A 115343-nucleotide genomic window follows, 5' to 3' on the forward strand; every position below is an offset into this window, starting at 1 on the left:
GGAGCAACTGGCGGCAGAATATCGGGTTTCTCTCGCGCTACGCGAGCGTCTATGCGATCGATTTGTTCAACATGGGTGAGTCGGAGCGGGTTCCGGGATTGGATGCGAGCCTGGAGGCCACTGCCGATCGGATTGTGGCGCTGATGGAGGCGCTGGGATTGGAGTCGGCTGACATTGCGGCTCACTCGCACGGTGGAGCGATTGCGATGATGCTGGCGGCACGGCATCCGGACCGGGTGCGGAAGCTGATCTTGTTTGCCCCGGCAAATCCGTTCTGTGATGCGGGGCGGCATTTGATCCGGTTCTACAACACACGGACAGGTCAGTGGTTTGCGCGGCGAATTCCGATGCTGCCAAGGATGCTGCACGCTACGGCGTTGGGGCGGATGTACGGCGATCCGGCGCGGGTAACCGAGGGAACGCTGGAGACCTACACGGATGGCATGATGATTCCGGGGACGGTGGAGCATGTGCTGCGGATCGTTGCCGGATGGTACGACGATATGAGGGCTCTGCGCGGGGAGTTGATCCATCTTGCTGGGAAGCCGGCGCTGTTTATCTGGGGAGATCGCGATCGCGCGGTGACGCTGCCTTCGGGCGAGCGGCTGCGGGCGATGATGCCGATGTCGAAGCTGATCGTGATGCGGGGAGCGGGGCATCTGCCGTTTGCGGAGATGGCGGATGAATGTAATACGGCTATGGTGGAGTGGCTGGTGGGTGCGGTTTAGCTTTTACATCCCACATCTCAGAGGCGAGATGTGGGGCACCCGATTATCGAGACGGAAAGATTCGAGGGGGCGCGCCGGGATTGAGGATCTGGCGGGTCCTTCGACTACGATCCTCGCGGTGAAGCTGCGAGAATCTCCGCTCAGGATGACACCTATTTTTCGGCAAGTTTATAAGTCTTGATGAGCCAGGAGTGCATGGCCTGTTTCATAGCTTCCAGCTTCGGGGCGGGCGAGATGGGGATTCCTTGGAAGAAGTGGTCTGCGCCTTCGATCCAGACGGTTTCGGTAGGTAGCGGCGACTTGAGCAGGACTTGCTCGATCTGCTCGCGCGGGGCGAAGGGGTCGTGGTCGCCGATGATGAAGAGCTTGGGCTCGACGCAGCGGGGGAGGAAGCCGTAGGTGTATTCGCGGCCTTCGGCGTTGACTGGGAGGCCTAGGCCGATGGTGCCTTTGACGCGGATGTCGCCGCAGCAGGCGCGGAGACCGATGTTTGCGCCGAAGGAGAATCCGGCGAAGAGGATGGGCTTGCGGAAGTTGAGTTCGAGCCATTCGAGGGCGGCGCGGACGTCGTTCTGCTCTCCGTGGCCGTCATCGTAGACGCCTTCGCTGAGTCCCGCGCCGCGGAAGTTGAAGCGCAGGACAGGCAGACCGAAGGACGAGAAGACCTTCATGGCGTTGTAGACGACCTTGTTGTGGAGAGTGCCTCCGCTGGGCGGATGGGGATGGCAGACGAGCGCTGTATAGGGGGCGTCGTCGCTGCCGGTGTTGAGGACGGCTTCGAGGCGGCCGGCGGGGCCGTAGAGGTCTTCGATGGCGCGGACGTGCGAGGTTGTGAAGGATGGCATCCCTGCTAGTTTACCGGGTGACGGTGACAAGGGTTGCGGGGCGTCGGGTATGCTGAAGGTCACATGGCAATCGATCCGATTCAACTGACTAAAGAGCTGGTTAATATTCATTCGACTACCTTCCATGAAGGTCTGGCGGGAGCGTTTCTGCATGACTTTCTGGAGAAAGAGAAGTATGCGGTGGAGCGGATGGCGGTGGCTCAGCCTGATCGCACGGTAACTCCGGGAGCGGGGGAAGGAGAACGGTTCAATGTGTATGCTGCGCTGCCGGGAGTGACTCCCGATGTGGTGCTGTCGACACATATGGATACGGTGCCACCGTTCTTCGGGTGCACGGAGGATGACGAATATTTGTATGGGCGCGGGACTTGCGATGCGAAGGGAATTATCGCGGCGCAGATCGCGGCGGCGGACCGGCTGCGTGAGGCGGGCGTGAAGGTTGGACTGCTATTCGTGGTGGGCGAGGAGCGGGATTCGGCGGGGGCCAAGGTTGCGAACCTGTCGCCGAAGGGGGCACGGTTTCTGATCAACGGCGAGCCTACGGACAACCGGTTGGCGCTGGCGTCGAAGGGCGCGCTGCGGGTGGAGCTGCGGGCGAAGGGGCGGATGGCGCACTCGGCTTACCCGGAGCTGGGCGAGTCGGCGATCGACAAGTTGGTGGGAGCACTGAACGACATTTTGGCGATGCCGCTGCCGGTCGAGCCGGAGATTGGGCCGTCGACGTTGAATATTGGGTTGATCGAGGGCGGACGTGCACCGAACGTGATCGCCGATAAGGCGGAGGCTCATCTTTTGATCCGGCTGGTCGGGCCATCCGAGGAGACGAAGGCGGCGATCGTGAAGACGGTGGGTGAGCGGGCGGAGGTGCGATTCACGCTGGAGTTGCCGTTTGTGCGTATGCGTAAGGTGAGCAATCTTCCGACGATGGTGGCGAAGTTTACGACGGACATTCCTGCACTGACGGCGTGGGGCGAGCCGTTTTTGCTGGGGCCGGGGTCGATCCATGTGGCGCATACGCCGGACGAGCGGATCGCGAAGAAGGAGTTGCTTGAGTGCGTCGATCTCTATTACGATCTTGCGACGAGCCTGGTGCATGGGCAAGAGTTGCGAAGCTAGTCTCTCCGTTGATACGGTTTTCTGTAGAAAAATGCAGAAAACAATTTATTTTCGGTGAGCGGTGCAACTTTTGCTTTCAGGTCGCGTCTGATGAGGTGTAGCAAAGAATAATCAGTCGAGGTTAGCAGTTCCCACGATTTCGGCTTCCCCTATCCGCAAAAAAACTCCCCCCAGTTAGAAGGGCCCCCAGAACACAGGGGGCCCTCACTCCTTAAGTCGTGATCTTCTCGTTAATTGCGGTAGCCAGCCTTATGTCGCGCTTGGTGATGCCACCGGTGTCGTGGGAGATGAGGGCGAGGCGGACCTGGTTGTAACGGATATCGATGTCGGGGTGATGGTTGGCGGACTCGGCGAGGGCGGCGACTTGATTGACGAAGGTCATGGCGGCGGCGAAGTCGGGGAAGGTGTAGTCGCGGATGAGTTTGCCTTCGGAGAGGTGCCAGCCGGGGAGGGTTTGGAGAGCGGTTTCGAGTTCGGTGGGGGTTAGTTTGGCCATTTGCTTCCTCATGGTGGAGACGAGCGGGTTGAACTTGGAGTTTTCCCACTCATCGCCAAGGACAACGGCGCGATGAATGGGGCGCGGTCACTCTATGGCGCACAAGTATTCCATGCTACTTGTTGGCTCGGATGGTTTCGCGCCGGGTGGCGGCCCAACCGGATTTTGTGACCTGGCGGGCGCGGCCGAAGGCGAGAGCGTCGCTGGGGACGTCGTCGGTGATGCAGCTTCCGGCGGCGACGTAGGCACCTTCGCCGACCGTGACGGGAGCGACCAAGGTTGAATCTGAGCCGATGAAGGAGTGGTCGCCGATGGTGGTGGTGTTCTTATGGACGCCGTCGTAGTTGCAGGTGATGACGCCCGCGCCGATATTGACCCCTGCGCCGATGATTGCGTCGCCGAGATAGGTGAGGTGATTTGCCTTTGATCCCGCGCCGAGGGTGATCTTCTTGGTCTCACAGAAGTTGCCGACATGAGCTGCGGGGCCGATGATGCTCTCCGGGCGGAGGTGAGCGTAGGGGCCTAGGATTGCGCCATCGCCGATGGTGGCGTGGTCGAGGATGCAGCCATTTCGAACCAGCACGCCTTCACCCAGTTCCGAAGAGTGGATGACGGAGTAGGAGCGGATGCGGCAGTCGGAGCCGACGCGGGTTGCGCCGAGGATCTGGACGTAGGGCTCGATGATGGTGTCGGGGGCGATCTGGACTTCGGCGTCGATGACGCAGGTGTCGGGGCGGAAGATGGTGACGCCTTCGGCCATGAGTCGGTGGGCGGTGGCGAGGCGCATGGCGGCGTCGAGGTGCATCATCTCGGCAATGGTGTTGGCGCCGAGGACTTCGTCGACGCTGCTGGCTTGGATGGCGACGACGCGCTGTTTGTCGGCGACCAGGAGGGCGGCTACGTCGGTGAGGTAGTACTCGCCGTGTGCGTTGTTGGTGGAGAGGAGATCGAGCTTCGCGAATAGAGCGGAGGTATTGAAGCAGTAGATGCCGGAGTTGATCTCGGGGGCGTTTTTCTGTTCGGGGGATAGAGACTTTTGTTCGACGATGGCGGTGACATCGGGGGCGTCAGGATTTGCGCGGATGACGCGGCCGTAGCCGGTGGGGTCGGAGGGAACAGCGGTGAGGATAGTCATTGAGGCGTGCTGCTCGGCGTGGAAGGTGGAGAGGGCTTGGAGGGTCTCGGGGCGGATGAGGGGAGCATCGCCGGAGAGGACGATGAGGTTTTGCGGGATGACATCGCCGGTAGCGGCGAAGTGGGCCTTGGCGATCTGGAGGGCGTGGCCGGTGCCGCGCTGCTCAGCTTGCAGGATGAAGTGGACGCCGGTGTGCGCGACGGCGTGGCGGACCTGGTCGGCCTCGTGGCCGATGACGCAGTAGATGCGGTTGGCGGGGACGAGGGACTTTGCGGCGGCGATGACGTGGAGAAGGAGAGAGCGACCGCTGATCTCATGCAGGACTTTGGGGCGCTTGCTCTTGAGGCGGGTGCCTTTGCCGGCTGCCATGATGACGATTGCGAGGTCTGAGGTTTCTAGTGGCAAGGTGTCTCCTGTCCTCACGATGATACGAGAGGACGGAGAGTGAATGGATGGAGGAAAACGGCGGAGCCTGTAGGCGCCGCCGTTCGATTGAAGAGGGGAAGTGAAATTTGTCAGGCCGATGCCGCTGGAACGAAGCCATCGCATCCGCTAATGGGGGAGACCTTGAGATGAATGGCGGCATTCTTGGGAAGACCACACGTTTCGAGGAAGGTCTCGTCGGCCTTCTTGGTGGAGAGGATGGTTACGAGCACATCGCTCTTGTGGTCTTCGCCGAAGTGTCCACATGCACCGCATTGTCCGTCGTGAATTGCCTGCATCTCAAGCCTCCTTTTGTTTGTTTGATTCTTGTTTTTTTCAAGTGTTGTGACTCTCCGCAGAGCGTCATGGTTGTCTATAAAACTGAAGATAAATGTTGCAAATCACCGCGTAAATTGCGACTAAATGAGTCGCAGACCGAATATGGAGCGACTTCTTTGGTCGTATATCCAGTAGTTCGTAATGGATACTTAGAACGCGTGGAAGTCTTCATCGTCCTCACGCGAGGACGATGAGAATGTTCGCCGATCGGTGGAGCGGCGGATGGATGAAGGGCTGGGAGTATCGCGTCGCCTGCGATCGGGGATGCGGCTGGTTGGGTATTGCGTGTCGATGGGCGTGACGCTTGCGTGGGCGCGGTTCGATCTGTCTGTTGAGTTGGAGAGGTCGGAGTACTCCTTGTCGATGCCGCCGACCATTGCGCCGAGGGCGCTGGCGATCTCGCGCATGGTCTGGGACTGGGACTTGAGCTGATTGGCGGCCGCTGCGCTTTGTTCGGCGTTCGAAGCGGTTGCCTGTGTCACGTGTTCCATCTGGAGGACGGCGCGGCTGACCTGGTCGATGCCGCGCGACTGATCGCGGCTGCCGGTATGGATCTCGTCGACGAGGATCTTTACGCGGGATGACTGGGTGGTTATGGATCGGATGGCCTCCGCTACTTCGTCGACGCTGGCCTTGCCGGCGAGGGAGCGGGCGATGGAGTCTTCGATGAGGGTGGCGGTGTCCTTGGCGGCCTGGGCGCTGCGTTGGGCGAGATTGCGGACCTCGTCGGCGACGACGGCGAAGCCCATGCCTGCTTCGCCGGCACGAGCGGCCTCTACAGCCGCGTTGAGGGCGAGGATGTTGGTCTGGAAGGCGATCTGATCGATGACCTTGATGATCTTGGAGATCTGGACGGAGGACGTTGCGATGCCCTCCATTGCGGAGAGCATCTGGGCGAGCGAACGGTTGCCCTCTGCGATGTGGTTCTGCGAGTCCGCGACGACGCCGGCGGTGGCCTGGGCGTTGTCGGTGTTGCTGCGGGCCATGGCGCTGATCTGCTCGGCGGCGACGGAGGTCTCTTCGATGGAGGCGGCCTGCTCGGAGGCGCCTTCGGCCAGGGAGAGGCTTGAGGATGAGACCTGGATAGCGGCGGCGGCGATCTGGGCTGCGCCGCGGCTTAGGTCGGTCGCGGTGTGGCGGAGGCTGCGGTTGATGTCGGCGACGATGAAGACGAGGACGACGCCAGCAACGCAGAAGAGGAAGAGCATGGCCCAGGTGAGCCAGCGAGCCTTTGACTCCTCGGCGTGGGCGAATTGGGACTCCTGCGGGGTGAGGCGGGTCTGGTGTTCGAGGAGGTCGTCAGCGAGCGATTTTGTGCGGCGGGCGAGTGGGACGAACTGTCCGGTGTAGAGGGTTAGCGGAGCGGTCGAGGCGGATTGGCTGATCTGGTTGTAGGCCTGTTCGTGGAGATGGCGAAGCTGCAGAGCGCCGGTGCTTAGCTCGGCCAGGGCCTGGTTGTCTTCGGGGGTGGAAAGGAGGGGTTCGAGCTTCTGCGAGAGCAGGGTGAGCTTGTCGGCTTCGGCGAGATAGGCGCGGTTGAAGGACTCCGTGGAGGCACGGTCTTTGAGCAAGGTATGGAGGTAAAGGCCACGCTCGATGGAGATGAGGTCGGTGACCTTGATGTCGATCTCGTCGGCGATGGCCTGTTTGACGGAGGTGGAGTAAACGACGCGTTCGACCGTGGCGCTGAGAGCGGCGTTATTGACGAGAGCGCCTAGTGCGATGAGCAGCGTGATGGCCATGACGGCTCCGAAGCTCAGGAAGAGCTTCCTGCCGATGGTCATTTTGCCGATGGTCATTCTGGGTAGGGGCATGTTGGCTGCGACGCGTGGCTCCAGTGGGGTTATCGGCTGAGCTGGAATGTTGCGTGAGCGCATGCGGAACGGCCTTCAGCGGGGTTCGCTGAAGGCCGTGTGAATCGCTGCCCATGTAGCAGTTACCAGGGCAGGGTGTCCTGCATGTGGAAGAAGCCGCCGGTGGGGCCGTCTTCCGGTAGAGTTGCGAGCCAGACGGAGGTCTTCGAGCCATCTTCAACGTTCATGGGAGCGGCATCGGTTCCCATATCGGTCTTGACCCAGCCGGGGTGCGCGGAGTTGACCTTGATCTTGGTGTCCTTAAGCGCGTGGGCGAGGTGGATGGAGTAGGAGTTCAGGGCAGTCTTCGACGTGTCGTAGGCGAAGCCCTTGGCCTCGTAGATGGGCGAGCCTTCGGTTGCATGGAGAGTAAGAGACCCGAGGATGCTGGAGAGGTTCACGATACGTCCGGCTTCGCTCTTCCGGATCAGAGGTAGCAAGGTTTGGGTCAGGGCGACGACGGCGAAGAAGTTGGTGTCGAAGGTCTTGTGAAGATTTTCTTCGGTGACTTTGAGGGTGGTGTTGGTGAAGATCTCGCCGTCGACCATGATGCCGGCGTTATTGATGAGAATGTCGAGGACGCCGTATTCCTTCTCGATGAAGGCGGCGATGGCGGCGTGGTCGGCACGGTCATCGACGTCGATCTTGACGGCGCGTACATCGAGGCCTTCGGCCTTTAGCGGGGCTGCGGCGGCTTCGCCCTTGGCGAGGTCGCGGGCTCCTAGGAGAACGGTGATGCCCTGGGCGGCGAGCTGGCGGCTGGTTTCGAGGCCGAGGCCTTTGTTTCCGCCGGTGACGAGGGCGATCTTCTTCGTGGTGCTCATGTGTAGTTCCTCCGTTGCGGGTGGTTCGCCTTATGGGATGAGGCAGGAGGCCAAACGTTCCGCATATCTCTGTGGAAGGGCACATTTTTTCATGGAGCCGTCAACAACGACGTGGACGGTGTGGCCTTCGCAGAGGAGCGTCTCATCGGCTGCGCGGATAATGCTATACCCGAACTTGATGACCGGGCCGCGCATGGCGGTTAGGCGGGTGCGGACGATGAGTTCATCGTCGTAGCGGGCGGGCGATCGATAGCGGGCGTTGGCTTCGACGACGGCGATGCCGCAGCCCTCTTCGCGTTCCATGTCTTTATAGCTGAGGCCGATCTGGCGCATGAGTTCGACGCGGCCGACCTCGAACCAGATGAGGTAGTTCGAGTGGTAGACGACGCCCATCTGGTCGGTCTCGGCGTAGCGGACGCGGATGCGGGTTTCGCTGGGTTGTTGGTGGCCGATGGTCATTGGACGCGGGCTCCGTACTTGCGGGCGATCTCGGAGGCGGCGTGCACGAGGGATTCGACGGGGCGCATGTCGTCTACTTCTGCACCCAGACTGCGGAGTTCTGTGAGGGCGATCTCGGTGGGGATCGTCAGAGCGAGGGTGTTGCCGAGAGCGACGGTTGAATCGAAGCCGCCCAGCGCGGTGGTGAAGCGGCGGCAGCCTGCTTCGTAGGCGGCGCGGATGCGGACGGATGCGTCCTGCGGTTGGGCGCGGAGGTGGAGGCCGATGTCGATCTCGTCGTGGACGGCGGAGACATCGGAGAAGAGATCGCTGATGAGTTTGGGTGTGGCTAGGCCTGCGGTATCGTCGAGCGTGATTTGCGTGACGCCGCCTTCGACGAGAAGATCGACGGCGTTGACGGCTTCCTCGATGCTCCAGGCATCGCCGAGCGGGTTGCCGAAGGCCATGGAGACGTTGGCGACTAGGTCGATGCCAGCTTTGTAGGCGAGGGTGCCAACCTCTTCGAGTAGGTCAAGAGCGTCTTCGAGCGAATGGTTTTGCTCGCGCTGCAGGAAGGCGGGCGAGAGCGAGTAGGGGAAGGCCAGAGTCTGGATGGAGCCGCTCTTGATGGCGCGCTCGGCGCCTTTGACATCCCATACGAGGCCGGTGATCTCAACGTCATCGGGTGGGTCGAGGTATTCAAGGACGAGTTCGGCGTCGGCCATCTGCGGGACGAGGGCGCGGCCGACGAAGCTTACGGCGTCGATGTACTTGAAGCCAGCGGCGATGAGGGTGCGGAGGTAGTCGGCCTTGATCTCGGCCGGCATGGGCTTGGGAAGATGCTGCCAGGCGAGGCGTGGGGATTCGATGATCTTTACTGCGGACACTCTTGGAGGCTCCTTATTTGACGCATCTTTTAGATTACGCGAAAGAGACGGTCAGGCAGAGAGTGTGAGGGTGAGGGTCTCGATGGGAGCGGCGGCGAAGAGGGTGGCGAGTTCGCTCGATGTAGTGAATGTCTTGCCGGGGACGTGGCGGGCGGGGAATTCGATGGTGATTTTTTCACTGCTGAGAGGGTAAGGCGTGAGGCGGAAGGCGCGGTCGCCGAGTGGGGTGACAGTGATCTCTTGATGGCCCGTTGATGTCAGCAATGGATGAATGAGGGTTGCGGATCCGGTGAAGTCGACGCAGGCGATGAGAGACATGTTGTCGCAGGCCTGGAGGAGGCGGAAGTGGTCTTCTACGGCCTCGTCGCTCGTGTCTTGTTTGGTGAAAGACGAGTCAGCGCGGATGGTGGCGAGGAGATCGGACTGGAGGTTGCGCTGGCTTTCGAGGAAGGCGTCGAGCAGCGGCAGTTGATCGGGGGAGATCGTGGAGCGATCGGCGCGTGCGGTGAGCAGGTTGTAGGTGTGTTTCGAGACGAGCAGCGCGGCGTAGGCATCTTTGGCGGCGACCTCGGCGACGGCGCGATCACGGACGTTGAGGTAGTCCTGGAGGTCGATCTCCTCGAAGGCGGAGTACTTGCCTACTAGTTCGACGGAGAAGGCTGAGGGCTTGCCTTGGCGGGTGATGGAGGGAGAGGCGTCGCGTTGGGCCCAGCCGTCGTCGTGGGAGTTGATGCCGAGTAGGACGTTGGTTCTCGGTTCAGGCGATGTGAAGAGGTCGTTGCCCCAGTGGGAGGCGATGGCTCCGGCGAGGTGAGCGTGATCGGGGTGCGTTACTAGCCAGTAGCCGGTGGGGGTTTCGAGACGAAGCATAGCGGCTTCCTTTGAAGTTTGTGGCGTTCCCACTCATCACGATGAGACTGCGATGAATGGGGCACAGAGTTGTAAAGCTATTCGACATCGGTGGAGCGGGCGGATTCGTGCCACTCGTGGAGGAAGTACCACTCGAGGCCCATGACGATGAAGAAGAAGGCGAAGCCCAAGGCGGAGGCGGCGAGAACCAAGGCGAAGAGGTACGGGGTCTCGGTTTGGGCGCTGGCGTACTGGATGGCGTAGCCGATGCCTCCCTGGCCTACGCGGGATGAGCCGGCGAAGAGTTCTCCAGTCAGGGCTCCGATGACGGCGATGCCAGAAGAGATGCGGATGCCGGTGAAGATGGACGGCAGGGCGTGGGGCATGCGGAGCTTGAAGAGGATTTGGCCCCGCGAGGCGTTGTGCATGAGGAAGAGGTCGACGAGGTTGCGGTCGATGCTGATGAGGCCGAGCGTGGTGTTCGCAATGATGGGCGCGAGGCAGATGATGAAGGTGATGAGTGTGACGGCGAAGAGGCCGGGGCCGATCCACATGATGATAAGCGGAGCGACGGCAATGATGGGGACCGTCTGCAGCAGGATGGTGTAGGGGTAGAACATCTTCCGGACCCATGGCGACTGCGCAAAGATGAGGGCGATACCGACGCCTGCGATGAGAGCGGTAAAGAGTCCGGCTGCTGCGGCGGCTGCTGAAAGACTGAGAGATGCGAGCAGTTCGGGATAGCGCGCTTCGATTGCTTTCAGCACGTCGAGGGGCGCGGGGAAGATGTAAGGCTTGAGGTTGAAGAGCCATACGATGCCCTGCCAGACGAGAAGGATTCCGGCGAGGATGATGAGGGCCTGGGCGATGGTGCGGAGGGTCTTCATGGGTGGGCCGCGCCCCCCGCATTTACGCTACTGGCGCTGACGCTTCGGAGGGCTCGGGAGATCTCAATGACGGTTTGCTCGTAGGCTGGCGTGGAGCGGGTCTCTTCGTTGCGCGGGAAGGGGAGGTCGATGGCGATGTCGTGGGCGACGCGGCCGGGGTGCGGGGCGAGGACGAGGATGCGGGTGGAGAGGAAGACGGCTTCTGCAACGGAATGAGTTACAAATAGCGAGGTCCAGCCTTGATCAGCACGGAGGCGGAGGAGGTCTTCGTTGATGCGGTCGCGGGTCATCTCGTCGAGGGCGGCGAAGGGCTCGTCGAGGAGAAGGACTTGCGGGCGGGTCGCGAGGGCGCGGGCGATCGATACACGCATCTTCATGCCGCCGGATAGTTGGCGGGGGTAGGAGTCGGCTACGTGGGTGAGGCCGACGAGGTGGAGGACTTCGTTGACCTTTTCTGTGCGGCGGTCGCGGGCCATGCCTTCGAGTTCGAGGCCGAGGACGATGTTTTGGCGGACGGTGCGCCAGGGCAGAAGGGTGGCGTCCTGGAAGATGAAGGAGACGATCTCGCGGGCATTGGCGGGGGTCATGCCGTCGACAGCGATGGTGCCGGAGGTGATGGGGCTTAGGCCGGCGACTAACTTCAGCAACGTCGATTTGCCGCAGCCTGACGGGCCGATAATGCTGACGAACTCTTTTTTTGCGATGTTGAGGGAGATGTCTTTGAGGATGGTCGTGCCGGTGCCGTAGCTCTTGGTGGCGGAGGCTATGGAGATGGCGGGGACGATGATGGTTTCGGTGGTCATGATGGCGTGGCGGCTAAGGGCAAGTGCAAATGCGGGGGTCTCTCCAATGCGCTTCGCTCCGGTCGAGATGACGCGTTCATAGGAAAAAGAATGAAGGTTTGCCCTTAGCGTACCTCAACTAACGATGGGCAGATGAAGAGCTGAGGGAAGTGCAGCGTTGTGGTGGAGGATGTGGGTAGAGCGCTTCCAGTGCCAGGAGTCGGCTTGCGCGGGCTTGATGGAGGTGTGGGGGTTACGGTCGTAGAGCGGGTAGCTGTTGCCGGAGATTTCGAGGCGAAGGCGCTCGCCGGGGGCGAAGACCCAGGATGTGGGTTCGAGGTCAAAGTGCCATTGGTGTGGGGTGTCGGGGGTGTAGTCGGCGAAGAGGTGGGAGCTGCGAGCGATGCCGATGCAGATGAAGTCCGCATCGCCGTTCGGGCGGACGCAGGTTAGTTTGGCGACGAGGTCGGCGTGCGGGGCGGAGGTGCTGGCGTGCAGGGTGACGCTGGGTGTGCCGAAGAGATGTAAAGGCGCGTCGAATGGGGCGGAGGTGTAGACGAGGACGTTGTTGCCTTGCTGGGCAGCTGCTTGGTTGACGCAGCCGCTGGCGGAGGCGATGCCGCCAGGAGCGATGACGGGGACCTCGGGGTCTACGGAGAGGATGTCGGAGGGTTCGTCGCTTGTGGGCGCTTCGGCGCTGAGGGTTCCGTTGCCCTTGCTGGAGTTGGAGCGGCCTTCGCTGTGAAGGGAGAGAGTGAGCGTGCTTTCGGTGGGCCACTCTTTCGCGTGGTGCCACTTGTTTTCGTTCAGGGCGAAGTGCTTGATCTTCGGTTCGGCGGCGAATTCGCCGGAGTCTTTGAGCCAGTGGTTGAACCAGCGGAGGAGGAGATCGTCGGTGTCGAGCAGAGCTTCGGGGCCGAAGTTCTGGGTGCCGATGCGGTTGCCCCACGGGATGTGGACCCAAGGGCCGGCAAGCAGGTACTGGTTGTCGCGGGCGTGGTCGGTGCCAGCTTGGTCGGTGAGAGCGCGGAAGCCGGCGATGGTGCCGTTGAGGTAGGTGTCGTACCAGCCGGAGACGTGGAGGGCGGGGATGGTGATCTTGTCGAGAGAGGTGGTGAGATCCATGCGCGACCAGAACTCACCGGGGGCGTTGTGTTCAATCCAGTCGACGACGTATTTGCTGAGGGCGTTCGCTTTGATTGCGGGATGGGCGGCGTAGGGCGTTTCGAGGAACTGTGCGGGAAGATTGGCCCAGGCGCGCTCGAGGCGCTCGCTGGCTTCGCGGAGATTGAGGCGGCGGGCGTCCTCCTTGAGCATCTGCAGGCCCCAGCCGAGGGTAGAGGCCAGGCGGAGCGCGCCATTGTTGTAGAACCAGCCGTGGAAGAGATCGGTCGCGGCCATGGCAGGTGAGATACAGAGGAGGCCTTCGGGTTGGGCGGCAGCGGCCAGGAGCTGCGTCATCCCTTGATACGAGAAGCCGTACATGCCGACTTTGCCGTTGGACTCGGGCAGGGTGCGGAGCCAGGCGATGGTCTCGGCACCGTCCTGCTTCTCATGCAGGAATGGGTAGAACACGCCTTCCGAGCCGCCGCGGCCGCGGACGTCCTGGATAACGACGTTGTAACCGTGGCTGGCGAACCATGCAGGGTGGGCGTAGACGACGGTGGAGGCGATGTCGCGGCCGTAGGGCTGGCGCATGAGGATGGTCGGGAGCGGGCCGGACGTGTTGGTTGGGGCGTAGTGGTCGGAGAGGAGGGTGACGCCGTCGGAGAGGACGCAGGGGATGGAGCGGCGGAGGGTCACGCCGTTGCCGAGATCGATTATTTTTGTTGGTTCGGTCATGGGATTCTCGCTTGGTTTGCAAACAAACAGGCAACGACGACAGCAGATTCCCTACGGGAATGACAAGCAAGAACAGACAAAGGCGAAATGCGGGGGTCTCTCCACTCCTTATCGCGATACGGCTGCGATGCTTCGGTCGAGATGACGCTTCTTCTTACAATAGCGCTTATGGTTTGTGGTGGTTTTCGTAGGCAAGCATCGCTTCCAGGCAGGCTGCGGCGGCGGTGGCGGCGGCTTCGATCCAACGCTCGCCCTTTTCGGCGGAGGAGGGGTTGGGGTCGCCCATGACGCCGGAGGGGGCGATGTCGCGGGTGAGCCAGGCGAAGGTGGCAGGGGCGAACTCGGGCTTGAGGACGGAGGTTTTGGTTACGTCGGCGATGTAATTGACGGTGTAGGCGCTCGTGTCGACGAGGGCGGGCGTGGCGGCCAGCAGGACGGAGGTCTCGTACTCGCCGGCGTGGAAGCCGTAGGCGCGTTCCTGTGGGGCGATGTCTTCGAACTTCGCGCCGCCGGAGGCTCCCATCTGGAAGGTGCGGAGGCCAAACTCGGCGCGGAGGTCGCGGGCCATCACGTCGTTCAACGCGGTGTTGCCACCGTGGGAGTTGTAGAGGACGAGCTTCTTGAAGCCGGCGGCATGGAGGCTTGCGCCGAGATCGCGGAGAACGGCCATGTAAGTCTGCGCGGAGAGCGCCATGGTGCCGGGGAAGCCGATGTGCTCGTTGCTCTTGCCGTAGCAGACGGGCGGGAGAGCGTAGACGGGGGCTTCGGCTGAGAGCTTGGCGAGGGCTTTGCCGAGGAGGACGTTGTTGATGAGGGTGTCGGTGGCGAGCGGGAGGTGGTGGCCGTGTTGCTCGATGGCTGCGGTTGGGAGGACTAGTAGAGTTTTTTCGCGGTCCAGGGCATCGACTTGCTTCCAGTTGAGGTAAGCGAATTGGCGAGAGTCGGGGATCCAGGTTTGCATTTGTTTTCCTTGCTGAGTTGAACTTGTTCTATCCCACCCATGCGATGAAGCCGCATGGATGGGGCACCCGGAGTGTTGCAAGGTCAGGCGGTGGTCGGCTCTTCGGATTGTGTGCGTTGAAAGGTGGTCATCTTGCCTGGGTTTAGAAGTCCCTTGGGGTCGTACTTGTACTTGGTCTGGAGTTGGACGTTGTCTTCGCGGTAGCGGCCGCCGCCTTCGACATTGTTGACGTGGGGGTTGGCTACGCTGACACCGATGCTGCGGCAGAAGTCGATCATCTCGTTGAGGCGTTCTTCGGTGGTGTAGCGGACGAGCGGGATAGAGCCGGGGATGATGGTGCCCGTGCCGGTCTTCATCCACTCGATGTGGAAGAGGATCTCGTCACCGAAGTTGGCTTTGAGTTGGGCGAACTGGTCGCGGACGGTGGCGGGGTTGAAGCCGCACTGGAGGTAGGTAAAGGCGCTGTCCTGCTTGATGGCCCAGAGGGTGGTGTGGTTCCAGGTGTAGTCGGAAAGCAGAGGCAGCGTGCGGAGGCCGGTGTACGGTGCGGCTAGGGTGATCTCGCCACCGGCTTCCACAGCGGCGGTTTGCAGGGCTTCCAGGTGGGCGGCGGCGATCATGAAGAAGATCAGGGATTTGCCGTCGCGGGTGACCTGCGCGATGGGCGAGAAGCAGGAGGGGATTGGCCACTCGAAGGTGGTGATGAGGCGCTTGGTCCAGGCTTCGGGGACGGCGATGGTTTCGCTGAAGGTGAAGGCTTCGTCGAAGGTGGGGAAGGCGACGACGCACTGGGCCCATTCGACAGCAGGGGTGAGGGCGAGCCAGATGCGGGTGATGATGCCGTTGGTGCCCCAGGAGTGCATGACGTCGTGGACGGCGGTGCCCTCGTGGAGGACGACGCGTGGTGTGGCTTCCATGGTGACGACCTCGATGGCGCGGACGGTCTGGAAGTCGCGGAGGCCGCCGTGGGCGATGGAGCCGATGCCGCCGGAGCCGCCGCCGAGGAAGCCGCCGACGGAGGCTTTGACGACGGTGCTGGGGTAGCAGCGGAGCTCGAAGCCCTGCTCGCGGGCGGCGGCTTCGAGGACGCCGAGGCGGACTCCGGGCTGGCAGATGACTACGCCGTCGGGGGTGATCTCTTCGATGGCGTCCATCTTGATAAGGTCGAGGACGACGCCTCCGTTCAGGGGGATCGCCTGGCCGTAGTTGCCGGTGCCTGCGCCTCTGGCTGTGACGGGGATCTCTTGCTGGTGGCAGTAGGTGAGGACCGCGATGATCTCTTCGACCGAGATGGGCTGGATGGCTACGTCGGCGGTCTTGTCTTCGAGCTGCTTTTTGAGGATGGGGGAGTACCAGTAGAAGTCGCGGGAGAGGCGCTGGACGGTCTGGGCGTTGGTGATGAGGCGTGATGGCTCGGAGAGGCAGGCGGTGAGGGCGGCGATGTCGGATTCAGATAGACGTGGTTCGGTCATGCCTTGCCTTTCTTTGCAGCCTTCTTCAGCGTACGCGGCCCGGACTTCCACTGCTCGAAGACCTTGAGCATGTTGGGGTGGGTGAAGAGGGCGTAGGCTTCATCGCGGAGGAGTGGGCCGTCGACGATGCAGGGCATGTCGCTGCGGGTAGAGACCTCGCGGGCGGGGATTTTGATCTGGTTGCAGTGGCGGTTGGCGTCGTCGATGGTTGCGCCGTAGACGACGCGGTCGAGGCCGGACCAGAGGATGTTTGCCATGCACATCGCGCAGGGCTCGCAGGTGGAGTACATGGTGTAGCCCTTGAGCGAACGGCCCTTGCCCTTCTTTGCAAGCTTCTTGCAGGCCTTGCGGACGGTGCGGAGCTCGGCGTGGGAGCTGGGGTCGTTCTCGGCGGCTACGGCGTTCAGGGCCTTTATCAGCGGCTTGCCGGTGGCGGTCTCGACGATGAGAGCGCCGAAAGGAACAGGTGTTTTCGTGGTCATGGACTTCATGGTGAAGCGGATGACGGAGGCGAGGTAGGTTTCGTCGGTAGGTATTGTTGTCATTGGCTTGGCTCAGTACACGGCTTCGGCTGAAAGGGGCGGACGGTATGGGTGGCGTTAGCAGTCAAGGGGTCCGTCGCTTCGCGAAGCAATGACGGCAAAAAGCTTATTGCGGCAGGTACTGGAGCGTGTAAGCCTTCGATGGCTCAATCGGTGTCGTGATGACCTTGAGGTCGAGCAGCTGGTTGTACATGGTGGCCCAGCGCTGGGTGGTGAACTTGCCGAGCATGTCGCCCGAGGCTAGCTTCGGGTCATCGGGGCCGTCGCCGGTGAGGAAGTGCTGGTCCTTCAGGGCCTGATAGCTGAAGGCCATCTGGCCTTGGCTCATGGCGGGGTTCAGCTTCGTGATCTCGGCGTTGGCGAGGGTGGGGTCGGCGAGGTAGTCGCGCCAGCCCTTGGTAGAGGCCCGGACGAACTTGGCGACGATGTCGGGGTGGTCGTGAAGGAAGCTCTCGGAGGTCTCGTAGACGCGGTACGGGGAGTAGCCGGAGTCGCCTATCGGGAGGGTGCGGACCTTGGCCCCGGCCTTCTCTGCGAAGTAAGGCTCAGAGGTGACGAAGCATTGTTGGATGTAGTTGGGGTCGGAGAGGAAGTTCGCGACGGAGAGGGTAGCGGGGATCTCGCGGGCGTTGTCGAGGTGGTACTTCTTGACCAGATATTGAAACCAGATGGAGCCGGGGAGAACCGCGATGGCGTGGCCGTTGAGGTCGGCGAAGGTCTTGACGGGTGAGTCGGAGTGGACCATGACGCACTGGGGGTCTCGCTGCATGGTGGCGGCGACGGCGACCAGAGGGAGACCCTTTGATACGGAGACCAGCGTCTTGTCGGAGGAGCTCATGCCGAAGTCGGCGTTGCCGCTGGCTACGAGCTGGTCAGCAACGATAGAGGGGCCACCGGGGTTGATGGTGACATCGAGGCCTTCCTGCTTGTAATAGCCCTTGAGGAGGGCAGTGTAGAAGCCGCCGTGCTCGGGCTGGGGGTACCAGTCGGTCTGCAAGGTGACGTGAAAGAGGCCGTTGGCGGGGGCGGGTTTCTTGCAGGACGTGAGAAGGAGGACGACTCCGGTGCAGAGCAGGATGAGTGAGGATGGAACCTTCCGCATCGTGGTGAGGGTCTCCTGGTGAGTGTGGGTGTGATTGCAGGATAGCAGCGTCAAAGAGCTGCCGCGAAGGCTAAGAGTTCCGCGTCTTTCAGGCGAGGCGCGCAGAGTTGCATGCCGGTGCCGAAGTGCTCACCGTGGGATGTAGCGAGAAGTTCGCCGGCGAGGGTGACCGTTGGCAGGCCGGCCATGCTGATGGGGCAGGTGTAGCGGAGGATGCGGGCGCGGGCTCCGCTCTGATCATCGCCGGCGACGAGGCGGCTGACCGGAGCGCAGGGGAGCAAAAGAAAGTCGAAGCGGGTGAAGAGTTCGTCAATGGTTGCGCGGAAGGCTTCGAGGCGCTGGTGGAGGGCTGCGAGTTGGGCTGGGGTGATGGTTTCGCCCCAGGTCAGGCGTTCCGCGATGGAGGGCTCAAACTCTGAGAAATGGCCCCGATGATATCTGGACGCTTCGCTGGCTTGGATAGTGGTGAAGATCTCTTTGCAGTCTTGCCACGTGGTGGTCTCGAAGGTCTCGATGGTGGCGCCGTGTTCGGTGAGGCGATGTTGCCATGCGGTGAAGGCGGCTAGGACATCGGGGTCGCAGTCGTAGAGGAAGTCGGCAGTAGGAATGCCGATTCGTGGGTTGCCAGGGGTAGGAACGCGCGCGATGGCGAAGACGGCTTCGCCAAGGAGCGGGGCGTCGCGGAGGTCATGGAAGAGGAGGCCCAGGGTGTCGAAGGACTCGGCAAGATGAGCGCCGCCTTGCCAGCAGATAGTTTCTGGAAAGAGGCCGAGGGAAGCGCGGTAACCAGCCAGGCCGCAGAGGGCGGCTGGGACGCGGACGGAACCGCCGGTGTCGGTGCCAATGGCGAACATCGCCGAGCCTTCCTGGACGCTGGCTACTGCGCCGGAGGAAGAACCGCCGGTGAGGAGCGACGGGTCGCGGGGCTGGAGGCAATCGCCGTACTCGGGGTTTTCGCCGGTGATGCCGTAGGCGAGGGGGTGGAGATGGGTCTTGCCGGTGATGACGGCACCGGCGGCGAGGAGACGGTCGACGATCCAGGCGTTGGTCAGAGCTGGCGGGTTGTGGGCTTCATAGAACTTTGAGCCGCAGGTGGCAACGGTGCCGATGATGTCGAAGCAGTCTTTTACCGAGACGGGGATGCCGTAGAGCGGCGGGCGGTCATCTGCTTCGGGAAACTTCGCGGGGAGGGCGAGGGCTTCACGAATAGCGAGGGCAGAGTCGCGGTGGAGATAGGTGTTGCCGTTGCCGGGGTGCTTGTCGGCGTTCTTCTGGGCTTCGATCATTACCGTTGCGGGATCGACCTCTCCCGAAGCTATGAGGGCGCGGAGGGCGGCGATAGGAGGGGCAGTATCAGGCATGTTCTTGATCCGGTGTAGTGACGTAGAGAAGGGTGATCCCCAGGATTACGACGAGACGGAAGGCTGGGTCCTGGCCGTTCCAGATCTTGGATTGCCACATGAGATACCACTCGCCGCCGACGGCGATGAAGCCGACGAACCAGAGAACGATGCCGAGGGTGAGCGCGGCGACGGCGGGGGATTTAGCGGCGTTGAAGGTTGCAGCGGGAAGCTTCAACGCACGGAGGAGGCTGATGCCGCCCCACCATGCGATGACGGTGGTGATGGACTCCCACAGGATGACGAAGTCGTATGCGACGTGGTGGAAGGCGGGCGAGTTGATCGCTCGCCACATGCCCTGATTGCCGGGGAAGGTGGTGTCCATCTGGAGGACGTGGCGGACGAACTGGAAGTTCGAGTCGTAGTCCGTGAAGTTATTGAAGACGACGAGCGAGCAGAAGAAGGCGACGCCAAGGACGAGGATGCACTTCGAGAGACGGACCGCCATCGATCTCCTAGAGAGCTGGTTGCTTGCGGGGCTTCGCGTAGAGCGACTCAGGGCGCGAAGGTCTGAAAGTAACGAGTCAGGGCTTTGAGTGTGGCTTGATCATACTTCAGATTGGGGGGCATCTTGGCGTCGGGTTTGAGGGACATGGGATCGTGGACCCAGGTGGCAAAGTAGTCGGGGCGGGACTTCGCGACTTCTGCAAGATGTTGCCAAGTGCGATGGGCCTTCGTGCCTCCGGTCTCGCCGGAGTTGTGGCAGCGAATGCAGTTCTGTTGCGCGATGCGAAAACCGTCGAGGACGGGTGAGCCGGGTGGGAGTTGAGCGGAGTTCGGTGGGGTGATGGAGGTGAAGAGTGAGGTGGAGGGCAATAGTTCGAGGCGAATGATCTCGGCAGGGTGTTGGGCACGCTCGTCTTGATTCAGGACCTGGAAGGAGGGAACGAAGTCCTGGTAGGCGATGAAGTACGGCATGGGATCGTAGGTGTGGTTCTTTCTCGCCCAGGCGTGGGGAGATAACCCGTCGATCGTGAGAACGAGGATGGGATGGTGATCGAGGATGGCCTGGCGGGGGAAGGGAGAGTTATAGCTATCCCGGCAGAGCGCGACTGCAGCGACCCTGGGATCGGACGGATAGATTGCGCGGATGAGAGTGTCAAGATCGACGCCTTTGAGGCGTGCGTGGGAGGTGGGCAGTTCGGGGAAGTTCTCATCCGCCTTGAGGATGGTTGTCTTTTGAGGAAGACCGGCGAGGAAGGCACGAGATAGGAAGATGTTGGATATCGTTTTGCCGCTTGAATCGAGGATAAAGACCTCGAGGTCGGACGGGGAGTGACGATGCGCTGCAGGGGTGGGCCGCCTGTTCTGCTGCCCTGCTGCGACCAGACCAACAGAGAGCGCGAAGATGAGGGCAGCCTGCCGAAGCATGAAAGCAGCCTATCGCGGAAAGCGCCGAAGTGCCTACGATGTTTATTTTTGAGCGTGATAGAGTACGGGGCTATGGAAGAAAAAGCAGGTATAGCTGTTGTCGGAGATGCGGAAGAGAGACTGGCTGCGGCGGGGATCGTATTGCCGGAACTGCCCGCCCCGGGCGGGAATTATCTCTCGGCAAAGACGGTGGGGAAGCTGGTCTATCTGGCTGGGGTGATTTCATCGGATGAAAGTGGAATTGTTACGGGGCAGGTTCTCGCTATCGAAGAAGGGTACCGCGCGGCGCGTCTTTGCGGCTTGACGCAGCTCGCGGTGTTGAAGCGGCATCTGGGATCTCTGAACGCGGTGAAGAGCGTGGTGAGCGTGAATGGATATGTGAACGCGCCGCAGGAGTTTGCGGATTCGCCGAAGGTTGTGAACGGATTTTCGGACCTGTTGGTAAAGGTATTTGGCGACGCGGGACGGCACGTGCGGGCGGCTGTGGGGGTGAACGCGTTGCCCAGGAATGCGATGGTGGAAGTGCAGATGGTGGTGGAGATCTTTTAGGAGCTGGGATGGCGGAGTTTGAGTTGGGGGCGGAGCCTACGCATTCGGTTTGGAATAAGGAACTGGAACCGAGGCTGGAAATTGAAAGTGGCGATACAGTTCACTTCGAGTGCCTGGATGCAAGCGGCGGACAGGTGAAACCGGGGGCGACGGTTCAGGACTTTCTTGGCATCGAACGCGACAGGATTCACGCGCTGACTGGGCCGGTGTATGTGAGGGGATCAGCGGCGGGGGATGTGCTCGAGGTTGAAGTGCTGGAGGTCAGGCACAAGGGTTGGGGATGGACGAGCACCATCGCGGGGCTGGGGTTTCTCGACGAGCGGTTTACTGAGCCGAGTTTGTTTCATTGGGATTTGGATGGCGAGGTGTCGCGGTCGCTGGCTCCGGCGGTGTTGCCGCTGCGGCCTTTTTGCGGCGTGATGGGAGTGGCTCCGGGCGAAGCTGGGGTGTTCAAGACGCGACCGCCGGGAACGTTTGGCGGGAACATGGATGTGCGGGATTTGGTGACGGGATCGACGTTGTATCTGCCGGTGTTCAATGCGGGGGCGTTGTTTTCTTGCGGAGACGCCCATGCGGCACAGGGCGATGGAGAGGTATGCATCAACGGGATCGAATGCCCGGCTGATGTGACACTGCGATTCAAGGTGCATAAGGGAAAGGCGCTGGCGGGGCCGGTGGTGGATGCTCCCTATGTCGCGGTAGACCCGCTGGGTCAGTGGACGGTGGTCGAGTCTTCGCCTGATGCGCTGGGAGCGGCGAAGGCGGCTACCTCACGGATGGTGGACCTGCTGGTAGAAGGGTGGGGTTTCTCGGAGTTGCATGCGTATTTGCTTTGCAGCGTGGCGATGGATCTACGGCTGGCGCAGGTAGTGAATCGGCCGATGGTGACGGTGGCGGCTTCGATTGGTAAGAGTATCTTGCCTGGGCGACGACTGTTTTAGCGACCGTAGCTGAAAGCTAGTGAGTGATGTGGTCAGGGAGCGGGGACGCAGGTCCTTAGACTGCGCCATTCGCGATGGAGCAGCGAATGGCGCCGCTCAGGATGAAGGATTATTCGTTTGAGAGATGGAGGGTTGGTGGCAATGGTGGTGAATGATCCAGCGGTGGTGGCGGAGTTGACGGTGCTCTATCCGAAGTATGAGGAGGCTTTGGTCTCGAATGATGTGGAGACGCTGACGGCGATGTTCTGGCACTCGCCGGAGGTGATGCGGTTTGGGGTGACGGAGAATCTTTACGGGTTTGAGGAGCTGGAGGCGTTTCGCAAGAGCCGGCCATCGGTGGGGCTGGCGCGGACGGTGAAGCGGTTGGATGTAGTGGCGTTTGGAAACGACTATGGGAGCATCACGCTTGAGTTTGATCGGGTGGCTGGGGATGGCCGAGTGATTCGAGGGCGGCAGAGCCAGGTTTGGGTGAGGTTCGAGGTGGGGTGGAGGATTGTCGCGGCGCATGTTTCGTTGTTGCCGTGACGTTTTACGTCCCACCCATCCGCGGTGAGACTGCGTATGGATGGGGCACCCGGGCGGTGGTGGCTCGGCTCAAAGCAAACGCAGATTCCCTTTGGGAATGACAGACGACTTAATCAGCGGCGGATGGCTCGCCGAATGGCTGGGAATTGGAGAAGGATGTACTGGTCGGTCATGCCGGCAATGTAGTCGGCGACGATGCGGGGCAGGCCCTCTTCGACTGATTCGTCGAAGTAGCTTTGGGGCAACTCTTCGGGGTTCTTGATCCAGAAGTTGAAGAGAGCGGTGACGACCTCTTCGGCCTTATTGTGCTCGTTTTCGAGGGCGTCGCAGGTGTAGAGGGTATCGTAGAGGTAGCGCTTTTCCTGGAGACGCTCGGACTCGGCCTGCTGGGAGAAGACGGCGAGGCGGCGGGGATGAAGGCGTATGTCTTCGAGGGACTTCGCGCCGATGGCCTCGGTGTTGCGGCGGGTGGTGGCGATGAGGTCGTCGGTGAGGGCGTGCTGCATGAGTTGAAGGGCTTCGTTGAAGAGGTACTTCTGCTCGACGCCTGCGTGCTGCGCGGCGACCTGCTTGTAGCAGCGGCTGAGGATGTGGACGTGGTCGCAGATGTGGTCGATCTCGAGGAGGCCGGACTCGACGCCGTCGTCGAGATCGGCGGTGAGATAGGCGATCTCGTCGGCGAGGTCAATGATCTGGGCTTCGAGCGGCGGCCGTTCGCCGAGCATATAGGGCTCAAGCAACGGGTGCTCGTTAGGCTTGTAGTCGCGGGAGTGCTTGATGATGCCTTCGCGGACGCCAAGGGTGAGGTTGAGGCCGCGATGGGCGGCGTAACGCTGCTCGAAGTGCTCACAGATGCGAAGGGCGTGGAGGTTGTGGTCGAAGCGGAGGCCGTGCTGCTGCAGGCACTTGTCGAGGGCGCGCTCGCCGGCGTGGCCGAAGGGCGGGTGGCCGATGTCGTGGACCAGGGCGAGGGTCTCGGCGAGGTCTTCGTTGAGGCCTAGGGCGCAGGCTACATCGCGGGCGATCTGGACAACTTCGATGGTGTGGGTGAGGCGGCTGCGGAAGTGGTCGCTGGCGCGGGAGGTGAAGACCTGGGTCTTGCCGGCAAGGCGACGAAAGGCACGGGCTTGTACGACGCGGTCGCGATCGCGCTGGAAAGGGGTGCGGTGCGCGCGTGCGGGGGCCGGATAGACGCGGGTGCTGAGAGGATCGTCGGCGTCGCCGCGGACGGCGGGGAGATGCGGGGTGTCAGTCATCGGGTAGCTGAATGCAGTTTAGTGCATGGGGCTGTCTGTGGGACTTGTGGACGGGGGGAAGAGAGTGGTTCGTGCACCGCACGAATGCCCACCTTAGCGACGATCAGGCTGTCGCGAAGATGGGGCACCCGGTATGTTGGTTCTGTTATTGCTTGGAGGTTGTGGTGTTGACCTTCGCCAGCTTGATCTTGGCTGCGTCGAGGTGGTGCTGGACCTTGGCGACATCGGCTGGGTCCGCGTCAGCAGGCAGCGAGTGAGCGTACTCGTTCATGGAGCGCTCCCACTGGGTGACGGCGAGTTTGAGCTTGCCGGTCTTCTCATACACCTGGCCGAGGTGGTCGTGGACGGTCGGGTCGGTGCTGCTGCGTTCGACGGCCTTCTGCAGGTTTTGCGAGGCTTCGGTGTATTGGCCGAGTTTGAAGTAAACCCAACCGAGCGAGTCGAGGAATGCGTAGTTCTGCGGATCAAGGTCGACGGCCTTCTTGATCTGGGCGAGGGCCTCGTTGAGCTTCACGCCGCGGTCGGCGTTCATGTAGCCGATGTAGTTGAGGACGGTGGCGTTCTGTGGATCGATGGCGAGGGCCTTGTGAAACTCGGACTCGGCTTCATCGTAGTTCTTCTGGCGGTCGGCGACGGTTCCACGGAGGAAGTGGATGTAGAGCTTCTCGCCGGAGGTCTTGGAGGTGGTTTCGGCTTTGTCGATCTCGGCGTTTGCGTCGGCGTAGCGCTTGAGGCGGAGATCGATCTGGGCGAGCGAGAGTTGGACGTCGCGGTCGTCGGAGGTGCCTTGGAGCTGCGTCTTGGCAAGGGCGAGGCCCTCGTCTACCTTGCCGGAGTCGGCTAGCTGGCCGGCGTACATGAGTTGGACCTGGCGATCTTTGGGCAGAGCCTTGGCAGCTTCGGCGGCAACTGCAGTTGCCTCGGTCCACTGGTGAACGTCGCGGTAGGCGTCGACTTCGCCCTGGTATCCGCGAGAGACGAAGTCTCCGCCGAGGGCGATGATCTGCTTATAGGCATCGACGGCCTGAGCGGTCTTGTTCTGCTCGCGGTAGATGATGCCGAGGCGATCGAGGAAGATGGCGCGGTTGGACTTGTCGCCGTCAGAGTACTTGCCGTCAGCCTGGGTGCCGGAGTCGATGAGGCCGGTGAGGACAGCGATGGCGTCGTCGTAGCGGCCGAGAGAGTCATCGATCAGGGCCTCGTTGTAGCTGAGCTCCTGGTTGTCCTTGGTGAGGGTCTTAGCCTTCTGCAGAGTGGCAAGGGCTTCTTCGTAGTGGCCCTGGCGGCGCTGGATGTCGGCGATGCGGATCTGCGACTGGGCGTCTGTGGGCTCGATGACAAGAACGGCCTTGAACTGGGCGAGGGCTTCGTCGAGCTTGCCGTCGTTCAGAAGGGCGTTGGCGTAGCCTCGTGTGCTGTCGACGTTGCCGGGGTCGGAATCGAGCGCGCGCTTGTAGGCTGCCGCGGCGTTTCCGTAGTCCTTGACCTGGTCGTAGCTGCCGCCGAGCGCGAGTTCCATGCGCGGGGTGCGATCTTCCGGCGGGACGGACTTGAGGACTTCGATCGTACGCTGAAAGTCACCTTGAACGCTGTAGAGGCGGGCGAGATTGAGGACGCTCTCTTCCGAGTTAGGGTCGATTTTTTCAGCGAGCTTGAATTGGGCCTCGGCCTTGGCGGAGTCATGATTGAGGCCGTAGAGCTGACCGAGAAGTAGGTGGTTCTCGACGTCATTGGGATCGAGCTTGGCGAGGGTCTCGTACTCTGTGAGGGCTAACTGGAGCATCTCGGCCGATTGCTGGTTCTGGGCGTCGCCAAGCGAGCGGAGGTAGACCTTGCCGAGGAGCTTGTGGGACTCGACGTCGTTAGGATTGCGGGAGATCTGGTCTTTTGCGGCCGTGACTGCTTCCCGGATGCGCCCGATCTTGAAGTAGAGGTCGGCGAGGCCGTTCTGGAGCATGGGGGAGTCGGGGTCGGCATTGAGGGCGAGCTTGTACTCTTCCACGGCTTGGGTGGCATAGTCGGGACGGCCCGCGTTGACGGCCATATCCTCGTAGATATGGGCCAGGCCATAGTGATAGTAGCTGGCACCGTGATCGACAGCCGGAGTCGCGGCTTTGGTGGCCACCTCTGGCGCATCGCTATGATGCTTCAGGGTTTGCGCGGGGAGGGAAAGGGTCGCGGCGCAGAGAGCGAGCGCGGGAAGAAAGCGGCGGCAGGAGATCAGAATGGCGTTCGAGGGGCGAAAGGTCATATGTTTTTTATCCGGTGCCGACGGGTTTAGAGAGTCATGAAAGTTCGGTGGAACGAGTGAAGCAGTGGAACCAGTGCTACAAGGTTAGACGTTCGGGTTCGTGAGTCGGATGCCGGGATCTGCGCGCGGTGTTCACGCGGATGTAATGGTGAGAATTATAGACGGAAGGGTTGGGGAGTTGGGGATTTTGGATGGGGTGAAGAGGCTCGAGGCCAACTGGAAAGACAAAAGCAGATCCTCCGACTTCGTCGAAGGATGACAAGGACGGGGTTGTGACTGGTCCCACTCATCGCGATGTAGCTGCGATGAATGGGGCACAGATTGTGGATGAATCGATCAGCCGTGGCGGAAGTGGCGGATGCCGGTGAAGACCATCGCGATGCCGAGCTTGTCGGCGGCTGCGATGACTTCGGTGTCGCGGACTGAGCCTCCGGGCTGGATGATGGCGGTTGCTCCGGCGTTGGCTACGACTTCAAGGCCGTCGGGGAAAGGGAAGAAGGCGTCTGAGGCGGCTACGGTTCCGGCGAGCGGGAGGGCTGCTTTCATCGCACCGAACTTTGCGGCGTCGACTCGGCTCATCTGGCCGGCACCGATGCCTACGGTCTGGCCGTGGCCTGCGTTGAAGCGGGCGTAGACGATGGCGTTCGATTTGACGTGTTTGCAGACGCTCCAGGAGAAGAGCAGTGCGCGCATCTCTTCGGGGGTTGGCGGGCGGCTGGTGACGGTCTTGAGGTCGGCTTCGGTGACGCGGTGGCGGTCGGCGTCCTGGATGAGGAGGCCACCCGAGACTTGTTTGATGATGCGTGGCGTGTGTGCCGAGGTGATGGCTACGAGGCGGAGGTTCTTCTTCGCGGCGAAGCGGGCGAGTGCGCCTTCGGTGAAGGACGGAGCCACGATGGCTTCGACGAAGAGCTTGGCGATCTCTTCTGCGGCGGCTTCGTCTACCTCGCGATTGATGCCGATGACGCCACCGAAGGCGGAGATGGGATCAGCTTCGAGCGCGCGGGTGTAGGCCTCTAGGACGGTCGCGCCGGTGGCTGCGCCGCAGGGGTTGGTGTGCTTGATGATGGCGACGGCGGCGTCGGCGGAGCCTTCAAACTCGCTGACGAGCTCCCAGCAGGCGTCGAGGTCGACGATGTTGTTGTAGCTAAGTTCCTTGCCCTGGAGCTGCTTGCCGGCGGCGACGCCCTTACCGCTGCCGTCGGTGTAGAGGGCGGCCTTCTGGTGCGGGTTCTCGCCGTAACGGAGGGTGTATGCAAGCGGCTCGATGATGCGGACAGTGGACGGCAGAGTCGCGTTGTCGAACTTCGCGGGCTCGCCTTCGCCGCCGGGTTCGACGATTGTCTCGAGGGTGCTTGCGATACCTGCGTCGTAGGCGGCGGTGGTGGCGAAGGCCTGCTTGGCGAGCCGCCAGCGCGTGGAGCGGCAGAGGCTGCCGTGGTGCTCGGTGAGTTCGGCGGCGAGGGCGGTGTAGTCTGCGACTGCCGTGACGACGGCGACATCCTCGAAGTTCTTGGCGGCGGAGCGGACCATGGATGGGCCGCCGATGTCGATGTTCTCGATGATGTCGGAGAAGGCGGCGTTGGGCTTCTGCGCGGTCTTTTCGAAGGCGTAGAGGTTTACGACGACCATGTCGATGGGCTCGATGGCGTGCTCGGCAACGGAGGCGAGGTGGGCCTCGTTGTGACGGATATGGAGGATGCCGCCGTGGACTTTGGGATGGAGGGTCTTGACGCGGCCGTCGAGCATCTCGGGGAAGCCGGTGAGGTCGCTGATATCGCGGACGGGGAGGCCGGCTTCCCGGAGGGCACGTGCGGTGCCGCCGGTGCTGACGAGATCGACGCCAAAGGTGGAGAGGGTGCGGGCAAATTCGATGAGGCCGGTCTTGTCGGTGACCGAGAGAAGGGCGCGGCGGACGGGGCGGAGGTCGCCAGAGAGCTCAGGAGCGGTGGTGGTGATGCATTCAATGTTCACGTGGATTAGTTTAGCGCTGGTGGAGGAAGACGGATGCCATCGTGGTTTCTATTTGGCGTTATAAAGCGCGGATCAATCGGATTAATTGGTGCTTTGAAGAAGGCACGATAGGGTTATCCAAATGAATCTCACAATCTATCCAGACTATCCAGACGTTCTAGATGCGCAACTCGTGGGTACATACTCATCGCTCGCGAAGGCTGGCGGGGGATATGTTTGGGACGAAGTTCTGGAATATCGAGTCTGGTGTCATCCTGAGCGTGGCGCGGTCGACCTTGCAGATGGAAGTGACTACTACCAGTCATTCGAAAGCTACGCCGAAGCGCTTGCATTTTCGCGGATTACAGAGGGCGCTGAGGCTCCACTCGCGCTCATTCGCCAGCTTGAGTACATTGAAGAGCGTGAGCCTGGCGATTTTCTTCACGTCAAGGAAGAACGTATTGCTGAATGGCCTGTAGAGTTCCTTTGTCGGCCCCGGCGGACGAAAGATACTATTCCAAGTTTCCTCTCGCCTAATGCGCCTCCAAACCGGCTGGACATACTTCGGGGGCTTGCGGAGTAGCACCTCGGTATCCAACGAAAGCGGAGACGACGCACGCAAACGCAGATTCCCTTCGGAATGACAAACAAGAAAAGGCGGTTAGGTGAGCAGGCCGCCGGTGAGGTCGGCTACCTTCTGGACGTTATTTTCGGAGCACCAGCGACGGAGATTTGTGGCTATGTTCTCTACGGCGCGGGGGTCGGCGTAGCTGGCGGTGCCTACCTGGACGGCGGTGGCTCCGGCCAGGAGGAACTCTACGGCGTCTTCGGCGCGGACGATGCCTCCCAGGCCGACGACCGGAATGCTGACTGCTTGTGAGGCCTCGTAGACCATGCGGAGGGCGATGGGTTTGATCGCAGGGCCGGAGAGGCCGGCGGTGAAGTTGGCGATGCGGGAGCGGCGGGTTTCGATGTCGATCGAGAGCGAGAGGAAGGTGTTGACGAGGGAGATGGCATCGGCACCGCCGTCGGCTGCGGCGCGGGCCATGGTGGCGATGCTGGTGACGTTCGGGGAGAGCTTGACCATGACCGGGCGAGCCGCGATGTACTTGCAGCGCGAGGTGAGTTCGAGGAGGAGATCGCGGTCGGTGCCGAAGACCATGCCGCCGTGGCTGGTGTTGGGGCAGCTGGCGTTGAGCTCGTAGAGGGCGATGTCCGGGGTGTCGTTGAGAACGCGGATGACTTCGATGCAGTCCTCGATGCGGAAGCCGAAGACGTTGGCGATGACAACCGCTCCCGGGATCTTGCGCAGGCGGGGCATCTTCTGTTCGACGAAGGCGCGGACGCCCATGTTCTGGAGGCCGATGGCGTTCATCATGCCGGCGGCCGTTTCGACGATGCGCGGGGTGGGGTTGCCCGGCATGGGCTCGCGGGAGAGTCCCTTGGTGACGAAGGCGCCGATGCGGGCGAGTGAGACGATCTCTTCGAACTCGACACCGTAACCGAAGGTGCCGCTGGCGGCGATGACAGGGTTGGCGAGCTCTACGCCGGCGAGGGTGACCCGCATGTCGGGGCCTCTGGTGGACTTGGGGGGCATGATTCGATTGTAGCTTTGCGAATGATCTCCCCACTGCCGGTCGAGTCAGAAGCGGAAGACGAGTCCAGTCGAAAGTGTGACGAAGGTGACGTTTGGGACATTGCTGTTCGGTCCATTCACGAATATGCCGCGTCCTACGCCAGCCTCGAGAACGCGGAAGTCGATAAGCGGGGCGATCCTGTGGTCGATGCCGGCAAGCACCTCATACGCGGCAAAGCCCTGGTGGTTCGTGCTTCCGGATGCGAGGCCGGTCGCTACGTCTGAGCGGGTATTGAGGTAGCCGCCTGAGACCTGGACATACGGTTTGTAGGAGATCGCAGGCAGTTTGGCTCCCAATTTCAGTCCGGCAAGGACGGTATCTGCACCCTGGGTTCCGGGTTGGGTCGACCCTCGCACATCTACTCCAAGTGACAATGGCCCGAGGGGCAGCAGCGTGAGTGTTGCCCCTCCGCCGACAGCATAGGCCCAATAGTTGCTGGTTTTGTATCCTCCAGCGGCGTTGTTCCCTGTGGCGATGCCCTGAATCCTTGTTGGAGAGAACGTGCCGTAGACGGCGATTTGTGCTGATGCGACAGCGGAAAGAGTCGAGAGGAACAGGAGCGAAGCGAGTACGGATATAGAGATGCGCAAGAGATATCCTTGGTCGAATTGCCAGCCTCAGCGGGCGGGAGATAAACAATTCCGGTTGGACGACGGCCAGCAGGAATTGGATAGGTCTCCTCTGTATGTTCTTAGTTTTATTTGCTGTCTTTGATGATCTGGGTGAGGATATGACCGACGCTGGAGGACGGAGCGTTGACGCCCAGAATGGCTGCGAAGGTGGCGGCGATGTCGACCGGGGCGACCTTGTTGCGGTAGTAGCCGGGGATGATGTCCGCTCCGTAGAAGCCTAGGGGGACGTGCCGGTCGTAGCTCCAGGGGGAGAAGTGGGTGGTCTGGATACCGTTGAGGTACTCCATCTGGTAGGCCGTGGGGAAGACGGTGACGTACCAGCCGCCGTGGTCGGTGTAGCTGTGCTGGATGAGGTGGCCGAACTCGGTGTCGGGGATCTTGCCAGCGGCGAGGTCAACGCGGGAGCGGACGAAGGCGAGGCGCGGGGCGGCGTCGATGCGGGTTTCGCTGTAGGCACGGCTGCCTTCGGGCGTCGTGGTGGGGTTATTGAGCGGCTGCGGGGGCGGGCCGACGGTGGCTATGGCGGCGGGGATGGCATCGACGACTGCGGCCTCGGCGTCAGCCTCGGTGATGTGGAGAGCTTCAAAGGCGCGGGGATCGAGGGCGAGGTTGGGTAGCTCGAGGGCTGAGAGGAAGAACTTCGTCTTTTTGGTTGTGGCGAAGTGCTTGTTCAGAGATTCGTTGATGGCATCGCTGAAGGCTTCTAGATCGAGCGATGCCGATTGCACACCGAGCTTCGCGGACTCGCGGACGATGGGAGCTACACCGTGGTCGGCGGTGAAGGCGACCAAGACGTTGGCGAGGCCAACCTTCTTGTCGAGGTCAGAGAAGAAGGTGTTGAGGTCGCGGTCGAGGGCGAGGACCATCTCTTTCTCGGCGTCGGAGTCCGGCCCAAGCTGGTGGCCGAGGATGTCGTTGGCGGAGAGAGAAACGGTGAGGACATCAGTAGTCGGGTGTTGGCCGAGTTGTTCGCCGTCGATGAGGGCTTCGGCGAAGGCAAGCTCGTAGCTGTTGGCGGCGGGGGTGCGGCCGACCATGGCGTAGAACTGCGTGGTGTCGTCGAGGCCGGCATCTTTCACCGCCTGGGCTACGCGTGGGCCCTTGTTGAACTTGGTGGCCCACTCGGGGAGCTGGGGCATGTAGTAGGTGGAGGTGACGAAGCGGCCGGTGGATTGATCGATCCAGAAAGCGGCGTTGGCGGTCTGGCCGGAAGGCAGGATGGCGGCGCGGTCTTTGAGCGAGACGCCGAAGAGCTTCGATTCGCCGTTGGTGGCGAGGCGGACTTCATCGCCGATGGTGGTCGCCTTCAGATTGAAGGGAGACGAGCCGACGCGGGGGGCTTTGGGGTCCACTGCGGGGAGTGGTGGGACGGGGAGGTCGTCGAAGGTGCCGGTGAGGCGGTAGCGTTCGTCTTCGACGGAGGAGATGGGGTGATCGGTGCTGCGGGAGAGGTCCCACCACTCGTTGGAGCCGATGCCGTGGCCGTCTGTGTAAGAGCCGGTGCCGATGGTGGCGTGGCCGGGAGCGGTCTTGAGGTTGGCGTAGTCGTAGTAGCAGGAGTTGAAGTAGGCACCCTTTTTGAGGAAGAGATTGAACCCGTTGGGCGTGGTGAAGCTGGTGCGGAAGCGGTCTAGGTAGTCGCCGCGGAACTGGTCGATGACGAGGATGACGGCGAGCTTCGGCTTGGCCTGATATGCCTGTGCGAGGGAGCGCGGGGATTCAGCGAGGGCCAGGGAGAGGCACAGGAGGGCGGCGACTTTCTTATGCATGTGGAGATGATAAACGGGGATTGTTGCTGCGGTGCGAACCGGTGAATTTGAGGAACGAAGCAACACCGCGTGCGAAGTAGGGTTCTAACGGAGTGGCATAGGATTGCCCGAAAGAGGATTTGAATGAATATGAGGAACGCACTATCAGCGGTCGCATTGACGGCGGGAATTCTGTTGAGTTCGAATGCAGTTCAGGCACAGTATCAGCAGGGACCTCCTCCTCCGCCTCCGGGCGCTTATGGGCCGGGTGGATGGGATGCGCCGCCCTCTGAGTGGGCGGATGATATTCATCGTCGCGGGTTTCATGACGGCATAGAAGGCGCACGCAAGGACTATGAGAATCATCGCAGGCCTGATGTGAATAATCGCGATGAGTTCCGGCATCCGAACGTGCCGCGTGGCGCGAGACGCGACTACAGAGACGGGTTTCGCCGTGGATATGATGTTGGAGTTCACCACATGATGGGCGGCGGCGGTCCTCGGTAACGGGGTTTTGTTGTTGAGGCGATAGCGGCCCCTTCCTAGCGGAGGGGTCATTTGCTTTGCTGGCAGTTAGAATGAAGAGCGATGATCGATCTGGGATTTGTACGGGCGAATTTGCCTTTAGTGGAAGAGAAGCTGCGTCAGCGCGGAGCCGATCCGGCTGCGTTGCTGGGTGATTTTGCGGAGATTGATCGCGAGCGGCGGGATGCTGTGACTCGCGTCGAAACGCTGAAGGCGCAGCGTAACAAGCTGACGGATGAGATCGCGGGAATGCGGCGTTCCGGAGGCGATGCAAGCGTGCTGATGGAGCAGACGAAGTCGCTGAAGGGCGAAGTTGAAGCCTTGGAGGCGACAGCTATAGCTGCCGACGAGAGGCTGCGCGATGTGCTCCAGACGCTGCCAAATCTTCCGCAGGATTCGGTCCCGGCAGGCAAGAGCGAGCACGACAACGTCGAAGTGAAGGTTTGGGGCGAGCGGACGGAGTTTCCATTTGCCGCGAAGCCACATTGGGAGCTGGGCGAGGCCCTAGGTATTTTGGACTTCAACCGTGCAGCGAAGATTGCCGGATCGCGCTTTGTGGTGCACTTTGGGCAGGGAGCGCGGTTGGAGCGGGCGCTGGCGAACTTCATGATCGACCTGCATACGCGGGAGCATGGGTACACCGAGGTACTGCCGCCGTTCATGGTGAACTCGAAGTCGCTTTTTGGGACGGGGCAGTTGCCGAAGTTTGCCGAGGACCTCTTTCATTGCGACGACAAGGGAGCGTACGAGCCGGGCAAGCTGCAGGAGAGCGATCACTGGCTGATCCCGACGGCTGAGGTTCCGGTAACAAATATCTTCCGCGACGAGACGCTGGACGAAGGGCAGCTGCCCATCTCTTTCTGCGCGTATACGCCGTGTTTCCGCAGCGAGGCGGGGTCATATGGCAAGGACGTTCGGGGGATGATTCGGCAGCACCAGTTCCAGAAGGTCGAGTTGGTAAAGTTTGTGCGTCCGGAGGACTCGGACGCCGAGCATGAGTTGTTGACGAGCCATGCAGAGACGGTGCTCGAGAAGCTAGGGCTGCCGTATCGTCGGATGTTGTTGTGCGCGGGCGATATGGGGTTTTCCGCAGCAAAGACCTATGACCTGGAAGTGTGGTTGCCGGGACAGCAGCTTTATCGCGAGATTAGTTCGTGCTCGAACTTCGAGGCGTTCCAGGCGAGGCGCGCGAATATCCGCTACAAGCCGACGGGCGCAAAGAAGAGTGAGTTGCTGCATACGTTGAACGGCAGCGGGCTGGCTGTTGGGCGGACGTATCTCGCGATCCTGGAGAACTATCAGCAGGCGGATGGGTCTATCAAGGTGCCGGAGGTTCTGGTGCCGTACATGAATGGCGACACCGTGATCGGCGTGCAGACGCACCTGCATAAGAAAGGGATGTCGGCGTAATGAAGCTTCTGAGTAGCTATTTCTGGTGGACGTATGAGCGCGGAAGTGTTCACTTCGACGTGATGGTGACGCTGATTTTGCTGTTCTTATTTGTGTCGCCGCACTATATCGACTACGGCGCTAGGCCGGTGGCGAATGTGCCGCTGCGCGATAGCGAGGTTCTGGTGAAAGAGGCTGGGACAAGCGGGCAGAAGAATCGGTTTATCTATGAGATTCGCGCGGGCGGCGGGAGTGGCTCGCCAAATGCATCTCAAACTGAAAGCGAGCGCGTTGCAGCAATCATGCGAACCGTCGAGCCGATCTCGGGCGAGGTGACTCTGGACCACTATGAGCCGGTGATGGATGGTAAGGGCAAGGTTGTGGCTTACGACGCCTGGGTGCTCCGGTAAGAGCAGGGTTGTAGGGAACTGGGAGTGGGGTGCAAGTCTTTATGCGAATTTTTGTGGCGGGTTGTTTGTTGGGATTGTCGATGGTGGCGGGAGCTCAGCAGCCGGGGTTGGATGCGGTACTGAAGCAGATGGACGCGGCGAGTGTGGGGTTTAAGTCGGCGCAGGCTGATTTTCGTCGGGACACGTTTACGAAGGTGATCAAGGAGACGAGTTCGCAGTGCGGGATGATCTACTTTGTGCGCAAAGGTGCTGCGACGGAGATGGGGTTGAAAGTGGCTCCTTCGGCAACTCAGGCTTGCGCGGGTGAGGCTTCGGCTACGGCGAATGGGACGCGGACGCTGGCCTATAAAGGCAGCGAGTTGCAGATCTATGAGCCTGGAACGAACCGGCTGACGGTGTTCCATACGGGCGCCAATCAGACGCAGGCCGAGAGTTTTTTGACGCTCGGGTTTGGCGGGAGCGGGACGGATCTTGCAAAGACGTGGAACATCACGGAGCAGGGAATGGAGACGATCAAAGACGGAGCGAAGCCCTATAACGTGGTGAAGTTGGACCTGGTGGCCAAGGACCCCAACAATCGGAATATGTTCTCGCACATCACGATATGGGTTGAGCCGACACTGGGGATCTCGTTGAAGCAGCAGTTTTTTTCGCCATCGGGGGATCTGTTTACGACGTTCTTCGAGCACATCCGGTACAACCAGAAGGTGAACGAGGGTGCGTTCGCGATCAAGACGAATAAGGATACGCAGGTGGATCGGCGGTAGGCTCTTGCGCCTTTGTGCCGGTCCCATTCATCGCGATGGTGCCGCGATGAATGGGCACAAGGCTGTAAGCGGCCAAACGCTTTGCTCAGGATGACGGTTTTGTTGGGGTAGGAAGAAAGAAGCGTCAGCTTGCGGCTGACGCTTCTTTGCGTTGGAAGAGGATGGCAGCGCAGAGGATGGTGATGGGAAAGAGTTCGAGGGTGTAGCGGTCTTCCGAGTTGTCGAGAGTCAGCAGCAACGCGCAGCGGAGAACTACGTAAGCCGCCATCGCCAGCGCAAGTGGGGCATGGTCGGCGAATGTGGGCGTGAAGGACTTCCAGCGTATAAAGCCGCAAACTCCGAGGATCATGTAAGCGAGATTGAGTAAGGCGTAAGCGATGGCGAAGGTCGATTCCTTGCGGTCTTCGTTCCATTGCCACCATTCGAGAGTGATGGCTGTGAGCTCAAGGCGTGGGCGGAAGAGCATGTTTGCTAAGCGTGCGATGGGGAGAACGATGTAGTAGCGGAGTGGGTGGCCGGAGATGCGTTCGGCGGCCAGGGTGTTGAAGCGTGCGTCGAGCGAAGGAGAGTCGCTGTCGGTGAGGTTGTAGTCGGCGAGGAGCCTAGCTGTCTCCGCGCGTTGGGCGGGGGAGTCGAAGGCGCGGGCGGGCAGGTCGGTGATCTTGATGTCGCTGCTGTCGTAGTTCCAGTAGACGTACTCGTTGCTTGCGAACTCGATGGCCCAGGTGCGGTACCAGCGTTGGAAGCCGAGGGGGACGTGTTCTCCAGGGTCGGTGGCAGAGCGTGGGGCCAGGGGCTGGACGACGTGGAAGGTGTGCCAGTTGCGTGCGGCCCAAGGTGCGAGTGGAAGGACGACGCAGAACGCAGCAACCAGGACCGGAAGGAGCCGAGCGGGAAGCGACGACGGCGTGTTGGCGCGGGAGCGTGCGGCGAGCCAGAGCATGGCCGGGACGATGGCGGCGGCGAGGAGGCCTTGTTCCGGACGGATGAGAATGGCGGCGGCGAGCGAGGCGGCGAGGAGCCAGAGCCAGAGGTTGTAGCGGAAGGTGGTCTCGCTCCAGCGGTGGAGGGTATAGAAGGAGGCGGCGATGAAGAAGAGGGTGAGCGTCTCGGTGAGGGCGGAGCCGACGTAGTTGGCGGTGAAGGGGCAGAGGACGGCGAGCCAGAGGGCGGCCATGCTGGATCGGATGCCGAAGAGGCGGCGGGCAAGATCGGCGACGAGGCAGCAGGTGGCGAGATCGATGAGGAGCTGGAGATAGAGGACGGCGTGGTAGTTCTCAACGCCGAAGATAAGGAAGCAGAGGGCGAGGAAGAGCGGATAGCCAGGGACGCGGATGAGGGTGGGGCGGGGTGGTTCTCCGTTGACGGTGAAGCCGAAGACGTGGTGCTGAAGGAGGTTTTTCGCGATGTCGCCGTAGAGGAGGGTATCGGTGGTGAGTTTTGGGGCCGTAATTATGAAGTAAAGGCGGAGTGCGATTCCTGTCGCGAGGGCGATCGTGACCCATACCCACAGTTTTGCTCTCGGTTGCGCCATCTCTCGCATCATACTGAAGATGCAATGCGTTGACTGGAGGATGAGGTGTCACTACGATTGGCTTCAGTGCTCCGTCCCCAAACGATATCTCGGTGTTTCTTCCCTTTAGCGAGTAGGCAGTCGTGAGCCAACAGGTTTTTTACGATCCACAAAGAAGACGCTGGAAGCGGCTGCGGCGCGTCCTGGACGTCGCGGCGCTGCTGGGGCTGGTCGTAGGCGTGATCTTCATTATCGGATTGCTGCGGGTGAAGCCGATGAAGGAGCTTCTGCTGCCAGCGACGCAGCACAACTATCGCGCTCTGGAGGCGAAGCCTGCGACCGCGAAGACGACGGCGCAGAAGCTGCGGCGTGCTCCGCACCGGAAGACTGACAAGGCCCCATCCGATATCACGTTGAACTCGGGTGAAGGTCTGCGCGCTGCGTACTACGTGGAGTGGGACCCTTCGAGCTACCCTTCGCTGAAGCAGCACATCAAGCAGATCGATCTGCTGTTCCCGGATTGGCTACACGTGGTGGGCACGGACGGAGACATCACGGCGAATACGATCGACAATACTGCGTTTTCGATTGTTGACCGGTCGGGGGTGCATGGAGTCGATCGCGAGAACAAGGTAGCGCGGGCGATCTCCGATGCCCATGAAGATACGGAAGTCTTTCCGCTGGTGAACAACTTTGATCCTAGGAAAGGAATGTTTGTTCCGCTGGTAGGCGACTTTTTGGAGAGCGATGCCTCGCGGGCGCGATTTGTAACTGAGATCGATACATTTCTGGCGAAGAACACTTTGTATCGGGGGATAGCGCTCGATCTGGAGGAGATTCCGACAGCGGCCCAGCCTGGATATCGTGCGCTGATCGAAGCGGTCTACAACGACTTCCATCGCCGGAATCTGAAGCTCTATATCAACACGCCGGTCAGCGATCCAGACTATGACCTGAAGTTCATGGCCGACCACTCGGACGGGTTGATGATCATGAACTATGACGAGCACCAGGTGGACAGCCAGCCGGGGCCGATTGCGTCGCAGGATTGGTTTATCGACAACCTGAAGAACGTCCTGAAGGTCGTGCCAAAAGAGAAGATCATCTGCTCGCTGGGCAGCTATGGCTACGACTGGACGACAGCGTTGCCGCCGCCCGGTCCGGCGAAGGTAGTGAAGGGAAAGAAGGTTGCGGAGTCGGCTCCAGCGAAGGTGCTGAATGCGACGGCGCTTTCCACGCAGGAGGCGTGGCAGGCAGCTTCGGACGCGGATGCGCAGGTGCAGTTCGATCCTGATGCAATGAATGCGCACTTCGCCTATGACGATGAGGACGCGAAGGTCCGGCACCAGGTCTGGTTTCTCGACGGCGTGACCGTATTGAACGAGATGCGCGCGGCGCGGGCCTTGGGCATCCAGACGATTGGTCTTTGGCGACTCGGCTCGGAAGACGATTCGCTGTGGAAGATATGGGACAAGCCGCAACGGGTTGATGCGTGGAAAGACCTGGGGCAGGTTGAGCCGGGATATGACGTTGACGACGAGGGCGAGGGCGACATCATGCGGGTCACCAGGAAGCCGCAGAGTGGCCAGCGCACGATGACGCTCGAAGATGACGACGAAGTCCCGATGGACCAGCGCAGCGTGGTGAACGAGCAGATGAAGTCGTATCCGCTGCCCTACACGGTGCAGTATGTCGGCTACAACAAGAAGAAGGTGGCGCTGTCGTTCGACGATGGGCCAGATCCGGAGTGGACTCCGAAGATTCTGGACGTGTTGAAGAAGTACAGCGTGTCGGGAACATTCTTCATGATTGGCGAGGAGGCGGAGAACAATGTTGGCGTGATGAAGCGGGTTTACCGCGAAGGCCACGAGATCGGGAACCACACGTTCACGCACCCGGACATCAGCGGCATATCAAGTGCGCAGGTGAAGCTGCAGGTAGTGGCGACGGAGCGGCTGTTTGCGGCGAAGCTTGGAGTGAACCCACTTTATTTCAGGCCTCCGTACTCGATCGACCAGGAGCCTGATACCAACGACCAGGCTGCTCCGGTGGAGCTGATCCAGAACCTCGGCTACGTAGTGGTGGGCAACAAGATCGATACGGATGATTGGGACGAGCATCCACGGAAGTCGCCGGAAGAGATTCGGGACAGCGTCTTCCGGCAAATCGATGCGATGGAGAAGAATCCGTGGGGTCGTGGTTCGGTCATCCTTCTGCATGATGGTGGAGGGGATCGTTCGGCAACGGTAGCGGCACTGCCGGTACTGATTGAAGCGCTGCAGGCGCGGGGATATCAGATTGTTCCCGTATCGCAGCTGGTCGGACAGACGCGCGAACAGGTAATGGTTCCCTTGATGGGATGGCGGCAGCGGTCGCTGGCATTTGCGGACTCTGTTGCGTTCTTCTTTATCTCGTTCTTCAACCACTTTGTTGTGGCCGTGTTTTTTGTCGGCGACATTTTGATGACGGGACGGCTGATCATTATCGGACTGTTTGCCATCATCGATCGGCTGCGCAAGCGGAAGAACTTTGCGCCGGATGACTACAATCCGCGCGTGGCGGTGCTGATTCCGGCTTACAACGAAGAGTTGGTCATCGTGCGGACGATCCGTTCTGTGATGATGTCGAACTACAAGAACATGCACATCATCGTGATCGACGATGGATCGAAGGACCGCACCAGCGAGGTGGCGCGGGCGGCGTATCCGAAGGAGATTGAGGCGGGTCGTCTGACGGTGTTGACCAAGCCGAACGGCGGCAAGGCTGATGCGTTGAACTACGCTCTGGACTACGTGGATGAGGATATTTATGTCGGCATTGATGCGGATGGCGTGATTGCGCATGACGCGATTACGCGGCTGGTGCCGCACTTTGCGAATCCGAAGATTGGAGCAGTCGCGGGAAATGCGAAGGTGGGCAATCGAGTGAATCTGTGGACTCGATGGCAGGCGCTGGAGTACATCACCAGCCAGAACTTTGAGCGGCGAGCGCTGGATCTGTTCGATGTGGTGATGGTGGTGCCGGGCGCGATTGGCGCTTGGCGGACGGAGGCGGTCAAAGCCGGGAATGGCTATCACACGAACACCGTGGCCGAGGATGCCGACCTGACGATGAACATCCTGGAGCAAGGCTACTCGGTGATCTACGAGGACCAGGCGTTGGCGTTTACCGAGGCGCCGGTGAATGCGGATGGGCTGATGCGGCAGAGGTTCCGGTGGTCGTTCGGAATTCTGCAGGCCATCTATAAACATAAAGGCGCGATTCGGAAACACCGGGCGATGGGGCTGTTTGCGCTGCCGAACATCTTGATCTTCCAGATTTTGCTGCCGCTGGTTTCGCCGTTGATCGACCTGATGTTTGTGGCGGGGATCTTCCACTATTTCATCGACCACTACTTTCATCCCGAATCAGCTTCGACAGCCAGCTTGTATAAGCTGATTGCGTTTTTTCTGACATTTACGGTAATCGATTTTGCGGCTTCGGCGGTCGCGTTCGCGCTGGAACGGAAACACCAGGCGAGCAAAGGGGATTGGTGGCTGCTGGTGCACATCTGGATACAGCGGTTCACGTACCGGCAGGTGTTTTCGCTGGTGTTGCTGAAGACGGTGAAGCGCGCTGTGGACGGGAAGCCGTTCAACTGGGACAAACTGGACAGGACGGCGAAGATGTCGGCGGAGACGGAGAAGCTGACTGCGGGGTGAGCTTCGTGCTGCGGGTGATGGGCGGGCCAGCGTAGAATCGAGGTATGGCCACTCTCACGATTCAGCCCGCCGTTGCTGAACTCTCTCCCTTTGCTACCGAGCTTTTCGTTGATTTCTCCGCGTCTGAGAACAAGATTGCTATGGAGGCCGCGCTGGCTTCTGTGTACGCGAAGCTGGGGCGCGAGTACGACATGGTGATCGGCGGTCAGCCGATCAAGACGACCGGAAAGATCGTTTCGGTTAATCCAGCGAATCCTTCGCAGGTCGTCGGCACGCATCAGCGGGCAGGAGCGGAGCATGTTGAGACTGCGATTGCTTCGGCGCATAGAGCGTTCGCTTCGTGGAGCAAGCGGCCAGTGAGCGAGCGAGTGCAGTTTCTGCTGCAGGCGGCGGAGCTGATTCGCGAGCGCAAGTTCGAGTTCTGCGCGTGGCTGACGTATGAAGTGGGAAAGAATTGGGCCGAGGCTGACGCCGATGTCGCCGAGTGCATTGACTTCCTGGAGTTTTACGCGCGTGAGGCGCTGCGGCTAAATGAGGCGAAGACGCCGATCCAGTATCCCGGCGAGAAGAACCAGTTGAAGTACATTCCGCTGGGCGTGGGCGCGGTGATTCCGCCGTGGAACTTCCCGTTTGCGATTATGGCGGGGATGACGGCGGCGGCGATTGTGACCGGAAATACCGTCATCCTGAAGCCTTCGGTCGATGCTTCGACGATCGCTGCGATCTTTTATGAGTTGCTGCAGGAGATTGGGTTGCCGGATGGCGTGGTGAACTTCTGTCCGGGCGAGGGGCCGGAGTTTGGCTCGGAGGTTGTGGCGCACCCTAAGACACGGTTTATCGCATTTACGGGCTCGAAGAAGGTTGGGCTTGAGATTCATGAAAGTGCCGCCAAGACGCGCGCCGGGCAGATCTGGATCAAGCGGACGGTGCTGGAGATGGGTGGTAAGGACTCGATTATCGTGGACCGCGATTGCGATATTGAGGCGGCGGTTGATGGGGTTGCGGCGAGTGCGTTCGGGTTCAATGGGCAGAAGTGCTCGGCGTGTTCGCGGGTGATTGTGGATGCGGCGATTTATGACGTCTTCTGCGACCGGCTGGTGGAGCGGGTCGAGGCGATCAAACAGGGCGATCCGGCGAAGAACTTCTATGCCGGACCGGTGATCAGCCCGCTCGCTTACAAGCGGGTGCTGGACTATATCGAGATTGGCAAGGGTGAAGGGCGGCTATTGACGGGCGGCGCGGCAGTCGAGACGGCTGAGAAGGGCTACTTTATCGCTCCGACGGTGATTGCGGATGTTTCGCCTACCGCACGGATTGCGCAGGAGGAGATCTTTGGGCCGGTGCTGGCGGTGATCAAGTCACAGAGCTTCGATGAGGCTCTGGAGATCGCGAACAACACCGAGTATGGGCTGACCGGGGCGGTGTACTCGAACTCGCGCGAGCATTTGGAGCGGGCGCGGGAGGAGTTCTTCGTCGGGAATCTATACTTCAACCGGAAATGCACGGGAGCTATGGTCGGGGCGCACCCGTTTGGTGGGTTCAATATGAGCGGAACGGACTCGAAGGCGGGTGGGCCGGACTATCTGCTGCTGTTTACGCAGGCGAAGTCGATTGCGGATAAGGTGACGGGCGTATAAAAGTCCCGCTGCGCGCGGGGCGGTCACTTCGTGACTTGTATAACGCTTTGCGTGGCCCGCCCGTTGGCGGGAGGGAGATTCTCTAGGCGGTCTTCTTACGGAGGAGTTCGCCTACCTTAGCGGCGGCTTCGGCAAGGTTGCGGTGGTGGATCGTGAAGAGTGCCAGCTCGAGACGGTCGGAGACGCCGGTCTTATCGTAGATGTTGCGCAGGTAGTTCTTGATCACCTGCTCCTTGGTGTTCAGCTGAGCGGCGATGTCCTTGTTTTTGCAGCCCTGGACGATTAGGGCGACTATCTGCATCTCCTTTGGGGTGAGGCGGTCGCGGACACGCTCGCCGACGCTATCCTGGGCGCGCATGGTAGTGACGCCGGAGTGGCGTACGCAGCGCAGGCCATGGGAGACGCGACGGATTGTGTCGATAAGATCCGGGCCGGCAATATTGCGGGAGATGACGCCGTCGAGGTTGGAGATGACGTGGTCGGGAAGTTCTTCGGCCTTCTCGGTGATGAGGATCACGCGGCTGGATAGCTGCTTGGTCTGGATAAGCAGAGCGGGGAGGTCGATGTTGAGCCCGGTCGATAGAAGGATCACTGCGCCACGGTTGGCTTCGACGGCTGCGAGCAGGCGAGCACCGTTGTCGCACTGTGCTACGATCCGCACATCGTCTTCCATGGCCAGCAGTCGGGCGGCACCCGCGCGAAAGATGGCCTGGTTGTCCCCAAGTATGATTCTATTCATAGATATATCTCTCCACGGCAGCTAGAACTCCGTCCTGCAAACACCTCATCGGCGTAAGCGGCAGACGGGGATTCAATGTATTCAATTCGTACAAGGTCGTTCAGCAAGTACGGTAACGTAAGTAACGGTACGTGACAAGGTAAATTAATGAACCCTGAGAGGTATTTAGGGTATCGAATGTGGTATTGGCGCGGCTGGCCAGCGGTGGCAAGCAGATAGCTGATACTGGTATTGGACCGGAGATAGAGAAAGCTTTTTCATGCCCAAACCAATTCTGTTTGCGATTGATGATGATGTGAGTGTGCTTGAGGCGGTTGTCCAGGACCTCAGGCGGCAGTACGGCCAGTTTTACCGGATCATCCGGGCGGCTTCGGGACAGGCGGCGCTTGATACCTGCACGCAACTGAAGGAGCGCAACGAGGTGGTTGCGTTGTTCCTTTCGGATCAGCGGATGCCGGGGATGACAGGTGTCGACCTCCTGCAGCAGGTGATCCCGATCTATCCCGATGCCAAGCGCGTGCTGCTGACGGCGTATGCGGATACAGAGGCCGCTATCCGTGCGATCAATGCGGCGAAGATCCACTATTACTTGAATAAACCGTGGGATCCGCCTGAAGAAAAGCTTTACCCGGTGCTGTCGGACCTGCTGGAATCCTGGAAGCAGGGATATAAGGCTCCATTTGAAGGCATTCGTGTGATTGGGCCGCGGTGGTCGCCTACCGACCATGCGGTGCGGGACTTTCTTTCCCGGAACAGAATTCCGTACATGTGGCTGAATCCACAGCAGAATCCCGAGGCGCTTGGTCTGCTGCGCGAAAAGGGTATCGACGACGCGAAGCTGCCAGTGATCCTGTTTGGGGACGGCACGGCGTTGGTGCAGCCGAGTACGACCGAGATCGCCTCGAAGGTTGGTCTGAGGACGCAGGCACAGCAGGAGTTTTACGACGTGGTCGTCGTGGGTGCCGGGCCGGCGGGGCTGGCTGCGGGGGTTTACGGAGCGTCCGAAGGACTGCGGACGTTGGTCGTCGAACCGGTCGCGCCGGGCGGACAGGCGGGTTCAAGTTCCAGAATTGAAAATTATCTGGGCTTTCCAGAGGGCCTGAGCGGCGAGGAGCTGGGCAAGCGGGCTTATCTTCAGGCCAATCGGCTGGGTGCGGAGTTCCTTACTCAGCGGGTCACCTGTATCCGGAATGAGGGGCAGTATCACATCGTGATGATGGAGGACGGCCGGGAGGTCACGTGCCACGTCTGCCTGATCTCTACGGGAGTTTCGTACTGCATGCTGGATATTCCGGGGGCAGATCGCTTCACGGGCGCGGGCGTCTACTATGGCGCAGCGCAGACCGAGGCACACGCCTGCAAGGATGAGATTGTGTACGTCATCGGCGGGGCGAACTCGGCGGGGCAGGCGGCGATGCACTTCTCCCGCTATGCGGCGACGGTACACCTGCTGGTGCGCGGCGACTCGCTGGAGAAAGGGATGTCGCGGTACCTGGTGGATCAGATTGAGTCGACCGAGAACATCATCGTTGAGACGAACACGGAGATTGTGGCTATGGGCGGCGGTGAACATCTGGAGTGCGTGACGCTGTTGACGCCCAAGGGTGAAGAGACGCGGCAGGCTTCGTCGGTCTTCATCTTTATAGGAGCGGCTCCGAAGACGGACTGGCTGCCCCGGGCGATCGCCGTCGACAACAAGGGATTTATTCTTGCGGGCCCCGATCTCAAGATTGCGGGGACACAATTTCCGCTGAAGGACCGCGATCCGTATCTGCTCGAGACGAGCGTTCCGGGAGTCTTTGTGGCGGGCGATGTGCGCCATGGGTCAGTAAAGCGATGCGCTTCCGCTGTGGGCGAGGGGTCGATTGCGATCCAGTTCGTGCATCAATATCTGGCAACGCTGTAGGGCAGGATCGTTTGTGGGATTGAGAGACGTTATGTGCGGGAGGAATATGCAAGGGTCGGTAGGGCAGTTGAATCAGGAGTCGACGCAAGGATGAACGAGATGTCCAGCTCGGAGGTCGGTAAGGTGGGGATCGAGCAACTCGATGTGTCCCCGGTTGGCGAGATGACGCCGAAATTGCTCAGTCTTCTACGCGGAGTCTCGATCTTCGAGTCGTTGAAGGACGAAGAGTTTGAGTGCATGACGGACGTCCAGCAGGTCCACATGGCTCCCGGCGATGTGATGATCCAGCAGGGCGAGTCGGTCAAACACTTTGTGATCCTGCTTGAGGGAAGGATCAGCATCTTCCACAAGACAGGCAAGCAGGAAGAGGTCGAGGTCGCTTCCTACAGTGCAGGTACTGCCTTTGGCGAGCTTCCGTTGCTGGCCAATCTTCCCGTGTCGGGAACTGTGCGTGCGATGCAGCCAAGCTATCTGCTGCTGCTGGATGAAGAGTCGTTCTGGGAGTTGATGACGAGCTGCCCACAGGTTCGCAAGGCAATTTTGCGGAACATGGCGCAGCGATTCACGAAGCATCAGACCATGACGCTGCAGCACGAGAAGATGGCGTCGCTGGGCACGATGGCAGCGGGGCTGATGCATGAGTTGAACAATCCGGGCACAGCGGCGAGACGGGCGGCCTCGCAGTTACGGCAGAACTTGCAGCGAATGCATGAGCTGAGCACGCGGTTGAGCCGGACGGAGTTGAGCGTAGAGCAAAAGGACTGCCTCTTTGATCTGCAAGGTCATGCGATGCAGGCGGAAAAGCCGATTCGGATGAACTCTCTCGAGCAAAGCGATGCCGAAGAGGAATTGGCGACGTGGATGGAAGAGGCGCACATTGAAAATGCGTGGAAGCTGGCTCCCACGTTAGTGTCGGTCGGAATCTCCGCGCCTGATTTGATGTGTGCGCGGCAGGAGTTTCAACCAGAGCTATTTTCCGACTGCCTGAGTTGGCTGGAAGCGCTGGTCTCGAGCATGCAGCTGGTAGGCATGATCGAGGAGAGCATCGGCCGTGTGACGGAGCTGGTCCATGCTGTGAAGTCGTATGCCTACGAGGGCAAGGGATCGAAGCAGTCGATCAATGTCAACGACAGCATCCATGCCACATTGGTGATTCTTGGGCACAAGATGCGCGAGAAGGAGATCGCTGTCGAGAAGAACTTCGACAACACACTTCCTCTGCTGCAGACGGAGCTATCCGGTTTGAACCAGGTGTGGACGAACATCCTGGATAATGCGATCGACGCGTTACAGCAGCACGGCAGGATTGAGCTGAAGACGTGGACCGAGGAGAGGTTTGGGGTTCCGTACATTCTCATCAGCATCGCCGATGACGGGGTGGGAATTCCTCTCGATATTCAGCCGCATATCTTCGATCTTTTTTATACGACGAAGGAAGTGGGTGTGGGCACGGGGCTGGGACTGGGCATCGTGAACAAGATCGTGGACCAGTATGGCGGGACGATCCGGTTTTCTTCGCAGCCGGGGCGGACGGAGTTTGTTGTGAGTCTGCCGAGCGTGAGGGTGAAGATCTAGGTCCTGCTTCACTCGATGAGATAAGAAAATCTGGGTTCTACCGCAACTTCTTTTTCTGCAACCTTTCTATTCGGAACGCGTTTTTACCGGAAGAAAGGCCGCTCCTGCAAAGGCTGGGTGTGGCAGAGGGATTATCCAGATGAAGTTTTCTAACGCGGGACGTTATTCAAAGGCACTCTTTTTGACGGTCGGTGCGGCATTGATGCTGGCGGTAACAGGCTGCTCATCGCACCACGGATACTATTACGCGGCAGCGCCTCCGCCCCCGCCGCCTATGGGATACGCACAGCGGCCCCCGCTGGTCGAGATCGCGCAGCGGAACGGACATATTGCGGGCAGAGACGATGGGGCTCGCGATGCTTATCGCGGTGGCGCTTATCAGCCGCAGCATGATCGGAACTTCCGCGCGACGCCAGGGTACGATCCTGCGCTGGGGCCTTTCGATGTGTACCGGCATAGCTACAGGGACAGCTATCTGCGTGGGTACGACGAGGGATTTCGCGGAGTTCGCTAACGGCTAGAGGGTGATGCTGTCGTCGGAGAGATGTTCGCGGAGGAGGCGCTGGGTGAGTTGGGTCAGCGCCTCGCCGGTCTTTGGAAGGACGAAGGCCGATGTTGTCTCGGACCAGTCGAGCTTGAAGCTGGTGGATTGGGCGGAGATCCAAATCTGACGCACGGGTGTGTTCGGGGTGAAGACGAACTTGCCGGTGCCGTCCTCGAAGAGGATGTTGAGGACGCCGTTGTTGTCCTCGGCTTCGAAGCCGCCTTCTTCCTCTGCGGCGATCAGGGACTGCTTGAGGGCTTCGAGGGCGGTATCGGAGGCACGGCGGAAGGTCGCTTCGTCGATCATGAGATCTAGTTTACGCGGAGGGTGTGGCCCTGTCCGGAGACAGAGGTTTGGTAGAGCATAGAGATGGCCGGAACTTTGGCGGATGGGCTGCGTATTGAGGTGAAAGGAGCTCAACCTATGAAGATCACCGGTGTCGTGTTTGCTATGTCCGCTGTGCTTGCCGTGAGTGTCGCCGCCCAGGCTCAGGATGGAGTGGCGTGGGAGAAGAGTTATCCCGTATCCAGTCAGGCGAAGCTGGTGTTCGAGACCGGGGACAGCGGATTGACGGTGCGATCCTGCGGGAGTTGTACGCAGGTACACGTGAAGGTGGTGTTGAAGAACAGGAGTCTTTCGGACTTCCTGTTGCAGGAGGGACAAAGCGGGAATGCGGTGAACTTTTCGTTCAAAGAGAAGCCGCATCTGCACGTGAGCTGGCATGGGTCGGAACGAAAGTCCGAGGTAGTGGTGGAGACTCCGTCCGAGGTGTCGTTGGACGCTCGAACTGAGGATGGCGGGCTGGTCGTGAGCGGACTGCATGGAGAGATGAATCTCCGGACGAGCGATGGCGGGCAGATGCTGGACCATCTGACGGGGGCGCTGAAGTTGCAGGCGAGCGATGGGCAGATTCGGATCAGGGACAGCTCGGGAACGCTGGAGGCTCGGTCCTCTGACGGAGGAATTGATATTGCCGGTTCCTACACGGCGATCCAGTTGCATAGCAGCGATGGTGGGATCAAGGCGGACCTGTCGCAAGGTGGAAACCTGAGCACCGAGTCTCGTGTGGAGAGCAGCGATGGCGGCGTGACCATGGTGCTTCCGAAGAACTTTGCGGCGGAGTTTGATATCCAGACGCGCGATGGCGGCCTGATGAGCACGCTGCCGCTGATGGTGGACGGGTATAACTCGAAGCATAGTTCCGGACATAACATCCACGGCAAGATGAATGGCGGCGGCGCTTTACTGACGATTCATACGAGTGATGGCGGGGTGCGGCTCAGCACTGCCAGCTAGTAAGCAACTTATTTGACGAGGTCGCGGAATTCTTACTTGAAAGTGCATACAGGGGCGGGGAGTTTTCCTCGCCCCTGTGCGTCTTGAGTCGGCGGAAAGCGTCTATTCTCTTTGAATGGCGATGCTTCGCACATTTCGAAAGATGCTGCGGAGCCGACGGTTCAAGGCTCGGCCGACGTTTGTCCTGGCGCATGACGAGCTTTACCGGTTGACGCAAGGTTTCTGCGAGGCGGACACTACTGCGGTGGCGATAAGGAGAGCGTCGACGCTCTTCGGGTTCATCTGGGGGACTGGCAGCGATCGGGCGTTCGTGGTGCGTCTGCTGCGCTGGATCCGAATGATGGAGCAGGACCGCGAGCTGAGCGCGGCATTCAGCAGAAGCTGGAACGCGATGCTGCTGGAACTGGACTCGGTGACACTGTTCGCTGAGGCAGGGCTGCCAGGGCACCATGCGCTGGTGAGGGAACTGGTTGGGCGAGTCTTTCAGAGGCTGCTCCCGTCGGCGCGTGAGGAGTCGGATACGGGACGCATCTTCGCGGATGTGTTCTCGACGCCGGAGGCAGTAGAGCGATTTGTCGGACAGCAAGGATTCGTCTTCGAGCGGCTGGTGCGGGTGTTGGCTCTATCGCCAGCGGCGGTGGTGCACCTGGAGGAAGATTTGCGGCAGGCGATGTGCCTGCTGGCGACGCGGGTCGCCGGACGCGGAGCTACCGCTGCGATACGGCAGCGAGGCAGCACGCGGCATGTGGAGGAGTCGCCGTTCTACCTGCTGATCTTTGCTACGGAGCGAATGATGCGCGCCGAGGGCACGCTCGAACGGCGGGAAGAGTTTGGGATGTTGCAGGGGGCGATCGCGGCCTGCATCGGAGAGCTGGACCAGATTCATCTGCATATGGAAGATGCGGGCGTGAGTTCCGCGCTGGTGTACGACCTGCGCAGCATTGAGGGCAGCCTCGTGCGGATGGATATGCTGGCGGCGGTGTATACCGGCGCAAGCGCTAGGGTCCACTCGCCGCTGCGGGAGTTGATGAACACGCTGGTGCGCGGACGGCTGGACGATATGCGGCTGAGGCTGCTGATTGGCCAGAACGTGAATATGCTGGCGCGCAAGACGGTGGAGCGGACGGGGCAGGGCGGCGAGCACTACATTGCGCACTCCGACGGAGCGTACTGGCGGATGTGGCGCGCGGCTGCCGGTGGCGGGTTGCTGACGGTGTTTACCGCAGCGGTGAAGATGCGGCTGATCGAGAGCCATTTTCCTCTGGCGATAGAAGGGTTCTTTATTGGGACCGACTACGCGGTGAGCTTCATCTTGCTGCAGATCTTCGGGCTCGCGCTGGCGACCAAGCAGCCGTCTATGACTGCGGCTACACTGGCGGGGATCATTCGCGAGAACCGGGGCGTGGCGCGGTTCAGCAAGATCTCGGAGTTTGCCGCGGATATCTCCAGGACGCAACTGGCGGCGGCGTTTTCGAATGTGATCGCAGTGTGTGTCGGTGCTGTTGCCTTTGAACGCCTGTGGGACTGGATGTTCAAAGCGCATTACCTGGCGGAGGAGAGCGCTCATCACGTCACGACTACGCTACATCCGTTCACTTCGGGGACAGCGATCTTCGCAGCGTTTACGGGCGTGTTGTTGTGGATGGCTGCGGTGATCGGGGGATGGTTCGAGAACTTCGCCGTCTATCACCGGGTGCCGGAAGCTGTCGCGCAGCACCCGCTGGGACAGAGGTTTGGGACGCGGAAGATGAAGCTTGCGGCGGATTGGCTGGAGCGGAACCTGGCCAGTTGGAGCACGAGTATTGTGCTGGGTTACCTGCTGGGATTTTCGCCCGTGGTGGCCAGGTTCTTCGGGATTCCGCTGGATGTTCGACACGTCACGTTGAGTACGGGGACGCTGGCGCTAGCGGCGGCTCGGTTTGGGACAAGTTCTTTCGGGCATGGGTGGCTTTGGTATGCGATTGCGGGGATCGGGATCACCTTTGTGCTGAACCTTGGCGTGAGCTTCTCGATTGCGTCACTGGTGGCTTTGCGTGCGTATGAAGTTCCGCGTGAGGAGCAGTGGCAGATTGTGAAGTTCCTGGCGCGGGAGGTGCTGGATGCGCCGCTGTCCTTCGTGTTCCCGGTGCGGGAAGAGGTGCTTTCGATCGCGCCTGTGGTGGATGAAGAGGTCGAGGAGACGGTTCCGGCGGAACATTGATGCGGGCTTCGGGGATAAGTGTCAGCGTGGAACGAAACGCAGATCCTCTTCGGGGATGACAAACAAAGTGCTCAAGAAGAGGGTGTTTGTTCCGAGACCAGCGACTTCGCTGCGATGGCTTCCTCGCGCTTGATGCGGACCTCGCGGATGGCGATGAGGATGAGGCCAGCGAAGGTGAGGATGAGCGTCGCTGCAGCGTAGAGGCCCCGGAGCTGGGTGATCTCGCCGTAGAGGAGTGCCAGCGCGATGAAGACGAAGACGATGTGAGCGCAGAAGACTTCAAGCGAGGCCTTGCCAAGGGTGAGGAAGGGCTCGACGAGGACGATGCGCTTGACCGGCTTGCGGAACCAGTAGATGAGGATCGAGAAGCCGATGAGGTTCAACATGCGGGGGGCGGCGAGCTGCCACTTGTCGAGTTGTGGGCTGAGGGCCTGCTCGGTGAGGTGCGGGCCTAGCCAGCCGTGCCGGACGCCCAGGAAGAAGAGGCAGATGGCGGCAGCGATTGGGTAGGCATAGCTGGGAAGATGGCGGAAGGGCAAGCCACCTTTGGGGGGAGGATCGGCGGAGCGGGCACCGATCCACATGCCGAGCAGCCATATGAGCTGCCAGGAAAAGAGGTTGAAGGCTCCGGTTTGCTGGAGCGGGATTTGCAGGTGAGTGACGCGCACGACGAGGTCATGGACCCAGTGGCGAAGACCGAACTGTGCGAGGAACCAGACGAAGGTGCTGAGGGCAAGGAGAGGCTTCCAACCTCGGCGGGCCGCGAAGGCGAGAACATAGGGAGAGAGCAGAAGGAAGATGACGTACATCGGGAGGATGTCTAGCAGGGGCGGGCAGTAGATCAGGAGCAGTGAACCAACGATTGCAGTGACCGGATGGGCGAGATAGAAGTCGAGCAGATTGCTGAGCGCTGCGCGATGCGTCGTGACGGCGAAGGCCGCTGCGATGGTGAAGGCGAGCGCAAGAAGAATGACGTGATATCCGTAGATTTTGAGAGCGCGTTTCCAGAGCTTCGCGCGGAGAGCGGCTTCGTCTTCGGCGGCTTTGCGTATGTAGAGTCGAGCGACTAGCAGCGCGGAGAGGAAGACGAAGCCCTCTGCGGAGGAGACGAAGCCGAAGGGCTGGTTGACGAAGTCGCTGAAGTGGGTGGGGAGATGGGTGAGCGTCATCCAGACGAGAAAGAGGCCGCGCAGGGCATCGATCTCGGGCTTGCGCTCGAGTTTGGGGAGGGTGGCGAGTGCTTTGAGGATGGGTCGCGGCATTCAGACCATAGGATGCCATGGTGAGGTTCGGCAGGGCTGGGTGATACTTGTTACGACAGGATTACGGGAGTTGAGTGTTGATGGATCCGAAGTTCGAGACGGTGCGGATCTCCGTGGCGTTGATCGTGAAGAACGAAGAGGCAAACCTCGCGCGAACGCTGGAGAGCATACGGTGGGCGGATGAGATGGTGGTGGTCGATTCGGGATCGACGGATGGATCGGTCGAGATTGCGCGGGCGATGGGAGCGCGGGTGATCGAGCAGGAGTGGCTGGGGTTCGCTGCGCAGAAGAACTTTGCTATCTCGCAATGCGGCGGGGAGTGGGTGTTGTCGCTCGACGCGGACGAAGCGGTGGATGAGGAGCTTCGCGGGGAGATTGCGCGGGTTGTTTCGGGGCCGGATGGATGCCAGGCGCTTTATGTAAACCGGAAGAACTATTTTCTGGGGCGGTGGATACGTCATGCGGGATTTTATCCTGACGCGAAGCTACGGCTGTTTCGTAAGGGAGTGGTGTGGTTTGAGGAGCGGGCGGTTCACGAGAGCATGAAGTTCGACGGGCCGACGGAGAAGCTCAAGGGGAATCTGCTGCACTATGCCTATCCGACGCTTGAGAGCTACTTCGAGCACATGAACCGGTATAGCTCGTTGGGCGCTAGCGAGGCTGCGAAGAATGGGCGTAGGGCGGGGTTGATCGCCGATGTGGTGCTTCGGCCGGCGCTTACGTTTGTTTATAACTACGGGATCCGGCTCGGTTTTCTGGATGGGCGAGAGGGGCTTCTGCTGAACCTGTTCCACGCGTTCTATGTCAGCTCGAAGTATGCGAAGCTTTGGGCACTCGGGGCTGGGCGGACTGGAAGAGAAAGACCGTGAAGATGGTGATCAGGGGCTCGAGCGGGTGGCGGAAGCGCGCCTGGACTGTGACGGCGTAGTAGATGACCGGCTGGATGAGGAAGATGGCGGCGAAGAGCCATGACCCGGCGATGCGGCGCTGGAGCGAGAGCAGAAGGCCCAGGATTCCGGTGACGCTGAGGAAGCCGAAGTTGATCTCGCGGGTGTATTCGACTAACTGAGACTTCTCGAATGGGTGGGGAACGCTGGCCCAGAAGAAGTAGATGCGCTGGATGGTCCAGCGGACGATGCGTTCGGGGTGCCGGCGCATGTTTACCTTGGCGGCGGCGGTCTGCTCTTTCATGTAAGCGACTTCGCCGAGAGTTTTGTAGCGGATGAATTCGGGGTGGGTCTCGGCGAGTGGGACGGTGGTGCCTCAGGGGAAGCCGCCGTTTTCTTCGAGAGTGGATTGGTAGAGTTCCGCGCCCAGGTTGCCGCGGGTGGGGATGAAGGCGTGGAAGACTTGAAAGTTGCGATAGACCCACGGAGCGAGGCAGAGGGAGAAGATGATTCCCGCGAAGACGGCTTTTGAGGCTGCCTGGACGGAGGAGTTGAAACTGGAGCGCGAGCCCCAAAGCATCCATATGCCACAGGCCGGGAGGACAATCAGCAGCGAGGGGTTGGTGAGGGCGATGAGCCCCCAGAGGAAGCCAAAGAACCCCCATCGGAATGCGGTTTGTGGGTTAGATTGACCGGCAGGTTCGCCGATGGAGCGAACGCGGAGAGCGATGACTAGTGTCCAGGAGAAAAGGAAGGTGGTGAGGGACATGTCCCAGACCCAGTGGACGGCGTACTGCATGGCAGCGGGATAGAGCGCCCAGAGCCAGGCCGACCAGAGAGCGATTCTGCGGCCGAGGCCGGCGGCGTCGTAGCAGCGGAAGGCGATCTCGTAGACCGCGAGGGCGGTGGCAGCGGAGAAGACGCTATCGATGGCGAAGACCATCCAGGCGGAGAGCGGGGTGTAGACGCCGAAGAGCTTGAAGATGGCGGCGATAAGAAGAGGGAAGAGCGGAGGGATCCAGGTGGTAGGGCCGGTGTGGCCGAGGAAAGGGTCGGCGTAGCCATAGCCAGTGACGAGAGCGCGGGCGATGCGGCCTGCCTCCCATCCGAACTGGAAGTGATCCAGAAGAAGGCGGATGCGATAGGTGTGCGCGATCGTGATGTAGAGGAGGCGGACGGCGAGGCCGACCCAAAAGATGCGGAGCGGAGCATGGGAGCCGGTTCCGGGGTGGGTGAAGAAGGGCTTCAGGCGGGAGAACATTCTGTATCGATTGTAGTTCGCTGGCTGATTACCTAAGCGCGAAGAGCCTCCCCAGGGTTGAGGAGGCTCTTCGCGTTGGGCGGTCGGGTTGAACTAGGGCCCGACAGAACCGTTGCCCGGGGTGATGGTAGTAGCACCACTTCCGCGTGTCAGAGTCACGCCGAGCACAGTTCCGACGACCACGACGCCACCACCGATGGCCCAGTACTTCTTGGGGATCTTGGCGAGACGTCCTGGGGTCTTGGTGCCAATCGAACCAGAATTTGGGTTGGGCTGCTCCGGGGAGACGGAGGAAGAAGAGCTTCCACCGGGAGCTGTCCCGGCGATGTTGCTCTGGTGAATGATGGCCGTCGCGACCAGGGCGCCGAGCGTGGCTGACACGGTGATGGTGTACTTGCCGGGGGTCTTGTTCGGCAGCAATCCATGAGCGACTCCGCGCCCGTCGGGACCGGTGGTGACTGAGAGCGTATTGCTAATTCCAGAGAAGGAGCCGCTTGCGCCCTGAGGGCCACCGTTAATAGTGAAGAGAAGTAGCGCGCCGGCAACGGGTTTGTGGTTCTCGTCCTCTACCTGGACGATCGGCTCGCGGGCTGTGCGTTCCCTGATGCTGTTGAGTGCATCTTCGCCATCGAGGATGGTGATGTGCAGCGACATGGGCGTTGCCGCGACGGACTGGCCCACTGCCGAGGCCTGGGCGACGAGCGCAGGTGCTGGACCGATGGCGAGGATAAGGGCTAAGGCGAGGAACTGGCGAACGGAACCGGCGAGCCGAGAGAGAGAGAGTCTGTTCATCATTTTTGAGGTCACTTTGGAAGTCATTGAGAGTTCACTTCTGGTGAGGCGCCCTGAGTATTGGTCAGGACGACTGACACCTGACCGACGACATTCGCGTCGGAGCTGAGATTGAAAACCTGGGTATAGGTGCAAGTGGAACCATATTGAAGAGAAGCTTCAGAGGTGTACCAGGATGCGTAGAGCCCTTGTGCATCGATGGCAACGTCCTCAGTTGTGATCTTTCCTCCAGCGACCGGGGTGAAGTGGAACTTCGCTCCGGCGATCTCGCGAGTATTGGAGAATCCTCTTACTGTGACGGTGAGCGTGTTTCCGTTACCAGTGAAGTTGACTGAGGTGATACCGGGTGCGGCTAGGCCGGCCTGAATCGTAAGAGGCTTGAGCGAAGCGGGGGTTATGTCGACTCCGCCAGCCATGAGCGTCGTAGAGACTTCGAGCGTCCCGGCGACAGTTCCAGCTTGAATTTGAATGGGGTCGATTGAGGTTGTTCCGGCAGTTATGTTGTCTACAAAGATGCGTCCGCCTTCGGCGAACTGGACAGAGGGGTCGTCTGGAAGCCCGGTCGCCGGGGTGAAGGCGACAGTAAAGGTCGCGGTAACGTCAACAGGGTAGGCGCTGCTTAGTTTGAAGTTGAGGGTTATCTGCGATCCCGGCGCGATGGAGGTGGGACCGCTGAAGTCGACCGCAGCGGCGGGTGCGATCACGCTGATGCCAAGCGAAGGTGTGGTGAGAGCTAGAGACGGATCGAAGACGGCGACTTCTATGTTGTGGACTTTGAGGAAGTCCTTGGCTGGGATAACGGCGGACAGTGCCGTGCCGCTGACGTAAGTTGTTGCGACTGAGGAGCCATCCATCAGGACCACCGCCGAGGATAGGAAGCCCGAGCCCGTGAGCGTAATCGTTTTGGCGGAGTCGCCGAGAACGGCTGAGGAGCTGGAGAGGCTGCTCAGCGAGAAGGCTACGACATCGATCGTTACGTTGGCTGTGACAGTCGCATAGTCGATCGAATTCGTCGGGGTGAACGTGACGGTCAGGGTATGGGTGCCGGGGGACAAGATCGTCCCGGCTGCCGGCTTGTAGATCGGCGTGCCGGAGATAGGTGTGCCATCACTGGCCGTAAAGGCGGCGTTCAGTTGGGTTGGCGAGAGAGCTGTTCCGGCGACGATTGGAGGAGGCGTGGCCCAGGTGATGACGGGAGTGAGCTTGAAGATGGTGAGGTCGGTGGTGACGCTGCCGCACTCGATGTTGAAGGTTCCCGGAGTACGAGCCTGGATGACGTGAAGGCCGGCCGGGAAGGTTGCGGCAGGAAGTGTGGCAGTCGCGGTTCCGGAGGTGATGTAGTCGCGGAACTGGTAGGAGATGGTTCCTGTGGACGATGGGTCGGAGGCGGTAATAGCCAGAAGGTCGGCGAAGGTATCGACGTTCTCGTCCGAGGCAGAGAGGAGGGTTGTGCCGGAGACCGAAGTTGTGGAGATGCTTGGGTAGTCAACGGTGAGGGCACCCTTGCCATCTCCGTTTAGGAGGTGGCTGGTTGCGCCATCGTCGACAACGAGATCGAGCAGGTTATCGCCGTTGAAGTCACCGCTCACCGCCTGTTTCAACGCTGGAACATTGGTGACGATGGGCGTGCCTGAGAAGGCGATACTGGTCGTGCTCTGATTCGGAACTACGGAGATGGCCGCAGTTGAGGGCGACACCAGGAGGATTGCGGGAAGCTGGCCATAGGCGAGCGGATCCGCGAGAAAGGTGGAGCTGGAGGTGCCATCGGTGGCAATGCTGGCTGTGTGCGAGAAGCTGCCGTGACCGTCGTTCTGGAAGACCTCGACTGACTTCGAGATCTGGGTGCCATCCGCGCTTGCGCCGTTCAGGATGGCGATGTCGGGATAATTGTCGTTGTTGAAATCCGCTGCGAGGATCTTGTAGCCGCCGAAGCTGGAGCTGGGAGCCGTATTCAGACCCGAAGAGATTGGGCCTGAAGCGAATCCGCCGAGGCCATCTCCCACAAGCATCTGAAAGCCTGTTGTGCTCGACAGTGCGCCGACAAGCAGGATGTCCTGCTTGCTGTCGTGATCGAAGTCGCCTGCAACGATTCGGGAGCCGTAGGCAGAGGACAATGCCAGAGTGGGAGTCAGGAAGCTGCCACTCCCGTCATTGAGAAGCACATAGAGCGAGTTGGGCTGAGCGGTTGCGTCAGATCTCTGCCCGAGAATGGCGATATCGGGAAATCCGTCGTGATTGAAGTCCGCGACTGCCGCCGACTGTACGAGGAGAGGAACTCCATCGACCTGAAGCGCAAGCGGGCGATCGGCCGCAAAGCTGCCGCTTGGGGTTGTTCCGAGCAGAAAATGAAGAGTGGACGAGGACGATTCAACGAGGAGAACATCGGGGATGCCGTCCTGGTTGAAGTCGGCGATGACATGCGACGTCACTGCGTTGCGGGACTGGAAGGCGGTGATCGGAGCCGCGACGAAGACTCCGGTCTTGTCGAGAATGAGTGGAGCTCCACCAAGCTCCGTGCTTGCGTAATGAAAATCAACGATACCGCCGGGGGCACCGGCGACCGATGGGGTAGCTGACCCAAAGGTAGCGCTAACCGTTACCGGCTGCGAGGGCAACGCTGAAGTTGGGTTGGCGATGACGACGCCGGGCGTTATTGGGATGGAGGTGAGGCCGAGCTTCTTCGTTTCGCTGCAATAGCTGTAGACAGCGGTGTTGCAGACCTGGACACTCACCGAACTTGCATTGAGCGGAAGCGACGTGGGGATGGTACTGACAAGCGTGGTGGACGAGACGAAGCTGACATTACCGGGAATAGAGCTGGTGGAGTTGAAAAGCACCGAACTGGCGGATGAGCCGCCGAGGAAGTTCATGCCGGTAAGGGCAAGGTTGGAGGGCAGCAGGCTGGTGAGCTTGGGATTCAGGTGCGGCGTCGACGAAAGACTGAGTGAGGTCAGTGTCGGGTAGCGAAGCGCGATCGTCGCGGCGTTGCCTTGCGCCTGGACAGAGCCGGTGCAGGCGGGAACGGAGGGATCGACGGTATACAGCAGCGCTGAAAAACCTCCGGAGGAAAATGACGCCGGGGGAACGCTCTGTATGGAGGTTGGGTCGATCTTCAACGAGATGGAGGCGGAGTTGCTCACGTAAAGGAGAGAGTCTGGAACGATTGGCGCTGTGCTGCCGAAGCCGGTGTAGAAGCAGACGTTGAAGTTTGTTCCCTGGGGGAGATCTTCAACGGTGGCGCGAAGCGTGGTGCCGTTGGATCCGGCGGGGAGCGAGGTCAGATTGGGAACGATCGCATAACTTGATATCTGTGCGGAGCAGACACTCGTGGCATAGGTCGCAACGAGCGCCAGCAAAAGCCAGCACAGCAGTCGTCTCATGGGGCTATGTTTGCGGCGATCAGAGAACTCTTTGCGGCCTGTGGCAGAGCGGGAATAAAGAGCGTGCGTGGCGAGGCAGAGGAGGCGTCGACGATCCAATTTGCACCTGACTTTACGTTCGTGACGCGGAAAGCGCCATCGTCGGTGAGGACTGCGGCTTCGGTCGGCTTGCAGGCGCAGGCCACCGAGACGCTTGTCAAAGTGTTGAGGTCTATCCGGACAAGCGTCTGGGTTGCGCTGTTCGCGGGGTTATTGGCGGAGCTATTGACTACAAGGGCCCAACGACCGCTGCCCGAGACGCCAAGGCTCGAGGGCGACTTGAGGAGAGAGGATGTCTGGATCACTGATGTAGCGGGGGCCGAAGTTGCGGAGCGCATCAGCGTGAGCGTGTTGGCGGTTCCATCGGCGAAGAGCAGGTCGTCATGGCCGGGAAGGAAGCTGAGACCACCGGACGAACCGAGGCTGGCTGCCGGTACGGCACGACCGGAGGCGGCCATAACGGAGAGGGCGACCGAGGTTCCCTGGTTGTACTCCGCCGCAACAGCTCCTGAGTCGCTGACGACTGAGTCAGTGATGGGGCCGGCGAACTTGACGGTCTGAACCTGAGGAGAAGAGAGCAGGCCCGTGACCAGCGACGCTGACGTGGCACCGGGAGTGTAGAGGAGCGCCGAAGTAGCCGAAGGCGAGAGTCGCATCGCCGCCCCGGCCGGCAGCTTGACCGCGAGCGCGGTTGGAGAGCCGGAAGGAAGGCTCATGAGATCGAAGGAACCGTCGGAGTCCTGCAGAACGGCGATGTTTGCAGCAGCAGCGGACACAGCACCCACGTACGTTCCGGCGGGGACGAGACTCTGGCCGATTTGCGAGGCTCCCGCCACGCCCAGAATGGGACGCAGGGTACGGTCGGAGTCGAGCCAGATATAGCCGAGCTGCGGACCCTGTGCGGAGGCAGTGGGCACCGCGGAACTCTGTGAGCTCACGGCCTGGAGAGTCCCGCTGCCGCAGCCGAGCGTAGCTGCGAGCACTCCTGCGAGCGAAATAGCTGCGACAGCCGCGGTGCGGAGTGTGTGAAGGGAACGGGCCTGTGAAGTCATAGCTGAGCGATGCGGGGCCTGGAATTGCATAGTCCTCCTTGGGGGAACTAGCTGGTGTCGACTGAAAACCTTAGGGGATATACCGCTGCAAGATACCTTGTCTGAATGGCAAGAGCAAGTAATAAAGAGTGGCTCGTTGCGCGGTATCGTTACAAAGGTCAATTACCCGTTTGGGTGAAGTACGAAAGCCAAGGCAAACCGGATGGAACAGTTGCGCGTAGTTACGAGTAGAATGCGTGGCAGCCGAAGAGTTCCGGGAGGTGACCGGGAGCAGGTGGTTGCCAACGGTTCTGGCGTCGATGTTTCGGTTTTCATTGAGGGGCCGTGCCGGCCGGATGGAATCGAGAAAAGATTGGGCCCTGGTATTGGAACGTGATCTGAGGGAGTGAACCGTGGTCCATATTGTTTTGCTTTCAATTCTTTCGGCGTCATTTGTAGCCGCTACTGCTTCGGCTACCCCACCTCCTGCTATGACTCAGGCTGCCGCTACACCGGCGCCGACCAACTCCGCGATGGTGGTGGATATTACGCTGGAACGGAAGAAGGACGGCAAGGTAGAGGCCATGGCTGCCGGCCATGTCTTCGCAACCGGAGATATCATCCGGTTGAAGTTGGTGAGCAACTACGACGGCTTTCTATATGTGATGGATCAGGGAAGTTCGGGCAAGTTTACGACAGTGTTTCCCGCGATGCAGACGGGCAGCGACAACCGCGTACAGCGGTCGAAGCAGTATCTTGTGCCGGCTGTCGAGGACGGCTGGTTCGAGGTGAGCGGGCCTGCCGGATTTGACGTGTTGTACTTCCTGTTGAGCCCGACAGCTTTGACTCCGCCGGTCCTTTCGAGCTTTGCCGCGCCTGGGCCAGTGAGCTCGTTGAGGCCAAGATGCAATGATGCGATCTTCCGCGCGCGCGGCGATTGCACAGACGATAGCGCGGGACCAGCAGCAGTTGCTCCGGGACAGGCGTTGCCTGCTCCTTTGGCTCCGCTAGCGGGTAGCGCGTCGCGGGATATTACATTTACGAGCAAGAGCAACGGTACTGTTGGAGTAACGGGCGAGAGCGCCGCGCCGATGTTGTATACATTCCGTTTGGCGCATCTGTAAGGAACTTTGTCCGCTATGGATTGACCGTTGTCCATTGTTGTCCGTTGTCACTCTGTCGATTTGGTTTGAGGGTATATGTATGGGAATGTTTGGCAGGAGACTCGGCGTTTATGGGCGGACCTGCTCTGATGGGTTCCATGCGCTGGTGGTAGCAGTGGCATTTGGAGTGTTGGGAATTACAGCTCATGGTCAGACGGCACCGGCGGCTGACCCGGCAACGCAGACTCCGGCGCAGACCGCTCCTTCTACCGCGACTAGGGAGTCGCGCGATTTGAAGGCGGTGCCTCAGAAGTCAACGGTGACGGTCACTATCCCTCGCAGTTATGCGCTGGTGGTAGGGATCTCCGCCTACAAGAATCTCCCGGCAACGGCGCAGTTGGAGTTTCCGAACCGCGATGCGGAGGATATCTATGCTGCGTTGATTAGTCCCGAGGGTGGACAGTTTCCGCCGGAGAATGTTCACAAGCTGATTAACGAGCGGGCGACGATTGCCAACATCCGGCACGAACTCGAGGTGTGGCTGCCTTCGGTGACGCAGGATAACGACCGCGTGCTGATCTACTTCGCCGGGCATGGATTTGTGTCAGGCGGCAAGGGTTGGCTGGCGACGTACGACGTCGATCTGCACAACATCACGACGACGGCTTATCCGATGGATGGTCTGGGATCGTCGATTGGCGGCAAGATCAAAGGCAAGTGGAAGGTGTTGATCACGGATGCCTGTCACTCGGGTGCGATCACGCCTGAAGCCGACCGGCAGCAGGTGACGCAGACGCTGCTTGACCTGCAGAAGTCGCTATTCTCGCTGACGGCGAGCCGTGACCGTGAGCAGAGCTTCGAGAGCGATCGCTGGGGCGGTGGGCACGGGATCTTTACGTACTACGTCATCAAAGGAATCGAGGGCGAGGCGGACACCAATGGCGATGGTGTCGTCGATGCGGATGAGCTCGCGGAGTACGTGCATACCAACGTGAGGCTGGCGACCGAGGGTAGGCAGAATCCGACCAGTGAGCGCGGTAGCTTCGACCGGAACATGGTGCTGGCGTATAACCCTTCCCGTGTTAAGGGAGCGAATCTGCCAGCGCCGCAGTTCGGAAACCTCATCATCGAGACGAACATGGATGGGGTTGAAGTGTGGGTGGATGGCAAGAGCGCCGGTGTCGTCAATAAGGGCGCGGCGCTCCGGCTGCCGGGTATCTCGCCGGGATCGCACACGATCAAGGGTGTGCATCTTGGATATGAGCCGGATGGGCCGCGTGAGGAGCAGGTCTATCCGGGGCAGGACTCGACGGTGAGCCTGCGGATACTCATTGCGCGGCGGCCGAATCATGCGGCGACGGAAGAGTTTGACAAGGGGATTGAGTTCTACAACAAGGGTTACGAGGCGAACTACAAGAAGGCGATTGAGCACTTCGATGCGGCGATTGCGCTTGACCCGAAGTTCAGCGCGGCGATGGTGTACCTGGGACGGGCTCAGAGTGCTCTGTATGAGAACGATAAGGCGGTGGTTTCGCTGAAGGCTGCCGTCGATCTTGATCCTGACTATCAGGAAGCACGGTCGAGCTACGCCGCGGTGCTGCTGGACAGCGGCAATTTGGATGAGGCGGTACGACAGCTCGATGTGGTGACGCGTAGAGAGCCGACTCGCGGGTGGGCGTGGTATCTGCTGTCGCAGGCTTACGCGCGCAAGGACGATTTCGCCGATGGCAAGACCTCGGCCGAGAATGCCATCCGGCTGACGCCGAAAAATGCGGAAGCGCACTTCTGGCTGGCCGAGTGTATGCGGATGTTGAAGCAGCCTGCAGATGCCGAGCGCGAGTACAACACGTACCTCGCGCTTTCGAATTTTGATACAGGCATGGCAGGGCAGTTGAACTACTATCTCGCTGGCTATCTGCTGGGCATGGGTAAGAAGTCGCGAGCGACGCAGGGGGACATCTGGAAGGAACTTCGCGGGGAGGCTTACTTCGGTCTGTGCAACACCTCGTATGCACAGAAGCAGTTCGACCAGGCGATTGCGAATTGCCAGAAGGCGCTGACCTATCTGCCGAACGATCTTGGCGTGAACTACCGGCTGGGTGTGCTGTACTCGGAGAAGTTTAATCAGCAGAATCAGCTGGGGCTGTTGGCTGCGGCGAAGCTGCATTTTTCCGCGTCGATTCAATCGAACCCCGATGCGATCGAAGCTGACCGTGCGCGGAAGTATGTGAAGAACATTGATAGCGTTCTCGCGCAGGTGCAGTAAACGTCGCTCCTCCGCTGTAACGAAGGAAGTATTCCTGCCACTAACTGAAGAGCATGATCGCGGCGAAGAGGAAGACCGACGTGATAAGGCAAAACATCGCCGCATGAAGACGATCGCTCTTGATCTGACGGATGAAAGCAAGGGTGAGAACGGTGTCGGCAAGGCTGGACATGAGGTCTTCGTCGGTGGCCTGCTTGAGCGATTCAAAGTAACTGATCTTCGACTCCGACAGGATGTTGTCGTTCGGGTTGGCGAGGGTATGCTTCACCCAGTGGTGGGCCTTATTGTGGGCGATATAGAAACGGGGCTTGGCGGGCGCTCCGTTGTTGATGTGAGGCTTGACCGTGGGGAAGATGACGCGAAGGCAGACCAGGATGGAACAGACCTCGACTGCCATGAACAATGCGAAGAGAACGATATGGAGCGCTGGCTTGGAGCCGGGATGCTGAATACTGACGGCGGCCATTCCCGAGAGCAGGGTGACGCAGAAACCGGCCTTGGTATCGAGGAAACGGACTGTCTCCTGGGTGTCTTCGATGATCTGGTAGAGGAAGTAAATCCGGTTGTAGAAATCTTCGGCGTGATGGATGACCGGATCTTCAGGGCTGGCTGCTGCAGGCATAGACGGGAGTGTAGCAGGGGGGATGCGGATTGTGGTTGCGGTAGAGCCAGAGTGCCGTTAGGCTGGGTGCGAACTATTCCAGAGAGAAAGATGCGATCGACAGGAACCTTGCCTGGATGGCTGGCCCCACGGCCTACGCTGATGTGCGCTCTACTGCTGCCGCTGATGGCGTGGCCGGGCATAGCGCATGCTCAGACGGCTGAGCCTGCTGCGCCGACGGTTGAGTCGCAGCGGTCGCAGGCAGTACAGCAGAGAATTCCCCAGCAGACTGTATCGAAGGTCGGAGTCTTGCAGGGAATCGTGATGGATCAGGCGGGACGCCCACTGGTGGGAGTTGAGGTGAGGCTTCCAGGTGCTGTCGCTCCGGTGTCGACCTCCGCGGACGGGATCTTTCGCATGCTGCGGATTTCTCCGGGAAGCTATGAGCTGACCTTTACGCCGAGGGGTGGAGTCGCGACGCGACGGCAGGGTGTGGAGATTCATGCGGGCGAGGTGCTGTCGATCGAGGTGCATCTGACGGTCGCGGACAAGGGAGCAATCTTCGCGTTACCACAGACTCCTGCCGAAGTGCTGGCTGATACGAACTACAAGGAGCTGAGCCGAAGACCGGATGCGGATGGCGCGGTGGTTGCGGCCCCGCTCGAAAACATACTGCCGGAAGCGGCTTACTTTCAACCGAAGCCGGACCGGTGGAATGCGTCGATGCCGAACTACCACCGCTACAATCTGGGCGATGAGACGCCGTTTGTGCTGGGGCACTGGTACGACCCGTTCAATCGCAACCGGTTGAAGGCGGACAAGCCGCTGTTCGGCAAAACATTCTTCAGCCTGACGGCGGACAGCATCACAGCGCTCGAGGGTAAGCGGCTACCGACACCGGCGGGGCAGTCTACTTCGAGTGTGAATGAACCGGACTTCTTCGGGCGTGGCGGGCAGTTTTTCCTCGCGCAGACTTTCCGGTTCAGCTTCGATCTGTTTCACGGAGACACGTCGGCGTTCCGGCCTGTGGACTGGCGAATTCGCGTAACTCCGGCGGCAAATATCAACTACCTGAACGCACGGGAGAACCAGGTAGTGAGTCCGGTCGTGACGAATGGAACAACCCGGTTGGACGGTCATGTCGGACTGCAGGAAGCTTTTGGCGAGGTGAAGGTCGCGGACGTCGGGCCGAACTACGACTTCATGAATGTACGCGTCGGCATTCAAGCCTTCGTCTCGGACTTTCGCGGATTCGTCTTCGCCGACGAGCAGCCTGGTGTGAGAGTCTTCGGCAATCTTCTGTCCAACCGCATTCAATACAACTTCGCGATGTTCGACCTGCTGGAGAAGGACACCAACAGCGGGCTGAATACCTTTCATCGGCGCGGTCGCGAGGTGGCAGTCGCAAACGTCTTCATCCAGGACTTTATCGCAAAGGGATACACGACGGAGTTTAGCTACCACTTTCAACGCGACAACAATTCGTTGCAATACAACGATAACGGCGTAATTGTGCGTCCCGCCCCGATTGGAACAATCGCGCCGCATCGCATCGACGCGGATTACATGGGATGGACGGGGGATGGGCATATCGGGAAGCTGAACCTGACGCATGCGTTCTACGAGGTGCTTGGCAACGATTCGTTCAGCCAGATTGCAGCGCAGAAGACAGGAATCAATGCGCAGTTTGCGGCGGTGGAGCTCTCGGTCGATCGTGACTATATGCGTTTCCGGACTTCGTTCCTGTATGCCTCGGGCGATGGCAAGGTGCGGGACGGCACGGCGCGCGGTTTCAGCTCGATTGTGGATGGCGTGGCGTTTGCTGGCGGCGAGTTCAGCTTTTTCAATCGCGAGGGCATTCCGTTGACACGCGCCGGCGTTGCGTTGACCGCTCCAGATAGCTTTTTGCCGGACTTGCGTTCAAGCAAGGATGAGGGTCAGTCGAACTTCGTGAACCCTGGAATTTTCCTCTATAACGCGGGCTTGGATGTAGATGTGTTGCCCACTCTGAAGTTTGTAGCGAATACGAACTTCATGCAGTTCGATCGTACGGAGTCGCTGGAATTTCTGCTGCAACAGAACGGTATTCGCCGTACTATTGGCGTGGACTCTGGGGCGGGTTTTATCTATCGTCCGTTCCTCAACGACAACGTGATTATCCATGCGGGCGCAACCGACCTCGTGCCCCTGCGAGGGCTGCGGGATATCTATACGAGCCAGACGTTGATCTCGGTGTTTGGGTTGGTGAAGTTTCAGTTTTAGTAGCGGGCATAGTTTGCAAGTCTTTGGTTTGGAGAGTTGATGGAGTTGCGCAAGGTCATCTCGTCGGGTTCTCGCCGCATGGCACAGTGGGCAGTGCTGGCGGTTGCTTCCGCTGGTTTTGCGGGAGCCGTGATCGCGAATCTTCCGATGAAGTGGGTCTTCGCGCAGTCGGAGGCGGCGAAGCCTGTGATCCCGGCGCAGAGCACACCTGCTCCGCCACCGTTGTCGCCAGAGCCCTTGCGGATCAAGCTGCGGCCAACGATTCAGACGGAGACGGCGGAGCAGGCGAAGCTTGCGAGCGTCGGTTGCATGAGCTGCCATACGGGCATCGAGCACCCCAACATGCATGCGGAGGACACGGTCGTGCTGGGATGCACGGACTGCCACGGCGGGAACTCCGATGTGATGTCGACGCACCGACCTGGGACGGATGAGTATGCGGATGAGGAGCAGAAGGCGCATGTGCAGCCAAGATTCCCTGAGGACCTGGCGCAGGGTGGGCATCCGGTGCGGCCTTACGTGCGATGGCTGAAAGAGCGCTACGAGTTTGTAAAGTTTTCCGATCCCGGCGATCTCCGCGTCGCGCCGGAGACGTGCGGAGGATGCCACGCAGCCGAGACGCGCAACGTGAAGAACAGCATGATGACGCATGGCGCCATGCTGTGGGGCGCGGCGCTCTATAACAATGGGGCTTATCCATTGAAGAATCCGCACTTCGGCGAGGCTTATGACGTCAACGGCAAGCCGGAGCGGCTGCGCAGCTTTCCTCCGCCAACGCCGGAGGAGACGAAGCTCAAAGGTGTGCTGCCGTATCTCGATCCGCTGCAGCGGTGGGAGTACTCTCAGCCGGGCAATCTGCTGAGAGCGTTTGAGCGTGGCGGCGGGCCGAGATCAGAGATTGGAATTCCCGAGCGCGAAGAGGAGCCAGGCAAGCCGGACACGAAGTTGAGCGATCGCGGCCTGGGTACGGAGCTACGGACTGATCCTGTGTTTCTAGGGCTGCAGAAGACGAGGCTGCTCGATCCGCTGCTGTCGATGCCGGGAACGAATGACGAGCCGGGAGACTATCGCGGCGCGGGCTGCTCGGGTTGTCATGTGTTGTATGCGAACGACCGCGATCCGCAGCACTCGGCGGCAATTGCGAAGTATGGCAATGCGGGGCTCAGCATCAGCAACGATAAGACGGCGAACAAGGAAGAGAGCGGACATCCGCTGCAGCACACCTTCCAGAAGGACATACCTTCTTCGAGCTGCATGGTGTGCCATGTGCATCCGGGAACGAACATGGTGGTCTCGTACTACGGCATGACGTGGTGGGACAACGAAGCCGATGGCAAGACGATGTATCCGGCCAAGCAGCAGAATCCGAGCGAGCAGGATTTGCATGATGTGCGGGTGCGCAATCCTGAGGGCAGTGCGCCGCGTGGGCTGTGGGCTGATCCTGAGTTTCTAAAGACGGTGGGGACGCCGGAGTTCAATAAAAATCTAAAAGACACGCAGTTTGCGGACTTCCACTCGCATGGATGGATCTTCCGCAAAGTGTACAAGCGCGATCGCAAGGGCGAGTTGCTGGACAAGGACGACAAGATCGTTTCGTCGGAAGACCCCGAGGCGCTGGGCAAGGCAGTGCATCTTGCCGACATCCACCTCGAGAAAGGCATGCACTGCATCGACTGCCATTTTACGCAGGATGTGCATGGCAACGGCAAGCTGTACGGCGAGACGCGGAATGCGGTTGAGATTGGCTGCCAGGACTGCCATGGTTCGATCTATAAGAAGGCTCTGCTGACGACGAGCGGGCCGGCGTCGGCCAACGATGCGTCATCGAACCTGTTGCGGATGCGGACGCCGTTCAAGCAGGCGCGGTTCTACTGGCGCGAAGGCAAGCTGTGGCAGCGCTCGAACGTGGAAGAGAAGGTCGAGTGGGAGGTCGTGCAGACGGTCGATACCATCACTCCCGGCAATCCGCACTACAGCGAGAAGGCGCGCTACGCGAAGACGATGCAGAAGGACGGTGTGACCTGGGGTGCGGCTGATCCGATTGCGGAGATGGCGCACAGCGACAAGCGGATGACCTGCCAGAGCTGCCACTCGTCGTGGACGACGAGCTGCTTTGGATGCCATCTTTCAATGTCGGCGAACCAGAAGATGCCGATGTTGCACAACGAAGGCGAATCGACGCGCAACTGGACCGCCTATAACTTTCAGGTGCTGCGCGACGATGTGTACATGCTGGGCATCGATGGTACGGTGACCGGGAATAAGGTGTCGCCGGTAAGGTCAGCCTGCGCGGTGGTGGTGAGCTCGCAGAATGCCAACCGGAACTGGATCTATCAGACGCAGCAGACGGTCTCCTCTCCGGGCTTCAGTGGCGAGGCCTTCAGCACGTATGTACCGCATACGGTCCGTGGCAAGGAGACCAAGGGCTGTACGGACTGCCATGTCTCGAGCAAGGGCGATAACAATGCGTGGATGTCCCAACTGCTGGTGCAAGGAACGAACTTCTTGAACTTCATGGGCAAATACGTCTACGTAGCGCGCGGCGACCATGGCTTCTCAGCGGTGCCCGTCGCAGCCAGCACGGAGCCTCCAGTGATCGCGGGTAGCGACTTCCAGAAACTGGCGTATCCCTCGGACTACAAGAAGTTTGTCGATGGCGGAAGGATCATCAAGGGCGGATCGAGCCACGAGGGTGACGAGGTGCTCGAGGTACAACTGCGCGGCGAGTATCTTTATGCAGCGATGGGCAAGGGCGGGTTCCGCGTCTTCGATGTCGCGAACGTCGATGTGAAGGACGACTCGGAGCATCTGCAGACTGCGCCGGTCTCTCCGCTGAGCCAGCGGTTCTATGTGAAGACGAAGTTTGCGACGTCGATTGCGTCGCCTTCGACGCTGGCGCTTGATCCGCTGCGGACGCAGGTTGCGGAGAACGAAGAACAGGGGATCGCGCCGCTGTATGCGTTCCTATATGTCGCGGACAAGTACGAAGGTCTCATCGTCGTGGGTAACGGAGCGAAGGGCGTTGGCACGTTGCTCGACGGAGACCCGCGAAACAACGTGTTGCACCGGGAACTCACGTTCAATCCGAACGGCATTTTGGACGGTGCGCGACGGATCACGATTGGGGGGACCAAGGCGTACATCCTCGCGAATAAGGGGTTGATTATTGTGGAGCTGGCTGACCCGCTGCATCCCAAGGTGATCGCCGAGGTGCCCGAGGTGCATGACGGACGCGGCGTGGCGATACAGTTCCGCTATGCGTTCGTGGTGGATGCGGAGGGGTTGAAGGTCTTCGACGTAACCATGCCGGAGAAGATCAGGCGCGTGGGCGAGACGGTGCCGTTTGCCGATGCGCGCAATGTCTATGTGGCGCGAACGTATGCGTATGTGTCGGCGGGCAAGGATGGGATCGGCATCGTCGATGTTGAGAAGCCGGAGCACGCTTCCTTCGTGCAGAACTTCAATGCCGATGGGCAACTGAATGATGTAAATGACCTTAAGATTGGCATGGTGAGCTCGAGCCAGTTTGCCTTCGTCGCCGATGGCAAGAACGGGATGCGGATCGTTCAGTTGTTCTCGCCGGGGACGCAGCGAAACTTCTACGGGTTCAGTCCGCTCCCGGTGCCGGAGTTGATCGCAACGCAGCCGATGCGCGGAAGGGCACTGGCGATCTCGAAGGGGATCGATCGCGACCGGGCTGTGGATGAGGAAGGGAACCAGCTTGCCGTCTTTGGGCGGCGTGGTGCGCGGCCCTTCAACGGTGAGGAGATGCGGAGGATGTATCTGCGGGCCGGGGAGCTGTATACGGTGACCGATGAGCCGCCGGGACCTGCGGTCGGCTCGACGATGATGACAAAGCGGTAGGGCGTTGTACGTTGCGAGTTTTACGTACAACTCACAACGTACAACGCCTTCCAGCTAGACCGCCTTTGCCAGCGCGGTTTGCTGAAGCTCAAGAAGCGAGCGGATGCCGGATTCGGCGAGATCGAGCATCTGGGTGAGTTGGGCGCGAGTGTAGGGGGCTTTCTCGGCGGTGGCCTGGGTCTCGACGAGGCCGCCGGATGCGAGCATGACCACGTTCATATCGACGTCGGCACGGGAGTCTTCCTCGTAGCAGAGGTCCAGCAGGACGTTGCCGTCGACGATGCCGACCGAGGTCGCCGCGACCATCTGGGTCAAGGGCGAAGACTTCAGAGTTCCTGCGGCGACGAGCTTCTGCAGCGCGATGGCGAGGGCAAGCGAGGCTCCGGTGATGGCGGCGGTGCGGGTGCCACCGTCGGCCTGGAGGACGTCGCAGTCGAGGATGACGGTGCGTTCGCCGAGAGCCTTCATGTCTACTACGGACCTGAGGCTTCTTCCAATTAGCCGCTGGATCTCATGGGTGCGGCCGGTGACCTTACCGCGTTCGGACTCACGCGCGGTGCGGGTCAGGGTGGCGCGGGGCAGCATGCCGTACTCGGCGGTGACCCAGCCGCGGCCGGAGTTACGCAGCCAGCCGGGGACGCCTTGCTCGATCGTCGCGTTGCAGAGGACGCGGGTGTTGCCGCACTCGATCAGGACGGAGCCTTCAGGCATCGCGGTAAAACCGGGGTTTAGGACGGTGGGGCGAAGCTCTGAGGCGGAGCGATTGCCGGGACGATAGACCCTGGTTTCGGATACAGTGTGCTCGGCTTCAGTGGAGATTGCGGATGTCATTCTTGCGATTATAGTGGCGCACTCAAAGGCGAGCTGGATGACGGGCGAGGGGAAACAGGTGCGGGCGTTCCCATATTGGGACCGGGAATTCCCATTTCGGAACGGTTCGAACGGAGAAGGCGCGTGGAGTCCCGATTCGGGAATTCCTCCAGAGCGTGACGTCCTTGTGGAATCCCAGATTAGGACCTTCTTATCAGGCACTTACTTCGGGCGTTCCAGTTTGGCATGCGAAGTGAATATAGAAGTCACACACCACCCCGAAAGGGGAATCCTGAACCGCCTTGGAGAGCACCATGCAGGGAATCCAGAGCAATATTATCCCGGAAAAGACGGAGAAGCTCGGTCTGACATCCGGCACCAGCGGACCGCTCGAAGCGGCGAAGAGTTATCTCGACCGGCAAGGCGAGAACGAGGCCACCCTGGCAACACTGGCCGCGATGGATGACGAAGAGACCAACGACGGTCGCCCGGCTTGGCTCCGGCGGTGGCAGAGCGGTGGAGCGCCTCAAGCCGAGGGGACGAACTCCGGGAGTACATCTGGGACGGGCAAGGCTTCCGGCTCTCACCAGAGCCTCAGTGCTCATGCGCAGGATCACGATCAGAGCGCAACCGCGAAAGGTTACTCTGGACAGTCAATCGAGGCGGCTTTCGCCTTCGAGACGATCTTCCAATATGAGACCGAGCTTGAGGCGGAGGAGACCGAAGACTGGCTCGAGTTGTCGGGCGAGAGGCCCCTCGAGGAGGCTGCAGCACGGATGCAGGCTTGGCCCGACACCGCACGGGAGCTGGACAAGCCGGGAGCTGGTGCCACTGGCGGCAGTCGACCTTATAGTTCTCTGGAAAGTGGAAGCGGCACCACCGGTGATGAGGAGTTGAGCCTCCCGAGGGAAAGGCCATTGGTCTTGGGTTCCATTGCCGATCCCCGGGCGGTTCGCGCCGCCATCTTTCGTCTGGCGCAGGAATCGACGCAGCGTTGGGCGCCAGTTCAAGAGCTGCGGACACCCATTCAAAAGCTGGCCGAGACACCTGTGACAAGCGGGATGCCAAAGGGAACGTCTTTGAATGAGGTTACGGACGATGCAGTCGCCATAGGGGAGAATGAAGTCGTCAATCCGGCCGTGGACTTTGCCGAGGTGGCACGTCGGCTCTGGTCCGCGCCGGAGACAGCCAATGAGTTCGCAGAGTCTCAAGGCCCGGAGCCTGCGAACGGACACTTGAAGGCGCAGCCCCACGCTGATGCAATTCTGGGAGCGGAGAACGATAACCAGACTGTTTCAGCTATTGCGATTCAAGAAGGCAGCTGTCTCTCTGCGGTTGACGCACCTACACCGTCGTTTGGGCCTGCTACGGAGGAGGTTGCAAGGGAAGCCTTGGCAGCCAAGCTGGAGAGAGCCCACAGCGAATCCGCAGAAGAAGAAGCCGAGCCAAAGTTGGAGCCGGAGTGGACGCTGAGCGGGGCGTTGAGCGAGTTGCGCAGCGAGATTCGGAGCGAGTTGCGAGAAGACATAGGTAGCGAAACGCCCTCTGAGACCATAGAGGCGCATCCGGCGAGGATCGTATCCCTGCCCGACGGCCTACCTCCCACTCCGGCGTTGAATCTGCGGGAGACGCGAGGAACTGCTTCAGACGCCCCGGCGCTGGCGCACGACGCAGGTAATCTCTTCTCGGCCCTGAAGCTATACAGCGAGCTGCTGGCCCTGTCGGGGGTGCTACAGGCGCGTCACAGTCACTATGCTCAGGACCTGAAGCTACTGGCGGCAAGAAGCGAGGTGCTCATCGACCGCCTGCTCGCCTCTTGCGGCCTCGCCGAGCGCAGTGCCCAGATGCTAGTGCAGAATCATGGCGTCGGCGCTGCGGGGAGTGTGTCGCTCGATCCTGCAGATCCGCTCGGCGCGGGGCGTGGCACTACGCAGACGGTGCCGGACATGCCAGCCAGCTCGAGCTATTCGTTGCGAAGTGCCGAAGCAGCCCAGGATCAGCACAATAGCTTAGGTGCGGAAGTAATTCTGGCGGCTTCGAAGAGTGGAGAGCCTGAGGCAGCTCCGTCGGGGTCGCCTCGATCACCGCACTTCGAGGGACCGCCTTCAGAGCAATCTGAGGCGGTCGGGATGGATGTCGCGGTCGCACAGTTGCCAGACCGGGCGACCACGCGATTGGCAGACGGCGAGCCGGGACAGGATAGAGAAGGCGTTTTGGATGGCGATTGCCAACCTGGCGGCAATCCGATCAACCTCGTTGATCTGCTGACACGCTGGGGGAGCCTGCTGTCCATGATCGCCCGCGGGCCGGTCGAGGTGAAGTTCGGGTCGCAGGCGGCGCTCCCGATCCAGGTTGGCGAAGAGGCGATGGAACGCATCCTCGTGAATTTGGTTCATAATGCCATGACGGCGACACGGAACGGCGGCGCGATCCGGATTGGGGTGGGTCGCGCCGAGACGCGTCGTCCGGCCCACTCTCATTCGTCTCCCGAGGGACGGGTTCGGCCAGCTAGCAAGATGGTGCTGACGGTGGACGACTCGGGGTGTGGCATGAGTGAGCAGCAGATCGCGAGGGTCCTCGGCATGGGCGGCGTGAGGATGGATTCGGTTGGCCTTGATCGTGGCATCGCTAGCGGCGGAGCAACTGAAGCGAATCTTCACAGCGGTCGTCACCGCAGGCATGGCATGGGGCTTCAGATCGTCCGGGAACTGGTCGCGTCCAGCGGCGGAGAGCTGGCTATCTATAGCCGGTGTGGAATTGGAACGCGGATCGAAGTTCGATGGCCCATACTGCAACGGAACCTTGAGCAGGAGGCGATATCCCTGGGCATGGCGTCAGCGGGAGCTGAAGATGCGAGCGCGAGCCCAGTGCTTACCGAACAACGCCGCCCGCCACAGTCTGCAAATGATAGCCATGGCACCTCGGGTGGATTCAGCCAGAATCGGATTCGGCAAGGATTCGAAGGAGCGATCGCATGCTAAAGACAAGGGGGTTCGGGGAACAGGATGAGTCTAAAGCCGGAGCAGGCGACCTCTACGATCATCTGGATAAGGCGCGCGCAGGAGAGATGATCGGATCGCCACATCTGGGAGCTTCGCCGGCATCATTCGAGGGCGACAGCTCACAAGCCGGCGATCCGCTACCCCGGTTGCGCCCGGGGTACGGCGACGGATCCGGATGGACTTCAGATCGCAGCTTCGAGGGTGCGGCAGCTTCGGATTGGGTCCTTCCCGTCGGGAATCTGCGAAGCGGAGATGCCATTCGCGAGGGTGGTCAGGCTCTGCACAGTGGGCAGCCCGTGGAGCGGTCCGCGGATGCCATTGCGGAAAGTGAGAACGCCCCGGCTCCGGAGATGGGGATCCACCATCTGCTTGTCGTCGATGACGACGAACCGGTACGGAATGCGTGTTGCGAGATTGCGCGCCAGATGGGGTTCGCGGTGCATAGCGCAGAGAGCGTTCCTGCGGCCCGGGAGGTGCTCAAGTTCCAGCCGGCGGACCTGCTGCTTCTCGACCTAAAGCTGCCTGGCGGTGGAGGACTTCTGCTATTGGAAGAGATCCGAGCGATCCACCCGGAGACGGTCGTAATGGTGATGACCGCCTTCGCGACGGTATCGTCGGCGGTCGAGGCGATGCGGATCGGAGCGGCCGACTACCTTACCAAGCCATTCGCGCTGACCGAGCTGCGCAATACGCTGTTGCGAGCGGCGAAGCGGCGGCAATACGACGTCGCGAGCAGGCATCTGCGAGAGAAGCTTCGCTCGCAAAAGGGCGATGGACATATCATCGGAAACAGTCCGGAGATGGAGAAGCTGTATCGAATCCTTGCCAAGGTCGCGTTCTCTACCCACCCTGTCCTCATTCTGGGAGAGAGCGGAACCGGCAAGGAGATGGTGGCACGGACGATTCACTTCAACGGGCATAACGCGCGCAAGCCCTTCGTCCCGGTAGATTGCGGATCCTTGGTTCCGACCCTGATTGAGAGCGAACTCTTCGGTCATGTGAAGGGCGCGTTCACTGGAGCGAACCGTTCGAAGGAGGGTTTGCTGGCCTCGGCCGAGGGCGGCACGGTCTTCCTCGACGAGATCGGCGAGCTCCCCCTCGATCTGCAGGCAAAGCTGCTGCGGGCTCTGCAGGAGAAAGAGGTGCGACCGGTGGGATCGACTCAGGCGGTACCGATCTCGGCGCGGGTGCTGGCCGCGACCAATCGCGACCTTCTGGCGATGGTTGAGCAAGGGCAGTTCCGTAAGGACCTGTACTTTCGGTTGAACGTAGTGAACCTGAAGATTCCTCCGCTGCGCCAGCGCAAGGAAGACATTCCCGTGCTGGCCGAGCACTTCCTCGAGCGAAAGCGCAAGGAGACAGGGCGCTCTTTGATCTTGTCGGACGAAGCTCTTCGCTGGATGATCGAGTTTCCCTGGCCCGGAAATGTACGCGAACTGGAACACGCGATCGAGCGCGCCTGCGCTCTTTCTTCCGGGCCGGTACTGCATATGGGCGACCTTCCGACCCAGTTGCAGGACTTCCAGATGAACGCGCGGCAGAGTCTAATCGATCAGCGGGAGCGGCAGATTCAGGCGCAGACCGCCGTGGCGTCACTCCCGGATCAGTCGCAGGGCGCGTATCAGGGACCGGCGGCTAACGATACGTCTCTGACGCTGATGGAGAATGGGGAGCGGATTATCTCCATCGCGGAGCTCGAGAAACAGGCGATTCTGAACACGATTAGACAACTGCATGGCGACAAGCTAATGGCTGCGAAGCTGCTGCAGATTGGCAAGACGACGCTTTACCGGAAGCTGAAGGAGTACGGAATCGCCGAGGGAGCCGAGGGGGTGCAGTAGATATGAAAAGGCGCCCTGCGCGGGCGGCAGTCACTTCGTGACATGAATAACGCTTCGCGTGGTACTCCCGTTGGTCACAATTCCGACTAACGGGAGGTCAATGCGGAGCGTTAAGAAGGCGCGTGAGCGCCCGCCCCGCGCCTAGCGGGCCCGTCCGATAGGACTCTACTTGCTCTCTGAAAGTACGGCTACGCCGTAGACGGGAAGGTCAACGGTGTGCACGGTACCGCCTTTGAGGATGTCCGTCATCGCGGCTGGCAGAGCGATCTTTTGCGTCGTCTTGGCGAAGTTGACCAGAATGAAGACCTTCCCGTGGTCGCCCTCACGGGGGTAGACATCGACGCCTGAGGGGACGGGCCCAAACTTCGCAGCAACTCCGCTCATATCGGTCATCCACTTGGCCGCGTTCTTCATGGCGGGTTCGTCGAGCCATGCGCCGATGTAGGTGATGCTGCCCTTGCCTACCTTGCGGGTAATCGCCGCTGGCTGGCCGTCGAGCCAACCATTCGACTTTCCGTAGGTCATCAGGACCTTGGTGTCGGGCGAAGACGCGCTGAGTTGTTCCGCCCACTCCTTGCTGGAGCTGCTGCCCCAGGCTCCGGAGACAGGAACCGTCTCGGTGAGGGAGTAGTACTGCTCCACGCGGCCACCGAGAAGAGGAACGAGCGGGCCGGGTTGGCGATTTGTCTGAAGACCGTTGTCCACATCTTTCATCCCAGAACGTTGGCCGAGGACGAGGTTGCCACCTTGCTCGACGTAGGCGATGAGGTTCTTGCCCTCTTCTTCTGAGAGAACGTTGAGGCCGGGAGCGACGACGAGCTTGTACTGCGAGAGCGAGACTGACGGGTTGACGATGTCGATCGACTGCGAGAGATCGCGCAGCGGCTTGTAGTAGCTGTAGAGCTCGGCGACGGGATCGTAGGCCTTGTTGTGGCGCTGCCAATTGATGGCCCAGCGGCTGTCGTAGGAGTGGAGGATGGCGACGTCGGAGTGAACGGAAGTTCCCGCGAGAACCGGGCCGGCTTTGGCGAACTCCTGGCCTAACTGTTCCACCTCGCTATACAAAGGCACTGGTGTTCCATCGGCTCCCACTAGCGTTCCGTGGTACTCCTCCTGGCCGTTTAGGGCGGAGCGCCACTGCCAGTAGCTGACCGCGTCGGCACCGTGGCCAATGTCGTGCCAGGCCATGGCGCGGACTTCGCCCTTGTCGAGGACGTTGTTGTTGGGCGACCAGTTGACCGAGCCGGGCTGCGTCTCCATGACCCAGAAGTTCTTGCGAAGGATGCCACGCATAAGGTCGTGGGCGATGCCGTTCTTGTAGGGGTCGAGCTGGCCGGTGCCTACGTAGTCGTCCCACGAGATGATGTCGAGATCCTGGCCGACGGTGTAGTGGTCGTAGCCGTCGAAGAGACCCATCATGTTCGTCGTGATGAACTGATTTGCGGAGTTGGCGCGGATGACTTCGGTCTGGTTCTTCTGGTAGCTGCGCCAGGTGTCGGAGACGAAGCGCTTCCAACTCAAGAGGAGGCCTGGGTTGCCGTAGCCGATCTGGATGGGCACCTGGTTCCAGTTGGAGTAGGTTTCGCTCCAGTAAGACGTGGTCCAGCGGGTGTTCAGGTTGTCGAGCGTGCCGTAGCGCGCCTTGAGCCAGGCCTGGAACTGGGTTTTGGTGTCGGCGTCGTAGGAGTTGTCGCCGTACTCGTTGTCGATCTGCCAGCCGACGACGTTGGGGTTGTGGCCGAAGCGCTTGGCCAACTGTTCCGCCATAGCGCGGGCGAGGACGCGGTACTTGGGGTCGGCCCAGTTGAACTGGGTGCGGTTGCCGTGCTCGTCCTTGCGGCCGTCTTCCTTGGTGCGGAGGGTCTCGGGATACTTCTGGGTGAGCCATGCAGGCGGAGCGGCGCTAGGGGTTCCGATAACGGTGACGATGTTGTGCCTGGCAGCAGCGGCGACGGCGTGGTCGAGCCAGTCGAGCTCATACTTGCCTTCGGATGGTTCCATCTGGCTCCATGCGAACTCGCCCACGCGGACCATGTGGATGCCCGCCTTCTGCATCAGGTCGAGGTCGGCGTCCCAGCGGGACTCGGGCCACTGCTCGGGATACCACGCGGTGCCGAGGACGAGGGGCGGAGTCGTTGGTACGGCTTGTGCGTGGAGCGAGGAGACAGTGACGAGAGCGGCGAGAAGAGGCATGCAGGCGCGGGCGAGGATGTGCGAAGGCTTCAAGGGGTAAGCTCCTGTTTCAGAGTGGCCTGAAAACGATTACATACACTGTAGCCGATTGGTGGGACCACTGGTCACAAGTCGAGAACAAACGGACTAAATCGGCGATTACACGGGTTTCTAAGTGGCACCTTTCTCACGCGTGCATTGCGTTGAACGCGGAGCGAAACTGGCGGGGAGTCGTTGATTTGAAAGCTTTGAATTGGCGATTGAAGTTCGCGAGGCTGCGATAGCCCACGTCGTCTGCGATGAACGAGATGGATCGCTGAGTGTTGATGAGCAGGGCGCATGCGTTGCCGATGCGCAGCCTCGATATGTAATCGGTGATCGTTGTGCCGGTATGAAGCTTGAAGAGGCGGTGCAGGGAGCTGCGGCTGAGGGCGGCGATGCGGCTCAACTCCTGCACCGCATTTTGATCCTGATAGTGCAGGTGAAGATAAGAGAGGACACGGCCGATGCGCTCTTCGGCTATGTCTGAAGGGATCTTTACTGCCGAAGAGGTAAGCGGTTGCGACCCCGCGTCGCGAGACAAGAGGAGTAGGAGCTGAAGGAGTGCGGGCAGGCGGTCTTCGGCAGACTGTTCAAGCATCGCGCAGATGATGGATCGGGCTTTTGCGCGGACGGTGGGGGAGAACTCGATGGCTCGGAATGAGCTTTCGAGCAGGCGTTGAACCGGCCTCAGCTCGACATGAGAGAGGATCAGGCTCTGTACGAAGTCTTCACTGAACCAGAGAACCAGAGCCTGATGGACGGAACCCCTGCCGGCATCGCTGCTTGAGCACCATGTGTGGGGAATTCGTGGCCCGATCAGAACGAGGTCGCCATCGTCGTAGCGTGCCATGCTGTCGCCGATGAAGCGCTGACCGCGGCTGTTCAGGGTGAGGGTGAGTTCGTACTCGGTGTTGTAGTGCCATTCGAAAGGAATTGCAGGGAGTCGCCTGTCGAACAGAGTCCAAGATCCCTCTTTCGAGGCGGCGATATGTTCGAGATAGGGCTTCATGGCTTCGAGTCGAAGTGGTCGAATTGTACCTTCTCGGGGACGTCGCTTGCGACTCCAGTATTAGTTTTTGGCATACGGCGCAAACATCGAGGAGCTGCGAATCTCTATCGTTCTCCTGTACGCAAACGCGCACAGGAGACGACGATGAACGAGACTGCGGTGTTGGACGAGAAGGTAGTAGGCAGGCCCGGAGATAACAAGCTGACTCCGGCGATTTTGCGGGAACCCCTGCGGAGCCTGAAGAAGAAGCTGCCGCTGCGGGTACTCTCGCCAGCTGACTTTGAGCACTGGCAGACATACGGCTTCGTCGTCGTCAAGCAGGCGGTTCCCGTAGAGAAGGTCGAAGCACTGAAGAAGCTGCTTTGGGAGTTCCAGGAGATGGACCCCAATGACATCTCGACTTGGAATGCGGCTCAGTTGCGGAACCATGCGATGAAGGAGTTGAACAACAGTGGAATGGTGGAGATCTACAACCATCAGGCGCTGTGGGACAACCGGCAGGAGCAGCGGGTCTACGATGCGTTTGTCGATATCTGGGACGACGAGAGGCTTTGGGTAACGATCGATCGAGCGAACCTGAATACGCCGAACAAGAGTGGTCGAGCCTTTGGTGGCTTCATCCATACGGATGTCGATACAACGCTCGAACCGCTGCCGGTGAACGTGCAGGGAGTGCTTTCGCTAGTCGACGTTGACGGCAGCACGGGTGGCTTTCAGTGCGTTCCCGAGCTATTTCGGACCTTCGAAGATTGGAAGAAGCGGCAGCCGGAGGGACGCAACGGATTCAGTCCGGACATCGAAGGTTATGACGTGTATCCGGTACCAATGAACGCTGGAGACCTTCTGATCTTCAACAGCATGCTGGCACATGGGATTCGTCCGAATACATCGGAAGACAAGGTGCGGATGGCGCAGTACATCGCGATGACCCCGGCTGCGGAAGAGAATGCGGAGCTGCGCGGGCGGCGCATCCAGTCGTGGCAGGAACGGCGTGCGCCGGAAGGATTTGCGTTTCCAGGCGATCCGCGGGAATGGGAACGGAGCAAGTATGAGACCGCGATGCTCACTCCGCTTGGGCGTAAATTACTTGGTGTCGATTCGTGGGAGTAGCTTGAAGTGATCTTTTCCGTTGACTCCGAAAGTGAAGCTTCTTCGGGCAGGACAGACACGCGAGCGATGGCTGTGGCGATCGCGTTGTTCTTCATGGTGGGATTTCTCACCTGTTTGAACGACGTGATCATCCCTCATCTGAAGAGCATCTTTGAACTCTCCTATGCGGAAGCGATGCTGGTGCAGGTCGCGTTCTTCTCTTCTTACTTCGTCTTCAGTTATCCCGGGGGCAAGCTGGTCGACTTGTTCGGGTATAAACGGGCGATGGTAAGTGGATTGCTGATTATGGCCGCGGGCGCGTTGGGGTTTCTGCCAGCGGCAAGCTATGCCAGCTTTGGACTATTTCTGGCTGCACTGGTGGTGCTTGCCGCTGGGATGACGACGGTGCAGGTTGCGGCGAATCCTTATGTAACGATCGTTGGTCCAGCAGCGACTGCATCGAGCCGGTTGAATCTGGCGCAGGCATTCAACTCGGTGGGGACGTTCATCGCTCCGTTTCTCGGGGCGATGTTTATCTTGAAGGGCGCGAAGCCGCTTACGCCAGAGCGGCTGCGCAATATGTCGGAGGCGGCTCGACAGCTTTATCGCGCTACGGAGGCGTCGTCGGTACGACTGCCCTACATCGGGATGGCGCTAGTGCTTTGCCTGCTCGCGGTGGGGTTGGCAGCGATAAGGCTGAAGCCGCAGGGTGTAGAGACAAATGTGACTCGGGATTTCCGTCCTGGGGCTTATGCGGAGGCGACGAGCCATTCCGACAGCCTATGGAGACATCCGTGGCTGCTGGCTGGCGCCATAGGGATCTTCACGTATGTAGGGGCGGAGGTCTCAATTGGAAGCCTGCTGGTGAACTTCATGGGACTGCCAAACGTTGCGGGACTTCCTGAAGCCGCTGCAGCCAAGTATCTGATGGTTTATTGGGGTGGCGCGATGGTCGGCAGGTTTATAGGGTCGGCGGTTCTGCAGCGCCTGCCGACCGGACCTGTGTTGGAGTTTGCAGCACTCAGTTCGTTCGGGCTCGTCGTGCTGTCGGTCATGACACACGGTCATCTCGCAATGTATGGGGCGCTAGCGGTGGGATTCTGTAATTCGATTATGTTTCCGTCGATCTTCAGCCTCGGGATACAAGGCTTGGGTCCGTTCACGAGTAAGGGTTCCAGCCTGATGATTGCGGCGATCGTTGGTGGAGCGATCATTCCGCTTGCGACGGGACGGCTCGCCGATGCAGTCGGGTTGCACCTTGCGTTTCTCCTGCCATCGCTTTGCTACGTGTACATTGCGTGTTTCGGATTCGCTTCAAAGAGACGAACGTTGAGTTGTTGAGGTTCGGATGGGTGTTCCTCGCTGCGATACCAGTTGTCGGACTGGCATCGCGGCGAGGAGACCTCTTACATATTGGTGATGGTCTGCGGGGCGCCGTCGAGCTTGGTGAAGGTGATGCTGAACGGCTCCTTGTAAGTGCAGGCGAGGTCCTGTAGGAAGCGGATGGCGACGGCCTCGCCCAGGGTCATCGACCAGTCGCTGTCGCTGCGCCAATGAATGCCGCCGTGGAGCCCGTGGCCGAAGGTGACGTTGTGAGCAAGCTTGTTGAGTTCGCCGTTGACGGTGAGATTGCCCCGGAGATAGTCCGGATGCTGCATGGGGTCCCATGGGGTGAGGGTCGTGCCATCGGCGCTGGACTCCTGCGGAGCGTAGAGGACGTAGTCGCCATCGAAGAAGAACTTCAGGATGGTGATGCAGGCTCCGCCGACAGCACCGTGACCGGTGGGGTATGCCGGGTGAGCGGGTGAGCCTTCAGGGAATGGCTGCGAAAGGAGATCGGAGCCATACTTCGAAACGCTTTGCTGCACGGCATGGGAGTTGAAGACGCGCGGCAGCGGTTGGGCGTCGAAGGTCGTGCCACGGTTGATGAGGTGGATGAGACCTGCGCCGGACTCCGGACGATGACGCAGATGGACGACGAACTTCTGATACCACACGGTATTCAGAGCGAGCTTTGCAACCTGCGCAAGGACGGCGGCAAAGTCTGGCCCCCCAAAGGTGCCAAAGCCGTTCTGTTTCTTGGAGGGCAGTCCGCCGACCACGTAGGGGCTGCCCGGGTTGACGGGTACGCCGGTGGAGCCGAGCACGAGATAGGCGGTGAAGTAGGCCTGATAGAGTTCGTCGACGTGGGTGTAAGCGGCGAGACCCCGGCCGTCGTGGAGATACACCGGGGCAGGAAGCTTCTGATTGGTGAAGCCGGTGCCTACGCCGTTCTGGACCGCCCACCATGAGCCAAGGTCGGTCATATAGTCGACGTTGGCCTTGTAGGTGATGTATTGCTGGCTGAACGGCAAAGCCCCGAGGTTCGTTGGAGTCGCGAAGAACTGCGAGATGTAAGGGCCGATGGCTTCGCCGGGATAGTTGCCGCGGAAGAGCAGTTCGGGGGTGACCTTACCATTGTGTTTGGGGCCCTTGTATTCGGCGGAGTTGGTGAGCTCCTTGGCGGCGTCGTGGGCGACCGGGTTGTTGTGGTAGTCGCTGAAAGCGACATCGCGCAGCAGAGAGCACCAGTAGAGGTCGATAAGCTCAGTGGCGTACTCTTCGCTGGCAACGGCGGGTGGTGCGGGCACTTCGGGTGCGCCGAACTGGCTGGCGTCGGCACCGACGAAGCTATAGGCGTAGGAGCCCATCGGATTGTTCAACGTTCGACTACCGCCGAAGGTGAGTGCCTGGAAGTCAGCGAAGTTGCCGGAGTTGATGGCTGCCCGGAACTGCGTGTAAGCAGGGAGGTCTACCTTACCGAAGCTAGCCTGCTTAATGCACTTCGTATAGGTTCCGCATTTGTCGGGAAGGGCCTCGTCGCCGTTGGTCGGTTGGGGTGGGACGGGTTGAATGGCTTGTGCGGTCGCAGTATTGAAGCGGCGGGAGAAGTTGTCGAGGATGCGGCCAGCGGGGATCGGGGGCGCGCAGGCTGCGGGGGGCGTGTTACTGCAGATGCTGGGCATGATGTGGGTCCTCTTTTCGATTCACGTATGGGCCGGTAGAAAAGCTCGATATCTGAAGGCGCCGAATCGATGGGCGGAATGCTAAATCAGACATCCAAGAGTGCGTGGATACAGCACTTCGTTTCATCCGAAGAGAAGAGAAGCTATTGAGTGACGCGCCGGAGCTGCGTCGTTGGCCAGTAAGACGAGTCCCTTCGTAGACCACATTTTGATTTACTGCTACGGCTGGAGTTGAAGACGTCAAGGATAATTGATTGCTTGATTGCCATCGGCTCAGAGCACCATTTGCGAACACCACGGTAGTTCCCAGAGATGTATTTCTATTCGAAAAGAATGGATTGCCATGGCAGCAGATGTAGAGTCCCCGACAACGGAGTCTTGCCCTCAGACACATTCGAGAGAAGTTTCTGTTTCAAGGCGACGTCCGACGGGAGTTGGAAGTCGACAGGCTCGTCGGAGAAGTTGAGGACGACGACGGCTTGACCTGAAGGAGCGGCGCGGTGGTAGGCGTAGATCTTTGGGTGGTCACCGGAGATGTCTTGGTACCCGCCGAAGACGAGGACCTCCTTCGATCGGCGGAGACGGATCATCTCGCGATAGTAGGCGAGGACGGAGTCTGGTTCGGAGCTCTCCGACTTCACGTTGAGGGTGGTGTAGTTGGGGTTCACGGCTAGCCAGGGTTTGGCTGATTTGGTGAAGCCGGCGTTGGGAGAGGTGTCCCATTGCATGGGGGTGCGGCTGTTGTCGCGGCTGGTGAGGGCGTTGTTGGAGAGGTAGTCGGCGGCGGTCACTTTGTTGGTGAGGACGAGGTCCTTCCAGAGATTGTGGACGCCGATGTCGTCGTATTGCGAGACGTCGGTGAAGGGGAAGTTGGTCATGCCGATCTCGTCCCCCTGGTAGACGAGCGGCGTGCCGCGCAGCGACAGGGCCATGGTGGCGAGGAGCTTCGCGGAGCGGTCGCGGAACTCCGGGCGGGAGGAGCCGAAGCGGGAGACGGCGCGGGCGAAGTCGTGGTCGCCGATGAAGGCAACGGGCCAGACGTGGGGGTTGTCGGGGAAGGAGTTCTCCCGGTTGAAGGCTTTGAGTTTTGGGAGACTCCATGGGACCTTGCGCCAGCCCTCGGTGACGTCTAGGAGTTGGAAGTCGAAGCGGAAGGCGGAGCTTAGTTCGCGGTTGCGGTCGTCGGTGGCGCGGACGATGCGCTCGCGGGTCATGCCCCAGCCTTCGCCGACGAAGTAGAGATCGGGGTGGGCGCGGGTGGCGGCGCGCATCTCCTTGAGGTATTCGTCGAGGCGGGGGCCGGAGGTGCGGAGGGTGTTGCCGTCTTCCTCGAGTTCGGCGGGCGTCATGTCGCGGAAGGGAAGAGGCTTGGAGATCTCGCCGACGCAGTCGAAGCGGAAGCCGCTGACGCCTTTGTCGGCCCAGAAGTTGAGGACGGCGAAGAGCTCTTTGCGGACCTTGGGGTTCTCCCAGTTGAGGTCGGGCTGCTTGGTGGCGTAGTGGTGGAGGTAATATTGGCCGGTGAGCTTGTCGAACTCCCAGCCGGAGCCGCCGAAGAAGGATGGCCAGTTGTTGGGTGGGCCTCCGTTGACGGGGTCGCGCCAGAAGTAGAAGTCGCGGTAGGGGTTGTCGCGCGAGGAGCGGCTTTGCTTGAACCAGACGTGCTCGTCGCTGGAGTGGTTGAAGACCATGTCGAGGATGACGCGGATGTTTTGCTTTTTTGCTTCGGCCATGAAGCGGTCGAAGTCTTCCATGGTGCCGAACTCGGGCTGGATGCGGCGGTAGTCGCGGACATCGTAGCCGTTGTCGGCGTTGGGTGAGTCGAAGCAGGCGGTGATCCAGACGGCGTCGGCGCCGAAATCGTGTAGGTACTGGAGGCGGGAGGTCATGCCGGGGAAGTCGCCGATGCCGTCGCCGTTGGAGTCCTGGAAGGAGCGTGGATAGATCTGGTAGAGGACTGCGGTCTTCCACCAGGTCTCTCGCTCAGCGGAAGAGCCGCTGGCTAGTGTTGAAGTCAGGAGCGCGCCGGTGGAGGCGCAGAGAAGCTTCGAGAAGGAGCGGCGGGAGATCACGGTCTTTAGTCCTGCTTCAGGAAGTGGATTTGGGTGCCTGATAAAGACACGATCCAATGTAGCAGCGTTCTTAAGAGGCGACGGACGGCGCTACTGTGCAACTCGCCATGGTGAGGCGGTCGACCAACTGACGAGTGCCTTGGTTGCCCAGGCGTTTGATTTGCCGGTGTGGCAGGAGGTGCAGGCGCTGGGGATGCCGGACTGTTCCATGGCAGTCGGAGTGATGAAGCGGAAGGTGTGGGCGGCGACGGCGTTGCCCTTGATGGTCTGCTCGATGCGGGGCATGTGGCAGGCGGTGCACTGGCTTCCGGGTGAGTTGGCGGCGTGGTGGGTGTGCTCTTCGACGGTGCCCTTGAGTCCGGCGGGGTTCTCCTTGTTGTGGCAGCCGAGGCAGAGAGCGTTGCCGGAGACAGGGAGGTTCGAGACGGTGTCGGAGTGGACCTGGTGGCAGTCGAAGCAGCGGAGCTGGCGGTGGTACATGTTGCTCTGGACGAAGTCGTTGCCCTGCATGCGGTTCTTGTGGCCGGTGAGGTCGGCGAACTGGAAGAAATTTGTGGTGCCGGGCTTGAGCTCTTCGAGTTTCCAGAAGTCGGCGAGGCGGTCGCCGGGGAGATAGCCTACTGGCCAGTCGTAGGCGTTGTCTTTTGTGGGCTCGGTGAGTGGACGGCCCTGGCTGTGGCACTGGATGCAGGTGTCGTTGCCGCGAACGTAGTCGAGCGTCTCGGGGTTGACGATGTTGGCTTTGGTGGGGCGGGCGACGTGGAGGCTGCCGGGGCCGTGGCATTTTTCGCAGCCAACGTTCCACTCGGTGACCTGATGGGTCTGGAGGTCGTAGTTGACGGAGTGGCAGCCGTCGCAGGTCGGGCCGGTGGGGCGATCGAAGTTGGAGGGGCCGTAGAAAGGGAGCCACCAGTCGGTGCCTGCTTCGGCGTGATAAGGAAGCCAGCGTTGGCCCTTGACGTCCCACTGGGCGGGCTCGGGGAAGTAATCGTTGCCGCGTTTGGTGAAGTAACGCTGCTTGAATCGGCTGCCGTAGACGAACGCGACCTCATCGAGGGGGAAGGTGCGAATGGGGTCGGCGTGCGTGAAGTCGCCGAGGACAGCTTCGGAGTGCACTTTGGGGTCGCGGATGACGTTGGCCATGCGCGTCTTCTTCCAGCCTTCGTAGGCTTTCAGGTGGCAGGATTTGCAGGCCTCGGAGCCGGTGAAGTGGGCCTTCGCGGTGTCGGCGAGAAGTGGCTTCGAAGTAAGACAGAGAAGAAGGAAAGCTACTGTCGCGATGATTCGCGCCGCGAGAGACTTTGTCGATGTTGGGCGCGAACTCATGCGGAAGACTGTAGCACGGGCGGACTCAATCCAATATGAGCGAAGGAACGTAGCCAGGTGGTGGACAATGAGATGGTCAGTGAGTGGCTGATCCCGCCACAAGATCCAGGGTCCTATCGTTGAAAGGCAGACACATCTTCTCTTCAATTTCGCGCTTCTTTCTGACCGTCTTGCTGGCGTTTTCAATGATGGCGCCCGGGCAGACGGGCTCTCATGTTGAAGGCAAGGTCGTCGACGCAAAGGGCAATGTGGTTCCACGCGCGATGGTGGAGCTTTCGCCCGAGCATGGACACAGACGGCTGGCGGTGACCGACTCGACGGGGAGATTCGAATTCAGCCGGATGTTGCCCGGGAGTTACGTTCTGGCAGTAAGCGCGCCCAGCTTTCAGGCCCTTTCAAAGACAGTGAAGGTTACGGACGCAGGGAGCACGTTCGAGATAGAGATGGTGCCGGCGCTGAGCCGCAAAGAGTCGGTAGTAGTAACGGCGGACGTGAATGCGCTTGATCTGCTGTCGCCTGATCCGGCCGAGAAAGTCTTTGTGAAGCAGGACCTGATTGATGCGAATCCGGGGCGGCCGGGGGCTCCGGTGTCGGTGCCGGGGTATCCGATCGAGACGGCTTCGAGCGGGATCAAGGCTCCGCAATACTTTGCGCCGGGGGTGGCGGGCGACCACGGCGAGCCGATAGCGCAGTTCATCGCGGTGGGGAGCTATCTGCTGCCGAACAACCTTTCGGCGAACGCGCATGGCAACGGGTATGCCGATCCAAATCTGCTGATTCCTTCGATGATCGAGAGCGTGCAGGTCGATGGCGGAGCGTTCAATGTGCGCGAAGGGAACCATGCGGTGAATGTGGCAGCGACGTATGGTCTGCGGTCGCGGGTTGACCCTTTTGCGTCGCTTACGGGGGACTATCGGGACATTGATTTAGTGGCGGGGATGAGTCCGGCAGCGAAGTCGTCTGTGGTGGTGGAGCTCTCGTTTGGGAACGGATTTCTGCGGCGGTTGGAGCATCGGCAGCAGTACAAGCTGAATGCGCAGAGGACGTTCGATCCTGGAAGGCATGAGATTACCGTGTTGGGGATTGCCTATTGGGGGAAGTCGTATATTCCGGGGCTGACACCGGTGTTTGCGGATGATACGCGCGATGTGGGGCTGTTGAACTATGGGGACACGATCGACCCTCGACAGCGGGACCAGACGCATACGGCGCTGGTCAGTGCGAACGATGTATGGAGGCTGAGCGCTACACAGGAGCTGCAGGTCTCAGGTTTTTTTCGGACTTATAACTTGACGCTCTATTCGAACTTTGGGGACGGGTTGATTCGGCAGAGCGAGTTTCGGACGGTGGCCGGGCAGAGTACGAGTTATGCAAATAAGTTCAGCGATGCGCTCTCGGTGCTGGCGGGGCTGGATTGGGAGCGGGAAGCGCCGCGCCGAGACAATCTTGACCACTACGACGACTACACGGGTCAGTTTGTCTATGGTCCGTTTACCAAGGTGGATTCGAGCGATGTGACCATCACTTCGGTGACGCCTTATGGGGCGGTCGCTGGGGGGCTGGGGTCGCACTTCCGGTACTACGGCGGGTGGCGGCGGGACCAGATCGACATTACGAACGTGGACCGGATCAACGCGGGGGATTCGTATCAGAAGTGGGTGGGAGTGAACTCTCCGAAGGCTACGGCGTCGTTTGTGCCCGGGGATTTGCGGTTGCTGCCGCTGGTGTCGGCCAGCTTTGGGGAGGCGTTCTTCACGGACGACCCGAGGATCGCACTGGGGAGCGGCGCGGGGAGCTCTGTGGCGCGGTCGCATAACTATCAGCTGGTGGTGAGCAAGACGGCGGCGGCGACGGACTTCAAGCTGACGCTGGGGCATGTGACGACGAGTTCCGAGCTGGCGAAGATCGATCCGGACACGGGACTGCAGGAGGACCAGGGGCCGGGGCGGCTGGAGTTTCTAACGGCGGCGGTGCGGCAGAGCTTTACCGGCGGGTCGGTGCTGGTGACGTTCTCGAAGGCGGACGCGCGGGATGTGCAGTTGGGTGAGCCGGTTCCTGAGGCTCCAAGGACGATCTTCGATGTGCTGGCGAGTCTACAGCGGCTGCCGTTTGGGCTGCAGGCTCGAGGCGAGTTTGAGTTTGTGGGGAGAAAGACGCTGGGGACGGGGTGTCTGCCGGACGTGAACGCGCAGTGCCTGGGGACGGCGGTGAAGGAGTTTCGCGGTGCGGTGGCGAGGCCGTTTCTGGGGGAGCGGTTGAATCTGGGCGTGAACTTTCTGGTCGCTGGAGGGCATACCGGTCAGACACTGGAGTCGTTTGGGGGGAGCGATTTTGCGGAAGTTGTGGGGGTACGGATTCCTTATTATGCGAGCGTGAATGTGACTTGGAAGTTTGGTGGACGGGCGATACAGTGAACCGGGTGTGCGCGGCTCGTGGAGATGCTGGTGGTGTGTTGCGAGGCGCTTGAAGGAGTGTAATCGTTCGATTACGCTTGAGCCTGTTTTCGATTCGGCCTTTGCCCGAGTTCACCGCGCGGATGGCTTGAAGGACGCGGCGGTGCGTGGCGTGCTCCTTGCTAGGATCAGACGGCTGGAGCTCGGCTTGATGGGCGATGTGAAGCCGGTTGGCGATGGCGTTTCGGAGTTGCGCATTCACATGGGCGCAAGCGCGCGAAGGCGTTGGCGGCGCTGCTGGATGAGTAAAGGGGACACGATGAGCAAACGGATTAAGATTTCCGATCTGCCGGAGTTCGATGCGGCACCTTATCTCGATAGTGAGGCGTCGATTGCTGCTTATTTGACGGACATTCTTGAGGTGGGGGATGGGGCTTTGCTGGCCTCAGCGCTGGGGGAGATTGCGCGTCGGGGGATGACGGAGATTGCGAAGTCGGGGGGATCACGCGGGAGGCGCTGTATAAGGCGTTGCGGCCGGGGAGCGCTCCGCGTTTCGATACGGTGAGCCGGGTGTGTGCGGCGCTCGGGGTGAAGCTGGTGGTGGAGGTGGTGTGATGGATTTTCGGGTGGGTGAGGGATCCGTGATGTGGTTATGGGGGGGTGCTTCTCTCATGTCGGGCGACGAGGCCGCCGGTTATTGGGTAGGGAACTTCCCTTGGAAGAGATTGTCAAGGAGTCATCTCTCCTGGGAGAGAATTCTTTGGTGCCTCTGCTCGCAAACAATCCTTCGGTAGAAGTGCTAATCGACTCGCAAAATCCTGAGCAGCTGAAATTACCTGTTCAGCGTCGTCAGAAATTCTATGGTATTGGTCTTCATAATCCGCAGTGATGCGTTTTTGTTTCAATCGGCTGGCAATCTGCGCCAATTTCTTGCAGTCTTCATTTTCGCTCTTAGCAAATTGATTCCAAACCCACTGGTGAGAGTTTGCACCTTTTTCCAACGCCCGGCCGTTGTCTAGCAAGCACTTCCGCGCTGAATGCAAGGCGAAATAATATGCTCGCCCAATGGCAGTGCGCAGACACGACTCTTCCGTACGCAGCACGAGTTCATTCGCAAGGACTTGATAATTGGTCCAGTCGAAGGGCTCCGTTCCCATCTAAATCAACTCGTAGGTGAATGTTAGGTTTCCTGCCGCAAGATTCGATCTCCTGATCCACCAATCTTCATCGAAGCTGTCTAGTGCAGTGACGACATCCCTTGCTTTTCCGGGCCAAATGACGACCGCATAAAGTGTTTTCCAGTCATGCTCGTCGACCACCGTTCGGAGAGAGAAGACTGTAGTGTCGCCAAAATATTCCCTGAGCCGTGGCGCGGCTTGAATAAGAAGCTCAGGGAGTGTCAGGTGTTCTCGGAGAAATTGCATCACCTGTTGATCATCCGAGATGACATATTGCTCCAGAACTTCAAGAATAGAAGCCTGATTATCAGCTTCGAATTTCGCCATCTGCGTTTCAAGATTATTGAAAACAGCTTGCGAAGAGCTAATCACTGTTTGGATCGGTATGTATTGATGTATCTCGTGGAGCATAGCGCGATTGGGGAGCGACCAATCATTGCCCGACGTTTGACTATCTAGATAACCGTTCATCCTATTCCTCTTTTATGCCAAGCATCTCGAACAGGGCCCCTTCATCGGCCATCAATTGATCCGCAATTTCTTTATAGGAGACGTTACCAGCAAACTCGCGCTCGAATCGTAGAAAGATTCCGTTAGCTACTTGTCCTGAGCCGTCGATTGTAACTCTTCGTTTGTTCCATTTTGCGACTGCTGCCATTGTTTTGATCGCATCGGCTTCGAGCGCTGCGAGCGGAGACGGAACAAAGGGTTTAAGAATCTCGAAAAACGGTGCTGTCTTGGGTTGCAGGTGCAGCGCAATTACTGTTTTTTGCGCTGCGACAGAGACACTTGCGGTCGCGAGAAGGGCGGACATGGCTGCGTCTAGTATCTGAATTGTCTCTTCGGCAAGGGACCAGTTTGTGGCATCGCGAGTGAACTTGCAAAGAGCTGGACCGAAGAAAAACGTAGAACGTTTTGCGGGCAGCTTAAATTTGACACCCTGCTCAGACGGCTTTCCCGTCGTGATCGCGTCCACATCGTCCACATCAATGTCCCACGGCTTTAACGCCGTAAACATCGCCTGCACCACTTCAGCTCTGTCTAGCCAAAGTTTGATGCTCGGATCTTCAAAGTCAAACGTGACCTCAAAGTACGAGATCGGGATGGTCACAAGCTCTGGCATTTGCTCTCCGAAAGACAGTTTAGCTCTTCTATCGGCAGAAGGGCCCTAATCTTCTGATCTTCTCGACGTGCTGTATGGCGAAATGGGCTTCTCCGCTACTCCGCCTCGAATTTGAAGGCGGCGGCTTTGAAGTCGCCGGTCAGGTCGGGGTCTACTCCGTGGTTCATCCAGTAGGAGCCAGAGGCGGTTTCGGGGGTGTCCTTCTTCAGGGTGCCGTAGATGGGGGTGACGTGGTATTGCTTTGCGGGGTCGAGGCCCTTGAGGTAGACGCGGGGGAAGGGGTAGTTGAGCGAGGTGGTGTGGAGGAAGGTGAAGAGGACGGCCTGGTGGAGGTCAGTTGAGACGGACTCGGTGGCGGAGTGCTCGCTGCCGTCGCGGGGGCTGATGAGGCGGTAGAGGCTGCCCTGCTGGACGGTCTGGCGGATGGTCTTGTAGGCGGCGATGAGGTCTTTGGCGGTGGCGAAGTCGTCGTCGGTCCAGTGGTTGAGGTTGGAGCCGACACCGAGGCCGCCCTGCATGGAGACGAGGAAGCGGTAGGCCGTTGATGGCAGTCCGGGGGCGTGGGTGGCGGAGTCGGTGACCCAGGCGGTCATGACCTGCGGGGTGTAGGCGTAGGTGAAGCCGTCCTGGATGCTGAGGCGGTCGAAGGGGTTGGTGTTGTCGGAGGGCCAGACCTCGTCGGTCAAACCGAGAATCCCCAGATCAACACGGCCGCCGCCGGAGGAGCAGGACTGGATTTCGACCTTGGGGTGTTTGGCGCGGAGCTCGGCGAGGATGCTGTAGAGGTTGCGGATGTACTCGACGTAGACGGTCTTCTGCTTGTCCGAGTCGGGGCCTAGCTCGGGCCAACCGGGTTCGGACCACTGGCGGTTGTAGTCCCACTTGAGGAAGGCGATGTCATTGTCGGTGAGGATCTTGTCGAGGAAGTTGAAGACGTAGGCGCGGACGTCTTTGCGGGCGAGGTTGAGCATGAGCTGGTTGCGGCCTTCGCTGCGGGGGCGGCCGGTCATGTTGAGGACCCAGTCGGGGTGGGCGCGGTAGAGGTCGCTGTTGGGGTTGACCATCTCGGGCTCGACCCAGAGGCCGAAGTCCATGTTGAGTGCGTGGACCTTGTCGATGAGGGGCTTGAGGCCGTCGGGGAACTTCTGCTTATTGACGTACCAGTCGCCGAGGCCGGCGTGGTCATCCTTGCGCTGGCCAAACCAGCCGTCGTCCATGATGAAGCGTTCGACGCCGATGCGGGCGGCCTTCTCGGCGAGCGCGGCCTGGCCGGGATAGTCGACGGCCATCTCGGTGGCTTCCCAGGAGTTGTAGATGACGGGGCGGAGCTTCGGCGTCGGCTTCTGCGGGAGGATCTGCGTGTTCTGGAAGCGGTGGAAGATGCGTGAGGCTTCGCCGATGCCGTGGCTGGAGTAGCCGGCGTAGAAGACGGGCGTGGAGAGGCTGGCGCCGGGGGCTAGCGGATAGGCGAAGTCGAAGGGGTTGTAGCCGCCGGTGACGTGGATGTCGTGGACCTGGTTGCGCTCAACGTTGATGCGCCAGGAGCCGGACCATGCGAGAGCTCCGAACCAGACCTGGCCGACTTCTTCGTTGGTGGGGAACTCGGGATGCGGGCCGGAGGTGTTGGCGCGGGTGATGGCGAACCACGGGTTGTTCTGCTGGCCGGTGCTGCCGCGGCGGGACTCGAGGACGGTGGTGCCGTCTTTGATCGGCTCCTGGGTGAGTTGCCACTCGGCGGCCCATCTTCCACTGAGATAGCTGAGTTGGTAGTCAGTCCCGTGGGGGAGGTTCCAGGTGGCGGAGGCGGCTTGTTCGATGGTGAGTTTGGCGTTGGTCTTGTTGGTGATGACGGAGTTGCGGCCGATGACGCCGGTGGCGGGGGCGACGGTGTAGATGAGGTCGACGAAGACGTCGCGGGAGATGTCCTTGGTGGTGATGGTGAGTTTGTCGCCGTCGATCTTGTGCGAGACGTAGTGAAGGACGAGGTCGCGGTTGCCGTCGGGGAAGGTGATCTTGACGGCGGGCTCAGTGAAGTTGAGGCCTCCCCAGGCGCGGTACTCGTAGGGGGTGATGTTGGAGGACTCTTCCATGCCGGAGAGGCTACGGTAAGCGGCGGGTGTGGGGAGTGGGTCGGCGGCGGCTAGCGGGGAGCCCCAGTAGAGGGTCTGGATCTCGGACTGGGCGTTGACGCCGAAGGCGTAGGTCTCGCCGGGGGTGTCGATGCGGAAGACGTGCGTGGTGGAGTCGAAGTGGATGTGCTCCTGGGCGGAGGCAGGAACGGAGAACAGAGCGGCGGTGAGGGCGAGAAGGTATGCGGGGCGAAGATATGTCGTCATCAACTTGAGCTTGCTCATGGGATCTGCTTTCCTGTTGCCCGAAACCTTTTTCGAAGGAGAGGACGGCTGATGCAATCGCTTACACTTCCGGTTTCTTTGGGCTTAGGAAGGTATACACCGCGGACCTGATGGATGCCAACGCAACCCGGAGCTGAGAGCCGCCCCGGCGCTTCTACGTCGCATCTTAAGTGAGTTCGGGCGCTTCAATACTGCTTGGTGGATTGTCGATTGTGACGGCTCCAAAAGCTGCGTTTTCGAAAGGCAGGAAGATCACGAAGATTGATCCGTGATGGCGCTCGCTGGTGCTTGAACGGACGTGCAGCCTGCCGCCGAGGCGGCCGAGGATTTCGGCGCTGATCCAAAGTCCAAGGCCTGTGCCACCGAAGCCCTTGGTGGTGAAGAAGGCCTCGAAGACGCGGGCGCTGGTCGTCTCGTCCATGCCCTTTCCATCGTCGGCAATGGTGAGGACGATGCCGCAGCGGCCGGACTTCCACTCCGTCGCAGGCCGGCTGCGCAGAGTAAGGCGGCCTCCGGGGAGCATCGCGTCGAGGGCGTTCGCGACGAGGTTGTTGAGGACCTGGCGCACTTCGCCCTCGAAGCACCGGAAGGGCTCGACGGCGCGATCTCGCCTTTCCACGGTGATCCGGTTATCGCGAATGCGACGGCTATGTAGAACCAGAACCGAGCGGAAGAGATCGGCGGCCAAGATGAGTTCGGAGTGAGAGCTGCGTTTCTGAAAGCGGAGGGTCTCGTTCACGATGGTGGCGACGCGCTTCAATTCGCCATCGGCGATCTCAAGGAGCGACTTTACCTCTTCGTCATGGACCTGTTCGCGAGCAAGATAGACCAAGTTCATGGCTGCGTCGACCGGATTATTGATCTCGTGGGCGATTGAGCTGGAGTGTCTTCCGACGGCGGCCAGCTTCTCGCTTTGGCGAAGTGCGGCCTCGGCGCGGCGTTGGTCTTCGACGTCGACGACCATGACTGCGAAGCCGCGGAGATCGCCAGCTTCATCGATGTCTGGAGCGTAGGTCGCGATGACGCGGCGGTCGCCGTAGACGGTGGGGCAGATAGTTTCGGAAGAGCTTGTGACGCCCCTTCGAGCAGCGTCGCGTGCGGGCCTCGTGCTCTGCCAGTAGGCTTCGCCGAGGACTTGAGATACCGTGCGGCCCACCAGTTTATTTGCCGGGAGACCGAGCCAAAGCTCGTGGGTTCGGTTCACCCTGACGAATCTTCCGGATGTATCGATGTACCCGATGAGCATGGGCAGGTTGTCGGTGATCAGCCGAAGTTCCTGCTCGCTAATCTCGACTGCGGCTGCGGCTTCCATGGAGACTTGCATGAACTCGCGCTGGCGGCGTTCGGCAGTGTTGAGGGAGTTGCCTATAAGAACGAGTGAGAGGCTGCCCCCAACTACCAGGGTGACGGCAAAAAGGGCCATGGCAAACCGTACCTGCCCGAGATTCAAGGCCGGTCGTAGGTAGAGGTAGCCCATAAGGACTGGAAAGATAATCAGCGCGGGAAGAAGACGGCGCGCGACCCAGCTTCCACGTTCCGCAGCTGTAAGGACTTTCCCAACCGCGGAGTCGAACTGGCCGAGAATGAGACCACAACTGAGGACGAGAAATCCGATTCCGGTGTGGAATGCCATGGAGTTGGCTTTTATGGAGGAGCCGTAGAGAACAGGCACTCCGTACAGGAAGCCGGTGATGCTGGTGAGCGCGAGCGTCCCGAGCAGCAGGGCAAAGACCTGCGAGACACGGCAAGAGAGCTTGTTTCCTATGAAGAAGAGAAGAGAGGAGCCAGCAAGACAGAATGCAATGGCCGTGACGTAAGAGGGGCGGCCGGGATCGACGAGACGTTGGACGTCGCGAAAGAGAAGCTCGTCGATGTGCAGGTTGATGCCAAAGGCGTACTCGGAGATTGTGGCTGCACCGATGAAGACTGTGATCGCAGCAAAGATTCGTGAGAGTGGCCGTGAAGCGGTGAGGCGCGAGAGAGCGAAGTTAAGGCCGATCCCGGTGGTGAGAAAGCCGAGAGCGGTATTGGGCTTCATGCTGACATGTCCGGTCAGGACGGTCTCGATGGCCTGGATGCCAAGGGCCCACCCGCATAGCACGATGGCTCCAAGGGTGGCTGATAGGGCCGCGCAAGTCTGGGCGACGCGACGCACGACCCCGCGCATGTCGGCCTGATTACCGAATGCGGGAAGAATAGTGGAGAAAGAAGTCGTGCGGGCTCGGGAGGGCCTTTTATGCATAGAGGGTTAAGTTGTGGTCTTACAGTCAGACGCGGTTGAGGAGCGTTTTGCTTCCCCGTTATTGAGTGTATTCAATCTGCTACGCGAAGAGTCTACTCCTCCGAATGGTTGAGATCAGTCTATGCCGATGTGGGTACACTTGAGTGCGTCGAGGGTGAAAGACCATTTGCGGCCCCCAGTGGAGAGAACGACCGGATGAATGCAGAGGATAGAGGCAATAGCTTTTCGTTGATCACCATGTTGTGTGCCTTTTTCATTGCTACAGCGGCGCTGGGACAGGCGGCGGCGAAGAGTGCTACGGCGGCCATCGTGCCCGGGAACTTTGTCGACACTACCCCGTCGAGCGGGGTGAACTTCGAGGGAGTGGCATCGCACACTTCGAAGAAGTATCTGATGGAGACGATGGGTTCGGGCGTGGCACTGTTGGATTACGACAATGACGGGTTGCTGGATGTCTTCTTTGTCAACGGGGCTCCGCTAAGCGATCCTACGGCGAAGGGAACGATCCCCGTAAAGTCGGGGCCGAAGGACTGGAACCGACTGTTTCATCAGAAGAAGGATGGGACATTCGAAGATGTGACGGTGAAGGCGGGGCTTCAGGGCGTTGGGTACGGGATGGGCGTCGCAGTAGGGGACTTCGATAACGATGGGTTCGAAGATCTTTACGTTACGGCCTATGGCGGGAATAAGCTGTATCGGAATAACGGGAATGGGACGTTTACCGATGTGACGGAGACCTCGGGGACAGGTGGGAGCGGCTGGTCGACATCTGCGGCGTGGGTGGACCTGGATAATGACGGCCTGCTCGACTTGGTGGTCCTGCGCTATGTGAAGTGGGACTTCGACGATGTGTGGTGTGGGGAGCATCGCGACGGGTACAGATCGTACTGCCATCCGGATATCTTTCCGGCGGTTGCCCCGCTGGTTTATCACAACGACGGCCATGGGAAGTTTACGGAGATCTCGGCGAAGACTGGGATCTCGGTGCCGGGCAAGGGGCTGGGCATCGCGATTGCTGATTTCGACCGCGACGGCAAGGTGGATATCGCGGTAGCCAATGACTCGATGCTGGAGTTCCTCTATCGCAACAAGGGCGATGGGACGTTCGAAGAGACGGGGCTGACGTCGGAGATTGCAGTGGACGGCGATGGGCGGACGTATGCCGGGATGGGGATCGACTTCGCGGACTACAACAACGATGGGTTGCCGGATCTGATCATGACAAACCTGGCGAATCAGAAGTATGCGATCTACAAGAACAATGGTGACTCGAGCTTTACGTATGACACGTACATGTCGGGAATTGCGGGAATGACGCTGCTGCACTCAGGGTGGAGTGCGTACTTTGTGGACTACGACAACGACGGGCTGAAGGACCTGCTGATCGCGCAGGGGCATGACGTGGACACGGTGGAGCTGACCTCGCCGCAGATTCATTATAAGGAGCCGATGCTGTTGGCGCGCAACACCGGCAAGGGATTTGTTGACGTGAGTGCGGTGTCTGGCGCGGTGTTCAAGCAGCCGTGGGTTGGTCGGGGCATGGCGGTGGGGGACCTGGACAACGATGGCCGGGTCGATGCCGTGGTCGCAACGAACGGAGGAGCGGCACATATCCTGCACAACGAGACCGTGACTGCGAATCACTGGCTGACGATCTCCCTGGTTGGTCATAAGAGCAACCGCGACGGAATTGGTGCCGAGATCGAGGTGACAGGCTCGAAGTACAAGCAGCTGGTTACGGTGAGCACATCGGGAGGGTATCTCTCTTCAAAGGACAAGCGGGCACACTTCGGGTTGGGGACGGACGGGGTGGTGAAACTGGTCGAAGTGAGATGGCCGAGCGGGAAGGTGCAGCGATTGCAGGACGTGAAAGTGGATCAGCAACTGAAGATCGAGGAGCCCCAGTAGCGTCTGGTGATGGATGAAACGAATGCCGCTCCTGAAAAGCACGGAGTGGCATTTTGCTTTTTGGTTTCGGGGCCGGGTCAGGCGTTCTTTGCTCCGAGGGGGGAGCCTTCCGCGGCGCTGCTTCGGCTGCGGCGAGTTCGTTTGCCTCGCTCGGAAGAGATGAAGACCTTCCAGCAGGCGTTGCACTCCCAGGGGAAGAGACCGAGCTTGAACATGACTACTTTTTGCATGAAACCTTTTCGTTCAGTGCGGGAAGTTCGCTCGGAGCCGCAGTATTTGCAGTGTGGTGATGGCATGGAAGCGTTCATGAGGAGAGCCGTATCATCCTTATTGAGTTGGTACTTCTATCGGCACAATAATAGAAATGTTGACGGTAACCTTATGATTCGACGTTACCAAACCGGTTTGGGTTCCAAAATGGGCTGTGGATTTGCCGAGTGCCGTTCTTGATTCGGGTTTGATACTCTCTTGGACGGTGGTCTAACCACTCAAGCGAGGCGTCATGCTCGACAAAGACAGATTGTTTCCGGCAGAGAGTGGTGTCGCGCGCCGAGTGGCGCAGGCACTGTATGAAACGGTGAAGGGCCTGCCGATTGTTAGCCCTCATGGACACACCGATCCGCGGTGGTTTGCAGACAACAAGTCATTTCCTGACCCGGCGGCGCTGTTTATTCAGCCCGACCACTACGTCTTCAGGATGTTGTATTCGCAGGGCGTGAGCCTGGAGTCGCTTGGAGTTCCGCAGCAGGGGACGAACTCGGGTGAGGCAGTTCGGGTAGATCCGAGAGAGGTGTGGCGAATCTTCGCGCGGCACTATTACTTGTTTCGCGGGACGCCGACACGGCTTTGGTTAGACCACTCCTTTGAGACGCTGTTTGGGCTGACAGAGCGGCTGAGCGAGGCGAATGCGGACACGTTTTACGACGTGATTGCGGCGAAGCTGAAGACGCCGGAGTTCTTACCGCGGGCGCTGTACGAGCGGTTCGGGATCGAAGTGCTCGCGACAACGGACGCGGCAGTGGACTCGCTGGAACATCATCGAGCGATTCGGGACTCTGGCTGGAAAGGCAGGGTACTTCCTACGTTTCGTCCGGACGCGGTCATCGACGCGGAGTATGCCGGTTTCAGGGAGAATCTGGAGGCGTTGGGAACGCTTACCGGAGAAGATGTATCGGGGTGGAACGGGTATCTTCGGGCGCTGCGAAGCCGGCGGCAGTTCTTTATTGCGAATGGAGCTACGGCGACGGACCATGGCCACCTGACAGCGATGACGGCGGACCTTTCGCCCGTGGATGCGGCGAAGCTCTATGGGAGGATCTTTTCCGGGCACCTGGAGGCTGGCGACGTGGAGCTCTTCCAGGCGCAAATGCTGACGGAGATGGCGGGAATGAGTGTCGAGGATGGGCTTGTGATGCAGCTGCATCCGGGGTCAATCCGAAACCATAACTTGAAGGTTTACGAGAAGTTCGGACGAGACAAGGGGGCGGATATTCCCTCGCCAACCGAGTATGTTCGGAGTCTGCGGCCGCTGCTGACGAAGTACGGGAACGATCCACGGCTGACTTTGATCGTGTTTACGCTGGACGAGACTTCCTACAGCCGGGAGCTTGCTCCGCTGGCAGGGCACTATCCTGCGCTGCGGTTAGGGCCGCCCTGGTGGTTTCACGACTCGCCCGAGGGGATGATGCGGTTTCGTGAACAGGCGACTGAGACGGCGGGGTTCTACAACACGGTAGGGTTCAACGACGACACGCGGGCTTTCCTGTCGATACCGGCGCGGCACGACGTCGCGCGGAGAGTGGACTGCGCGTTTCTGGGGAGGCTCGTTGCGGAAGGGCGATTGGACGAGGATGAGGCGTTTGAGGTAGCCAAGGAGCTGACTGTGGGGCTCGTGAAACGCGCGTATAAGCTATAAGGAACTTGTCTAGTCAGCCTTGTTGGCTTTCGGCGAGGCCGACGGGGAGATTCATGTCGATGCGCTTCGCATCGGTGTCTACCGAGATCAGAAAGGCTTTCACGAAGGGGACAAGGATCTCGTCGCCCGCGGAAGTCTCGACGGCCAAAAGGGGGGCTGCCTCTTCAAGACGGCGGCTCCCGTCCGGGGTGGTGGCAAAGTGGACATCGGTAACCGTCCCCAGCGCAAGAGTCACCTCGGAATTTGCGTGATCGTAGAGAGTGCAGCCAACGAGGTCGCTAATGTACGAGGCGTCGTCCTCGAGCTCAAGCCGTTCAGACGTGGGGATGATAATGTCGAGGCCGGCGAGGGTCTCAGCCTGATTGATGGAGTCGATGCCGACCAGGTGGAGAACGATGCGGCCGCTGTTCTTGCCCACGGGAAGCCAGAAGTCACGGACTTCCGCGATCCGGGCTTCGGACTCGGTGCCGGTGAAGTTTTCGACGGCCAGAAAGATGCGGCTGTTTGAAGTGAGCACTTCGGGGAAGTCGGTGAGGAGATCCGCAAGAATCTCGCCTTTGCGGCCCTGCGGGCGCAGGATGTGGGCTAGAACGGTCCACTGTGGATCCTGCGCCGTCTGATCACTGGTGGGAGACGAGGCAGGTTCCGTTACAGGGGTTGCGTCCGTGCGCGTCACGCTGGGCTTCAAGAGAATCAGTCCTGCGGCGAGCCGCTGGACTCAAGATGGGCCGATTTACCGGCTCCCTCTTCGACGATGTCGAGAGAGAACCGGTGCTGCATCTTCATGCTGGCAGCACTCAGGATGGTTCGGATGGAGCGAGCGGTACGGCCTTGTTTGCCGATCACTTTACCGATATCGGTGGAGGCGACGCGGAGGCGGAGGACAGTAGAGGCTGCCTCCGGGATGACCTCTACGCTTACAGCTTCGGGATCGTCGACAAGAGCCTTCGCCAATCCCGAGACCAGTTCCTGAATCCTGTGAGAGGCTTCAGGGGTGAGCGGTAAATCCGGTTGAAGCATGTAGGCACCTGTCGGGAGAGTGATGCCTCTTTCTGAAGTGTGACCACGCGCTTCGTCTAGGGGCGAAGGCTTCGTGTAGCTCTCAGATGAAGGTGATGTTTCGATCATAGTTGTCAGTTGTAATACAGCGAACTCGGAAAGGCTAGACAAGCTAACGCTTTCCTGAAAACAGAATGAACGATTTTCACAAACAAGTGAAGGGAAAATGCTGGTTTCGACACCCTTCGGGTATGCTCTTAGGAACCCAAAGGTTAGACGTAGGGATTACTAGGCCACTGTTGCAGTTTCGGACACTGCGGGATTTTTGCTGAGGATCTTGCCGACGGTCTCGGAGAGTTGTGCGCCGTTGCCGGTCCAATAGGCGATGCGGTCATGCTTGAGCGACACGCTTGCGGGCTCGGTGCGCGGATTGTAGGTGCCGACAACTTCTACAGAGCGGCCGTTGCGGGCGCGGTCTTTCTCGATAACAACGATGCGGTAGTGGGGCTGCTTGCGCGCGCCAACGCGCGCCAGACGGATCATCAACACTGGGAATGCCTTTCAGGAGCTCGGTTATGTGGGTAATCTCAAGTTGACGGGCGGTTCAGAACTCACGCCAACTTTACGACCCAACACCTAAGTATGGCGGATAATGGGGATTTCCGCAACGGCAATGGCCACTTTCGCAGCGGAAACTGCCGGGGAAGCAAGCGTTTTTCGGGACAATTTCCCGGATGTCGAGTGATTAAAGTGCGAGCTTGAGGACCACGGACGTCTCAATCTGGCGCTCCGGAACGTTCCAGTATCTGCGTAACAGTTCATTCTTCTCGGTTGGATGCGTGATTCGGAAGCCGTGCTTCTCGTAAAAACGGATGGCCCAGAGAGCGTCGGCCCAGGTACCGACGAGGACAGGGGGTAATGCCTGCTGCTTAAGATGTTCGAGCAGTCGGGCGCCGATGCCGGTCTTTTGCGCCGTGGTGCGGACGTAGGCGTGGCGGATGAGAAGAACGTCCTGCACTGGCTGGATTCCCATGACGCCGACGAGTTGGCCGTCCTGCTCGTATCCCGAAAAGGCGACTCCGGAGGCTATCTCGTTGAGGAGATAGTCGAGGGACATGTAGGGATCGTGCCAGCGATCCACGGGGATGATGCCTTTGTAGGCGCGCGCGCCGTCGTTGACGATCTCGAGGATGGCGGCGGTGTCGGCTTCGGTGCAGGGGCGAATCATAGGGCGGGAAAGAGGAAGCGGAGGACGTCGTCGAAGCGGTCGGCCCAGGCGTCTTCGCTGTGAATCCCCCCGGGGACGCGCTGGTAAGCGAGGTCGAGGTTTTCCTGCCAGCCTCGGCGCTTGAGCAGGCGGAAGAGCTGATCGGTGTCGCGGAGGTGCTTTGCGCCCTCGGAGGTGCCGATGTCAAGCCAGATGCGGAGTTGGGGACGGGGGTTGGGGGCTTCGACGAAGTCGAGGATGCTGCGGTTATTCCACCAGATGGACGGGGACATGACGGCGATGCGGCCGAAGGTCTGGGGGTACTCAAAGCCGAGGAAGAGGGAGATGAGGCCGCCGAGTGACGAGCCTCCCACCGCTGTAGTCGCAGTCCCGGGCAGAGTCCGGTAGGCGGCGTCGATGGCCGGCTTTAGCTCTTCGATGAGCAGCCGAGCGTAGCTGCGGCCTTCGCCGCCGGCGAGTTTGAAGTCGCGGGTCGGGGTGTACTCGGCCATGCGCCGGACGCCGGTGTTGGCGACTCCGACGAGGATGACGGGCTCGATCTCGCCGTTCTCGGTAAGGCGATCGGCAGTGGTGTGGGCCTGCCAGGTGTGGCCTGGGATGTAGGAGGTGCGGTCATCGAAGAGGTTCTGGCCGTCGTGGAGGTAGAAGACGGGGAAGCGCCGGGTGGAATCTTCGAAGTACACGCGCGGGAGATAGACGGAGACGACGCGGTCGTAGGGATCGGGGAGGATGGCGGAGTGGAGACGGAGGCGATCGAGGCGCGGGATCTCGGACGGAGCGATCTCGGCGGGCCTGGCGATCGCTAGAAGCAATGGGTCGGAATCGTTCTCGCCCAAAGCCTGCGGAGCGTCCTCGAGCACGAGGAAAGAGTGATCGGGCGCACTGCGGCGGGACAACCTGAGGGGATCAGGCGGTTGCAGGGAGGGTTCGGAGTGTTGAGTCTGGTTATGCACGGACAAGGGTGGGGAAGTCGCCTCGATTACGCTAGGATTGCGTTAGGTTAGCAGAAAGGGCGCTATGAGACGGGATTACCACAAGTGGTTTTCGCCCCGCCTGGGGCGCGATATGGAGCTGCTGGTCTTTGGTCACGCGGGGCTGCCTGCCGTTGTGTTTCCGACTTCGCAGGGGCGCTATTTCGAGTTTGAGGATCGCGGAATGGTGGGTGCGATCGCGAACAAGATCGAGAATGGCGAGGTGCAGCTTTTCTGTGTGGACTCGGTCGACTCAGAGAGCTGGTACAACCGGAACGTTCCGCCGCGCTGGAAGGTGGCGCGGCAGGTGCAGTACGACGAGTACATCGTGCATGAGGTGATTCCGCTGGTGAAGCAGCTGAACTGGTCTCCGCAACGGGCGGCGGTGGGGTGCAGCTTTGGGGGATATCACGCGGTAACGATGGCTCTCCGGCATCCGGATGTGTTTACGGCGTTTCTGTCGATGAGTGGGGCGTTCGATATGGACAGCTTTCTCGGCGGATATCACGACGAGGATGTGTACTTCAATCAGCCGACGCAGTTTCTGCCGGGTATGACGGACTCGTGGTTTCTGGATCGATACCGCCAGAATACTTATGTGCTGGCGACGGGGGTGCATGACCAGTGCTGGAGCCAGAACGAGAAGTTGGGTGCGATCATGCGTGCGAAGGGGATTCCGGTGCGGCTGGATGTGTGGGGCGACAACACGGGGCATGATTGGCCGTGGTGGCAGCGGATGGTGCAGACTTACCTGTAGGGATTGGTGGCGCCCCATTCATTCGCAGCCTTATCGCGAATGAGTGGGGCACAGATTGTTCAAGGCGTAGCAACCGGTTGGCGGAGGTTGATTTGAAGAAGATTGGTGTGTTGTTCGGGCAGGAGAACACGTTTCCGGGGGCGCTGGTCGAGAAGATCAACTCGATGGAGATTGATGGGCTGACGGCAGAGTTTGTACACGTGGGTGGAGTGCATCTCGGTGTGCCGTCGGGGTACGACGCGATTGTGGACCGGATCTCGCACGATATGCCGTTCTACCGGGCGTATTTGAAGAACGCGATCCTGAATGGGACGCAGGTGATCAACAATCCGTTCTGGTGGTCGGCGGATGACAAGTTCTTCAACTATGCGCTGGCCGAGAAGCTGGGTGTTGCTGTTCCCCGCACGGTGTTGCTGCCGCATAAGGACTTTCCGCCGGACATCAACGCTCAGTCGCTGCGGAATCTGGAGTATCCGCTGGATTGGGAAGGGATCTTCGACTACGTGAAGTTCCCGGCGTTTCTGAAGCCGCATGATGGCGGCGGCTGGCGGGATGTCTTCCATGTACACAATCCCGGGGAGTTCTTCCATGCGTACCACCAGACGCGCGATCTTTGCATGACGCTGCAGGCTGCGGTGAACTTCAAGGAGTACTTCCGATGCTACGTGGTGGGGCAGAGTGAAGTGCGGATCATGGCGTATGACCCGAAGCGTCCTCATTCGGAGCGGTACGTAATGGGGCCGAATACGGCTGATCCGAAGCTGCTGAAGCGGGTGGAGAAGGACGCGCTGACGCTGTGCAAGGCGCTGGGCTACGACTTGAATACGGTTGAGTTTGCAGTCGAAGACGGAATACCTTATGCGATCGACTTCATGAACCCGGCGCCGGATGCGGATCTGCACTCGGTTGGGCGCGAGAGCTTTGACTGGATTGTGGATGCGGTGGCGACGCTGGCGGTGAAGAAGGCGAAGGCGTCCGACAAGGTGATGTCTGGGATGAACTGGTCGGCGTTTTTGAGTGGGACGACGGTGGAGAAGAAGGCTGCGCCAAAGAAGGCGGCGGCGAAAAAAGCTGTGGCGAAGAAGGCGGCGAAGAAGAAGGATTAATCCTCCTCACTAAACCGGCTACCCATTCCTTTTGATAGCGAGTTCACGGCAAACGCATATTCCCTTCGGGAGCGACAAACAAGCAAGAGAGGAAATCATCGATGCGGCCATCGTTTTCTTTAGGGATTGAAGAGGAGTACCAGACGGTCGATCCGGAGACACGGGATCTGCGGTCGCATATTGCCACCGAGATGCTGGCCGAAGGGAAGCTGCGGCTGGAAGAGCGCGTTAAGGCCGAGATGCACCAGTCGGTGATCGAGGTGGGCACGCGGGTCTGTAAGAACATCCAGGAGGCGCAGGAGGATCTCTTCGACCTGCGTCGCAACATGATCGGCCTGGCGGAGAAGCACGGGCTGGTGCTGGTGGCCGGGGCGACGCATCCATTTGCGGACTGGCGGGTGCAGGAGATCTATCCTGATCCTCGTTACGCGCAGGTGGTCGAAGACCTGCAACTAGTTGCGCGGGCGAATTTGATCTTCGGGCTGCATGTACATGTGGGAATCGAGGACCGCGAGGCGGCGATCCGGATCATGAACTCGTTGCGGTACTTCTTGCCGCATATTCTCGCGCTTTCAACGAACTCGCCGTTCTGGCTGGGGATGGAGACGGGATACAAGAGCTATCGCGCGAAGGTCTTTGAGAACTTTCCGCGGACGAATCTGCCGGACAGTTTTTCGAGCTACTCGGAGTTTGAGAACTACGTGAACCTGCTGATCAAGACGAACAGCATCGATAACGCGAAGAAGATCTGGTGGGATGTGCGGCCGCATCCGTTCTTCGACACGATCGAGGTGCGGATCTGCGACATCCCGCTGCGGGCGCAGGAGACGGTGGCGATTGCGGCGCTGATTCAGGCGACGGCTCGCAAGTTGTGGGACCTGCACTCGCGGAACCAGGACTTCCGGCAGTACTCGCGGGCGCTGTTGATGGAGAACAAGTTCCGGGCGGTCCGGTATGGGCTGGACGGCAAGATGATTGATTTCGGTAAGCAATGTGAAGTGCCGGCGCGGGATCTGATCGCGGAGTACCTGGCGTTTGTGGACGATACGCTCGATGAACTGGGCAGCCGGAACGAGATTGGGTATATCCGGACGATGATGGAGCAGGGGTCGGGGGCGGATCGGCAGTTGAAGGTCTTTCGGGATACGGGCAGCCTGCGGGCGGTGGTGGACTACATGGCCTCGGAGACGAAGGCAGGGTTATAGAGCGCATAGGCATTTCGTCATGTTGATCCGCTGTTTCTGGGAGAAAATGAATAGAACATGACAAACACGGTGGAACACCCCGCTGCACTTGATCTTCGTACTTTGAGCTTTCCTCCTGAGTTCACTGCTGGGGCCCACAATGCGGTTGCGACTTGTCTGCGGATTCAGCCGGACGAGAAGGTCACGCTGATTACGGACAGAGCCTGCGCGGAAATTGCGGCTTCGATTGCGCTGGAGTTGGAGCATGTGGGATGCCAGTGGAATGCGTTTGTCCTGGAAGATATTGCTCCGCGCCCGCTGACTGGACTGCCTGAGGAAATTCTTGAGGATATGGAGAGCTCTCAGGTGAGCATCTTCGCCGTCGAGGTGCAGGCGAATGAGCTCCGCAGCAGGATGCAGATGACCGACGTAGTGAACCGGCGACGGATGCGTCATGCGCACATGGTGAACATTACTCCGGAGATCATGACGCAGGGGATGCGGGCTGACTTTCTGGCTGTCGATAGGCTGAGCCAGGCGGTGCTGGAGAAGGTGCGCGCTGCGACGTATGTGCGGGCGACTACACCGGCGGGAACGGACATCCACGCGGAGTTGAGCCCGCAGTACAAATGGTTCAAGACGTCGGGGATCATCAGCACGGAGAAGTGGGGAAACCTTCCTGGTGGGGAGTGCTTTACGGCTCCCGCCGAGGTGAACGGCGTGTTTGTCGTCGATGGCGTGGTCGGTGATTTTCTTTGCAAGCGGTACGGAATTCTCAAGGAGACGCCGCTGACGATCGCCATTGAGGGCAATCGGATCGTGAAGGTCTCGTCGGCGAACAAAGCGCTGGAGAAGGAGTTCTGGGAGTACACGCACACCGATGAGAACTCTGATCGGGTGGGCGAGTTCGCGATTGGGACGAACATCGGCGTGGAGCGGGTGATCGGGAACATTCTGCAGGATGAGAAGTTTCCGGGGGTGCATATCGCCTTTGGCGACCCGTATGGGGCACATACGGGAGCGCAGTGGAAGTCTTCGACGCATATCGATGTGGTGGGGCTGGAGTTTAATATCTGGCTGGGCAATGCTGAGGGTGAAGAGCAGATTATGCGAGATGGGGTGTTTCTGCTCGACGCGTAAGACCAGGTTCTCCTTGGTTCGTTTTTCTACAAACGCCCGGATGCTCGAAAGAGTATCCGGGCGTTTTGTTGTTGCATCATAGAGGCTATGGCGATTGAGACGAAGGTTCTTGGGGATTCCGATCTGGCTTTGACGCGGATCGGATTTGGCGCGTGGGCGATTGGCGGCGGGGACTGGCAGTTTGCGTGGGGGCCGCAGGACGATCAGGAGTCGGTTGAGGCGATTCATCGGGCGCTGGATCTAGGGATCAATTGGATCGATACAGCTGCTGTGTATGGGCTGGGACACTCGGAAGAGATCGTTGGAAAAGCGCTGAAGACGACCTCGGCTAAACCTTATGTGTTCACCAAATGCTCCATGGTGTGGGACGAGACGCGGACGATTGGACGGTCGTTGAAGCAGATCCGGCGCGAGGTAGAAGAGAGCCTGAAGCGGTTGCAGATCGAGACGATCGACCTCTATCAGATTCACTGGCCCAATCCCGACGAGGAGATTGAAGAGGGCTGGGCGACGATGGCCGAGCTGAAAAAGGAAGGCAAAGTCCGTTGGATTGGGGTGTCGAACTTCAACGTCTCTCAAATGGAGCGGGCGTTGAAGATTGCTCCGATCACGTCGCTGCAGCCGCCTTATTCGATGATTAACCGGACTATCGAGCCGGAGATTCTGCCGTTCTGCGAGAAGCACGGGATTGGCGTGCTCAACTATTCTCCGATGCAGTCGGGGCTGCTGACCGGAGCGATGACGAAGGAGCGCGTAGCCGCGTTTCCGCAGGACGATTTCCGTCGGAATGCGAAGGCATTTCAGGAGCCGGCGCTTGATCGAAATCTGAAACTTGCCGCGATGCTGGGCGAGATTGGTGCGAAGCACGGGGTGAGCGCGGGCGTGGTGGCGATCGCCTGGACGCTGGCTCAGCCGGCGATTACGGCTGCGATTGTGGGTGGAAGAAGCGGGAAGCAGGTTGACGGCATCTTCCCAGCGGCGGGCTTCCGCTTGACCGAAGAGGAAGTAGCTGTAATAAATAGTTACCTCGCTGCACACCCGTAAAACGTCGTCTAACGTCGACTGGAGCGGTGCAGCTACGCTGGATTGCTTGCTCTGCTGTTTTAGGGTGGGCAAGACGCGGGGTCGCAAGGGGCCACATTCAAGACGATGCTGCAGCCGTTCCGTGACGATTTCAACGCGGCCTTCACGCCAGAAAAGTATCGGGGGCTGCTCTCGCGGCTCGATGCAGCGACGCGTAGCTCGTCGATCCAGTTCCGAGTAGCGGAGACGCCGTGCTTCTTTCCGAAGGCGCTGCTGGACGAGATGGCGGCGACGGGGACCGAGCTGACGAACCAACTTGTTGATTCGCCTGAATATATGCGGCTTTCGGCAGAGGCGATTCCGGAGCGGTTCAGGTTGGGCAACGAGAGCCGGTATCCCAACTTCATGACCGTAGACTTCGGCCTGGTGAGGGACGACGCTGGGGAGCTCCGACCCAAGCTGGTAGAGATGCAGGCGTTTCCGTCAGTATTCGGCTATCAGGACGTGTTGGCGGATCAGTATGTGAAGGAGTACGCGCTGGGTGAGGGCTGGCGCTGGCATCTGGGCGGACATGACTCTGAGAGCTACTGGAACCTGCTGCGGAAGGTGATCGTCGGCGACCACGCACCGGAGAATGTGGTGTTGCTGGAAGTTACGCCAGACGCGCAGAAGACGCTGCCGGATTTTCACGTGTACGAGGACCGGCTGGGAATTCCTGTCGTCGATATTGAAAAGGTGAAGAAGGTCGGACGGCGTCTCCTCTATGAGAAGGCGGGGCGATGGATCGAGATTGATCGGATCTTCAACCGGGCGATTGTCGATGAGATGGAGCGGAAGGGGACTGCACTGCCGTTCGACTATCGCGATGAGCTCGATGTCGAGTGGGCAGGGCATCCGAACTGGTACTTCCGGATAAGCAAGTTCTCCCTGCCGTACCTGGATCATCCTTCGGTTCCAAAGGCTGTGTTTCTGAACGATTGGTTTGCCGGTGGGGGCCGGGAGGGTTTGCCGGAGGACCGGGAGCGGATCTTGCTGAAGCCTCTGTACTCGTTTGCCGGTCAAGGGATTAAGTTTGCGCCGACCGATGAAGATCTTGCAGCCATTCCCGCCGAAGAACGCGACCAGTGGCTTTTGCAGGAGCGTGCCACTTTCGAGCCAGTGATTGCAACCCCGAAGGGCGCTACGATGGCCGAAGTAAGGATCATGTACCTTTGGCCGGATGGCGGCCGGATGGAGCCGGTGATCAGCCTGGTACGGATGGGCCGCGGGCTGATGATGGGAGTAGACCAGAATCGCAACCAGGAGTGGGTCGGAGGATCGGCAGCTCTGTTTCGTTAGAAAACGATCGTAATATGGGCTCAGGGGCTGTCGTACCCGGAGCCGGCAGAAAATAAAGTGACTGTTGTCGATCGATGTGCGAGTTTGATATTGGCAGGTAACCGAGGTAACGGGGTCATGGGACAATTGCAACAGTTTGATGGGCGCAATGCGGTGCGGACGTCGGTGCGATTCCCGATGCAGCTTGCCGTGGTGCTCGCGACCGAGAGCGGACCGTTGGAGGCACTGACGGTAGATGTCTCGGCGAATGGACTGCTGTTCTCCGCAGATCGTCTGCCTCCTGTCGGAAGCCGGGTTGTTTTTACGATGACGATGCCCTCCGCCGTGATGGGAGCGGCGAACGACGTCATGATTCATTGCACGGGACGGATCGTCCGGCACCAGCACGCGGAGAACGCACTGCGAGCCGCCGCAGTAATCGATGAATATTTTCTAAAGGTGTAATTTCATGATGGTTGAGAAGACGGAACTGAAGACAGCCGCTTCACGGAACGGGGATCATCAATCCAGCACCTCTGGGGCGCCGGCTAGCGTTCCTGCGCCTGAGACGGGCACCGGTATCCGCGTGATACTCGCTGACTCGCAGGCAATCTACCGTGTGGGCCTGAGGAAGGTATTTGCTCTCGAAGACGATATTCGCGTCGTCGCGCAGGCGGAGAATCTTGCGAATCTGTACGCTGCTTTGCAGCGGTTTCCGACGGATGTAGTGGTACTGGAAGGGCAGTTGATCTCGGGAACGATCGATGCGATTCCGGAGTTGGTTCGGCGTGCGCCGGGCGCAAAGCTGATTGTGCAGGTGGTCGAGAGCGACGAGATGAACACGGTGGAACTGTATCGCCGTGGAGTGCGCGGTGTTGTGCCCCGTTCGATTACGCCGGACCTGCTGATCAAGTGTGTGCGGAAGATCGCGGAGGGCGAGACGTGGATCGACAACCAATCGATCAGCTGGGTCATCGACGCCTACCGCTCGCAGGCAAGTTCGCTAACCAATCCGCGGGTTCAGCCAAAGCTCTCGAAGAAAGAGATTGCGATTATTGGGTGCATCACGCGCGGGATGCGCAACAAGGAGATCGCGTATCAGATTGGCACGACGGAGCAGGTGATCAAGAACTATCTGCGCAAGGTGTACGACAAGCTTGGGGTCTCGGACCGGCTGGAGCTTGCGCTGTATTGCCTGCATCATCAGCTGCTGAGCAAGTATGTGGATGAGACTACGGTTGAGCCTTCGGTAATGCAGCGGCCTCAGATGCCGCTAGGGGCAAAGCTGTAGTTGCAGGTTATATCGCTGAGAGCGGCTTTCTATTTTGATTTGGGATCTGCTGGCCGAAGCCGGACGATCAACCGGTCATATTCCGCCTGAAGTGCGTTAACTTGCTGCTCAATTGCGGGGAAATAGTCCTTTGGGTAAGGTTCTCCATGGGCTATAGGGTCGTCCTTAATTCCTGCCGCGCGCAACATCTCATAGACCTTCACATGGCGGACGAAGCGGAGGGATTTCTCCACAATCGGAGCGTTTCCGGCAAGGTGCAGATTCGCTTCGATTACAGCCAACGCATCTTTGTGGTTTGGAAGAATGACCTCCTGTTCAATCTTTAAACTGAGCCTGCTGCGGGGACTATCTGGATCTTGATCGCGTTGCTGGACCTTTTCCCAGATAAGGTTGTCTTTCTGCAGGTGCAGATAGATGGGCCAGTAGAACTGAGATAGTTGTTGCTCGAGGAGCTGGATACGCTTATCCAGAAGCAACTTGTGCGCATCGTCGCGGCGGCGCAAGAAGGAATCGACAATCCCCTTGCTTGCGAGTCCTAGTAAGAAGGTAAGAGCGCTCCATGTGGCGGTTACGGTCTGCGCTGGATCCAGAATGACCATCTTCGTCTCCATCAAGTGCGAGGATGCGCTGCATCGAACCGCATAGCCCACGAGTTGATCTCTGAAAAGCGGCTCGCCCTCCTGCGGCGGCCACAGCTTTGATCGACGCGATGAAGAGGATGCTAGCATGGCGAAGATATGGCCTTGTTGCGTCAGATCCAATCTCTTACAAAAGTTCAACGCAATACGTTCAGCGCTTGTTTTCTAGGTTGGACGTTGGATGCGTTCGATTTCTTCCTGCTGACGGTGTGCCTGCGGGCGATCGCGGCGGACTTTCACGTTGGGATCAAGCAGATCGCGGAGTCAATCTTTTGGACGCTGGTGATGCGGCCGGTGGGGGCGTTGATCTTTGGTGCTATGGCGGAGCGGTTTGGCCGGCGGCCGACGCTGATGGTGAACGTGATTTCGTTCTCGGTGTTCGAGCTGGCTTCGGCGTTCGCGCCAGGGTTGCATAGCTTTCTAGTCTGCCGGGCGCTGTTTGGGATTGCGATGGGTGGCGAGTGGGGCGTCGGCGCGGCGCTGGCGTTCGAGACGCTGCCGAGTGAGGCTCGGGGATTCTTCTCTGGGTTGTTGCAGGAAGGCTACGTCGTGGGGAGTCTGCTTGCGGCGGCGCTGTATGGGCTGCTCTTTCCGCATCTGCATGGAAGCGGGATGCTAACGCCGTGGCGAGTGATGTTCATGATTGGCGCGCTGCCGGCAGTACTGGCGTTTTATCTGCGAGTGCATGTGAAGGAGTCGCCTGCGTGGCTGGAGTCGCGGGAGGCTGGTGTAGCGAAGAAGGCGTTTGAGTGGGGAGCGCTGCTGCAGTTTCTGCCTTCGTTTTTGTTCTTGATTGTGTTGATGACGGCGTTCACTTCGTTCAGCCATGGAACGCAGGATCTCTATCCAACTTTTCTTGAGCATGATCGCGGGTTTGCGGCCGGCAACGTCGGCCTGATCGTAGTGGTCGGGAATGTTGGAGCGTTGCTGGGCGGGATCTGCTTCGGGACTCTGTCGGAGAAGATCGGGCGGCGTAAGGCCATCGTGTGCGCAGCGCTGCTGGCGATACCGATGGTACCGCTGTGGGCGTGGTCGCACACGGTGGTGATGATGGCGGTGGGCGGCTTCTTGATGCAGTTCATGGTGCAGGGAGCGTGGGGAGTGATTCCGGCTCACTTGAATGAGCTGTCGCCAGGGCCAGTGCGAGCGGTCTTTCCGGGGCTGGCGTACCAGTTGGGAAACCTGCTTACCTCGCGAAACAGTGTGTTTCAGGCCGCGTACGCAGGGCGGTATTCGGGCGGAATGCTGCAGATGGCTATGGCGGGGACGGTGGTGGTGGTGGCTGTAGTCGTCGCAGGTGTGACGATGCTGGGTGGCGAGGCGAAGGGGAGCGATCTATCGGGGGTCGGGTAGAGCGTTGTCTCCCATCCATCACGTGGAACGAAGGCGCGATGGATGGGACATCAATTTTTGCTGGTGGATCAGACGACCCTATGGGTGGCGAGGTCGATGGTGACGGTGTCGTTGGGGGTCTTGGTGGTGGCACCGTCAGCGGCGGGGTGGAATTCGATCGTGAGCGCCGTTGCGCTGACGATGATGCGGAGATAACCGAAATCCGTGGCGTCGTAGTTCTCCAGCGTGAGGGTGCTGTCAATGGGGAAGGGCGTGCGGAGAGTGGAACTCATCTTCGAGAGCGGAGAGTGGCCGCCGCACCCGGCGACGAGATAAGCAGCGTGTTCTCCGTTTGAAAAGGTCCGGGTGAAGCGCTGGTAGTTGTGGGAGTGGCCAGACAAGACGGCATGGGGCCAGATACCCGCAGCGGTGCAGGCGGAGTCGATGTCGGCGAGCATGAGGGGGCTGCCTCCATGAGTCGAGCCTCCGGTGAAGGGCGGGTGGTGGACGGCGATGATGATCGCACCGGCGAATTTTTCCGCCTTGATGCGCTTGAGCGCGGCGGCGAGGAAGTCTACCTGGCGGCTATCGAGGACGGTGTTTGGCTGAGTGGTGCCGGTCTGGGAGGAGATGACGCCGGGATCTTCGAGGACGTTGCTGTAGAGGGCGAGGATGCGGACGAAGGGTGCCTCGAAGGTGTAGTAGACGGCGGGCTGGATCATCGTGGTGCGGAAGAGGCCACCAGAGTCGGGAGATTGAACTGGTGCAGGTGTGACGAAGTTCTCGACGAAGCCGGTGAGAGTAGTTGCGGGATCGCCCGCGTATACGACGCCGTCGTGGTTGCCGGCGATGGCGAGGATGGGAGCGGCGTAGTCGCGGTAGGGCTCGAAGAACTGGTCGTAATAGAAGGTCGATTCGCCGAAGAAGTAGACGACGTCGCCAAGGTGGAAGAAGAAGGACGGAACATCGGCGGCGTTGGCTTCGGTGAAGTCGGAGACCATCTTGTCGGCGACGAGCGATTGGGTCTGCGGGCCGGTGACGTTGCCGGTGTCGCCTACCGAGTGGAAGACGAGTTGGCCTGCTTTCTCTAGAGCGGCGACCTTGGCTGCTCCAGCAGAGCCGTAGACCTGGGCCAGAGTGAGGACGGGCTCGACTGCCGCGATGAGGGGCATGGGTACTGCAGAGGGAATGTTAATGCCGCGAAACTTCTGATCGGTAACGGGATTCTTGAAGCTGGTCGGGTCAGGCGACGGGGTGGGTTGACCGAATATGGGCTGGCCGGATGGGATTGGAGGCACCGGCGGTACGGGAGCTTTCGGTGGCTTGGGCTTCTTGGGGTGCTTCGCCTTCTTTTCAGGGGAGGATTTCGTTGCCATGGTGATTTCTCCAGAACGTACTTTCGGGATGCTGCATCCGTGCGGGAAAGTGTATCTGGAATTGTGTTGAAGGCAGGTGAATTGTTGAGACGCATAGAATAGTTGGGGCGCTCAAAAAGGCCTGAAAGGACTCGACTGAATTGAAGGCACTGGTAAAGAAGAAGGCGGAGAAGGGCATCTGGCTGGAGGATGTTCCCGAGCCAGAGATGGGCATCAACGACGTAAAGATTCGCGTGCTGAAGACGGGGATCTGCGGTACCGATCTGCATATCTACGACTGGGATTCCTGGGCGAGCGCGACCATTCCGCAGGGACTGGTGATCGGGCATGAGTTTGTCGGCGAAGTAGTCGCATTCGGATCGAACGTGGCTGATGTGACCGTGGGACAACTGGTCAGTGGCGAAGGGCACGTGGTCTGTGGGCGTTGCCGGAACTGCCTGGCGGGACGGCGTCATCTCTGCGCGCATACGCTGGGTGTCGGAGTAAACCGGAACGGTGCATTCGCCGAGTACATCGTCTTGCCGATGTCGAACATATGGCACCATAGTCCGAGCGTGCCGCATGATGTGGCATCGATCTTCGATCCGTTTGGCAATGCGGTACATACGGCGCTGGCGTTCCCGGTGCTGGGCGAGGACGTTCTGGTGACCGGCGCCGGGCCGATTGGGATAATGGCTGCGGCGGTGGCGAAGCACGCAGGGGCGCGGCATGTTGTGATCTCCGACCCGAATTCGTACCGGCGAGAGTTGGCGGAGAAGGTGGGCATCAAGCACACGTTCAATCCTCGGGAGACGACGCTGAAGGATGTGATGGCGAAGCTGGGGATGTACGAAGGCTTCGATGTCGGGCTTGAGATGTCGGGTAATCCACAGGCGTTTCGCGACATGATTGGGGCGATGAGCCACGGCGGGAAGATCTCCATGTTGGGAATTCCGTCGACCGAGATTGCGATCGACTGGAACAAGGTGATCTTCAACCAGTTGACGCTGCGCGGCATCTATGGCCGGGAGATGTACGAGACCTGGTACAAGATGACCGTAATGCTGGAGTCAGGGCTGGATATCTCTGGAGTGATTACCCATCGGCTGAACTGGAAGGACTTTGAAGATGGTTTTGCGGCAATGAGTTCTGGCGAGTCCGGCAAGGTGATTCTGGATTGGAACGATGTAGCGTGATGGTAGATGGAGCGGAGCGGATTTGAGCCGATAAATTGCATCGTAAGAATGCAATAGCCAGCCCAGTCGGCTCCGCTTACAATTTTGGGGGGCGGAGACGGAGAGACTTAAGCCAATCGAACGACCTTGGTGTAACTCATTGACGACTGGATGATCTAACAGTCGCAAGACGATATCGACAGAGGCCTATCGAATGGATACAAGCGACTGTAAACTTCCCGGTTCGGTCTTCGTTCATCAGCCGGAAAGCTTGTTTGAACGATGTTCGTGGTTCTATGCGTTGTGCCGCGAGTATCTGTTTCGCGATCACACGCCAGAGATTGCAAGTTCTTTGTTCCCAGCGGGTGGGCCTGAACCGGGGACACATGTTTTGGAAGTGGGCTGTGGGCCGGGGTTTTATTCGTGCCGGCTGGCAGATGAGTATCCGCAGCTGCAGACAACCGGGATCGATCTCTCTGACAATCTGTTGCAGCGTGCGAAACGACGGGCTTCGCGTCGTCGTCTGTTGAATTGCGAGTTTCGCAAGGGCGACGCCCACGCGCTCCCTGCGAGCCTATGCCACGTGGATGCGGTGGTGATGTCGCGGCTGTTTCTGATCGTGCCGGACAGGGAAGCGGTGGTGCGTGAGGTCTTCCGGGTGCTGAGGCCGGGTGGGCGATGTTTTATCGCGGAGCCAACCTCGGGGTTTAGGACGAGGATTCCGCTTAGTTGTATGTGGGTGCTGTCGAAGTTTCCCTACACACCTGCGGGAGGGTTTCGTGAGCCGCGGCAGGCAGATGTGATGTCGAGGCCAGACTTCGCCAGCTTGATCGGGTCGCAGCCGTGGAGTTCGGTGAAGATTGAGTACGACGGGTGGTATCAGTACGCGGTGTGCGAGAAGAGTGGCGAGGTTGAGGCTGCGGCGTAGCCCGGTCCTTTAGCGGTGCCTGTTTGAAAGGGTAAGCTGCCCGAGTGAAAGCAGGTCCTTCGACTTCGCCTCTTGCGATAACAGGGTTTGGGTAGAGGAATGAACGATGCAGTATGAGATTTTGAAGCCGGGCGATGGCGTAGCGGGACGGGCGTCGCGTTGCGCTATGGCGATTATGGCAAAGGCTCCGCGGGCGGGGAAGGTGAAGACGCGGCTCGCTCCGCCGTTGACACTGGAGCAGTCGGCGGCGCTGAATATCTGCTTCCTGAAGGACACGGCTGAAGGGCTGGCGAAGGTTGCGGGAGCGGACGGTATGGTCTGCTATACGCCGGTGGGCGATGAGGCGGCGTTTGATGGATTGCTGCCCGAGAGCTTCAGGTTGATTGCGCAGCGTGGGGACAAGTTTGGCGAGAGACTGCTGGCTGCGGCGGAGGACATCCTGGCTTGCGGGTATAGGAGTGTTTGTTTGATCGATTCCGATTCTCCTACGGTTCCGAAGACTGCGTTTGAACAAGCTGTGTGGGAACTTGCGCGAGAGGGCGATCGCATTGTGTTGGGTCCATCGCAGGATGGCGGGTACTACTTGATCGGATTGAAGAAGGCTCATGCCGCGGTGTTTGAAGATATTACTTGGAGCACCGCCAGCGTCTGCGAAGAGACAGCAGAACGGGCGCACGTTGCGGG

The 115343-nt window shown here is 60.0% G+C and carries 94 protein-coding genes and 1 pseudogene (2 of these 95 only partly in view); 42 read left to right on the top strand and 53 right to left on the bottom strand.

Annotated features, from left to right (window positions below):
• Positions 1-728, top strand: partial view of an alpha/beta fold hydrolase gene (locus HDF16_RS11535; protein WP_246409025.1) — the 3' portion only. It extends 178 nt beyond the left edge of the window; 728 of the gene's 906 nt are visible here — the last part of the coding sequence; the start codon falls outside the window, past its left edge; its stop codon occupies positions 726-728.
• 152 nt (positions 729-880) lie between these two features.
• Here the strand turns inward: HDF16_RS11535 and HDF16_RS11540 are convergent, their stop codons facing one another.
• Complete coding sequence (locus HDF16_RS11540) at positions 881-1573, bottom strand: alpha/beta hydrolase (RefSeq protein ID WP_184216716.1); 693 nt, start codon at positions 1571-1573, stop codon at positions 881-883.
• 63 nt (positions 1574-1636) lie between these two features.
• On the opposite strand from HDF16_RS11540, the gene HDF16_RS11545 reads away from it, so the two are divergent.
• Entirely contained in the window at positions 1637-2689 is a 1053-nt protein-coding gene (locus tag HDF16_RS11545; protein ID WP_184216718.1) for a M20/M25/M40 family metallo-hydrolase, read from the top strand.
• A gap of 211 nt (positions 2690-2900) precedes the next feature.
• On the opposite strand, the gene HDF16_RS11550 is transcribed toward HDF16_RS11545, so the two are convergent.
• From HDF16_RS11550 to HDF16_RS11635, 18 genes are all read right to left on the bottom strand, one after another.
• Complete coding sequence (locus tag HDF16_RS11550) at positions 2901-3185, bottom strand: 4a-hydroxytetrahydrobiopterin dehydratase (protein WP_184216720.1); 285 nt, start codon at positions 3183-3185, stop codon at positions 2901-2903.
• Between the two features lie 115 nt (positions 3186-3300).
• Positions 3301-4689, bottom strand: a complete 1389-nt coding sequence (gene glmU / locus HDF16_RS11555) for a bifunctional UDP-N-acetylglucosamine diphosphorylase/glucosamine-1-phosphate N-acetyltransferase GlmU (RefSeq protein ID WP_184217484.1) — start codon at positions 4687-4689, stop codon at positions 3301-3303.
• A gap of 146 nt (positions 4690-4835) precedes the next feature.
• On the bottom strand, positions 4836-5042 hold the full coding sequence (locus HDF16_RS11560; protein WP_184216722.1) for a hypothetical protein: 207 nt from the start codon (positions 5040-5042) through the stop codon (positions 4836-4838).
• A gap of 189 nt (positions 5043-5231) precedes the next feature.
• Complete coding sequence (locus tag HDF16_RS11565; RefSeq protein ID WP_221312684.1) at positions 5232-6896, bottom strand: methyl-accepting chemotaxis protein; 1665 nt, start codon at positions 6894-6896, stop codon at positions 5232-5234.
• 122 nt (positions 6897-7018) lie between these two features.
• Positions 7019-7759 (bottom strand): SDR family oxidoreductase, encoded by a 741-nt coding sequence (locus HDF16_RS11570; RefSeq protein WP_184216726.1) that lies wholly within the window; start codon positions 7757-7759, stop codon positions 7019-7021.
• A 30-nt stretch (positions 7760-7789) separates the two neighbouring features.
• Complete coding sequence (locus HDF16_RS11575; RefSeq protein WP_184216728.1) at positions 7790-8218, bottom strand: acyl-CoA thioesterase; 429 nt, start codon at positions 8216-8218, stop codon at positions 7790-7792.
• Positions 8215-9084, bottom strand: a complete 870-nt coding sequence (locus HDF16_RS11580; protein WP_348641305.1) for a hydroxymethylglutaryl-CoA lyase — start codon at positions 9082-9084, stop codon at positions 8215-8217. The genes HDF16_RS11575 and HDF16_RS11580 overlap by 4 nt, the downstream gene beginning before the upstream one ends.
• A 51-nt stretch (positions 9085-9135) precedes the next feature.
• Positions 9136-9954, bottom strand: a complete 819-nt coding sequence (locus tag HDF16_RS11585; RefSeq protein WP_184216730.1) for a DUF3891 family protein — start codon at positions 9952-9954, stop codon at positions 9136-9138.
• A gap of 77 nt (positions 9955-10031) precedes the next feature.
• Positions 10032-10820, bottom strand: a complete 789-nt coding sequence (locus tag HDF16_RS11590) for an ABC transporter permease (RefSeq protein WP_184216732.1) — start codon at positions 10818-10820, stop codon at positions 10032-10034.
• Positions 10817-11623: an ABC transporter ATP-binding protein gene (locus HDF16_RS11595; protein ID WP_184216734.1), complete on the bottom strand. Its 807-nt coding sequence runs from the start codon at positions 11621-11623 to the stop codon at positions 10817-10819. The genes HDF16_RS11590 and HDF16_RS11595 overlap by 4 nt, the downstream gene beginning before the upstream one ends.
• A 114-nt stretch (positions 11624-11737) precedes the next feature.
• Complete coding sequence (locus HDF16_RS11600) at positions 11738-13444, bottom strand: CocE/NonD family hydrolase (protein ID WP_184216736.1); 1707 nt, start codon at positions 13442-13444, stop codon at positions 11738-11740.
• A gap of 166 nt (positions 13445-13610) precedes the next feature.
• Entirely contained in the window at positions 13611-14405 is a 795-nt protein-coding gene (locus HDF16_RS11605; protein ID WP_184216738.1) for a creatininase family protein, read from the bottom strand.
• 83 nt (positions 14406-14488) lie between these two features.
• Positions 14489-15877 (bottom strand): FAD-binding oxidoreductase, encoded by a 1389-nt coding sequence (locus HDF16_RS11610; RefSeq protein WP_184216740.1) that lies wholly within the window; start codon positions 15875-15877, stop codon positions 14489-14491.
• Entirely contained in the window at positions 15874-16422 is a 549-nt protein-coding gene (locus tag HDF16_RS11615; protein ID WP_184216742.1) for a nucleoside deaminase, read from the bottom strand. Before HDF16_RS11615 ends, HDF16_RS11610 begins: the two co-directional genes overlap by 4 nt.
• A 103-nt stretch (positions 16423-16525) precedes the next feature.
• On the bottom strand, positions 16526-17521 hold the full coding sequence (locus HDF16_RS11620; RefSeq protein WP_184216744.1) for an ABC transporter substrate-binding protein: 996 nt from the start codon (positions 17519-17521) through the stop codon (positions 16526-16528).
• A 50-nt stretch (positions 17522-17571) separates the two neighbouring features.
• Positions 17572-18882, bottom strand: coding sequence for an amidase (locus tag HDF16_RS11625; protein ID WP_184216746.1), 1311 nt, complete (start codon positions 18880-18882; stop codon positions 17572-17574).
• Positions 18875-19369, bottom strand: a complete 495-nt coding sequence (locus HDF16_RS11630) for a DUF2165 family protein (RefSeq protein ID WP_184216748.1) — start codon at positions 19367-19369, stop codon at positions 18875-18877. The genes HDF16_RS11625 and HDF16_RS11630 overlap by 8 nt, the downstream gene beginning before the upstream one ends.
• Before the next feature lie 47 nt (positions 19370-19416).
• Positions 19417-20292, bottom strand: coding sequence for a cytochrome c (locus tag HDF16_RS11635; protein WP_184216750.1), 876 nt, complete (start codon positions 20290-20292; stop codon positions 19417-19419).
• A 72-nt stretch (positions 20293-20364) separates the two neighbouring features.
• Between HDF16_RS11635 and HDF16_RS11640 the strand changes: the two genes are divergently transcribed.
• The 3 genes from HDF16_RS11640 (at position 20365) to hpxZ (ending at position 22307) form a co-directional block, all read left to right on the top strand.
• Positions 20365-20841, top strand: coding sequence for a RidA family protein (locus tag HDF16_RS11640; protein ID WP_184216752.1), 477 nt, complete (start codon positions 20365-20367; stop codon positions 20839-20841).
• Positions 20842-20849: 8 nt separating this feature from the next.
• Positions 20850-21782, top strand: coding sequence for an acetamidase/formamidase family protein (locus HDF16_RS11645; protein WP_184216754.1), 933 nt, complete (start codon positions 20850-20852; stop codon positions 21780-21782).
• 141 nt (positions 21783-21923) lie between these two features.
• Entirely contained in the window at positions 21924-22307 is a 384-nt protein-coding gene (gene hpxZ / locus HDF16_RS11650; RefSeq protein ID WP_184217488.1) for an oxalurate catabolism protein HpxZ, read from the top strand.
• 113 nt (positions 22308-22420) lie between these two features.
• Here the strand turns inward: hpxZ and dgt are convergent, their stop codons facing one another.
• From dgt to purH, 3 genes are all read right to left on the bottom strand, one after another.
• The gene (gene dgt, locus HDF16_RS11655) at positions 22421-23563 is read right to left on the bottom strand and encodes a dGTP triphosphohydrolase (RefSeq protein WP_184216756.1); all 1143 of its coding nucleotides are present in this window, start codon (positions 23561-23563) and stop codon (positions 22421-22423) included.
• 145 nt (positions 23564-23708) lie between these two features.
• Positions 23709-25814: a tetratricopeptide repeat protein gene (locus HDF16_RS11660; protein ID WP_184216758.1), complete on the bottom strand. Its 2106-nt coding sequence runs from the start codon at positions 25812-25814 to the stop codon at positions 23709-23711.
• Between the two features lie 336 nt (positions 25815-26150).
• Entirely contained in the window at positions 26151-27788 is a 1638-nt protein-coding gene (purH, locus tag HDF16_RS11665; RefSeq protein ID WP_184216760.1) for a bifunctional phosphoribosylaminoimidazolecarboxamide formyltransferase/IMP cyclohydrolase, read from the bottom strand.
• Between the two features lie 121 nt (positions 27789-27909).
• Between purH and HDF16_RS11670 the strand changes: the two genes are divergently transcribed.
• Positions 27910-28350: a GCN5 family acetyltransferase gene (locus tag HDF16_RS11670; RefSeq protein WP_184216762.1), complete on the top strand. Its 441-nt coding sequence runs from the start codon at positions 27910-27912 to the stop codon at positions 28348-28350.
• A gap of 78 nt (positions 28351-28428) precedes the next feature.
• Here HDF16_RS11670 and HDF16_RS11675 read toward each other — a convergent pair whose 3' ends face one another.
• From HDF16_RS11675 to HDF16_RS11685, 3 genes are all read right to left on the bottom strand, one after another.
• Entirely contained in the window at positions 28429-29364 is a 936-nt protein-coding gene (locus HDF16_RS11675) for a dihydroorotate dehydrogenase (protein ID WP_246409026.1), read from the bottom strand.
• Positions 29365-29409: 45 nt separating this feature from the next.
• Positions 29410-29994 (bottom strand): hypothetical protein, encoded by a 585-nt coding sequence (locus tag HDF16_RS11680; RefSeq protein WP_184216764.1) that lies wholly within the window; start codon positions 29992-29994, stop codon positions 29410-29412.
• Positions 29995-30101: 107 nt separating this feature from the next.
• Entirely contained in the window at positions 30102-31805 is a 1704-nt protein-coding gene (locus HDF16_RS11685) for an alkaline phosphatase family protein (protein WP_184216766.1), read from the bottom strand.
• Positions 31806-31928: 123 nt separating this feature from the next.
• Here HDF16_RS11685 and HDF16_RS11690 point away from each other — a divergent pair, with 123 nt between their 5' ends.
• The 4 genes from HDF16_RS11690 (at position 31929) to HDF16_RS11705 (ending at position 34875) form a co-directional block, all read left to right on the top strand.
• Complete coding sequence (locus HDF16_RS11690; protein ID WP_184216768.1) at positions 31929-32291, top strand: hypothetical protein; 363 nt, start codon at positions 31929-31931, stop codon at positions 32289-32291.
• A gap of 81 nt (positions 32292-32372) precedes the next feature.
• Positions 32373-33719 (top strand): serine--tRNA ligase, encoded by a 1347-nt coding sequence (gene serS / locus HDF16_RS11695; protein WP_184216770.1) that lies wholly within the window; start codon positions 32373-32375, stop codon positions 33717-33719.
• Positions 33719-34108, top strand: a complete 390-nt coding sequence (locus HDF16_RS11700; protein WP_184216772.1) for a hypothetical protein — start codon at positions 33719-33721, stop codon at positions 34106-34108. Before serS ends, HDF16_RS11700 begins: the two co-directional genes overlap by 1 nt.
• Positions 34109-34176: 68 nt before the next feature.
• Positions 34177-34875: a LolA family protein gene (locus HDF16_RS11705; protein ID WP_246409027.1), complete on the top strand. Its 699-nt coding sequence runs from the start codon at positions 34177-34179 to the stop codon at positions 34873-34875.
• A gap of 124 nt (positions 34876-34999) precedes the next feature.
• On the opposite strand, the gene HDF16_RS11710 is transcribed toward HDF16_RS11705, so the two are convergent.
• The gene (locus HDF16_RS11710) at positions 35000-36409 is read right to left on the bottom strand and encodes an ArnT family glycosyltransferase (protein WP_184216776.1); all 1410 of its coding nucleotides are present in this window, start codon (positions 36407-36409) and stop codon (positions 35000-35002) included.
• Positions 36410-36531: 122 nt separating this feature from the next.
• Between HDF16_RS11710 and HDF16_RS11715 the strand changes: the two genes are divergently transcribed.
• Complete coding sequence (locus HDF16_RS11715) at positions 36532-40089, top strand: polysaccharide deacetylase family protein (protein ID WP_184216778.1); 3558 nt, start codon at positions 36532-36534, stop codon at positions 40087-40089.
• Positions 40090-40133: 44 nt separating this feature from the next.
• Positions 40134-41726 carry an L-glutamate gamma-semialdehyde dehydrogenase gene (gene pruA / locus HDF16_RS11720; protein WP_184216780.1) on the top strand — a complete coding sequence of 531 codons (1593 nt, stop codon included), beginning with the start codon at positions 40134-40136 and terminating at the stop codon, positions 41724-41726.
• An 82-nt stretch (positions 41727-41808) separates the two neighbouring features.
• On the opposite strand, the gene HDF16_RS11725 is transcribed toward pruA, so the two are convergent.
• Entirely contained in the window at positions 41809-42465 is a 657-nt protein-coding gene (locus HDF16_RS11725) for a response regulator transcription factor (protein ID WP_184216782.1), read from the bottom strand.
• A 259-nt stretch (positions 42466-42724) separates the two neighbouring features.
• On the opposite strand from HDF16_RS11725, the gene HDF16_RS11730 reads away from it, so the two are divergent.
• The 3 genes from HDF16_RS11730 (at position 42725) to HDF16_RS11740 (ending at position 46460) form a co-directional block, all read left to right on the top strand.
• Complete coding sequence (locus HDF16_RS11730) at positions 42725-44371, top strand: FAD-dependent oxidoreductase (protein ID WP_184216784.1); 1647 nt, start codon at positions 42725-42727, stop codon at positions 44369-44371.
• A 99-nt stretch (positions 44372-44470) separates the two neighbouring features.
• Positions 44471-45946 carry an ATP-binding protein gene (locus HDF16_RS11735; RefSeq protein ID WP_184216785.1) on the top strand — a complete coding sequence of 492 codons (1476 nt, stop codon included), beginning with the start codon at positions 44471-44473 and terminating at the stop codon, positions 45944-45946.
• Positions 45947-46085: 139 nt separating this feature from the next.
• A complete protein-coding gene (locus tag HDF16_RS11740) occupies positions 46086-46460 on the top strand; it encodes a hypothetical protein (RefSeq protein ID WP_184216787.1) in 375 nt (124 codons plus the stop codon).
• Positions 46461-46463: 3 nt separating this feature from the next.
• On the opposite strand, the gene cyaY is transcribed toward HDF16_RS11740, so the two are convergent.
• Positions 46464-46796, bottom strand: a complete 333-nt coding sequence (cyaY, locus tag HDF16_RS11745; RefSeq protein WP_184216789.1) for an iron donor protein CyaY — start codon at positions 46794-46796, stop codon at positions 46464-46466.
• Positions 46797-46913: 117 nt separating this feature from the next.
• Between cyaY and HDF16_RS11750 the strand changes: the two genes are divergently transcribed.
• Together HDF16_RS11750 and HDF16_RS11755 are read left to right on the top strand one after the other, a co-directional pair.
• On the top strand, positions 46914-47786 hold the full coding sequence (locus HDF16_RS11750) for a DUF4097 family beta strand repeat-containing protein (RefSeq protein WP_184216791.1): 873 nt from the start codon (positions 46914-46916) through the stop codon (positions 47784-47786).
• A 121-nt stretch (positions 47787-47907) separates the two neighbouring features.
• Complete coding sequence (locus HDF16_RS11755) at positions 47908-49986, top strand: site-specific recombinase (RefSeq protein WP_221312689.1); 2079 nt, start codon at positions 47908-47910, stop codon at positions 49984-49986.
• A 71-nt stretch (positions 49987-50057) separates the two neighbouring features.
• Here the strand turns inward: HDF16_RS11755 and opgC are convergent, their stop codons facing one another.
• Positions 50058-51248, bottom strand: coding sequence for an OpgC domain-containing protein (gene opgC / locus HDF16_RS11760; protein ID WP_184216795.1), 1191 nt, complete (start codon positions 51246-51248; stop codon positions 50058-50060).
• 80 nt (positions 51249-51328) lie between these two features.
• Between opgC and HDF16_RS11765 the strand changes: the two genes are divergently transcribed.
• Complete coding sequence (locus HDF16_RS11765) at positions 51329-52117, top strand: glycosyltransferase family 2 protein (RefSeq protein ID WP_184216797.1); 789 nt, start codon at positions 51329-51331, stop codon at positions 52115-52117.
• Here the strand turns inward: HDF16_RS11765 and HDF16_RS30645 are convergent.
• The 5 genes from HDF16_RS30645 to HDF16_RS11785 form a co-directional block, all read right to left on the bottom strand.
• Positions 52053-52439 carry a hypothetical protein gene (locus HDF16_RS30645; protein ID WP_246409028.1) on the bottom strand — a complete coding sequence of 129 codons (387 nt, stop codon included), beginning with the start codon at positions 52437-52439 and terminating at the stop codon, positions 52053-52055. The genes HDF16_RS11765 and HDF16_RS30645 overlap by 65 nt on opposite strands.
• Before the next feature lie 72 nt (positions 52440-52511).
• On the bottom strand, positions 52512-53396 hold the full coding sequence (locus HDF16_RS11770) for a glycosyltransferase family 39 protein (RefSeq protein WP_246409029.1): 885 nt from the start codon (positions 53394-53396) through the stop codon (positions 52512-52514).
• A 93-nt stretch (positions 53397-53489) separates the two neighbouring features.
• Positions 53490-54215 (bottom strand): hypothetical protein, encoded by a 726-nt coding sequence (locus HDF16_RS11775; protein WP_184216799.1) that lies wholly within the window; start codon positions 54213-54215, stop codon positions 53490-53492.
• Positions 54212-57568 carry an FG-GAP repeat domain-containing protein gene (locus HDF16_RS11780; RefSeq protein WP_184216801.1) on the bottom strand — a complete coding sequence of 1119 codons (3357 nt, stop codon included), beginning with the start codon at positions 57566-57568 and terminating at the stop codon, positions 54212-54214. Before HDF16_RS11780 ends, HDF16_RS11775 begins: the two co-directional genes overlap by 4 nt.
• Positions 57565-58689, bottom strand: a complete 1125-nt coding sequence (locus HDF16_RS11785; RefSeq protein WP_184216803.1) for a hypothetical protein — start codon at positions 58687-58689, stop codon at positions 57565-57567. Before HDF16_RS11785 ends, HDF16_RS11780 begins: the two co-directional genes overlap by 4 nt.
• Positions 58690-59051: 362 nt before the next feature.
• On the opposite strand from HDF16_RS11785, the gene HDF16_RS11790 reads away from it, so the two are divergent.
• Together HDF16_RS11790 and HDF16_RS11795 are read left to right on the top strand one after the other, a co-directional pair.
• Positions 59052-59762, top strand: a complete 711-nt coding sequence (locus HDF16_RS11790) for a DUF4384 domain-containing protein (RefSeq protein WP_221312691.1) — start codon at positions 59052-59054, stop codon at positions 59760-59762.
• Positions 59763-59841: 79 nt separating this feature from the next.
• Complete coding sequence (locus HDF16_RS11795; RefSeq protein WP_221312693.1) at positions 59842-62007, top strand: tetratricopeptide repeat protein; 2166 nt, start codon at positions 59842-59844, stop codon at positions 62005-62007.
• 40 nt (positions 62008-62047) lie between these two features.
• On the opposite strand, the gene HDF16_RS11800 is transcribed toward HDF16_RS11795, so the two are convergent.
• The gene (locus HDF16_RS11800) at positions 62048-62629 is read right to left on the bottom strand and encodes a hypothetical protein (RefSeq protein ID WP_184216809.1); all 582 of its coding nucleotides are present in this window, start codon (positions 62627-62629) and stop codon (positions 62048-62050) included.
• Positions 62630-62719: 90 nt separating this feature from the next.
• On the opposite strand from HDF16_RS11800, the gene HDF16_RS11805 reads away from it, so the two are divergent.
• Both HDF16_RS11805 and HDF16_RS11810 read left to right on the top strand, forming a co-directional pair.
• Entirely contained in the window at positions 62720-64870 is a 2151-nt protein-coding gene (locus tag HDF16_RS11805; protein ID WP_184216811.1) for a carboxypeptidase-like regulatory domain-containing protein, read from the top strand.
• A gap of 39 nt (positions 64871-64909) precedes the next feature.
• Entirely contained in the window at positions 64910-68734 is a 3825-nt protein-coding gene (locus tag HDF16_RS11810; RefSeq protein ID WP_184216813.1) for a hypothetical protein, read from the top strand.
• Positions 68735-68788: 54 nt separating this feature from the next.
• Here the strand turns inward: HDF16_RS11810 and rph are convergent, their stop codons facing one another.
• Positions 68789-69565: a ribonuclease PH gene (rph, locus tag HDF16_RS11815; RefSeq protein ID WP_184216815.1), complete on the bottom strand. Its 777-nt coding sequence runs from the start codon at positions 69563-69565 to the stop codon at positions 68789-68791.
• A gap of 293 nt (positions 69566-69858) precedes the next feature.
• Here rph and HDF16_RS11820 point away from each other — a divergent pair, with 293 nt between their 5' ends.
• Positions 69859-72525, top strand: a complete 2667-nt coding sequence (locus HDF16_RS11820; RefSeq protein WP_184216817.1) for a sensor histidine kinase — start codon at positions 69859-69861, stop codon at positions 72523-72525.
• 371 nt (positions 72526-72896) lie between these two features.
• Positions 72897-74387 carry a sigma-54-dependent transcriptional regulator gene (locus HDF16_RS11825; RefSeq protein ID WP_184217490.1) on the top strand — a complete coding sequence of 497 codons (1491 nt, stop codon included), beginning with the start codon at positions 72897-72899 and terminating at the stop codon, positions 74385-74387.
• A 165-nt stretch (positions 74388-74552) separates the two neighbouring features.
• Here the strand turns inward: HDF16_RS11825 and HDF16_RS11830 are convergent, their stop codons facing one another.
• Both HDF16_RS11830 and HDF16_RS11835 read right to left on the bottom strand, forming a co-directional pair.
• The gene (locus tag HDF16_RS11830; protein ID WP_246409030.1) at positions 74553-76613 is read right to left on the bottom strand and encodes a beta-galactosidase; all 2061 of its coding nucleotides are present in this window, start codon (positions 76611-76613) and stop codon (positions 74553-74555) included.
• A 133-nt stretch (positions 76614-76746) separates the two neighbouring features.
• A complete protein-coding gene (locus tag HDF16_RS11835) occupies positions 76747-77610 on the bottom strand; it encodes a helix-turn-helix domain-containing protein (RefSeq protein ID WP_184216818.1) in 864 nt (287 codons plus the stop codon).
• A 144-nt stretch (positions 77611-77754) separates the two neighbouring features.
• On the opposite strand from HDF16_RS11835, the gene HDF16_RS11840 reads away from it, so the two are divergent.
• Positions 77755-78720, top strand: a complete 966-nt coding sequence (locus HDF16_RS11840; RefSeq protein WP_184216820.1) for a phytanoyl-CoA dioxygenase family protein — start codon at positions 77755-77757, stop codon at positions 78718-78720.
• Positions 78721-78726: 6 nt separating this feature from the next.
• Positions 78727-80040 (top strand): sugar MFS transporter, encoded by a 1314-nt coding sequence (locus tag HDF16_RS11845; protein WP_348641307.1) that lies wholly within the window; start codon positions 78727-78729, stop codon positions 80038-80040.
• 65 nt (positions 80041-80105) lie between these two features.
• Here HDF16_RS11845 and HDF16_RS11850 read toward each other — a convergent pair whose 3' ends face one another.
• The 3 genes from HDF16_RS11850 to HDF16_RS31250 all read right to left on the bottom strand — a co-directional run bounded on the left by HDF16_RS11850 (position 80106) and on the right by HDF16_RS31250 (position 85102).
• Positions 80106-81704 carry a phosphoesterase gene (locus tag HDF16_RS11850; RefSeq protein WP_184216824.1) on the bottom strand — a complete coding sequence of 533 codons (1599 nt, stop codon included), beginning with the start codon at positions 81702-81704 and terminating at the stop codon, positions 80106-80108.
• 320 nt (positions 81705-82024) lie between these two features.
• The gene (locus HDF16_RS11855) at positions 82025-83776 is read right to left on the bottom strand and encodes an alpha-amylase family glycosyl hydrolase (protein WP_184216826.1); all 1752 of its coding nucleotides are present in this window, start codon (positions 83774-83776) and stop codon (positions 82025-82027) included.
• A 90-nt stretch (positions 83777-83866) separates the two neighbouring features.
• Positions 83867-85102 (bottom strand): multiheme c-type cytochrome, encoded by a 1236-nt coding sequence (locus HDF16_RS31250; protein WP_184216827.1) that lies wholly within the window; start codon positions 85100-85102, stop codon positions 83867-83869.
• Positions 85103-85287: 185 nt separating this feature from the next.
• Between HDF16_RS31250 and HDF16_RS11865 the strand changes: the two genes are divergently transcribed.
• Both HDF16_RS11865 and HDF16_RS11870 read left to right on the top strand, forming a co-directional pair.
• Positions 85288-87516 (top strand): carboxypeptidase-like regulatory domain-containing protein, encoded by a 2229-nt coding sequence (locus tag HDF16_RS11865; RefSeq protein ID WP_221312694.1) that lies wholly within the window; start codon positions 85288-85290, stop codon positions 87514-87516.
• A 298-nt stretch (positions 87517-87814) separates the two neighbouring features.
• A pseudogene (locus tag HDF16_RS11870) lies at positions 87815-88110 on the top strand (addiction module antidote protein).
• Between the two features lie 113 nt (positions 88111-88223).
• Here the strand turns inward: HDF16_RS11870 and HDF16_RS11875 are convergent.
• The 5 genes from HDF16_RS11875 to HDF16_RS11895 all read right to left on the bottom strand — a co-directional run bounded on the left by HDF16_RS11875 (position 88224) and on the right by HDF16_RS11895 (position 94317).
• Entirely contained in the window at positions 88224-88652 is a 429-nt protein-coding gene (locus tag HDF16_RS11875; protein WP_184216830.1) for a HEPN domain-containing protein, read from the bottom strand.
• The gene (locus HDF16_RS11880) at positions 88653-89144 is read right to left on the bottom strand and encodes a hypothetical protein (protein ID WP_184216832.1); all 492 of its coding nucleotides are present in this window, start codon (positions 89142-89144) and stop codon (positions 88653-88655) included. It lies immediately after the preceding gene.
• Between the two features lies 1 nt (position 89145).
• Positions 89146-89796: a hypothetical protein gene (locus tag HDF16_RS11885; RefSeq protein WP_184216834.1), complete on the bottom strand. Its 651-nt coding sequence runs from the start codon at positions 89794-89796 to the stop codon at positions 89146-89148.
• Positions 89797-89891: 95 nt separating this feature from the next.
• Positions 89892-92150: an alpha-galactosidase gene (locus tag HDF16_RS11890; RefSeq protein WP_221312696.1), complete on the bottom strand. Its 2259-nt coding sequence runs from the start codon at positions 92148-92150 to the stop codon at positions 89892-89894.
• A gap of 166 nt (positions 92151-92316) precedes the next feature.
• Complete coding sequence (locus tag HDF16_RS11895; RefSeq protein WP_184216836.1) at positions 92317-94317, bottom strand: two-component system sensor histidine kinase NtrB; 2001 nt, start codon at positions 94315-94317, stop codon at positions 92317-92319.
• A gap of 270 nt (positions 94318-94587) precedes the next feature.
• Between HDF16_RS11895 and HDF16_RS11900 the strand changes: the two genes are divergently transcribed.
• Together HDF16_RS11900 and uxaC are read left to right on the top strand one after the other, a co-directional pair.
• The gene (locus HDF16_RS11900; protein WP_246409031.1) at positions 94588-96300 is read left to right on the top strand and encodes a CRTAC1 family protein; all 1713 of its coding nucleotides are present in this window, start codon (positions 94588-94590) and stop codon (positions 96298-96300) included.
• A 502-nt stretch (positions 96301-96802) separates the two neighbouring features.
• Positions 96803-98215, top strand: a complete 1413-nt coding sequence (gene uxaC, locus HDF16_RS11905; protein ID WP_184216838.1) for a glucuronate isomerase — start codon at positions 96803-96805, stop codon at positions 98213-98215.
• A 13-nt stretch (positions 98216-98228) separates the two neighbouring features.
• Here the strand turns inward: uxaC and rimM are convergent, their stop codons facing one another.
• The 5 genes from rimM to HDF16_RS11930 all read right to left on the bottom strand — a co-directional run bounded on the left by rimM (position 98229) and on the right by HDF16_RS11930 (position 101338).
• Positions 98229-98891 (bottom strand): ribosome maturation factor RimM, encoded by a 663-nt coding sequence (gene rimM, locus HDF16_RS11910; RefSeq protein WP_184216840.1) that lies wholly within the window; start codon positions 98889-98891, stop codon positions 98229-98231.
• Positions 98892-98908: 17 nt separating this feature from the next.
• A complete protein-coding gene (locus HDF16_RS11915; RefSeq protein WP_348641308.1) occupies positions 98909-99385 on the bottom strand; it encodes a KH domain-containing protein in 477 nt (158 codons plus the stop codon).
• A 117-nt stretch (positions 99386-99502) separates the two neighbouring features.
• Positions 99503-99757 (bottom strand): 30S ribosomal protein S16, encoded by a 255-nt coding sequence (rpsP, locus tag HDF16_RS11920; protein WP_184216844.1) that lies wholly within the window; start codon positions 99755-99757, stop codon positions 99503-99505.
• Positions 99758-99959: 202 nt separating this feature from the next.
• Entirely contained in the window at positions 99960-100442 is a 483-nt protein-coding gene (locus tag HDF16_RS11925) for a GNAT family N-acetyltransferase (RefSeq protein ID WP_184216845.1), read from the bottom strand.
• Positions 100439-101338 (bottom strand): alpha/beta hydrolase, encoded by a 900-nt coding sequence (locus HDF16_RS11930; protein WP_246409032.1) that lies wholly within the window; start codon positions 101336-101338, stop codon positions 100439-100441. Before HDF16_RS11930 ends, HDF16_RS11925 begins: the two co-directional genes overlap by 4 nt.
• Positions 101339-101459: 121 nt before the next feature.
• On the opposite strand from HDF16_RS11930, the gene HDF16_RS11935 reads away from it, so the two are divergent.
• The 8 genes from HDF16_RS11935 (at position 101460) to HDF16_RS11970 (ending at position 109231) form a co-directional block, all read left to right on the top strand.
• Positions 101460-102170 (top strand): esterase family protein, encoded by a 711-nt coding sequence (locus HDF16_RS11935; RefSeq protein WP_184216847.1) that lies wholly within the window; start codon positions 101460-101462, stop codon positions 102168-102170.
• Between the two features lie 92 nt (positions 102171-102262).
• Complete coding sequence (locus HDF16_RS11940; RefSeq protein ID WP_184216849.1) at positions 102263-103276, top strand: ATP-grasp domain-containing protein; 1014 nt, start codon at positions 102263-102265, stop codon at positions 103274-103276.
• A 101-nt stretch (positions 103277-103377) separates the two neighbouring features.
• The gene (locus HDF16_RS11945; protein ID WP_184216851.1) at positions 103378-104481 is read left to right on the top strand and encodes a carboxylate-amine ligase; all 1104 of its coding nucleotides are present in this window, start codon (positions 103378-103380) and stop codon (positions 104479-104481) included.
• Between the two features lie 57 nt (positions 104482-104538).
• Positions 104539-105600: an aminopeptidase gene (locus tag HDF16_RS11950; RefSeq protein WP_184216853.1), complete on the top strand. Its 1062-nt coding sequence runs from the start codon at positions 104539-104541 to the stop codon at positions 105598-105600.
• 87 nt (positions 105601-105687) lie between these two features.
• Positions 105688-106644 (top strand): aldo/keto reductase, encoded by a 957-nt coding sequence (locus tag HDF16_RS11955; RefSeq protein ID WP_221312698.1) that lies wholly within the window; start codon positions 105688-105690, stop codon positions 106642-106644.
• A gap of 105 nt (positions 106645-106749) precedes the next feature.
• Positions 106750-107961 carry a hypothetical protein gene (locus HDF16_RS11960; protein WP_184216855.1) on the top strand — a complete coding sequence of 404 codons (1212 nt, stop codon included), beginning with the start codon at positions 106750-106752 and terminating at the stop codon, positions 107959-107961.
• Positions 107962-108078: 117 nt separating this feature from the next.
• Positions 108079-108405, top strand: a complete 327-nt coding sequence (locus tag HDF16_RS11965; protein WP_184216857.1) for a PilZ domain-containing protein — start codon at positions 108079-108081, stop codon at positions 108403-108405.
• A gap of 7 nt (positions 108406-108412) precedes the next feature.
• A complete protein-coding gene (locus HDF16_RS11970) occupies positions 108413-109231 on the top strand; it encodes a response regulator transcription factor (RefSeq protein WP_432432242.1) in 819 nt (272 codons plus the stop codon).
• A 29-nt stretch (positions 109232-109260) separates the two neighbouring features.
• Here HDF16_RS11970 and HDF16_RS11975 read toward each other — a convergent pair whose 3' ends face one another.
• Positions 109261-109830, bottom strand: a complete 570-nt coding sequence (locus tag HDF16_RS11975; RefSeq protein WP_184216859.1) for a hypothetical protein — start codon at positions 109828-109830, stop codon at positions 109261-109263.
• 138 nt (positions 109831-109968) lie between these two features.
• On the opposite strand from HDF16_RS11975, the gene HDF16_RS11980 reads away from it, so the two are divergent.
• Entirely contained in the window at positions 109969-111222 is a 1254-nt protein-coding gene (locus HDF16_RS11980) for an MFS transporter (protein WP_184216861.1), read from the top strand.
• Positions 111223-111290: 68 nt separating this feature from the next.
• Here HDF16_RS11980 and HDF16_RS11985 read toward each other — a convergent pair whose 3' ends face one another.
• Positions 111291-112577, bottom strand: coding sequence for a metallophosphoesterase family protein (locus tag HDF16_RS11985; protein WP_184216863.1), 1287 nt, complete (start codon positions 112575-112577; stop codon positions 111291-111293).
• 140 nt (positions 112578-112717) lie between these two features.
• Here HDF16_RS11985 and tdh point away from each other — a divergent pair, with 140 nt between their 5' ends.
• From tdh to HDF16_RS12000, 3 genes are all read left to right on the top strand, one after another.
• Complete coding sequence (gene tdh, locus HDF16_RS11990; protein ID WP_184216864.1) at positions 112718-113752, top strand: L-threonine 3-dehydrogenase; 1035 nt, start codon at positions 112718-112720, stop codon at positions 113750-113752.
• 250 nt (positions 113753-114002) lie between these two features.
• Positions 114003-114659, top strand: coding sequence for a class I SAM-dependent methyltransferase (locus HDF16_RS11995; protein ID WP_246409034.1), 657 nt, complete (start codon positions 114003-114005; stop codon positions 114657-114659).
• A gap of 106 nt (positions 114660-114765) precedes the next feature.
• A protein-coding gene (locus tag HDF16_RS12000) for a TIGR04282 family arsenosugar biosynthesis glycosyltransferase (protein ID WP_184216868.1) crosses the window boundary here: on the top strand, positions 114766-115343 show its 5' portion. The gene runs 175 nt beyond the window's last position; 578 of the gene's 753 nt are visible here — the first part of the coding sequence; it begins with the start codon at positions 114766-114768; the stop codon falls past the right edge of the window.

The organism is Granulicella aggregans (assembly GCF_014203275.1).
Lineage (GTDB): Bacteria > Acidobacteriota > Terriglobia > Terriglobales > Acidobacteriaceae > Edaphobacter.

What these genes read in the sequence shown, in the direction of transcription:
- HDF16_RS11540 (WP_184216716.1), bottom strand. Translation starts at nt 1,573, where the DNA reads ATGCCATCCTTCACAACCTCGCACGTCCGCGCCATCGAAGACCTCTAC.
- HDF16_RS11545 (WP_184216718.1), top strand. Translation starts at nt 1,637, where the DNA reads ATGGCAATCGATCCGATTCAACTGACTAAAGAGCTGGTTAATATTCAT.
- HDF16_RS11550 (WP_184216720.1), bottom strand. Translation starts at nt 3,185, where the DNA reads ATGGCCAAACTAACCCCCACCGAACTCGAAACCGCTCTCCAAACCCTC.
- glmU (WP_184217484.1), bottom strand. Translation starts at nt 4,689, where the DNA reads ATGGCAGCCGGCAAAGGCACCCGCCTCAAGAGCAAGCGCCCCAAAGTC.
- HDF16_RS11560 (WP_184216722.1), bottom strand. Translation starts at nt 5,042, where the DNA reads ATGCAGGCAATTCACGACGGACAATGCGGTGCATGTGGACACTTCGGC.
- HDF16_RS11565 (WP_221312684.1), bottom strand. Translation starts at nt 6,896, where the DNA reads ATGCCCCTACCCAGAATGACCATCGGCAAAATGACCATCGGCAGGAAG.
- HDF16_RS11570 (WP_184216726.1), bottom strand. Translation starts at nt 7,759, where the DNA reads ATGAGCACCACGAAGAAGATCGCCCTCGTCACCGGCGGAAACAAAGGC.
- HDF16_RS11575 (WP_184216728.1), bottom strand. Translation starts at nt 8,218, where the DNA reads ATGACCATCGGCCACCAACAACCCAGCGAAACCCGCATCCGCGTCCGC.
- HDF16_RS11585 (WP_184216730.1), bottom strand. Translation starts at nt 9,954, where the DNA reads ATGCTTCGTCTCGAAACCCCCACCGGCTACTGGCTAGTAACGCACCCC.
- HDF16_RS11590 (WP_184216732.1), bottom strand. Translation starts at nt 10,820, where the DNA reads ATGAAGACCCTCCGCACCATCGCCCAGGCCCTCATCATCCTCGCCGGA.
- HDF16_RS11595 (WP_184216734.1), bottom strand. Translation starts at nt 11,623, where the DNA reads ATGACCACCGAAACCATCATCGTCCCCGCCATCTCCATAGCCTCCGCC.
- HDF16_RS11600 (WP_184216736.1), bottom strand. Translation starts at nt 13,444, where the DNA reads ATGACCGAACCAACAAAAATAATCGATCTCGGCAACGGCGTGACCCTC.
- HDF16_RS11605 (WP_184216738.1), bottom strand. Translation starts at nt 14,405, where the DNA reads ATGCAAACCTGGATCCCCGACTCTCGCCAATTCGCTTACCTCAACTGG.
- HDF16_RS11610 (WP_184216740.1), bottom strand. Translation starts at nt 15,877, where the DNA reads ATGACCGAACCACGTCTATCTGAATCCGACATCGCCGCCCTCACCGCC.
- HDF16_RS11615 (WP_184216742.1), bottom strand. Translation starts at nt 16,422, where the DNA reads ATGACAACAATACCTACCGACGAAACCTACCTCGCCTCCGTCATCCGC.
- HDF16_RS11620 (WP_184216744.1), bottom strand. Translation starts at nt 17,521, where the DNA reads ATGCGGAAGGTTCCATCCTCACTCATCCTGCTCTGCACCGGAGTCGTC.
- HDF16_RS11625 (WP_184216746.1), bottom strand. Translation starts at nt 18,882, where the DNA reads ATGCCTGATACTGCCCCTCCTATCGCCGCCCTCCGCGCCCTCATAGCT.
- HDF16_RS11630 (WP_184216748.1), bottom strand. Translation starts at nt 19,369, where the DNA reads ATGGCGGTCCGTCTCTCGAAGTGCATCCTCGTCCTTGGCGTCGCCTTC.
- HDF16_RS11635 (WP_184216750.1), bottom strand. Translation starts at nt 20,292, where the DNA reads ATGCTTCGGCAGGCTGCCCTCATCTTCGCGCTCTCTGTTGGTCTGGTC.
- HDF16_RS11640 (WP_184216752.1), top strand. Translation starts at nt 20,365, where the DNA reads ATGGAAGAAAAAGCAGGTATAGCTGTTGTCGGAGATGCGGAAGAGAGA.
- HDF16_RS11645 (WP_184216754.1), top strand. Translation starts at nt 20,850, where the DNA reads ATGGCGGAGTTTGAGTTGGGGGCGGAGCCTACGCATTCGGTTTGGAAT.
- hpxZ (WP_184217488.1), top strand. Translation starts at nt 21,924, where the DNA reads ATGGTGGTGAATGATCCAGCGGTGGTGGCGGAGTTGACGGTGCTCTAT.
- dgt (WP_184216756.1), bottom strand. Translation starts at nt 23,563, where the DNA reads ATGACTGACACCCCGCATCTCCCCGCCGTCCGCGGCGACGCCGACGAT.
- HDF16_RS11660 (WP_184216758.1), bottom strand. Translation starts at nt 25,814, where the DNA reads ATGACCTTTCGCCCCTCGAACGCCATTCTGATCTCCTGCCGCCGCTTT.
- HDF16_RS11670 (WP_184216762.1), top strand. Translation starts at nt 27,910, where the DNA reads ATGAATCTCACAATCTATCCAGACTATCCAGACGTTCTAGATGCGCAA.
- HDF16_RS11675 (WP_246409026.1), bottom strand. Translation starts at nt 29,364, where the DNA reads ATGCCCCCCAAGTCCACCAGAGGCCCCGACATGCGGGTCACCCTCGCC.
- HDF16_RS11685 (WP_184216766.1), bottom strand. Translation starts at nt 31,805, where the DNA reads ATGCATAAGAAAGTCGCCGCCCTCCTGTGCCTCTCCCTGGCCCTCGCT.
- HDF16_RS11690 (WP_184216768.1), top strand. Translation starts at nt 31,929, where the DNA reads ATGAATATGAGGAACGCACTATCAGCGGTCGCATTGACGGCGGGAATT.
- serS (WP_184216770.1), top strand. Translation starts at nt 32,373, where the DNA reads ATGATCGATCTGGGATTTGTACGGGCGAATTTGCCTTTAGTGGAAGAG.
- HDF16_RS11700 (WP_184216772.1), top strand. Translation starts at nt 33,719, where the DNA reads ATGAAGCTTCTGAGTAGCTATTTCTGGTGGACGTATGAGCGCGGAAGT.
- HDF16_RS11710 (WP_184216776.1), bottom strand. Translation starts at nt 36,409, where the DNA reads ATGGCGCAACCGAGAGCAAAACTGTGGGTATGGGTCACGATCGCCCTC.
- pruA (WP_184216780.1), top strand. Translation starts at nt 40,134, where the DNA reads ATGGCCACTCTCACGATTCAGCCCGCCGTTGCTGAACTCTCTCCCTTT.
- HDF16_RS11725 (WP_184216782.1), bottom strand. Translation starts at nt 42,465, where the DNA reads ATGAATAGAATCATACTTGGGGACAACCAGGCCATCTTTCGCGCGGGT.
- HDF16_RS11730 (WP_184216784.1), top strand. Translation starts at nt 42,725, where the DNA reads ATGCCCAAACCAATTCTGTTTGCGATTGATGATGATGTGAGTGTGCTT.
- HDF16_RS11735 (WP_184216785.1), top strand. Translation starts at nt 44,471, where the DNA reads ATGTCCAGCTCGGAGGTCGGTAAGGTGGGGATCGAGCAACTCGATGTG.
- HDF16_RS11740 (WP_184216787.1), top strand. Translation starts at nt 46,086, where the DNA reads ATGAAGTTTTCTAACGCGGGACGTTATTCAAAGGCACTCTTTTTGACG.
- cyaY (WP_184216789.1), bottom strand. Translation starts at nt 46,796, where the DNA reads ATGATCGACGAAGCGACCTTCCGCCGTGCCTCCGATACCGCCCTCGAA.
- HDF16_RS11750 (WP_184216791.1), top strand. Translation starts at nt 46,914, where the DNA reads ATGAAGATCACCGGTGTCGTGTTTGCTATGTCCGCTGTGCTTGCCGTG.
- HDF16_RS11755 (WP_221312689.1), top strand. Translation starts at nt 47,908, where the DNA reads ATGCTTCGCACATTTCGAAAGATGCTGCGGAGCCGACGGTTCAAGGCT.
- opgC (WP_184216795.1), bottom strand. Translation starts at nt 51,248, where the DNA reads ATGCCGCGACCCATCCTCAAAGCACTCGCCACCCTCCCCAAACTCGAG.
- HDF16_RS11765 (WP_184216797.1), top strand. Translation starts at nt 51,329, where the DNA reads ATGGATCCGAAGTTCGAGACGGTGCGGATCTCCGTGGCGTTGATCGTG.
- HDF16_RS30645 (WP_246409028.1), bottom strand. Translation starts at nt 52,439, where the DNA reads ATGAAAGAGCAGACCGCCGCCGCCAAGGTAAACATGCGCCGGCACCCC.
- HDF16_RS11770 (WP_246409029.1), bottom strand. Translation starts at nt 53,396, where the DNA reads ATGTTCTCCCGCCTGAAGCCCTTCTTCACCCACCCCGGAACCGGCTCC.
- HDF16_RS11775 (WP_184216799.1), bottom strand. Translation starts at nt 54,215, where the DNA reads ATGACTTCCAAAGTGACCTCAAAAATGATGAACAGACTCTCTCTCTCT.
- HDF16_RS11780 (WP_184216801.1), bottom strand. Translation starts at nt 57,568, where the DNA reads ATGAGACGACTGCTGTGCTGGCTTTTGCTGGCGCTCGTTGCGACCTAT.
- HDF16_RS11785 (WP_184216803.1), bottom strand. Translation starts at nt 58,689, where the DNA reads ATGCAATTCCAGGCCCCGCATCGCTCAGCTATGACTTCACAGGCCCGT.
- HDF16_RS11795 (WP_221312693.1), top strand. Translation starts at nt 59,842, where the DNA reads ATGGGAATGTTTGGCAGGAGACTCGGCGTTTATGGGCGGACCTGCTCT.
- HDF16_RS11800 (WP_184216809.1), bottom strand. Translation starts at nt 62,629, where the DNA reads ATGCCTGCAGCAGCCAGCCCTGAAGATCCGGTCATCCATCACGCCGAA.
- HDF16_RS11805 (WP_184216811.1), top strand. Translation starts at nt 62,720, where the DNA reads ATGCGATCGACAGGAACCTTGCCTGGATGGCTGGCCCCACGGCCTACG.
- HDF16_RS11810 (WP_184216813.1), top strand. Translation starts at nt 64,910, where the DNA reads ATGGAGTTGCGCAAGGTCATCTCGTCGGGTTCTCGCCGCATGGCACAG.
- rph (WP_184216815.1), bottom strand. Translation starts at nt 69,565, where the DNA reads ATGACATCCGCAATCTCCACTGAAGCCGAGCACACTGTATCCGAAACC.
- HDF16_RS11820 (WP_184216817.1), top strand. Translation starts at nt 69,859, where the DNA reads ATGCAGGGAATCCAGAGCAATATTATCCCGGAAAAGACGGAGAAGCTC.
- HDF16_RS11825 (WP_184217490.1), top strand. Translation starts at nt 72,897, where the DNA reads ATGGGGATCCACCATCTGCTTGTCGTCGATGACGACGAACCGGTACGG.
- HDF16_RS11835 (WP_184216818.1), bottom strand. Translation starts at nt 77,610, where the DNA reads ATGAAGCCCTATCTCGAACATATCGCCGCCTCGAAAGAGGGATCTTGG.
- HDF16_RS11840 (WP_184216820.1), top strand. Translation starts at nt 77,755, where the DNA reads ATGAACGAGACTGCGGTGTTGGACGAGAAGGTAGTAGGCAGGCCCGGA.
- HDF16_RS11850 (WP_184216824.1), bottom strand. Translation starts at nt 81,704, where the DNA reads ATGCCCAGCATCTGCAGTAACACGCCCCCCGCAGCCTGCGCGCCCCCG.
- HDF16_RS31250 (WP_184216827.1), bottom strand. Translation starts at nt 85,102, where the DNA reads ATGAGTTCGCGCCCAACATCGACAAAGTCTCTCGCGGCGCGAATCATC.
- HDF16_RS11865 (WP_221312694.1), top strand. Translation starts at nt 85,288, where the DNA reads ATGATGGCGCCCGGGCAGACGGGCTCTCATGTTGAAGGCAAGGTCGTC.
- HDF16_RS11875 (WP_184216830.1), bottom strand. Translation starts at nt 88,652, where the DNA reads ATGGGAACGGAGCCCTTCGACTGGACCAATTATCAAGTCCTTGCGAAT.
- HDF16_RS11880 (WP_184216832.1), bottom strand. Translation starts at nt 89,144, where the DNA reads ATGAACGGTTATCTAGATAGTCAAACGTCGGGCAATGATTGGTCGCTC.
- HDF16_RS11885 (WP_184216834.1), bottom strand. Translation starts at nt 89,796, where the DNA reads ATGCCAGAGCTTGTGACCATCCCGATCTCGTACTTTGAGGTCACGTTT.
- HDF16_RS11890 (WP_221312696.1), bottom strand. Translation starts at nt 92,150, where the DNA reads ATGAGCAAGCTCAAGTTGATGACGACATATCTTCGCCCCGCATACCTT.
- HDF16_RS11895 (WP_184216836.1), bottom strand. Translation starts at nt 94,317, where the DNA reads ATGCGCGGGGTCGTGCGTCGCGTCGCCCAGACTTGCGCGGCCCTATCA.
- HDF16_RS11900 (WP_246409031.1), top strand. Translation starts at nt 94,588, where the DNA reads ATGAATGCAGAGGATAGAGGCAATAGCTTTTCGTTGATCACCATGTTG.
- uxaC (WP_184216838.1), top strand. Translation starts at nt 96,803, where the DNA reads ATGCTCGACAAAGACAGATTGTTTCCGGCAGAGAGTGGTGTCGCGCGC.
- rpsP (WP_184216844.1), bottom strand. Translation starts at nt 99,757, where the DNA reads ATGATCCGTCTGGCGCGCGTTGGCGCGCGCAAGCAGCCCCACTACCGC.
- HDF16_RS11925 (WP_184216845.1), bottom strand. Translation starts at nt 100,442, where the DNA reads ATGATTCGCCCCTGCACCGAAGCCGACACCGCCGCCATCCTCGAGATC.
- HDF16_RS11935 (WP_184216847.1), top strand. Translation starts at nt 101,460, where the DNA reads ATGAGACGGGATTACCACAAGTGGTTTTCGCCCCGCCTGGGGCGCGAT.
- HDF16_RS11945 (WP_184216851.1), top strand. Translation starts at nt 103,378, where the DNA reads ATGCGGCCATCGTTTTCTTTAGGGATTGAAGAGGAGTACCAGACGGTC.
- HDF16_RS11950 (WP_184216853.1), top strand. Translation starts at nt 104,539, where the DNA reads ATGACAAACACGGTGGAACACCCCGCTGCACTTGATCTTCGTACTTTG.
- HDF16_RS11955 (WP_221312698.1), top strand. Translation starts at nt 105,688, where the DNA reads ATGGCGATTGAGACGAAGGTTCTTGGGGATTCCGATCTGGCTTTGACG.
- HDF16_RS11960 (WP_184216855.1), top strand. Translation starts at nt 106,750, where the DNA reads ATGCTGCAGCCGTTCCGTGACGATTTCAACGCGGCCTTCACGCCAGAA.
- HDF16_RS11965 (WP_184216857.1), top strand. Translation starts at nt 108,079, where the DNA reads ATGGGACAATTGCAACAGTTTGATGGGCGCAATGCGGTGCGGACGTCG.
- HDF16_RS11970 (WP_432432242.1), top strand. Translation starts at nt 108,413, where the DNA reads ATGGTTGAGAAGACGGAACTGAAGACAGCCGCTTCACGGAACGGGGAT.
- HDF16_RS11975 (WP_184216859.1), bottom strand. Translation starts at nt 109,830, where the DNA reads ATGGTCATTCTGGATCCAGCGCAGACCGTAACCGCCACATGGAGCGCT.
- HDF16_RS11980 (WP_184216861.1), top strand. Translation starts at nt 109,969, where the DNA reads ATGGCCTTGTTGCGTCAGATCCAATCTCTTACAAAAGTTCAACGCAAT.
- HDF16_RS11985 (WP_184216863.1), bottom strand. Translation starts at nt 112,577, where the DNA reads ATGGCAACGAAATCCTCCCCTGAAAAGAAGGCGAAGCACCCCAAGAAG.